The sequence below is a fragment of the Marinicrinis sediminis genome (assembly GCF_042685085.1).
GTDB lineage: Bacteria > Bacillota > Bacilli > Paenibacillales > KCTC-33676 > Marinicrinis > Marinicrinis sediminis.
Window position 1 is genome coordinate 57,672 of record NZ_JBHUMM010000014.1, and the last position, 115,343, is coordinate 173,014.

Below are 115,343 nucleotides of genomic sequence, written 5' to 3' on the forward strand. Positions count from 1 at the left end.
TGCCACCGCGCGTCCTTACGAGGATGAGTCGCAAATTGCCAGTTTGCTGACTCGCCAGATGACAGCGCCGGTTCCCTGGCTGGAAATCATGCAGCATATGCAGACACAGGGGTTGTCTGCAGCGGTAGATATGGGGCCCAAGCCTATACTGGCGAATCTGGTCAAACACGAGATTCCGCTTCGCGTATATGCAATTGACAAAGAGAAGGAATGGGACGAGCTGAAACAACATCGCCATGCACACACCCTCGGCGGCCGGCCAACGACTTCAACCGACCCCTCCTTTCTGGGTCGATGTATGGCTCTGGCTGTCTGTACGAAAAACGAGAACTGGGATCATGAAGCGTATGAGGAAGGGGTAGTCAAGCCGTATCAACGCATCAAAAAGCTCGATGAAGAGCTGGAACAGCTAGGCTTGTCTCCTTCCCCCCGCCACATGGAAGAGGGTCTGCTCATGCTGCGTTCGGTCATGGAAACGAAAAAGCTCCCTGCCGCCAAGCAGGCAGAACGGATCGCCCAGTTGCTGGACGAGACCCGCACACGACCGTTGTTTCCGTCTCTGTTGACCCCAATCGAAGCAGGATAACGACACACCATCTCCATGAAGAGGGAGGCATACTTATGACGGGTAGCAGACTGAATTTTTTAGATGCATGGATGGAAGAACCTTCGTCCTCCATGCTGCCGGAAATGACAGAAACATCTACCTCGGATATCGCCATCATCGGCATGGCGCTTCGGTTCCCCGGAGCAGAGACACCGGATGCATTCTGGCAGTTGCTGTGTGAAGGGAAGGATCTGGTTGCGCCCCTTCCGCGCAAGCGAAAAAAGGATGTGATGGCAACCGTTCAACGTTTTCATCCGGATAAGGAAGGACAGTTCTATGAGGCGGCTTTCTTGTCCGCAGTCGATGGCTTTGACTATGCCTTTTTCGATTTGTCGCCAAAAGAAGCCGAGTATATGGACCCTGAACAGCGCCTTTTTTTGCAGACCGCATGGCAGGCTATCGAAGACGCGGGCTATGGCGGACAGCGGATTCGGGGAACGAAGACTGGGGTGTACGCAGGCTATAGCCATTCTTCTGTGTACGGGCAATCGATTCGATTTGACGACCCTGAGATGGCGGCGTTGTATGTATCGGGTACAGCCAGTGCAATGATTCCGAGCAGACTGTCCTATCTGCTGGATTTGAAAGGTCCTGCAATGGTTCTCAATACCGCTTGTTCATCATCGCTGGTGGCGGTGCATACCGCCTGTCAGGCGCTGCGCAGTGGCGACTGTGACATGGCGCTGGCTGGGGGCGTCAAAGTAGATCTTTACCCGATCCAATATCAGAATATTGGCATTTTATCTACCCAGTACAGGTCGAGAACGTTCGATGATGGTTCTGATGGCACAGCCGGCGGAGAAGGTGTGGCGGCTGTTATGCTCAAGCCCTTTGCCAGTGCCGTCAGAGATGGTGACCAGATCTATGGATTGATCAAGGGAAGTGCGGTGAATCAGGATGGCAGTTCCATTGGTCTGACTGCGCCGAATAGTGAAGCGCAGGCCGCTGTCATGACGGCAGCCTGGAAAGACGCGGGGATCGATCCGGAAACCATCGGCTACATGGAAGCCCACGGGACCGGGACCAAACTGGGCGATCCCGTTGAAATAGACGGCATGACGAAGGCGTTTCGAGCCTATACAGACAAGAGACAGTTCTGTGCTGTCGGCAGTGTCAAGACGAACATCGGTCATTTGGACAACAGCGCAGGGATCGCCGGTCTGATCAAGGCTGTGTTGACGCTGAAGCACGCAAAAATTCCGGCCAGCCTCCATTTCCAGCGTCCGAATCGCAAGATTGACTTCGTGGATTCTCCGGTATATGTCCAGGATGAGCTGACGGAATGGCCCGCGGCAACGTTTCCCAGAAGGTGTGGGGTCAGTTCGTTTGGGTTAAGTGGCACGAACTGTCATGTCGTGCTGGAGGAAGCGCCGGCAGCAGACGAAGTCGAAGCGGCAGTGGGGGCAAAGGCTTCCGATTCACCTGCGTGGCAACTGTTTACCCTGTCGGCCAAATCAATGGCTTCATGGCGCCGATTGCTGGCGGAATATGTGCAGTTTTTGGCAGCAGATCGAACGATCAGCCTGACTGATGTGTGTTATACCGCGAACACGGGACGATGGCATCATCCTATCCGATCGGCTCTGGTGTGCCGGGATAGAGCGGATCTGCTGGATAAGCTACAAGCCCTGCTCACGGCTGACCGTGCTCGTCCTGCGGATACACCTCCACAGCCAGCCGGTACGGGATCAATGAGGCAGCTTCTGGCAGCGGATATATTCGTCACCCGGGGTGATGAGCGTATTTCTTCCTCTTCGGTCTCTTCGCTGGATGAGCTGCCTGACTCCTGGATGTCCATGGATGAGCAGGAGCAGCTGCATACCCTTCGAACATGGGCGATGCAGTATGTACAGGGTGCAGACCTCCCCTGGGAACGTCTGTATCGACAGCAGAAACGGAAGAAAATCAGCTTGCCTGTCTATCCATTTGATGAGAAGAGATGCTGGGTATCCCCGGGCAGAGATGCAGCACTGGACTGGTGCCACACCCGCACCTGGGAGCGTGCGTCAGAACGGTCGCCCTCGTCAGAAGCGTCGTCTTCCGTACCCAGAACCGTGCTGTGCATTCATGCCGGGAGCCGTACCGCTATTCAACTGGTGAATGCGCTGCGAGAGGACGGTCATGCGGTGGAAGAGGCCGTATACCCGCATCCGGGGGAGAGTCATTTGTCTCAACAGGAGATGGAGACTTCTCAGAATGAGAAGAACGCATCCGCATCCTCTGCCTGGCTCGGCACAGAGGAAGATTATGTTCGCTGGCTGGGATCATTCCGGCAGAAACCAGTCGATCAGATTGTCCATATGGCTTTGCTGGATGAATCGGAGTCCGGTGCCTGTACGCAGGAGGAACTCGAAGCGAGCCTGCACCAGGGGGTCTACAGCCTGTTTAACTTGACGAAGGCGCTTGTACAGCTCGGCTTCAGCCATCCGATTGATCTGGTGCTGCTTGCTGACCACGTGCATCAGGTAACCGGAGAGGAAGTGTGTCTGAAGCCCGAGCATGCGGCCTGTCTGGCTCTGGGCAGAGTTGTCCGTGTCGAGTATCCGAACCTGCAGTGCCGCAGCATAGACCTCGATCACCAGCTGAATATCGACAAGATGATGACAGAGCTTCAGACACCAGGTACAGCGTACTTGCATGTATATCGCGATGGTCAGTGTTATACCGAGAAGATCGAGCAGATGAATGGAACGGACATCACACAAGGAAGCTCGGCCATTATACCAAACGGCACTTATATCGTGACAGGCGGAGGGGGTGGATTAGGGCTTGAAACGGCGAAATATGTCGCTTCTCAGGCGCAGGTGAACCTGATCTTGCTGCAACGTTCGGGCTTGCCTGAGCGCAAAGAGTGGGAACAGGTTCTGGCGCATACCAGCGACCCGAAACTCGTCAGACAGCTGAAAGGCATAATGGACATTGAACGATCGGGCTCCCGTGTCACGGTATGTCAGGCTGATGTGGCCAATCTCATGCAGATGAAAAGGGTCATGGCAGACATCCGCCAGCAATTCGGGGCTGTGAATGGCATTTTTCATTGTGCGGGCATCGCCGGAGACGGCTATTTGGCAAGGAAATCACGAGATACCTTTGCACAGGTAATGGCAGCGAAAGTATGGGGAACATGGGTGCTGGAGCAGGTCACGATGCACGAATCGCTGGATTTTATGATGTATTATTCCTCCCTCAGCAGTCTGGTCGGCAGTGCTGGCCAGGGCGATTATGCAGCAGCCAATGCCTATATGGATGCCTTTGCTGCATGGCGAAATCGTCATTCGAAACGAACGGTGACCATTAACTGGTCAGCCTGGGAGGAAGTCGGGATGGCTGTCGATCATCAGGCATTGGAGAGACGCCAGCAGCAAGCCGGGATGAAGACAGATGAAGCACTGGATGTGCTTGACCGGGTGCTAACCAGCCCAGGTGATCAATGGAGTGATCAATGGATCATTAGCAAAACCAGGTCTGCCGATGATACGGAAGCGACAGTGGGGCAGCAGGATAAGCCGCAAATAGAACAGCTGCAGGCCTCAACGGTCAGGCTGACGGGTGTGACGTCCGGCTCCGGGCAGGACGAGGAGCAGTGGATTGCACAGATCTGGCGGGAATTGCTCGGTTTCGAAGAGATGGACGTTCAGGACAACTTTTTTGAAATAGGCGGGAACTCCATTTTAATAGTGAAGATGCATGCCTTGATTGAACAGCGTGATCCGGGAATGGTTTCGGTGGTGGATCTGTTTTCGTATCCGACTATTCAGGGTTTGGCTGCTTATCTGCGCAAGGTGAAGCATGCCCGTCTGGAGCTGCAGGACCTGCCTGATTCGGCTGCCCCTGCAAACGAGGAAAGCGACAAGTATGAGGACGAGTTGCTACATCTGTTCGAGGCAGTAGAGAACGGGAACATGTCGATGGATGAAGCGTTCGCGATGTATGAGCAAATGGGGAGGGAACAGGATGGAAAAGCTCAGTAAGCTGATTTTTGAGCATACAGTCAATGGAAAAATGGACAAGCAGGTCGGCATGGCATTGATGAAGCAATTAAAGCTTGTTTCCGGCAGGAAGCAGCAGGACATTGCCATCATTGGTATCGGTCTAAAGGTACCAGGTGCCAGCCGTCCGGATCAGTATTGGGACCTGATTGCCAACAAAATGAAGGGGATCGGCCCCTTTCCGCAAAATCGCCGCCAGGATGTGGAGTTTTATAAGGACTACATTAACTATGACCTGAATGAGAGCATGATTTCCCAGGGCGGATATTTGGAGGAAATCGATCAGTTTGACTGTGATTTCTTCAAGATTTTTCCGAAGGAAGCCAACTTTATGAACCCGAGCCAGCGGATCTTTCTGCAAACGGCCTGGCAAGCGATTGAGGATGCCGGCTACGGCGGTGATAAACTGGTTGGCAGCAAAACGGGGGTGTATGCCGGATATATTCATTCCAATGATTATAACCAGATGATCACGAGCGCCTTTATTGACTCGCTGGGCATATCGCGTGTCGGCAATACCTCTTCCATTCTGGCCAGTCGTCTGTCGTATCTGCTCGATCTGAAAGGACCGACCATGGTGATCGATACCGCCTGTTCATCTTCACTCGTTGCCGTCCATACGGCCTGTCAGGCGATACAGCAGGGGGATTGCGAGCTCGCTCTCGCCGGGGGAATCAAAGTGAATGTGATGCCAATCATTGATGATTCCTATGGACTGGCCCTGCAAACGCAAAGTGCAGAGCTGAAAGCTTTTGATGATCGTGCTGACGGAACCGTGTGGGGCGAGGGCAGTGCGGTGGTCCTGCTCAAGCCGCTCGAGAATGCGCTCAAGGACAAAGATCACGTATATGCAGTCATTAAGGGAAGTGCTTCCAATCAGGATGGTAACTCCATCGGTATTACCGCCCCGAATGCAAAAGCGCAGGAAGACGTCATTGTCAGTGCCTGGAAACAGGCTGGCATTGATCCGGAAACCATTGCCTACATAGAGACGCATGGTACGGGCACGAAACTCGGCGATCCGATTGAGGTGACCGGCATCCAGGAGGCGTTTCGCAGATATACGGACAAGAAGCAATTCTGTGCGATCAGCTCGGTCAAGCCGAATATCGGACATCTGGACTGCGCCGCCGGGGTAACCGGACTCATCAAGGCTGCATTGGCATTGAAAAACAAGCAACTGCCGCCGTCCCTGAACTTTCTGAAGCCGAATGCCAACGTTGATTTTGTCCATTCTCCCGTATACGTTAACGATCAACTGGTGCCCTGGGAAGCAGGGGAAACCGCGAGAAGATGCGGGGTTAGCGCTTTTGGACTTAGTGGCACAAACTGTCATGTGATTTTGGAAGAGGCACCGCCACAGCAGGAGATGAACTACACGTCTCAGCAGAAAAGACTGTTCACGCTGTCCGCCAAAAGCAAGCCGGTGCTGGAGGAGTTGATCCGCGACTATCAGCTGTATGTTCTGCAGCATGGTCAAGCTCGCCTGGACGAGGTCTGCTATACCGCTAATACAGGCAGAGGTCATTACGCATACAGATTGGCCATTCTTGCTGACAGTGCAAGAGAACTGCGTCTGAAGCTGGAGAAGGTGCTGAAGCATGACCTGGACCAGCCGTATGAAGCCGAAGGCATCTTCTATGGAAAATACAAGCTTGTTTCAGCTGACAAGCAGCAACGGGAAGCACATGAGATCACCGCCGACATGCGGGACAACCTGAATCAGGAGGTGCATGCCGCGACAGAGGCGTACCTGGCAGACCGTTCAGATCGTTGCCTGGCCAGAGTGGCGAAGCGCTATGCACAGGGTGGAAATGTGAGCTGGCAGCATTTTTATGAAAATCGTTCATATCATAAGCTCAGTTTGCCCGTGTATCCATTTGAGAAGAAGCGATGCTGGCTTCCGATTGAGAAGCTGGGGTCGGTGGTTCGCAAACCTGCGACTGCGCAGCCAGTTCAGACTGCACAGACTGCACAGACTGCACAGACTGAAGTACAAGCTCCGCTTCATCCGATGATTGACCGTCTTCGGGAACGCAATGGAGACAAGGAAATCTATACCGCGAAGTTGAGCGGAGAAAAGCATTGGGTAATGGGCGAGCATGTCATTATGGGGAGGCCGGCAGTACCGGGAACGACATATATAGAGTTGACGAGAGCGCTCGTCGAGCAGCGATTCCCGAATGAGCAGATGGAACTGATGAATGTCCAGTATTTTGTCCCTTTCTCGGTTCAAAAGGGTGAATCGAAGGAAATGATTCTAACCGTGGAGAAGCGGGGGGAAATGCATATGGAAATAACGGCATCCAGTTTTCAAGATGCCGCTACGGAGCAGCTCCATGCGAAATTGCAGGTTCGGGCCTTGACCGAGACCGATCAGGTGGCTCCGCGATTCTCGATCCGAGATATCTTGAACCGCTGTGTCGAAATTGACACGACACGTCTGAAGAAGGAATCCCGGATTATCTTCGGCCCTCGCTGGACAGATATGATCATTCGCAGGCCTTCCTTCGGGAAGGGAGAAGGCATTGCCTATCTGGAGCTTCCAGATGTCTACAAGACTGACATGAAGGCGTACAAGCTGCATCCATCCCTGCTGGATATTGCCATTACCTCGGTGGGACAGTTTACGAACATGAAATTTTATCTGCCTCTTCATTATAAATCAATCCGAGTCTACAAGGCGCTGCAGCCTGGACTGTATTCCTATATTCGGCTTGTGGACGGGGTGGAGGATGCGGAAACGTTCACCTTTGATATTACGCTGATGGACGAGCACGGGGAGGCCTATGTGGATATCCATCACTTTGTGATGAAAAAGGTGCGGCCAGGCAGCATCGGTGATCCACCAGCTCAACAGACTGAATCACCACTGCAAGCAGAGCAAGGTCGATATTTTGAGATTGCATGGCGAGAACAGCCTATGCCTGCTCCTGCTGCGCAACCCGTTGCGTCTGCGTCGTATGCGCATGTGCTCGTCCTGCAGCCCGACGGCGACTGGGGAGAGCAGCTGGCCGAGTCATACGAAGGCCTTGGAGCCGTTGTAACACGGGTAGAACGGGGCGATCAGTTTGCCAGGCTTGGAGAAAGGCATTACCGGGTAACCGGTCAGGAAGCGGATTACGAGCGGTTGTGGCAGGAGTTGAATGGTTCGGTTTCTCATATCGTGGATGGCTGGGCAGCCGCAGAGGAGTCGTCCGTATCCTCGTTGCAGGAGCTTCAGGACCGAAAGGAGCGAGGGGTCTATCATTTGTTCCACCTCGTGCGAAGTCTGATGAAGCATCAGCCGCAGACGAATACCGAACTGGTCTTGCTTGCCCGACAGGTGCATGCCATAAGCGGCGAGGAAGAGCAGTTGCATCCGGAATATGCAGCGATGTTTGGTCTTGCGCTGGTGGCTATGCAGGAGTACGCAACCCTTACCTGCCGTTGTATCGATATGGAAGCTGGAATGAGTGTGCGTGATGTACTGCCAGAAATCCAGGCAGGACTGTACGCGGGCTATCTTATCAGCTACCGCAACGGAAAGCGCTACGAGCGATATTTCCAGCCGGCGCCGCTCCAGGACAAGGCGGATGCCAGTCTGGAGCTGCACGAGGATGGAGCCTATATCATTACCGGTGGCACGGGTGGCATCGGACTCGAGGTATCCAAGTATCTGGCCAGGAAAAAGAAGGGGGTGCGACTTGTCCTGATGAATCGGTCCCCATTGCCGCCGAGGGAACAATGGGCCTCATGGGAAGCGCATGACAAGAAAATGATCCGCAAGCTGGATGGGATCCGTGAGATCGAGGAACTGGGGGCACAAGTGGTGATCTGTCAGGTGAATACGGCTCATGAAGCGGAACTGACAAAAGCTTTACAGCACATCCGAGAAACACTGGGACCTATACGCGGCATCATGCATAGCGCAGGGGTAGGTGCCGAAGGAATTCTCATCGGAAAAAGCAAAGAGGCCGTAGAGAATGTGCTGGCACCCAAAATGGATGGAACGTGGCTGCTTGATCATCTGACAGAGCAGGACCCGGTTGATTTCTTCGTCTTGTTCTCCTCTCTTTCCAGCATAACCGGTGGGATCGGACAGGGTGATTATTGCGCAGCAAATCAATACCTGGACGGGTTCGCTGCAGCGCGCAATCATCGGGGCAAGCGAACGGTATCGATCAATTGGCCGGCCTGGCAGGAGATCGGCATGGCGGTCGATTTTGAGATGGCATTTGACAAGAACTTGTTCCGGGCATGGAAGACACAGGATGCGATGGAAAGTCTGGATGAAGTGATGCACAAGGCATTCCGCAACGTGATTGTGGCAACATTCAATGAACGCTACAAAGGAAACTTGCCGAAGGAGCATCTTCCGCTGCATCTGGATGAGCAACTGGCTGGTTTTTACAAGCATACGTCTGGCGCAGTCGCCCAATCTGTACCTCAACAAGCAAGCAATCGAGATGAACGCACCTTCAACCATGCACAGAGGCATCCGCAGGAAACGCTGCAGGATGTGATCGCCGCCGTGTGGAAGGAACTGCTGGGTCTGGAAAAGGTCGATTTATACGAGAGCTTTTTCGATCTCGGCGGGGATTCGATTATGGCGATGAAGATTGTGAATGAGCTGAACGGCATGCTAGCCAGGCCAATGGAGTTCAGCGATATGATGCAGCATGATACCATCCATGCTCTTGCCCAGTATCTGATAGAGGAAGGTTTCAGCCTGAAAGCTGAGCCATTTGCCCAACAGAGTGAAACCGCGACAGCTTCCGAAGTGGCAGATGCATGGGGATCATGGGTAGCGCCAGGCGCAGGGGATTCGTTGCAGTCAGGCGATCCACGGGATGCTGGATATCATGCCAATCCATTTGCCTACGTACCGGATGAACAGGAAGAACGAACGACAGAGGTTGCGAGATCGGGATCAGTCCCTGACGCGACGGTCACACTCAAGGGCAGGGCAGACGGCCAATATGCGGAACTGGAAGTGCAGATTGCCCGTGTCTGGTCTGAGCTGTTAGGTCTCGACGCAGTGGATGTATACGAGAGCTTTTTTGATCTGGGTGGTGATTCGATCATGGCGATGAAGATTGTCAATGAGCTGAACACGGGTAGCTCAGGTTTGACGGTCCCTATTGAATTCAGCGATATGATGCAGCACGATACCATTCATTCGCTGGCCACATTTATGAGGCAGAAGGAAGGAGTGTGATGCAGTCATGTTTACGCAAGATGCAGTGATTTACCCGATATCCCCCCAGCAGCGCGGGTTTTGGCTGATGCACAAAATGGAGGATGACTTTACCGCCTACAATACCCCGTCGAAGCTGATTCTGGATATTCCGATGAGCAGGGAGATGCTGAACAGGGCAATGAATGCCATTGTAGAACGGCATCCGGCTTTGCGTACGATCTTCGTGGAGCATGAGGGCATACCGAGCCAGGTCATTTTGCCTTATGAGGAGCGGGAGCTTGTGGAGGAAGTGGATCTCTCTTCCTTCCCTGATCCCATGGCGGAGATGCAGGAGCGAATTGAACGCGAAAACAAACGGGAATTCGATCTGTCCAAGCCGATGATCGATGTCAAGTTGTATCGGTTGTCTGATCAGCGCTACGGGTTTTATTTCAATACGCACCACATGGTGACCGACGGATGGGGCATCCAGATCTTGATGAGAGATGTCAGACAGGCCTATCAAAGTCTGATGATGCAGTCCACGCCGCAATTCAAGCCCCTGTCCATGAGCTATATGGATTGGATCAGGCAAACCAATGACTGGCTGGAAAGCGACAAGCGCAAGGAGGACGAGGCGTTTTGGCTGGATCATTTGCAAAAGCCGCTGCCTACCCTGGATTTGCCTGTGGACAAAATGAGTGGAGAAGGGCAAGGGAAAAAGCGAAACGGACATTATTACAGGTTTCAAATGGCCCCGCAGCAAAGTGCACAGCTCAATGCTCTTGCCCGAGCGAATCGAGTATCTCCTTCGATCTTGATGATATCTGTCTATGTGTTGTTTCTTCACAAGCTGACCGGTGATGAGGACATCATTGTCGGCATGCCCATTTCTGGCAGGGACCACAAGGATTATGAGGAATTGATCGGCCTGTTTACCAATAATCTGTGCCTGCGTACCCGGTTTGAGGGAGTGGACACCTTTGCAGACCTGCTGAATAAGGTGAAAAAGACCTGTCTGGATGCGTACAGGCACGGGAAGTATCCGATGGAACTGCTCGTCAGCGAGTTGAACGTGGATCGCAATCAGCGCAATCCGATCTTCACCGCTGCCTTTCAGCTGTTTGATGTGCTCGATCAGGAAAATGCCAACGCCTTTGATTTCAGCTTATGGTGTCGTCAGGAACGAGACCGTATTCAGTGCCGGATCGATTATTGCACCGACTGGTTCAACAAGGAGACGATTGAACGTTTCTCGCGATATTTCCTGCGGATTGTAGAGCAGGTAGCGGCAAATGTGCAGATGAAGTTGAACGAAGTGGAACTGATCCCGGAAGCTGAGAAGCAGCAGATACTGCAGCAATTCAATCGTGCACCGGTGCCATATGCGAGACAACAGACGATCGATCAGTGTCTCGCGGAACAGGCTGCGCGGACTCCTGATCAGGTGGCGTTGATCTGCGAGGACAAGCAACTGACCTACAGGCAGCTGGAGATGCAGGCGAATCAGCTGGCGTTCAGGCTGCGGGAGCTCGGCATAAAGCCGAAGATGACAGTGGGCATCTTCTGTGAGCGATCGATCGACATGGTGGTCGCCATGCTAGGCATCTTGAAAGCGGGCGGAACCTATGTGCCGCTTGATCCCCTGTATCCGGAGGAACGACTGGCGTATATGCTGGCAGACACAGGCGCGGCCGTGCTGATTACACAAACGCATATGCGGGATCGTATCTCATTTGGCGGCCCGAAGCTCGTGCTGGATGAGGATCATCAGCTCGCACAGACCGAACCCTTTCCATGTCAGCATACTTCGAACGATCCTGCTTATATTCTGTATACTTCCGGTTCTACGGGAAGACCGAAGGGAATTATGATCGAGCATCATAGTGTGATGAGCTTCATGCAGGGTGTGAATGAAGATATTCCGATTCGTCCGGAACATACGGTTGTCTGTCTGAATTCCATTGCTTTTGATGTCATCGTGCTCGAAGTGCTGCTGCCGCTCAGTATGGGTGCACGCGTGGTCATTGCCAACGAGCACGCCCAGGTGGATGGAAATCTGTTGAAGCAGATCCTGCACAACCATCAGGTGGATGTGATTCAGGTGACTCCGGCCCGACTGAAGCTGTTGATGAGCAAAGGGCTGGAAATGACAGAAGAGCTGAAACTGATCCTGCTGGGGGGCGAGCCGCTTCCGCCGAGTATGCTGGACAAGCTCAGAGAGCAGTCAAATGCACAGATTATCAATATGTATGGGCCGACAGAGACAACCGTCTGGACGACGACCAAAGATGTCACGAACGGGGAAATCACGGTGGGCAAACCCATTTCCAACACCCAGGTCTATGTCGTAAACGATGACGATCATCTCCAGCCGATCGGTCTTCCCGGAGAAGTCTGCATCGGGGGTACGGGACTGGCCAGGGGCTATGTGAATCTGGAAGCATTGACGGATGAGAAATATGTGCCTAATCCGTTCCGCCCCGGAGAGAAGATGTACCGGACAGGGGACTTGGCGAAGTGGCTTCCCAATGGTGAGCTGGCCTTTATTGGTCGCAAAGACTTTCAGGTGAAAATCAACGGTTTGCGTATCGAACTCGGTGAGATAGAGGCGACGCTTGATGAGGTAGAGGGCGTCCGCGAAAGCGTGGTTATGGAGAAGACACCTGAGCCCGAGGAACAGGTTCTGGTAGCCTATTATACGGGGGATGAGGCCATTTCGACTGAGCGTCTGCGCGATCATTTGTCCGCGAAGCTGCCGTTTTTCATGGTTCCACAAGTGTATGTTCATCTGCTGACGTTCCCTATTACACAGAACGGAAAGATTAACCGGGCGGCACTGCCCGAGCCAGACTTTAGCCGTGCCATTTCCGAAAATGAGTATGTCCCTCCGCAAACGGAGGCAGAGAAGCTGCTGGTTCGTATTTGGGAGCAGGTACTCGAGCGTGAGCCGATTGGCATTCATGACAATTATTTTGATGTAGGTGGAAATTCATTTGCAGCGGTCAAGATCGAGGTGGAACTGGAGAAGGAGCAAATCGAGCTGGGTCAATCGGACATTTTCAAATATCAGACCATCCGCAAACTCGCGGAACAAATCGAGCGGACGGACAAAGCGCGTATCCATTCAAGGGGGAATCAGGATGTATAAGACGATGATGTATGCAAAGCTCCACCGGGCCATTGTAACCGAAGCGAATCTGAACTATGTCGGTAGCATCACGATTGATCAGGACTTGCTCGATGTATCGGGCATTCAGGTGAATGAGAGAGTGCAGGTCGTGAACAACCATAACGGGGAACGGATCGAAACGTATGTGATACCGGGTGAGCGCGGTTCAGGTACGATCTGTTTGAATGGAGCGGCCGCACGCCGGTTTCAGCCAGACGATGTCGTCATTATTATGGCCTATGCCATCTTGTCGGAAGAGGAAATCAGGGAGCATCATCCGAAAGTGGTCATTCTGGAGGGGAAAAACGAGATTCGTGAGGTTTGGCAGGAAGAGACCCATTCAACGGTTGTTTAAAGGCCTGGCCAAGCATACAGAAATCCAACGTGGAGAAGGAGGAGGCACATGCCGCTTACACTGCCGGATCAATTGGTGTTTTACAATGAACAGGTGAACAGTCACTATCTGGATTGTCTGGAGAAACCGATTTGTGCGTTTATCAGCAGCTATCACTATCCCTTTCAATGGCTCTGCTCGGACAGCTGGGGATTTTACTACGGGGGACTGCACCGTATTTCTGCAGATCCTGTAGGGGACTATCCCTCCTTTATTGAAAATGTGAGAGGCTTGTACGGCATGCAGTTTCATATGCTGGATACGGGGAGTCTGTTTGAGAGCATGGAGCAGCTTCCGGAGTCAGGACTGAAAATGCTCGTGCTTGCCAGCACCTACTATTTGCCATGGGTAACGTATGATTATCAGCAAAATGCCAATGAGCATGCGTTTCTGATTGCAGATTACGACAGGGAGCAGGAAAAGGTGTACGTGGTTGATTTTGCTCCCAAATATGCAGGCTGGGTGGATCGTGAACACATCAGGCAAGCATGCAAATCAGCGGCCTTTATTTCTGAGCCGCAGCGCTGCTGCACCTTTGAGGAGACCGGCACCCAATTGCAGAAAGCCTGGGACAAGATGATCGGCAAACCAGCAGAGCCCGGAGAGTCTAATTCGTCTGGCATCTATGGCATACGCAAGATGAAGGAGGAGCTTCGTCAGCTTGATCCATTTCCATTTGAGCAGATCGACATCATCTGGGAGCCGTTTCGAAAAATCATCGCCACCCGAGACAAGTTTTCGGAGTTTATCAGTTTTCTGGACAAATATCCCGAGTCTCCGTATTATGGGCGAATGAATCCCGAGCTGCTACATGCTGTTCGGGAGAATTCGGGCAAATGGTTTGCCATCCGCAACAAGCTATTGAAGAGCAAGCTGACTCAGACGCTGAACCTGCAGCAAATGGATCAGGCCTTTGATGAGATTATCGATCTGGAAGCGCGTTGTGCAGAACAACTCGAGCATCTGATCAGGCGAGTGGAGGGGTGAGGATGGCCTACCAGAAGCTGAATCTGAATCCTTACCTGAATCACAAAGGCATTTCCTGGACGACTCCACACCGGGAGATAGCAGCCTCTCTGGAGCATCTGGGGTTAAGTCTGCCGGGAGAAGCACTGCCTCATGACGAGGAAGTCATCCTGAACGATATCCCTTTTCAGTTCCCGAAGACCGATGAGGCTTTCGATCATATTAGCTGTGAAGGTCAGGAAATCCGCATGGACCGGGTGCAGGGAGTGCGGTCCCTCTATATTCTCGGCTGCTGCTCGCACGGGGATTATGAGGAGAAAGGGGCGCTGGTGTTCGCTGATGATGCTGTGGAATCGATCCTGTTTCGCTTATCTTATATGGCCAGATGGCACTGGGATCACCGTCTGACCTTCGATGATCAGATGGGACTCCACACGGCCTACCATCGATCTGGTCACAGCAGACTGGATATTGGGGCCGGCATCTGGATGAACCGGATTGGGATGGCATGTGATCGACCGCTGCAAGCCATTCGACTGCCGGACAACCCCTATATGCATATATTTGCGATGACGCTGGAGACAGATTCATGAAGGTTCCGTGTCAGGTGATCGAAACAGTTGCAAACGGGCCCTGATTTTGTTTATATTTGGATAAGGCTGTGAACCGAAACATTCACGAATACAAAAGGTAAGGTGGTATGCAACATGGATCGGGTAGTCGTTATCGGAATGGGATTTGTAGGCTCCAGTTATGCATTTGGGCTATTGAATCAGGGCATCGCAGAGGAACTCGTATTAATTGATTTAAACAAGGAAAAGGCGGAAGGAGACGCCATGGATTTGAATCATGGACTTCCGTTTACTTCCTCTCGCACGAAAATCTGGTACGGTGATTATGCAGATTGCAAGGATGCGGATCTGGTCGTGATCTGTGCCGGAGCCAATCAGAAGCCGGGAGAGACGAGACTGGACCTGGTGGAGAAGAACAAGAAGATTTTCAAGGGCATTGTGGGCGAAGTCATGGGGAGCGGCTTTGACGGCATCTTCATTGTGGCGACCAACCCGGTGGATATTCTGACCTATGCAACATGGAAATTCTCAGGATTGCCGAGAGAGCGCGTGATCGGTTCCGGTACGATACTGGATACGGCCCGTTTTCGCTTCCTGCTTGGCGAGTATTTTCAGGTGGATGCACGTAATGTCCATGCTTATATTATCGGTGAACATGGCGATACCGAATTGCCGGTTTGGAGTCATGCGGACATTGGCGGTCGAAATGTATTTGATTTGGCAGACAAGAATCAGGAATGGAACCGCGAGCAGTTGGAGGACATCTTCGTTAATGTCCGTGACGCAGCCTATCACATTATCAACAAGAAAGGCGCTACCTACTATGGAATTGCGCTTGGGCTGGTTCGCTTGACGAAGGCCATCTTGCAGAACGAGAATTCCATCCTGACCGTCTCCGCCTATCTGGACGGCCATTATGGGCATGAGGATGTCTATATTGGGGTGCCTGCCATCGTACACCGGGGCGGCATTCGCAAGGTGGTCGAGCTGTACCTGAATGACAAGGAACAGGAGCAGTTTGCTCACTCTGTAAACGTCCTGCGTGGTGCGATGGGGACATTTGAATAGGGAACCATGAAAACAGAGAAGCATATGAATGAGAGAGCATGACAAATTGAATCGTACATCAAAAAAGCTTGCTGGGCATCCTCGGCAAGCTTTTTTGCATGGACGAGAGGGGCTAGGAGCTGACCTTTCTCATCAGCCATTCGATCGGGCCTCTGGTGAATGCCTTTCGCCATAGCGTGGCAAATAGCATGGCGCTCAGGAAGAAGAGAAAAGAGACGGCGGTCGCGAAGGACAAGGAGTTGTTCTCCAGCAGGCCGAAGATATCAAAGACGATGAGTAGCATAAAATGAGCGACGTACAGGGTCAACGCCAGCTGCCCTGTAACCATCAACAACCTCGTTACGGCATGTTGATGGAATCGTTCAGCCATCTCCACACACCCCACAATGACAAGCACAGCGGTGCCGGAACTTGCGATCATGTAGAACAGATTAGGCGGCATCGGCTTCGTCCAGAATAAGTATTGAGCGATTTCGCGTTCCAGAGAGGCTTGAGTGAGCTGAATCATCATGTAAGAGAAGACTTCCACTCCAACCGTGAGGATCAAAGCAAGGACTGCCAGCTTTTTTCTGAGCTGCATATCCCGCATATTCAGCCGACCGAGCCACATCCCGAACAACATAAAGCTGACCCACGGAAAAATCGGATGATAGCCGTTGAAAAACAAATTGCGAATAAAGCCTTCGGGTGTCCAGAAGATTTCGTAATAGGCGAATGAAGGATGCCATCCGTATGCATAGTTCAGACTGAGCTGCATGATCTCTGCCAGTAGTATAATGCCCGCTGCCGTCCATAGCAGCGTACGACTGGAGGCGGCGATAAAGAGAGAGGCGATGATCATATAGCACGCGTAGTAGTGCAGAATATCAGCGTCCCAGCCGAGTAGAAACAGAGAGAGACCGAGCAGTAGCAGGAACAAGGATCGCTTCCAGATCGAAATTTGAACGGAACGGATTTGGGAAGCGTCGATTGGAGACTGGCGTACCTTCCTGGTGGACAACGAAATTCCGATACCTGCCAGAATGACGAAGACAGCCGCGGCCCTTCCCTCGAACAGGCCGGTCAGGAAGATGAGCCATTCCGCTCCATTTCCTTCTGCTCCCATCGAAATCTTGTAATTCACGATGACCATGCCGAATATGGCGAGGGCTCTCGCGATGTCAAAACCGACGATTCGATTGGACGTGCTTCCCATGCGCTGCGATTCCTCCTTTGATGGAAATACAAATAAGCGGTCATCATGCAGAGAAGATAACTTGACTACATGATAACCGCTCTATTTGATAAGAAGAACCGCCTCAAGACGGATTTTATTCTGAAATATCTGTATGTCCCTTTGCTCCCCAAATGAATAATCCGGCTACACAGATCGCCACCAGAATAAAGGGTAGATAAAAGATCAAAAATTCCTGCATACTGATCATCCTTTCTTTCCTTGTACGTATTTCGCGTCAAAGAGGAACAGACGCATCAACAGGTACAGAGATGGAATTAGCAAGCAAAGTCCGAGTATAAAGGCGACAATCAGGGAAATAGCCATGGTCTCATTTGTAAAGCTGTCCTGGATATTGAGATACGGATACAGAATATACGGCAGATGCGATTTTCCATAGCCGAAGAAGGCAAAGGCAAATTGCAGCATGACAAAGATAAATGCCCAGCCCAAATGCTTGCGTATCCAGAGCAAATACAGGGCAGCGATAAAGAACAGGAAAGAAAGCACGAACATCCAGCTGATGTCCAGCATGTTCCGGAAATGTTCCAGATTATGATAGCGAATGGAGAAGAATACAAGCAGACTCGCCATGATCGTCGGCATACTCCAGCCGAGGGCATATCTTCTCACAATCTCGAATGCCTTCTTGTCTTGGGCCCGATCCGCGTAATAGGACAAAAACATGGCGGAAATATATAGCACACTGATCAGTGCAAGGATGACGACAGACCAGGAATAAGGGGATGTGAACAGTTCCTTCCACAAGAAGATCACCTTTCCGTCCTGTTCCTCAATAAACCCGCCCTCTGAAATCGTCAGTACAGTGGAGAGTGCGGCCGGGATCAGCCAGCCGCTTGCTCCGTACAGGAATAAATAGAATCGGTTGTTCTTCGATCCATAATTGCTGAAAGCATAGTAGGAACCCCGAATCGCGAGCAGGACAATCGCAATGCTGCCCGGAATGAGCAGCGCCGTCCCGTAGTAATAGGCCGTGTCCGGGAAAAAGCCTACAATTCCAACGAAGAAGAATACGAGAAAGACGTTCGTAACCTCCCAGACCGGGGACAGATAACGTTCAATGATCGGCTGGATGGTCTGTTTCTCTCCGCGAATTTCACTGTAGAAACTGAAGAAGCCAGCGCCAAAATCAATCGAGCCGACAATCAGGTACCCGTACAGAAAAATCCAGAGTACCGTCATCCCGAGGATCTCATAGCTCATCCAGTCCACCTCCCGTCCATTTGTCGGATTTCAGTTCTTCCTCAGCCGGATAATGACGGAACAGCCTGCGCAGCACAGACAGACAGGTCACCGCGAGCACCACATACAAGAGGGCAAACACGATGAGCATCACATCGACACTGCCGGAGGTCGTTGCCCCTTCCGCTGTCTTCATATATCCGCGCAAGATCCAAGGCTGACGGCCTACCTCGGCAAAGATCCAGCCCACCTCGATCGCCACCATGGACAGCGGTGCCCCGATCAGGATCAGCCTCAGCAGCCAGCGGCGATACGGATTGAAGCGGCGGAAATAGGAAGCCGCGACGAACAGGAACGAAACCACAGCCAGGTACATACCGATAAACACCATCGAATCAAACAGATAATGAATGTACAGCGGCGGAATCTCATCTTCCGGGAATTCCTCCAGACCCATAACTTCCGAGTTCGGTGCACCATGAGCCAGAATACTGAGCGCATACGGAATTTCCAGACCGTACTTGACCTCATTATCCTCAGTCAGCACGCCGCCCAGGATGAGTGGAGCATTCTCCATCGTTTCAAAATGCCATTCCGCTGCTGCCAGTTTCTCCGGCTGATATTCAGCCAGATATTTACCGGACAGATCGCCGACGATCGCGGTTCCAATCGCAAATACCAATGCGGAGGTCATCGTCAGCTTGAGTGCTTTTTTATAGTAGACATGCTTTTTGCCTCGCAGCATGGAGAAGGCCGCGATTCCCGCTAGTACAAAGGCGCTGGTCAGGTAAGCAGTCAGAAGAACGTGCGCAACTTTGGTCGGAGTGGCCGGGTTGAACATGGCCACCAGAGGCTGAATATTCGTCAATTGTCCATTTTCGACATCAAACCCGCGTGGCGCATTCATGAAGGCATTCACCATCGTAATAAACAGGGCGGATGCGCTGGAGCCAATGACAACAGGGATCAGCAGCAGGAAATGACGCATTTTGCTCTTGAAGCGATCCCATGTGTATAAGTAGATGCCAAGGAAAATGGCTTCAAAGAAAAAGGCGAAGGTCTCCATGAACAGCGGGAGGGCAATGGATTGTCCCGCAATCTTCATGAAATTCGGCCACAGCAGGCTGAGCTGTAGACCGATGGCCGTACCGGTCACAACCCCGACGGCGACGGTTACGACAAAGCCGCGCGCCCATCGGCGAGCCAGCAAATGATAATGTGGGTCGTTGCGCTTGATGCCGATCCATTCAGCCAGCGCGATCATGATCGGAACTCCGACGCCGATCGTGGCAAAGATAATGTGAAAAATCAGGGTCATACTCGTAAGCAAGCGACTGTATATGACAGGATCGTATGCCAACCATGTTGCTTCATACATTGATGTTCCTCCTCCTTTATCTCTTGTCTCGAGTCATCGCAAGGGTTGCCATTCCATCTCTGTGCAGCCTCATACAAGGTATTAGCTGTTCGTACAAGCTGCATCAGGAAAGGAAATTTCTCAGCAATGCCAGACCCATCACGAAGGCAACCACGATACATAAAATGATCAATCCCTTTTCCTGCTTCTCATAGCGGGGGATGTCCTTTTTGTTTTTCATGTTCTCACCCTATTCTGTCAAAGTATAAAAAATGCTTGTGCATGATGCGATCTTTCTTTCATTGTAAACGATATATGTGATTTTTTTCACAATAAATGTGATCAACTGTTGAAATTTTTATTACGAACCTTCGACAGAATGGAATAGAACAAATCTTTGATCTGGATTAGAACAAAACTGTCGAATTTGACCAGATCCGCTACCAGGCGCGGCGTCGGTGATATAATAGGCTCATAATAGAAAGGAAGCTGATCAAGATGAATCCATTGGCTGCACTCTTCCCCAAAACATTACGATCCCGATTGTTCATGGCTTTTGTCCTGATCATTCTGCTCCCGTTCAGTGTGTTGAATATGTACAATTTTATGAGCGTTGAAAATATTCTGGAGGAACAGGTCAGCGATCAGAGTCACGATCAGTTCGAGAATATGAGCCACACGCTGCAAAATTTTATAAGTCGTGCTTTTCAGACCTTTGTTCTGCTGGATCAGGACGATCAGGTGAAGGATATTCTCGTTGATCCCGACAAGCGTTCAATCCTTGAAAACAAGGATGCCGTGGAACGAAAGTTTTTCAGCATCAATAATACTTTTTTCATTACTACCCCGTATGTCTACTACACTTTACTAGATTTGAAGAGCAGTGTCTATTCTTCCTATCCACCCTCACAAGCGCTCTATTATGAACAGGTTATGCGTCATTCCACCTTTCAGGAGCTGCTCGATCAGAGGGAAGATCTGGTATGGAAAACGACGGCAAATGATTTCGTCTCGCGGGAACTGACAAAAAGCAATCAGTTCCTTTCCCTGTTTGCCAAGCTGCGAAACCATCAGAACGAGCCGTATGGTCTTATGCAGGTAAGCATTGATATTACGGCTCTGTTGCAATCGATGGTGTATCAGGAGAAGGATGGACAGCAATATTTTATTCTCGATCAGGAGGGACGTGTCGTCTCCCAGACGGTAGAAGGAGTCATGCTGACCGATGCCGTTCTGAAGCAGATTCGCAGTGATCAGGCCCGGTCCTATTTCATCGATTCTGACAGTGGCTCCTTCGTCAGTTACAGTGAGATTCCTTCCTTCGACTGGACGATTGTCCGTCAGGTTCCGCAGGCCGTGGTCTATGCGGATATTGATCAGTTGAAGCAAAAGTACTATGTGATGTTTGGCATGTTGATTCTGGCGTTTATCATCATGACGCTGATCATTGCCAGTACGATCACCAGACCTCTTTATACGCTCCAGCACAAAATGAAAAACGTCGTCAAAAAACAGTTTAAAGTCAAAATTTCCGAAGACGATTATCGGGGTGAAATGCTGATGCTCACCCAATCGTTCAATCAGATGCTGGACGATATTCATGGCTTGATGGAACAAAACAAGCAGGAGGTTCGGCAACGGGAAGCGGTCCGGTTTCAGATGCTGATCTCTCAAATGAATCCACATTACTTGCTCAACACGCTGAATATCGTGAAGTGGAGTGCGCTGCGTCACCAGGCGCAGGATATCGCAGACATCTGCGTCTCACTCGGCAAGCTGCTGGAAACGAGTCTGAATGTGGAAGTGGATCTGATCCATTTGAAGGATGAACTGGAGCTGGTTGAGGCATTTGTGCATATCCATCAGTACAAGCAGGGTCGCAGTGTCATCGTTCGCTACGACTATGACGAGACCCTTCAATATGCGCTCATCCCCAAGCTCAGTATTCAGCCGCTCGTAGAAAATGCCTTTATTCATGGATTAACCTTATTGCCTGAAACTGAATCAGCGCAGGTCACCGTACGGGTGAGGAACAACAACCAGCAACTGATGGTGGAAATTGAGGATAACGGAGTCGGTCTGAATGCCGGAAACGAACAGCCTCGCAGCCGCAAGCGCAGAGGAATCGGTCTTCAAAACTTGCAGGAACGGCTGGATTTACTGTTTCGAAGTCAGGGTCAGTTCCACATGGCGTCCAGGCCTGGTCAAACGATCGTCTGTTTCACGATCCCGCTGCTGATGTCGAAGCCGTATACAGAGGGAGGGATGATGGATGTGGAAGGTTTTGATCGTGGAAGATGAAGTGTTTGTTCGCGCCTCCATCAGGGAGATTATCAACTGGTCCGAGATGGGCTATGAACTGATTGGAGAAGCCGGGACCGGTAGAGAAGCGCTGGATATCATACGCGCGCAGCAACCTCACGTCGTGCTGACCGATATCCGGATGCCGGAAATGGATGGCCTTGAACTTGTTCGCGTGTCAAGAAAAGAAGGGCATGCCAGCAAATTTATTATGTTGACCAGTATGGGAGAGTTTGACGATGTCCGATTGGCAATGGAATATGGGGCCTCTCATTATATATTGAAGCTGTCGATGACCGTAGAGCATTTGAGAGATACGCTGCAGAAGATGGCGACAGAACTGACGGAAAGCGCTGCGGCAGGACAGTCTGCTGCCAAGCCCTCATGGTCCTATGAGCAGTGGTGGCAGGAATCGGGACAGCCGGGTCAGTTGGGCGGAGAAGATCGAATTTACAGCGGAATCTCGCAAACCCCCGGTCCGTACGTCTACGTGTGCACCGTCTACGCTGCGCCGCCGGAATCACAATGGCTTTCGGCTCTTCAGGAGAATTTGGAACGACAGACGTCAGCCGTTCATCTGTTTCGGCAACAAGGATTTGTTTTTCTGTATATCTGGGTTCATGACGTACCCGATGACGACGAGGAAGCTGTCAAGCGAGAGCTGGCTGAACACCTGAAATCAATCGGGATATATACGTGCACTGAACGGATTGTGCCTGCTGAGCTGATGAAGAAGTCCAGAGAGGGGCTACAGCATCTGCATGATCACTGGTATGGGGCGGAAGGTACGCTGGCAATGGGACGTGAAGAGCCGGAACCGGATATTGCCTGGGAACTGGAGAAATCATTTCTGACGGCCTTTGAAGCAGGGGACAAGCAGGTTTGCCTGAACAAGTTGGAGCAGATATGGCAGGAAATTGCGCAGATGCGGCTCTCCATCCCCCACGTTGTCCGTATTATGGAACGATTGGAGACCCAGTGCAGACGAATCACTCGCAAGACAGACGCTCCCACGCTGTATGATCAGTCTCTGACCGGACACGAACAGACTAAACAAGCGATGATCTCGTTTGTGCGGGGGCAGATGACCCATCACATGCCCTGGCAGGAGTATGATCACCCGGAAGTGATGAAGATTATCCGTTATATCCATCAGCACTATGAAGAGAATATATCGGTGAAAGCGATGGCGGAGAAAGTAAATATGGATGTCAATTATGTAAGTGGGCTGTTTAAGCGGAAAACCGGTCTCAATCTGATCTCTTATTTGCATGAGGTACGGATCAGTCAAGCCAGACAACTATTGATCAAAACGGACATGCCGATTCATCAGATCGGGGAAAAAGTTGGATATGTGCATGACAATTACTTCAACAAAATATTCAAAAGGGTAACAAATCTCACACCGAATGAATACCGCAGACAGCATCATCCGGAAATCCGCTGATTTGTTACCTGGAGGACACAGTTCTATTCCTTACCTGGAGAGCGCCTTCATCGTAAACTGAAGTCGTAAGCCAGAACAAGATACCAGGAGGGGACACTATGAAAAGAAAAATGGCAATGCTGCTAAGCTGGATGCTGGTGCTGACGATGTTGGCAGCCTGTGCGTCCGGCAACAACAATGAAGGTACAGATGCAGGCAAATCGAATACAGGCGGGAACGAAGGCTCAGGAGAAGTGGTCAATCTGACGATGTGGGGAGGCGTACCGGCTGAGTCAGGTCCGCAAGCGGTTGTCGATGTGTGGAATGCCGAGAACCCGAATATTCAGGTTGAATATGTTCGCTATGTGAATGATGATGACGGAAACCTGAAGCTGGACACCGCCCTGTTAACGGGTCAGGATGCTGATTTATTCGTGAATTACTCCATACCAAGGGTCGAGAAGAGAATTGAGATGGGCGTCGCTCTTGATCTGAGTACCTTTGAGGACTACAACATTGATGAGAAGATGGGCAGCTCAGCTGAAGGTTGGAAGATCGATGGCAAATATTATGGCGTTCCGACCAAGAAAAATGTTTTCTTCGTCGCACTGAACAAGGACGCGCTGGATGAAGCGGGTCTGGAGATTCCGACAGACTGGACATGGGACGAAATGCGTGATTATGCGAAGAAGCTGACGAAAGAGGGCCGCTACGGTCTCGTCCAGCATACGGAGCCGTTCGTGGACCCGATTGACAGCGTCATGGTCAAGGAGGGCTACACGAAAGAGAACGGGGAGTCCAACCTGAACCATCCGCTCGTGGTGCAATGGATGGAAACGTTGCAGGCAATGATGAGTGAAGACAAGAGCACGCCTCCGTTAGGGGAGCAACTGACAACCAAAATGCCGGTCGATACGATGTTCCTGAAAGGGGAAGCGGCCATGCTGAATATCGGAGAGTGGCTCATTCGCAGCTCCAATGATATGGAGGCAAATCCACGGGATTTCAAAATTGCCTTTGCACCGGTACCGAAGCTGTCCGAAGAGGTGGACATTACCCGCGGGGGTCTGGGTGACTATGTGAGTGTGAATGCGAAATCTGGGCATACAAAAGAAGCCTGGGAATTCCTGAAATGGTATGCCGACGGCGGTATGGCTCCAATGGCAGCAGGTGGACGTCTGCCAGCCTCCAAGGATGCGGATCTGGAAGCGGCGACGAAGAGTTTGCTCGGCGATCACGCGGATACGTATGATGAGGAATCACTGAAACGTATTCTGTTTGAAGATCAGTCTGAACACTTTGTACGCAATGTTTCTCAGCAATTGATGGATGTGAGACAGGAAGAGTATGAGAAGTTTTTCCTGGGCGCGCAGTCGGCTGAGGAAGCAGCACAGAATATGGCCGATCGTCACACTTCCTTGCTGAAATAGCGTCATAACAGGAACGCAAGCCATATAGAGAGAAGGAACCATGGCTGATGCGCACAGTTGGATACAGTGGCTAGTACGCATCAGCCACATTAATCTCACAGAATTTGACGGATAGGAGGAGGAGTTATGAAGCTGAACTGGAACAAGAAACAAAGCCTGGTGGGCTACTTGTTCATTGCACCCAACATGCTGGGTGTGACCCTGTTCTTCATTATTCCCGCAATATATTCCCTATATCTAGTGTTTACGAATTATACCTTCGGCGCGACTGAGGTCGATTTCATCGGATTGGACAACTTCAGGCGGCTGTTTCAGGATGATTTGTTCTATACCTCCATATGGAATACCCTTATTTTTCTCGCATCGGTACCGATCTCCATTCTGCTGGCCTTTCTCGTGGCGATTGTATTGAATCAGTCCGTGTACCTGAAGGGAATTTTGCGCTCGCTCTATTTTATGCCCTATATTACGAGTGGAATTGCGATTGCATTCGTCTGGATGCTGCTGTTTCAGCCGCAGCAAGGTCCGATCAACAGTATGCTGCGTGCCATCGGCATCGACAACCCGCCGGGTTGGCTGTCTACGATGGAAACATCGATGTATGCGATTGATATCATCTGGATCTGGTTTTTGTTAGGCTACAATATGATCATTTACCTAGCCGCATTGCAGGAAGTATCCACGGAGCAACTGGAGGCAGCCAAGATGGATGGCGCAGGCAGATGGAAGACGATCCGGCATGTGATCTGGCCACTGGTGAGTCCAACTACTTTTCTATTGCTGATAACAGGGCTTATCATGACGGTGAAGACGTTCGGGATTATTCAGGCCATTACCCAGGGCGGGCCGGGGAACAGTACGACAATCCTGTCTCTGTTTGTTTATAAGACGGCCTTCCGCTATTACGAAATGGGATATGCTTCTGCGATTTCCTGGATGCTGTTTGCTTTTATCCTGATCATCACACTGATTCAATGGTACGGGCAGAAAAAATGGGTGCATTACTAAGGGAGGCGAACACATGAGATTGAAAGGACTGGGAAGGGAAGGAATCAGACGGGAAGCAAGAAAAATCATCTATACCGCTATTATGTCTTTTTTTGCCATCATGATGGTGTTGCCTTTTATTTGGATGATCAGCACATCCTTCAAGACACCGGCTGAAGTGTTCGAGTTTCCGATTCAATGGATTCCGAGCCAAATCGTGCTGGATCATCATGTAAATGTGTGGACAGGAGACCAGAGCTTTGTCCCCTACTATCTGAATTCTCTAAAAATTTCCATCATCAGTACCATTGGGGCCACGTTCCTGTCGGCACTGGCGGCTTATGGTTTTTCACGAGTGGAATTCAAGGGCAGAGACGGTCTGTTTCTGGTTTATTTGTCCATGATGATGATTCCGCCGCAAGTATTGTTTGTGCCCAAGTTCATTATGTTTGAGAAGGTGGGCATCTACAACACGCATTGGGCACTGATATTGCCGGGTATGTTTACGATTTTTGGGGTCTTTATGATGCGGCAATTTTTCATGTCCGTACCGAGAGATATTTCTGAAGCGGCCTTTATCGACGGAGCCGGTCATTTCCGTATCTTCTTCCGTCTGATCCTGCCGCTCGCCAAGCCTGCACTGGCGACACTGGCGATCATTGATTTCTCCTGGCACTGGAACAACTATGAGGATGCGCTTGTATTCCTGGTCGATCAGGATCTGTACACCGTGCCGCTTGGTCTGCAAAACTTCATTCTGGAGTTCAATATTGACTACAACGGCATGATGGCGGCTGCGACAGCGGGGATTGTACCGATGATTATCGTCTTCCTGATCGGGCAGCGATTTATCATTCAGGGTATCTCCAATACCGCAGTCAAGGGATAGGGAGCATGCATCGTCATTCGTTCAGGGTACAAGTCGTGTTCGTCAGCAGATCGAATCCTTTTTGCAGGCGGATGGACGTCAGATATTCCATTAGATTCATCTGAAATGCGGCCTGGAACGGATACATGTTCCTTCATATTTGAAATGGATAAGGAGTGACCGGCATGAGAGAGGAAACCGTAAACAAAGATATCACGGTGATAGGTGGGGGTCTGGCAGGAGTTTGCGCCGCTGTAGCTGCCGCGCGTTCGGGCTGTACCGTTGCACTTGTCCAGAATCGACCTGTACTCGGCGGCAATGCCAGCAGTGAGGTGCGGGTATGGGTGTGTGGCGCTACCGCGCACGGCATTAACCGTTATGCGAGAGAAACGGGGATTATGGGTGAACTGTTCGTGGAGAATCAGTATCGCAATCCCGACGGGAATCCGTACATTTGGGACCTGGTGGTGCTGGAAAAGGTCAAAGCCGAACCCAATATTGAATTGTTTCTGAATACCGATGTGCAAGAAGTGGAAGCGGATCAGGCTGGCAAGGATGGGCAGCGGGTCATTCACTCGGTAACCGGATGGATGATGGCTTCAGAACGACGCATTCGCTTCGAGAGCAGCATGTTTCTGGATTGCACAGGAGACGGGCTGATCGGATTTCTGGCAGGAGCCAAGTTCCGGCTGGGCCGTGAAGCACAGCACGAGTATCAGGAGATGTGGGCGCCCGAGCAGGGGGATGAGATTACGCTGGGCAGCACGATCCTGTTTTATACGAAGGATGCGGGTCATCCCGTGAAGTTCGTCCCCCCTGCCTTTGCCAAAGACATTAACGAGACCCCGATTCCGATCAAGCGTGTCATCCGCAGCGGAGATTCCGGCTGTCATTACTGGTGGATCGAATGGGGAGGAGAACTGGATACCGTTTACGAAAACGAGCGTATTCGTGATGAACTGTGGTCCGTGATCTATGGCATCTGGGACTATATTAAGAACTCGGGTCGATTTGATTCGGAAACGATGACGCTAGAGTGGGTGGGAGCGGTACCTGGAAAGCGGGAATATCGCAGATTCACAGGGGATTATGTGTTGAACCAGAACGATATTTTGGCCCAGGAACCGTTCGATGACCGTATTGGCTTCGGTGGTTGGTCAATTGATCTGCATCCGCCACAAGGCATGTACGCGGAGGAAAGCGGTTCGAAGCATATGCATGCTGATGGTATATATCATATTCCGTTTAGAAGCTTGTATTCCGCCAATGTATCCAATCTGATGTTTGCCGGCAGAGACATTAGCGCCACGCACGTCGCATTCGGCACGACCCGCGTCATGGCGACCTGTGCGGTGATAGGGGAAGCCGCTGGTGCCGGGGCAGCCTTTAGTGTCCGTCACGAGCTCTCTCCGCGCGAGGTATATCAGGAGCATATGCAGGATCTGCAACAAGAGATGCTGAAAATGGATGCGGCGTTGATTGGCCTGCCGAGCCGACATGAGCTTAACCTGGCCCAGCGGGCTTCTGTTCAAGCTTCCTCCTGTCTCACTGCGATTGATACGCTGGATCGGACAGACAGCAAGGCGTACCCGTTATCGCATGACATCGGGATCATCCTGCCTGTCGATCCAGGCTTTCACGGTCTGGATATCCTCGTAGATGCGAAGGAGCAGTCCACCCTGCGACTGGAAGTGTGGGGGACAGGAAAGAAGGAGAACTATGTGCCAACCGAGCACATTCTCACCGAGACGTATACGATCGAAAAGGGTACCCGTCAGTTGGTATCGCTGCCTTGCAAGTGGACACCGGATGAGGCGCAAAATGCATTTGTGATCATACGCCAAAATGAGGCGCTCTCTCTATACGTATCGCAGCAGCCGCATTCCGGCATGCTCTGCTTCCAAAAAGAAGCCAAGCACCTTGCCGCCAAAAGCCTGGAGGATCGTCCCGATGATCAACTGATCGTGCAGTGGAGCATGAGAGGTCTGGTACGTCATACATTCTGTATTTCGACAAGGGGAGAGACCGAAGCCTTCACTCCGCAAAAGGGGATAGACGGCTACCTCAGACCGTACGGCGGTCCGCATATGTGGTTGTCCCTTCCAATTCAGGAACATGGCGAGCAGTGGATCATGCTGAGCTGGGAGCAGGAACAGCTTATTCGTGACATTCATCTGACTTTCAATGATGATGTGAATGAAGACTTGATCAATTTACATCACCATCGTACCCCCTTTGAGGTCATTCCTGAATTGGTCAGGGATTATCGGATAGAAGCCTATGTGAATGACCGGTGGCTTCAGCTTCTGACCGTGCGGGACAACCGTCAGCGCAAGCAGATACACCGTTTGCCGGATGCCTGTGCAACCCGCCGGTTAAGAGTCGTGGTTGAACAGACGAACGGCAGTCCGCACGCCGAGCTGATCGAAATGGCGGTTTATAGCTAATGTTCTGGACACTTTCTCATGTAGGGTGATGCTTGACAAGGGTGACAGCTTGTAAAAGATTCAATAATAAAAGGAAGCAGAAGGGGATGGTGACCTTCCAGCTTCCTTTTTGTGTGAGATGCAGAGCATGCATATCAGGTATGAACGAGAGGCTTTTCTTCTTTTTGCTTGGCAGGTTTGTTTTCATATTGAGCATGATTTGGGCGGCTTTCCGTTGAGGTCAGCGCATCTGGAATTGTTTCCTTTGTTTCTTCAATCGACATGTCCCTAGAAGCTGGATTAGAGGCTTCCATCATTGTTTCGCCGGATTCAAGTGCATGATTCCTGGAATCGTTCATCTCCGCTTCTACACGATCGAGATCTTGCTGATCCACCTGGAATCGCTGAATCTGTTCAAATAATTGAATGGCGAGTTCATGGATATCATCCGCTTGCACCGCAATGTGCTGAATGGATTCATTTTGCTGAAACGAGGTGGAGCTGACTTCCTCGACTCCGGCTGCGGTTTCTTCCGCGATACCGGCGACCATTTGAATCGAATGAACAAGGTTCAGATTCTTTGTCTTGGCATCCGTTGCCTGGCGATGGATCTGACGGATTTGATCATAGATGGATTCCACTGAGCTCCGGATGGTTTCAAAGGCTTCCAGGGTGACTTTCACGGCGGTATCCTGATTCAACATCGTCTTGCCGGTGACACCCATGTTTTCTTCCAGTATGTTCATCTTCTCCTGCAAGTCTTCGATCAGTTCTGCAATGTGACTGGAGGCCATTTTAGATTGACTGGACAACTGTCTCACCTGCTCCGCGATGACGGAGAATCCTTTGCCATGAGCGCCGGCACGGGCAGCTTCAATCGATGCATTCAAGGCGAGCACATTGGTTTGATGAGAAATATCCGTGATCGTCAGTGTAATATCCCCGATTTGTCGCATTTTCTCGCTTAACTGTTCCAGAGAGCTCGTCACCTGATTGAGCCTGTCTTTGGACTGGTCCGCTGCCTCTTGCAGAGATGTCATGGTTTCCATCCCTTGAGTCGTATGTACAATGGCGGAGTCGCCACTTGCTTTCATGGTGTCTGTCGCCTGGTTAATGGTGTCCAGTTCTTGATTTAATTCATGGATAAACTGAGCGCTTTCTTCTGTGCGGGAAGCCTGTTGATCAGCTCCCGATGCAATTTCGTTGATCGCACGAAGGATGTCCAGATTGGCTGAAGCCGTTTCTTTGGAAAATCCTTTGAAATTTTGCGAGTGATCAGAGAGTGAGGAAGCAATGAGCTGGGTATGTCCGAGCATGTCACGCACCTGCAGGATCATATGATCGACACTGTCGCTGAGTTTTCCGAGTTCATCTTTGCGCTTGGATGCAATCAGTTGCCGCAGATCGCCTTCCGATATTTTGCGCACTACCTGCTGAATGCGCTGGATAGGCTTGATCAGGGCACGGATGAGTAGAAGTGCCACCAATATGGTAAAGACGACGACGATCGGTGTAGAGATAGAAGTGAAGGCAATCGTTTGGTCGAGCTCGGCAGCGGAGCTTAATACAGCCGCATCAGCTGCAGCAGCGTAATCATCATAATAATGGTTGACCAGTTCAAAAATACGGGTTTTGTGAGCCTGACTCATGACATAGGTCATTTGAAGATTCTTCGTTTTGCCAAGTTCATCGCTTGTCGGTTCTTCCGCAATCTTCACCGCTTTGTCAAACTGATCTGCGAATTCAACGGATACCGTCTTCAGCATCGCCCGCCACTTTCGCTGATCCCGCGTCGTTGAGGTTTCTCCGATTTGTTCCACATACTGGGTCAGCTGCGATTTCTTTTTGTCGAATTCGGACACGAGCTCCAGATTGCGAGAAATTATCACCTCTGCGGTCATCATGTCCATCTCCTGGACGAGCTCCTTGAGCTGCATGGCCATGATTTTCTTGTCTACCTGCTCATTTTGCGTATGTATTTGAGATTGGATATCCTCGACCTGCTGCGTATTGAACCAGGCCATGACCGCAAAGACCGCTATAATGAAACCAAAGGTCACAAATAGCTTGGTCTTCAGGCTGATTGAATCGGGGTGGAGACGATTCAAGGTGCTTTTAGTGGGGTGGAGACGACGCCAGATGCTTGAATGGGGGCGCAAGCTCTTTTTCGTTAAGGAAAGCATTTTTTTCATTATGCTTTTCTCCCTTCTTATATCGAATCTATCTATTATAATAGTGAGCTCGTGTTAAGCGAGTCGTCGGAATTTGTAAAAAGGGTGTAAATTCTTGACGAAACTTGATACAATAAGATAGGTTTTTTGCCTGGCGTTCAGACAGGTATAGAGGAAGGACAACCAATGAAATGAATCATGAAGGGGTGGTCATGTACAAACAGCCATTCAGTCAACGATAAAGATCCTTACATATTTTCTGGCGACTGCTCGATCATTTTACAATGATGAAGTGTGCGGGAACCCATGTGGGACAAGGAAGTTGGATGCTGGATAAACTCGAATAAAGGCGAGGAATCTATCATTCGACACAAAGGTTTTACAATGATAGAGTATTTTTTACACTCCGTTAACAATTGTTTAAACTTCCGAAAACAATAGGCCTGTATGATTTAACTTGTAAGGCGAAATGCTAAACAAAAAAATCAAGGAGTGGTCATTTTGTTTAAAGGGTTCATTCGTAAGGGGTCTATCATTCTTTCTACTGTCGTGCTTGCAACCTCTTTGGCAGCTTGCGGCGGAAACAACAATGGTGCTGCGAACAACACGAACAACAACAGCGGAGCACAATCAGAAAATACCGACGTCTCCGGTTCGATCACGATTGATGGTTCTTCCACGGTATATCCGGTATCCCAGGCTGTAGCCGAAGAATTTATGGCAGCTTACCCGGATGTAGATGTAACGGTTAATGTTTCCGGTTCCTCCAATGGATTCGCGAAACTGATCGAAGGTGAAATCGATATCGCGGACGCTTCCCGTAAAATCAAGGACAAAGAAGTAGCGGGTCTCCAGGAAAAAGGAGAAGAAGCGGTTCAAATGCCAGTAGCGTATGATGGCATCACAGTGGTCATCCACCCTGAGAATGACTGGGCAAAGGAAATGACAGTTGAGCAACTGAAAATGATCTGGGAAAAGGACAGCAAAGTAGAGAAATGGTCCGATGTAGATCCTAGCTGGCCACAAGAAGATATTCATCTATATGGTCCAGGAACAGCTTCCGGTACTTTTGAATACTTCACAGAAGAAATCAATGGCGAAGCGAAAGTGTCCCGTGAAGACTACCAGGCTTCTGAAGATGACAACGTATTGGTTACAGGTGTAACATCTGATAAATATGCAATGGGATACTTCGGATTTGCTTACTACTTGGAGAACCAAGGTTCCCTTGCTTCTGTAGCGATCAAGAATACGGGAGCAGACAACTTTGTATCTCCAACGCTTGAAACGATCGCGGACGGTTCCTACGCACCACTTTCCCGTGAAGTTTACATTTATCCGAAGAAATCAGTTCTGGAGCGTCCAGAAATTAAAGAATTCATCAAGTTCTACATGAGCGAAGAAGGTAAGGCGCTTGTGGAAGAAGTGGGTTATGTTCCACTCGGTGAAGACCTGATCAACGAAAACCTGAAGCATGTACAATAATTCAAACCTAAACTTCATACACTATATAGTGTAGGCAGTTACCGTGGGTGAAATGCGGCACAACGTGTGCCGCATTTCGTCACGGTTATCGATATTTTTAGGCAGGAGGCATTTGAATCGATGGCGGATAAGGTAGCAGCATCGGATTTTAAAAGGAAAAAGAAACTGTATTCTAGTGACCGCTATATGCCTGTCGTGTTGGCATTGTTCGCTGGACTCTCCATTTTGACCACGATTGGGATTGTCCTGATCCTTGTGACGGAAGCGTATCACTTTTTTGAAGTCGTGCCATTTTGGGATTTCATTACCGGCACGAAATGGACCCCGTTATTCGGAGGAGATCAGCAGGCATTCGGGGTGCTTCCCCTGGTTGTTGGTACGTTCCTCATCACGGTCATCGCCTGTATTGTGGCGATTCCGATCGGACTTGGAAGCGCCATTTATTTGTCAGAATATGCACCGCATAAGATTCGTACGATTTTGAAACCGGTACTCGAAATACTGGCCGGTATCCCTACTATTGTATACGGTTTTTTCGCTTTGACCTTTGTCACTCCTATCATAAAAGAATTGTTCCCGCAGACGATGATGTTCAATGCCCTCAGTGCAGGACTGGTCGTCGGGGTCATGATTATTCCGATGATTTCCTCACTCAGTGAAGATGCAATGAATGCTGTGCCGCGTTCCTTGCGTGACGCAGGCTACGCACTTGGATCGACCAAGCTGGAAGTCGCGATAAAAATTGTCGTGCCGGCTGCGTTTTCAGGGATTGTCTCTTCCTTCGTACTCGGTATTTCAAGAGCGATTGGAGAAACCATGATCGTGACAGTGGCGGCAGGTTTGACGCCGAACATGTCATTCAATCCACTGGAAAGTGTGCAAACCTTGACGGCTTACATCGTGTCTGTCAGCTCCGGTGATACCACATACGGATCGGTACCATACTTGACGATCTACTCAGTCGGGATTACGTTATTCGTGCTTACCCTCATTATGAATATTATTGCCGGCTATATCTCCAGGAAGTTTAGGGAGGAATATCAATAATGGAACAAAATAAAGCGATGGAGAAACGGATACTGAGACGGAAGCTGACCAATACGATTTTTCATGGCGTCTTCCTCGCCTCGACTTTATTTGGGGTTGTAGCATTGGCATTATTGTTGATACAGATCTTAATCCAGGGCTGGGGATGGCTGGACTGGCAATTCCTCACCGACTTCTCGTCCCGTAAACCGGAAAAATCCGGTATTAAAGCGGCACTGGTGGGTACGATGTGGATGATGAGCATTACCGCTCCACTTACCTTTATTATCGGGGTGTCCACTGCGATTTATCTGGAAGAGTATGCGAAAGACACCAAGCTGAGCCGAATCATTCAGACGAACATCTCCAATCTTGCAGGCGTTCCGTCTATCGTGTACGGACTCCTCGGCTTGACTATTTTCGTTCGCGTGTTTGGCTTCGGATCTAGCGTATTGGCTGGTGCCCTCACCATGACCTTGCTGATCCTGCCGATTATTATCGTCGCCTCCCAGGAAGCGATTCGTGCGATTCCTTCATCCCAGCGTCATGCATCCTTTGCGCTTGGCGCAAACAGATGGCAGACGATCGTTCGCGTAGTGTTGCCGTCGGCTTTTCCGGGTATTCTGACAGGTGCGATCCTGTCTCTGTCTCGCGCAATCGGGGAAACGGCCCCGCTGATCGTCATCGGTGCGGCGGCCTATATCGCCAGTACGCCTAGCAGTGTGATGGATAAATTTACGACTATGCCGATTCAGATCTACACCTGGGCAGCCCAGGCGAAGCCGGACTTCCACCATGTGGCCGGTGCGGGAATTATCGTATTGCTGATCGTATTGCTTGGCATGAATGCCATTGCCATCTTCCTGCGAAACAAATTTCAAAGGAAATAAAGGAATCATTTAGAACCCACTCAGGTTTGTTATAGGAGGTAGCAGGATGTCTACGATAGTTGATATTGAGAAACTGAATTTATATTACGGAGATTTTCATGCGCTTAAGGATGTAGATATGAAAATCAAGCCGAAGTCCATCACGGCATTTATCGGACCGTCCGGTTGCGGGAAATCGACGCTTCTGCGTACATTGAATCGCATGAATGATATGATCAAGGGCATTCGCATTCAAGGCAAGGTCAATATCAAGGGGACGAATATTTATGACCCTAACGTCAATGTCGAGCTGCTGCGCAAGGAAATCGGGATGGTGTTCCAGCAACCCAATCCTTTTCCAAAGTCCATTTATGACAATGTCGCTTACGGGCCCCGCATCCACGGCATTTCCAACAAGAACGAGCTGGATGAGCTGGTGGAGAAGAGTCTGCGCGGTGCAGCGTTGTGGGAAGAAGTAAAGGATCATCTCAAAAAGTCTGCCTATGGACTGTCAGGCGGACAGCAACAGCGTCTCTGTATTGCACGCGCACTTGCGGTCAATCCGGAAATTCTGCTCATGGATGAACCGACTTCTGCACTTGATCCGATCTCTACGCTGAAGATTGAAGAGCTTGTTCAAGAGTTAAAGGAAGACTATACCATTGTTATCGTCACGCATAATATGCAGCAGGCTGCACGTGTATCCGATCAGACGGCCTTCTTCCTGAACGGTGAGGTTGTGGAGTTTGCCGATACGGTCAATCTGTTCTCCAATCCGGAAGATCAGCGGACGGAGGATTACATTACCGGACGATTCGGATAAGTGATCCATGTCATGGAAAGGGTTATCGGATATTTTGCAGAATTAACATAATGAAGGAAACGGATAGAGGGGGTAATGCGCATGCCATCAAATAGACAAATGTTTGACGGACAGCTGAAGGAAATTCGCGAAGCGATCATTGATATGGGTCGGAAAGTAGAGGAAGCGATTCTCAATTCCGTGCAGGCGCTTCGCAGCGGAGATTTGGAACTGGCGCAACGCATCATCGATCAGGACCCGGAAATCAACAAGATGGAAGATCGCATCGATGAGATCGGAACGACGCTAATCGCGACTCAGCAGCCTGTTGCCAAGGATTTGAGAAGAATTCTGATTGCCTTTAAAATGGCCAGTGATCTGGAGCGCATGGCGGATCTTGCTGTAGATATTGCGAAGGTGACACAGCGGATCAAGGGAGAAGCGCTGGTGAAGCCACTTGTGGATATTCCGAGAATGGCAGAAATTGTTCAGTTGATGACAAATGAAAGCATCACCGCTTATATCGATGAGAATGTAGACCTCGCTTATAAAATGGCGAAAATGGATGATGAGGTCGATCAGCTTCACAGTCAAATTATGCGTGAACTGTTTGTATTTATGGTGGAGAATCCGAAGACGGTCAACCAGTCCATGCTGCTCTGCTTTGTGAGCCGCTATCTGGAGCGTATGGCCGACCATGCTACTAATATCGGTGAGAGTGTCGTTTATCTAGTTCGCAACGAACGAATTGATCTGAATCAATAATGTCAATAAGCAAACAAGTGCCTCGGCAACATTCAGCTTACTGGAAACGGTCGAGGCACTTGTTTTAACCCCATATATAATCATATCATTATATAATCATTGACTTATATAATTGATTTTGAGAAAATAAATGAATAAGAGGGGATGATGCAGATGGAGAAGGAAATCGTGCAGACGGAATTAGCTGATTTAGCTGAATTAGCCCAATGGGCAGATTTGTTCAAGTTGCTGGGTGACCGCAATCGATTGACCATTGTCGCTTTGCTCAAGGAACGGGAGATGTGTGTGTGTGAATTGGTTGAAGCGCTGCAGACAAGTCAGCCGAACATCAGCCAGCATATGCGCAAACTGAAAGATGCAGGTCTTGTGAAAGAAGAGCGAAAAGGGCAATGGATTTATTATTCCCTGACGGATCAGCCTCATCTGCAAGACGTGCTGACTCATTTGCCATCACAAGAAGAAAAAATGAAGCAGATTACCCCGGTTAACTGCTGCTAAATGGAGGCTTCTATGATCTGGATTGCGATTTCCATCTTTGTGCTTACGCTCGTATTTGTCATCTGGCAGCCCAAAGGACTGAATATTGGCTGGTCGGCATCAGCTGGCGCTCTGCTCGCACTTATGTTCCAGGTTGTCAGTCTGGATGATGTCGTGACGGTCACAGGCATCGTCTGGAATGCCACACTGGCTTTTGTGGCCATTATTCTTATTTCGCTTATTCTGGATGACATCGGATTCTTTGAATGGTCGGCGCTTCATATGGCGCGTTTTGCCGGAGGAAACGGGACGCGCATGTTCGTGTACGTGATCCTGCTGGGGGCGGCTGTTGCCGCTTTGTTTGCCAACGACGGAGCCGCATTGATCCTGACGCCGATTGTGCTGGCGATGGTGAGAGCGTTGAAGTTTCCGGATACCATGGTGCTGCCCTTCATTATGGCAAGTGGCTTTATCGCCGATACGACATCCTTGCCGCTCATTGTCAGCAATCTGGTGAACATTGTGTCTGCAGATTACTTCGGCATCGATTTCGTAGAATATGCCACGCGCATGGTCGTGCCAAGCCTGGTTTCACTGCTGGCCAGTCTGGCTGTTCTGTATGTGTTTTACCGCAAGCAGATTCCGGCACGCTATGATGTAGAGCAGCTGAAGAAGCCTGAGGAAGTCATCAAGAACCGCAGACTGTTCAAGCTGTCGTGGTACTTGCTGGGCATCCTGCTGGCAGCCTACATCATCAGCGGATTCGTGGCGATTCCGGTCTCGATCATCGCAGGGGCAGTCGCCTTGATCTTCATTCTGCTTGCCGAGCAAAGCAAGCAAGTGGAGACGAAAAAAATCATCAAGGATGCGCCATGGTCGGTGGTCGTGTTCTCGATTGGCATGTACGTGGTCGTGTACGGATTGAAAAATGTGGGCCTGACGGATACGCTGGGAGACTGGATTCAGAAGATGGCCGATCAGGGATTGTTTGCCGCCACAGTGGGTATGGGCTTTCTTGCGGCGATTCTGTCCTCCATCATGAACAATATGCCAACCGTCATGATTGATGCGTTGGCGATTGAAGGGACGAATACGACAGGAGCCGTACGGGAAGCACTTATTTATGCCAATGTGATTGGCTCTGATCTCGGACCCAAAATTACCCCGATTGGGTCCCTGGCTACCCTGTTGTGGCTGCATGTGCTGTCGCGCAAGGGTGTGCGCATAACGTGGGGATATTATTTGAAGGTAGGCATCATCTTGACGGTCCCGACCTTGCTGATCACGCTGGTCGGGTTATACTCATGGCTGCTGCTAATTACGTAGCGGTACACCAAAAAGTCAACAGGGAGTGGATTCAAAATGGAAACCAGCAAAAAATGTGTATACTTCTTATGTACAGGAAACTCCTGTCGCAGCCAGATGGCAGACGGATTTCTGAAAGAGCTTGGCGGCGAGCAATATGAGGTGAGAAGCGCAGGTCTGGAAGCTCACGGTCTGAATCCTCGCGCCGTACAGGTCATGAAGGAAGCCGGTGTAGATATTTCCGCGAACAGCTCGGACGTGATAAATGAAGACATTCTGAAAAGAGCCGACTATATCATTACGTTGTGTGGTCATGCCAACGATCATTGTCCGGCCGTGAGAAATGATCATGCCGAGAGATGGCATTGGGGATTCGATGATCCGGCAAAGGCAACCGGAACGGAAGAAGAGATCATGGCCCAGTTCCGTGAAGTGCGGGACGCCATCAAAGCGAGAATCACACAATTTGTGAACACAGGCAACTGATCGTCAGACGTGAAGAAGAGGGAAGAGGTGAAGGCGCCTCTTCTTTTTTTTACATATTTTTAACATTGAATTTACAAGCTCTTTACTTATTCCGACGGTCAGCCTGATACAATACAAATAGAAAGATGTCGAAATATGATGAAGGTGAATGAGCCATGATACAATTGCGCCCATTTGATACCCACTTTACAGATATCGTGAGCAAACAGCTTCAGCAAGGTAGAATGGGTTTGATTTCCCTCGATATCTCCGGAATGTCAGAGATTGAACGGGAGTATGGACGGGGATTTTGTGAGCAGATTGTCAGATCGATGCGTGAGGTTGCTTCTGAACTGAAAACCGAATTTCCAACTATCTTTGCCGTCAATCAGGTCAGTGATGATGTGTTTATTTATGTCAATCTGTCAGACCTCGACGGCAGCAATGCACATCAATGGATCATGGACTGGTCCAAGCTGATCAAGTTCAAGGTCGAGCATCGATTAAGACACATGTATGGGGATCAGCCTGACATTACGCTACATACAGGCAGTACGGTGGTGGAATCCATGCCGGAAACAGGCATCGACTCCATGATTTATACCGCAATGAAAAAGGTAATTCGTGAAGCGAGAACGACGTCGCGAAATGAAGAGCATCATACTCTTTCTCTGGCATTTGGCACCATTATGGAAGAAAAGCGGATTCAGTCCGTGTATCAGCCTATCGTGTCTTTGACCAATGGAGTCGAATTTGGATATGAAGCATTGACCAGGGGACCGAAAGGGAGCCCTTTTGAATCGCCGTTGAAACTGTTTGATTATGCTGAACGGCAGGGATGCCTGCATATGCTGGACCGATTGGCAAGGGAAACGGCGATCCTCGGCAGCCACGGTTTGAAGAAAGAACAGAAGATTTTTATCAATATACCAGCCAATGTCATTCATGATTCGGAGTTTACTCCCGGTCAGACTTTGCGAATTCTGGAGGAGAGAGGCATACTGCCGCAAAATGTGGTGTTTGAGATTACAGAGCGAAGCTCGATCGAGGACTTTTCGACAGTAAAGCGGATCTTGCATCATTACCGTAGGCAAGGCTATCAGATTGCGATCGACGATGCGGGTGCGGGATACTCATCCCTCGAAGCCATTGCCGAGCTGCATCCGGACTTTATCAAGGTGGACCGTTCCCTGATTCATGGCATACACCAGGACAAAATCAAGGAATACATACTGGAAACGCTCGTGACCTTTGCTCAAAAAATGAACATACGGATTATCGCAGAGGGCATTGAAGAATATCCGGATTTGGACAAGCTGATGCGCATGGGTGTCCATTTCGCTCAAGGGTACCTGCTGGGCAGACCGAATCCGAAAATTATAGACATCGCGCCTGAGCTGGGGCATCATATCATTCAAGAGCAACGGCGCAACGCCAGTGAAAGCTTGTGGTCCATTGGTGATCTGGCCACTCCGATTGCGTCTTTCTCCCATTTTGATCCCGTATCCAAAGTAACGAATCATTTCAGGCAGCAAGCTGATGAGCAAGGGGCCGTCATTGTAAGGGGCGAAGAGCCGGTGGGTCTCATTATGAAGGAAAAGTTGTTCCAGCAACTGGCGGGACAGTACGGGGTCTCGCTCTTCTGGAATCGTTCCATTACACAGCTCATGGATAGCTATCCGCTGGTGGTGGATGAGAAGCTCTCGGTGGAACAAGTGTCGCAGCTCGCGATGTCCCGTGACAATGCCAAGCTGTACGATTACGTCATTATTACGTCTCACGGCAAGCTAAAAGGGGTTGCTTCCATCCGCTCGATCCTCGAGTGTATCACGAATGTGAGAATGGAGCATGCCAAGGTAGCCAATCCGTTAACAGGTCTGCCTGGCAATCAGTTGATTCAGCGGGAATTGAATCAGTATATCATTCAGCAAAATCAGCCGTTTTCGGTCGTTTATGCCGATCTGGACTATTTCAAATGGTACAATGATTGTTACGGCTTTCAGCGGGGAGATGAGTTGATCCAGTACACGGCGAACATGATTCAGCAAGCGGTGAATGTACTGGGCAACCCAGATGATTTTGTGGGTCATATCGGGGGCGATGACTTTATTGTCATTTCCTCAACCGAGCATGCACAGCAGCTATGTGAAGAGATGATTCGCCGCTTTGATGCGAATATCCAGGGTTTTTATTTTGGCGAGGAAATCTGTCAGGTCGTCGATCGGGAAGGGAACTGCATTCAGGCGCAGGGTGTTCGTCTATCCCTGTCCCTGGTCGTGGTGGAGAGCGAGGTTCCGGTTACGCCGGATGAAATATCCAAAAAAGCGGCGCGACTGAAAAAGAAAGCAAAATCCCATCCGGGCAGCGTCTATTATATGGACAAACTGGGCGAAGCAAGGTTATAGCCAATCCAGTAACGCAGAAAGTGTACGAACGATCACAATGTGCTCATTGCCGATCTTCTTCGTACGCTTTTTTTTGTCTCCCTCTTTGCCCCCTGCCTGTCTGTCTTCCCTCTGAATCCAGATGGCATCGATCCCGGCACGGGTAGCCCCGAAGATGTCATTCCGTTTCGAATCCCCGATCATAACGGCATCCGCTGCGTGATAGCCGCTTTTTTTGAGGGCATATTGATACATTTCACGGGCAGGCTTGCGAAATCCGCTCTGTTTGGCCGTGAAGACTCGAGTAGACAATACCCATGAATGGAGTCCGAGCTGTTCCACGGAAATGGGGTGTGAATTGCTGATCAGGCAGATCGTATATCGCTTGGCAAGCTGATCAAAGGTTTTGGCTACATCGGGGTAGAGGGTGTAGTGATGGCGCTGATTTTTCCGTACATACTGGACAAATGCTTCACGGGATGAGGCATCGAAGGGGAGGGAAGAGGAAGAGAGCAGGGCATGCAGGGTTCGAAGGCGCAGCTGCCGTTTGGTGACAGGCTGTGCGTGTGCGGCTCTTTTCTGGTTAGCGGAAGCGGATCGGTTCTGCTTCTTCTTGCTGCGATAACGCTGGGAGAATCGTGTATACCGCTTGCGATATGCGTTCATAAAGTCCGAACTGCTCATGGCCCCGTCCAGTCTTGCTGTAAAGTCTTCATAGCTGTCTTTCAGGGCATGCTCGAAAGTTTTCTCCGGATCAATTAACGTACCCATCACGTCAAAAAACAATACTTTCTTGTTTCGCAAGAGCTGCTGTGCGCACATGATGCATTCGGCCTCCTGTATTTTCCTGTTCCTTCTATCTTATGCTATGATGAAAGGGAATATGAGGCCATGTGATTTGAGGTGTAAAATTGAGATGAGTAAACTCATTATTGTAGATGGAAACAGTATTGCCAATCGGGCGTTTTACGCGCTGCCCCTGCTTAGCAACAGTCAGGGCGTACATACCAACGCGGTGTATGGATTCACGACGATGCTGCTGAAGCTGATTGAAGATGAACAGCCCACACATTTTCTCGTCGCTTTTGATGCGGGGAAAGTTACGTTTCGCCATGCGGATTACAAAGAATACAAAGGCGGACGAGCCAAGACACCGCCAGAGCTGTCCGAGCAGTTTCCGCTCATCCGGGAGCTGATGACGGCTTTTGGCATTCAGCAATTTGAGCTGGACGGATATGAAGCAGATGACATCATCGGCACCCTGACCAAACAGGCTGATGAACAGCAGATGGAAGTGCTGGTGGTCACCGGGGACAAGGATATGCTGCAACTGGCGTCCGATCAAGTGACGATTGGTCTGACGCGCAAAGGGATCAGCGAGATGGAGAAATATGATCCCGATACCATCGAGGAGAAGTATGGACTAAAGCCCTTGCAAATCATTGATCTGAAAGGGTTGATGGGTGATTCCTCAGACAATATTCCGGGCATTCCCGGTGTAGGGGAAAAGACGGGCCTGAAGCTGCTGCATGCATATGGTTCGGTCGAGGAAGTGCTGAATCATGTGGAAGAACTAAAAGGTAAAATGAAGGAAAAAGTGGCCGCGCATGCCGATGACGCCAAGATGAGCAAGGAACTGGCGACCATATTCCGTGAGGTGCCGATGGAGCTGGCCGTCGACCAACTGGCTTACAACGGTTATGAAGAAGAGAAGCTGGCAGAGATGTTCAAGCGGATGGAATTCAAGTCGCTGCTGGAGAAAATGGAGCTGAAAGCATCCGGAGAACCGGTTGGCGAGGAGTCCGTTCCCGTGGAAATCGTGGAAAAAGACAGCCTGGACAAACTCGTGTCCAGACTGGATGAGATTGAAGCGTTCTACGTCGAGGTGATCGGAGATAATCCGCATAACGGTGAGGTAGTCGGAATGGCATTCGCATGTCAGGATGTCTGTTATTTCGTCCGTCCCGAGATGCTGAGCACGCCAGAGGGAGAACCGCTTGCCGCCTGGCTTCGCGAGGGAGAACTGTCCAAGACGACGTATGACGCACATCGCATCCAGCTTGCGCTGGCCTGGTCTGGCCTGGATACAAGGGGCGTCCAGTTTGATGTGCTGCTCGCCGGATATCTGCTTGATCCGACGCAGGGAGACCCGAGTGTGAAGGGGCTGGCAGACGCATACGGTATTCCTTCCCTGCCTGCTGATGAAGAGGTATATGGAAAGGGAGCCAAGTTCAAACTGCCAGATAGCCAGACGCTGGCTGAGCATATCGGACGCAAGGCACTGACGGTGAAGCGGGTGGCAGACAAGCAGAAGGAACACATCGAAACGCTGGAGATGAAGGAGCTGTTCTATGATCTCGAGCTTCCTTTATCCGGTGTACTGGCGACCATGGAGTTGACAGGGGTCAAGGTGAGCCGGGAAGAGCTGGAGGACTATGGCAAGGAGCTGACAGCCAAGCTCGCTGAGGTGAAGGCCAAAATTGTCGAGCTGGCTGGGCGTGAATTCAACCTGAATTCACCGAAGCAACTCGGTGAGATATTGTTTGAAGAGCTCGGACTGCCTGTAGTCAAGAAAACGAAAACCGGCTATTCAACAGATGCAGAAGTGCTTGAAAAGCTGGAGCCCCATCATGAAATCATCGGGCATCTGCTCTATTACAGACAAATCAGCAAACTGCAATCGACCTATATAGAGGGACTGCTCAAGGAAATTCGCGAGGAAACCGGCAAAATTCACACCTACTATCGTCAAACAATCGCCGCGACTGGACGCCTCAGCAGTCAATATCCGAACCTGCAGAACATTCCAATTCGACTGGAGGAAGGCCGCAAGATTCGGAAGGTATTCAAGCCTTCGGAGCCGGACTGGTCGATTCTGGCTGCCGACTATTCACAGATCGAGCTGCGAATTCTGGCCCATATCTCCAAGGATGAGAAGCTGATGGAGGCCTTTCAGCAGGATCAGGACATTCACACCAAGACGGCCATGGATGTATTCGGCGTGCAGGCGGACGAAGTGGATGGGGAAATGAGACGGAGAGCGAAGGCGGTTAATTTCGGTATTGTGTATGGCATCAGCGATTACGGCTTGTCGCAGAATCTAGGCATTACACGTAAGGAAGCGGCCCAATTCATTGAACAGTATTTCAATGTGTTTGAAGGCGTGAAGCGGTTCATGGATGAGATTGTGAAGGAAGCCAAGCAGAACGGACATGTCTCGACCCTTCTGAAACGCCGCCGTAATCTGCCCGAGATTAACGCATCGAATTTTAATCAGCGCTCTTTTGCTGAGCGTACCGCGATGAATACCCCGATTCAGGGCACGGCTGCCGATATTATCAAGCTGGCGATGGTGCAGATGATGGAGCGGATGGAGCAGGAAGGCGTGAAGAGCCGCATGCTGTTGCAGGTGCACGATGAGCTTGTGTTCGAAGTACCGCCTGATGAGGTAGAGCTGATGAAGAAGATCGTGAGGGAAACGATGGAAGGGGCATTGCCTCTTGAAGTTCCGTTAAAGGTCGAGATCAGCACAGGAAAAGATTGGTACGAGGCGAAATAATTTCTGGCTCCTCCCCTCCTCATTTTTCGATATAATAGAATGGGGTGAAGTGAAAATGCCAGAATTACCAGAGGTTGAAACGGTCCGAAGAACACTCAATCAACTCGTGACCGGTAAAAAAATTGAACATGTACAAGTCAATTTGGCCCGGATCATTCAGCGTCCGGCGGATATAGAGCAGTTTTGTATGATTTTGCAGGGAGAAACCATTCATGGCGTTGAGCGAAGAGGCAAATTTCTGCGCTTTGTGATGGACCATTATGTGATGGTCAGTCATTTGCGTATGGAAGGACGTTATGGGGTGTATCCGGTCAATGAGCCGGTTGAGAAGCACACGCATGTGCAATTTACATTTACAGATGGCTTGCAGTTAAGGTATCGCGATGTCAGGCAGTTCGGCACGATGCACATTTTCGGGAAGGGCGAGGAATTTCTGCATGCCCCTCTCCATAAGCTGGGTCTCGAACCGTTGAACGATACCTTTACAGTGAAGGCGATGCAGCAGGTCATCGGCAATAAATCGACCAGATTGAAGGCCTTTCTGCTGAACCAGGCATATATCGTAGGACTGGGGAATATTTATGTGGACGAGGCTCTGTTCACGGCTCGGCTGCATCCAGAACGTACGATCGATACACTGACGGAGGCAGAACTGGTCCGGCTGCATGAGGCGATCGTGACCACGCTGCAAACGGCCGTTGATCAAGGCGGATCTTCCATTAAATCGTATGTGAACGGACAGGGCGAGATGGGCATGTTTCAACAGCAACTTCGCGTATATGGCCGCAAGAATCAGCCCTGCCACCACTGCGGACAGGTCATTGAGAAATCGGTCGTAGCCGGACGTGGGACTCATGTCTGTCTGAATTGTCAGCCCTTGTAGCCTGCACATTTGCACGCCTAGACGAATAGAGGATTCACCGTTCTTTCCAATCGCCCATATGATGGGTTGAGGAGGGAGAGCGGTATGGCTACTTGGATCTCCATTGGCATCCTTGCACTGGCTGTCAGTCTGGACGGCTTCAGCGCAGGTATGATGTATGGACTTCGAAAAATTCGCATTCCTGTACTGTCTGTCATCATTATTTGTCTGTTCTCAGGTCTGGTGATTTATCTGTCCATGTTGGCGGGAACATGGTTGCTACAATGGATTTCGCCTGCTGCAGCCAAAGCATTCGGCGGTGTCATTCTGATTGGTATCGGCTGTTATGCCATTGCTCAATTGTTCTGGCAAAGGGAAGATGCGCAGTGGCCGGACGGCAGCGCCGACAGCGCCGGTCGCGATCAATCAGAGCGAAATTCAGGCATGAACGAGGAGTCGGGCAAGAAGCTGGAACGGGGGGGCTCCCCAGTGGTGACCACCTCTTCCGTGACCCCACTGTCGCCGCTGCCCTTGCTGCACATCGAAATCAAGAAGCTGGGGATTGTCATTGACATCCTGAAAACGCCGTCTGCGGCAGACATCGATCGTTCTGGACGCATCTCCGCTTCGGAGGCAGCATGGCTCGGAGTGGCCCTCTCCCTGGACGCGCTCGGTGCAGGCATTGGTGCGGCCCTAATTGGATTGACACCATGGGTTACATCCTTGTGCATCGCGGTTGCCAGCGGCATGTTTGTCAGTCTCGGCTTAAGACTAGGTAGCTGGTGCGCAGGGTGGGCCTGGATGAAGAAAATGTCCCTGCTCCCTGGATGCATCTTGATTCTGCTTGGCATTATGAAATTGCTGTAGGGGTGCGGTAGGTCTAACAACTCAAGCACAAGGAGACGGAATCGAGATGAATATAGGTTTAACAGGCGGAATCGCGTGCGGAAAAAGCACGGTGGCAAACATGCTGGTTGAAGGCGGCGCCGTACTTGTCGATGCGGACCAGATCGCCAGGGAAGTTGTTCTCCCTGGCAGCTCTGTCCTGCAGGAGATTGAAGCACGATTTGGAGCGGATATCCTGGATGAATACGGTTCATTGAAGCGCAAGGAGCTGGGCAAGATCGTATTCCAGGATGATCAGGCGAGAAAGGCACTGGAGGACATCATGCATCCTGCCATTCGTGCTCTGATGAAAGCGAGAATGGAAGAACTGGAACAGGCCGATCCAAATCGATTGGTGGTGGTGGATGTGCCGTTGTTATATGAATCTGATCTGGTGCATCTGTTTGAAAACGTTATGGTTGTGTACATACCAACCACCTTGCAGCTGAAACGGCTGATGGACAGGGATGGCCTGGATGAAGCGGCTGCCAGACAGCGATTACAGGCACAGATGCCGATTGAGGAGAAGAAGCGGCGGGCAGATTTCGTAATTGATAATCAGGGGACATTGGTCCAGACGAGAGAGCAAGTGATCGCATATTTGAATGAATGGAAACCAAAGATATAGAAAGGGGCCTGTTACGATGAGGAACGCGGCCCGGCGGGTTGAGCAATGAGTTTTTTTCTGAAAAAGCGTTTTTATCTCCTGTTGCTTATTGTACTACTAATTGCCCTTTTTTATAAATCCCACTGGCTGGGAAGAATGCTCTATCCCATTTCCTATCAATCGGATATCGTCATTAGCAGCGAGCAGCATGATATTGATCCCCTGTTCGTCGCTGCGGTGATCCGGGTGGAGAGTAATTATGATCCGGACAAGCTGTCTGCGAAAGAAGCAACAGGCCTGATGCAGCTCATGCCGCAAACCGCCGAATGGATCGCCCAGCAGCATCATGTGCACCTGGACCGGTCAAGCCTCCATAGACCGGATATCAATATTGATCTAGGGGCCTGGTATTTGGCGTATTTGCAAAGATTGCTTATGAAGCAGACCGGCGTTCAGACACCGGATAAATATGATAAAATAGCGTTAGTGGCAGGTGCCTACAATGCGGGACCCGGCAATGTAATCAAATGGCTGGAACAGCAGACCTGGTCTGGCGAAGCCGACCGCATAGCCGACATTCCCTTTGGAGAAACGAGGCACTACATTCAGAGGGTGCTGTACTATTACAAGAAATATGAGGACCTCTATGAGCTGTAAACGAAACGAAAGGCATAGCTGCATTAGATAGCAGCTATGCCTTGCATGTGATGAGTGTACACGTATTCCGGTGATTGCTTCTTGGGATTACTTGTATTGACCTGCCAATTGCTGTTCAGCAATTTGTACCAGGCGACGCGTGATGTGACCACCGATGGCTCCAGTGTCGCGAGTCGCCATGTTACCATAGTAGCCGTCTTGAGGAACTGCGATCCCCAACTCCTGAGCCACTTCGTATTTCAGTTGATCCAGCGCTCCAGTAGCTTGAGGAACGACCAATGCGTTTGTTCTTGTCATGTTGTCTCACCTCCTTGACGTTGGTAGTTCTATTATGTAACGATATCGTGAACTTCATTACCTCTTTTTCTTGGTAATTGTTTCAACCCTTTAACGTGTCAAACAGACGATGAACGACAGATACAGAGGAGAGAAAAAAGATGAGATGTCCATACTGTGATCATAACGGCACCAAAGTGCTGGATTCGAGGCCGGCAAACGATAACAAATCCATTCGCCGTCGCAGGGAATGCGAGGAATGTCAGCGCAGGTTTACAACCTTCGAAATGGTCGAGGAAACGCCGCTGATTGTCATCAAAAAGGACGGCAGCCGTGAAGAGTTTAGCAGGGAGAAGATCTTGCGCGGACTCATTCGCGCCTGTGAGAAGCGTCCCGTTTCGGTGGAGACGCTGGAGCAGATTGTATCTGAAGTGGAGCAGCAGCTTCGTCAGACCGCTCATGCTGAAATCGACAGCCGTGTCGTGGGTGAACTGGCCATGGAACAGCTGTATCCAGTAGATGAAGTGTCGTATGTGCGCTTTGCTTCTGTCTACCGTCAATTCAAGGATATTAACATGTTTATGAAGGAATTGAACATGCTGTTAAGCCGGAATCAATTGGGCGGAAAAGATGCTTGACAGTTGATGGGCCCCTCTGTTAAGATAAATCTTGTCCTTGAGAAAAGGTAAAGAAAACACAACAACAGCAGGTTACAATTCGGGGCCATAGCTCAGCTGGGAGAGCGCTACGCTGGCAGCGTAGAGGTCAGGGGTTCGATCCCCCTTGGCTCCATAAATTATGACTCCAAGGCTCTAAAAAGCTCAGAAAATTCAAGAGCTCAAAAAGCTTAATAGCTAAAAGAAAGTTCTAAAAGCTCAAAGAAAGTTTTAAAAGCTTCAAAAGCTCTAATAGCTCAAAGAAAGTTCTATAACTTCAAAAGTTCAAAAAACATCAAAAGCTTCAAAGTTCTAAACCTTCAAATAAAAGTTCTAAACCTTCAAAAATTGCTAAATTAAGAACCGCAACCGCATTGGCGCGAAGTTGCGGTTTTTTTGTTTTGTTGTATGCTGCACTGTACTGTTTAATGGTGGATTGACGATTTAATGTTCAAGGTATACAGCTACTTTGGTGCATAGATGAGTTAATGCTCAAGGAGTGCTGCTTGTTGGTGCATAGATGAGTTGATGCCCAATAAAGCCACCGCTAACGGTTCTCATGGAGCTTATTGTACTTGTTTTATAACGAATTATTTTCTAACGGTTGTGAGTGTTGTTATTTTACTTACATTTGTATTATTAAAGCCCATTTCACACTATTAAGCGCTACAGCAACCCTTAAAACTAATTACACGGCTATTAAGATGAATAACCGTTGTAGCAACCTTTAGAATGAGTCGTTTAACTGATATGTGCGGTATCTCTGTATACCACTCGCTACAAAAAGTAGTTTTTTATCCAACAAAGATCGTAAGACAACTCTGGTTCGATTCTCTGAAAGCAGCAGGTGTTCAGCAAGCTCACGAGGTTCAAATGCTCGCATGACCCTGCGTGCATATCGAATGGTCTCGGCTTCAGCCCAGGTTAATTTCAAAGAAATATCAATGGATAAAAACTTACCTACAAATGACAGTACCAATTGCTTGCACACTTCCGGATCATCACGAATAGATAAGTAGGCAATCGGAAGAAAATACCAATCATCCAGGACCAGCATAGCTTGTTTCATACATAAATCCTTAAAGCGACTAGTATCAACATCTCGGGCGTGACTGCGATAATCATGAATTTCGATACAACCTTTTGTGCCATTTGGCATGTAAGCTAGGTCCAGATAACGATACCTATTGTTTAGGTCACGAACTTCATATTCAGGATACAAGTTGCTCAGGTTTCCAATTGTGGGGAACCAAATGGATTGCAGAAATTTAACGGTTCCGTGACTCAAGCCTTTCTTTAGTATTTCTCTACGTCTGGGATTTTTTTCGTTAGTTATATGCATTTCTAACCATTCATCATACTGCTTTTCGAATAGTGCGCTCATCATTGCACCCACCTTCGTAATTTTTTGTAATTCTCAAAATCGGTGTTCTTCATTGATGAATGATTTATGATTAATTCAAATCTCAATGCCAATCTTTGTACCAAAATGTACCAACGTTAAATGCATAAACCTTACTTCTTCTTCAATAAAGAAATCTCAATTGATAATTTGTAATGCTTATTTTTTGAAAAACAAATTCTCATTTCAAAAACAGGATGCTTAAACATTAAAAAAGCGGAATTAATTAACTTGAAAATCATGATACCTAAGTTAAAAATCAAAAATTATAACTAAAAAATCGCATTGATGAATATGACGAAATTCTTAACTCGAAAATCGGAATACTTTATTCAATAAAAGAAATTGTAAAATGAGATACTGTAGTTCGCATTTCGTCATTCATCAATGTATATAAAAAAGCCGCTTTAATACCTGAATGCTTCTAATTCAAAGCATCGTATTAAAGCGGCATGTTCTTCACACCGTTATTTCTTTTAGATGTCCAATTAACAGTATAGCATAGTCGAAAATAATGAGGTAATGGATTGAATAAAATATAATAAATGTCTCGAATGCTCGTGTACACGTATGCCAATGTACTCGAATGCTCGTGTACACATTTGCTATTGTACTCGTGTAGGAGGTGGAAGAGAATTCGTAACAAGGATTAAAACATTTTGCTGAATGATTGGATATGTGGGATTAAAGCATTTTGGTGAAAGATTGGATTGGATATGTGATTAGGATTAAAACATTTTGATGAAAGATCGGATTGGAAATGTGACGAAGATTAAAACGTTTTGTATGAAGGTTTGGCGGTGCTGCATAAAGAAATGACAGGAGTGAAAGGTTAAGCAATGAAAACGTAAAATCCAAAATAATATGAAAAAATTCACTGAGACCGGTTGCAAAAATTTGAAGCATGCCCTATAATGAACTCAAGAAAGCTTACTAAAACAGTTTCAAGTTGGATGGAAAGCAGTTGAAGACAATGAAAGTCACGATTAAGGATGTTGCAGAACTAGCCAAAGTGCACAAATCTACGGTTTCCAGAGTATTGAACAATTCCAATGATGTAAAAGAAAAGACGAAGCAGAAAGTGCTGCAGGCGATTGACACCTTGGGATACAGTCCGAATTTCGCCGCACGTTCGCTCGCCTCAGGCAAATCCCACATTATCGGGTTTGTCGTATCGGAGCAGCAAATCAGCGATGTCGTGATGAATCCGTCCTTTCCAACGATTCTGAAAGGCATCACAACGTATGCCGAGGAGCTGGGCTACAACATCTTGATGATCACCTCCGTAGATAACGATTACAAGTCCTATGAGCAAGTGATTCGCAAGCATGCGGTAGACGGATTTATTATTCTCGGGTCTACCATTCAGATCGATCTGAATGAACTCTTGATTCAGCAAGGCATTCCGTATATTTTCATCGGGAAGCACCATGAATCCGCAGATGAGAGTTACGTGGGAACAGACAATATTGAAGGCGGTTACATCGCAGCCAAGCACTTGATTGATCTGGGCCATACAGATATTCGTCTGATGGTAGGGCAAGTGCGGAGCCAGAAGATCCTTTCTCACAACATTGATCGAATAACCGGATTCAAGAAAGCATTTGCAGAAGCGGGATTGTCATTTAGGGATGATTACATCGTCAAGACACCGACTGACATGGAAACGGGCTACCATTTTATGCGTACCTATTTTACCTCGCACGAACCAAGTGCTGTTATCTTGTCTAATGAAGTGATGGCGATGTCATGTATTAACTATTTGTCCGACGAAAGACCAGATTTACTGGAGCGTATGTCGATTGTGACATTTGGTGATTCCGACTTTTTCAGGCATTTGAGGCCCCCGTTGACAACGGTCAGCCAGCATTTTGAATGGATAGGCCGGACGGCTGTGGAGATGCTTGCCAGTCAAATTGCCGAAGATGACATGTCAACCAAAGCCGTTGTCCGCAAGCCAGATCTCGTCATTCGCAGTAGTTCCAAACGGAAATAGTTTGAGCGCAGCAGCGTGCTTGTTTTCTGTCATGGGAAACAGCCCTGCTCCAGCTCCCTGCAAGTTAGGTAAGCAAGGCGGAAAAGGCGGAAAAGGCAGAAAAGGCAGCAAGGCAAGCAAGACAAGCAAGACATTGGCAAGGGATAAGCAAGCCGGACGGTACAAGGAGAGTGTCGAGCATCTCAATTTTTTTTATAACATTTTGCAACCGGTCTCAATTAAGCGTTTACATTTATTACGAATTCTATAGAAAACAACATATAATTCAATGTTTTCAGTACCATAACATAATGAGACCGGTTTCGTTGTACTAATTTAAGGAGGTGGACGAATCACAAAATGATGGTGTAAAAGACGTGGGAATAACGGTGTAAAAGAAAAAAGGGGCGAAAGGTAACTGCAACTAAGAGAATGAAGGCAACCCAGAGAATGAAGGCAATCATGAGAACCAAGACAACTCTGAGAACCAAGACAACTCTGAGAACCAAGACAACCCAGAGAACCAAGTCAACCATGAGAACCAAGACAACCCAGAGAATCAAGTCAACGATGAGAACCAAGGCAACCAGGGAGTGGAATCGGGAAAACCAGTCAGCGATGTATGGCCTGCTTAAGAGAAGACTTGTCTTCACACGTAAGAACAGGAATAAACCATTGGAGGGGTTCATGTGAAAACACTTAAAATCGCAATGATGGCTTTCTTATGTCTCGTATTGGTATTAACCGGATGTTCAAGCAACAATAATGAAAATGCGGCTTCAAACAAAGGCTCAAACAATGCAAATCAGACCGATCAAGGGGATCAGGAGTCTGAAATTACGGTATTGTCCTGGCGGTTCGATCCAGCCAGTCCAGAGTGGGAAAGTATTGTAACCGCTTTCAATGAAGATCATCCTAACATTAAAGTCAACGGGGTGATGGCGCCGTCCTCGGAAGTGGTGCAGAAAGTGACCTCAATGGTGGCCGGTAATCAAGAGGTGGATGTGCTGTTTACCGATTCTACCCGAAACCTGAACTTTGCTTCAAAAGGTCTGTTGGAAGACTTGCAGCCTTACATCGATGAATCTGGATTGAATCTGGAAGAGGACTATTACGTCAAGAGTTTGTCTGATCACATGTATGAAGGCAAAACCTACGGGATTCCGATCCTGAATATGACGTATTTCATCTTCTACAACAAGGATTTGTTCGACAAAGCCAACGTGGAATACCCGACAAACGATTGGACCATCGATGAATTCCTCGATAAAGCGAAGAAACTGACGAACAAAGATGACAATCAATATGGTTACAACCTGAGACCTTGGGTAGGTACGCATTTCCTGGGATGGTCCTACGCCATGGGCGGCGAGTACTTATCTGAAGATGGCAGTGAATCGTTGGTGAACAGCGAAGGCTCTGTCGAAGCGATGAACTTCTTGAAAGACTTGATCTACAAGCATGAGGTGGCTCCGATTCCGAATGCCGATGCTGCGTCTCAAGGTGGCGGTGTGGCATTTGAGTCAGGCAATGTAGCGATGAACTGGTCCGGATCATGGGATATCAAAGGTACGCAGACGACTCCTTCCAAGTGGGACTTTAACTGGGGAGTAGCCATGCCGCCGAAAGGTGAAGGCGGTTCCAAACCGGTTGTTATCTCCAACGCTTGGGGAATGTATTCCAAATCCAATAACAAAGACGCAGCCTGGACCTTCATTGAATGGTGGTTAGGTGAGAAAGGGCAGATGGTGCTAGCAGAGCAAGGAGAGTTCCCAAGCAACAAACAGATTGCAAAGGAGCATGCCTTTACCCATCTGAGTGAAGAAATTCGCGACACCGTCTTTAAGACCGCAGAAGAAGGGGTTTCCAGACCGACTCAGTTCCCGGTAATGGCACGAAGCGAGAAAGATTTCGGGGCCAGAATGGAGCAAATTCTGTCCGACAAAAACTCCGATGTGGAGAAAATTATGGACGAATCCAAAGAAGAGCTCGACAAGCTGATTAAAGATATCGAAAACGGAAGATAAACAGAGGACTGGCGGGGAGAGGGTTTCAGAATGCGTTCAGCGATGAATGACACAGCGAATGACGCAGCCTCCCTTTCCTCCCCGCTTTACTGATCAGGTGGTGTGAATGATTTGTCAACTCGACAACGACATCTATCTGTTGAAGGTCAAGGTTCATGCTTCGGATGCTTGATGCCTCAGATCACTGAACCAGATCAATGAAAGAGCTGGCGTCATGCAGTTTGATCCAGCAAGGAGGTTAGATTCTATGGCAAAAATATCAAAGCGAGCTAGACAAGAGGAACTAGCCGGGTGGTTGTTCGCATCTCCTTGGATCATTGGGTTTGTCTTTCTTACGCTCGGCACCATGCTGTTCTCGCTTGGCATGAGCTTTACGGATTATGACTTCTTTAATCCACCGAATTGGGTAGGGCTTGATCATTATCGTTACATGTTGTTCGAGGACGATCTGGTATGGCACTCCCTCATGATTACAACCGTATACACGCTCGCCAGTGTTCCCCTGATGCTCGTGTTCGGATTGCTGCTGGCAATCCTGCTGAATCAGAAGATCAAAGGGATCGGGACGTATCGTACCATCTTTTATTTCCCGTCCGTGCTGCCGGAGATCGCGACGATTTTCCTCTGGATTCTCGTATTTGATGCCAACTATGGATTATTCAATTCATTTCTGAAATGGTTTCATTTGTCCGGACCCAATTGGCTCGGTTCCATGGACTGGGCGCTGCCTTCTCTCATTATTATGAGTCTGTGGGGTGTCGGGGGCGGCATGCTGATCTATCTGGCCGGCCTGCAAGGGATACCGACCGATTTGTATGAAGCAGGCAAAGTAGACGGCGCGGGAAAGATTCGCATGTTCTTTACCATCACACTGCCCATGCTGTCACCGGTTATTTTCTTCAATCTCGTGATGGGGACGATCGGAGCATTGCAGGTGTTTAACCAGGCCTACATTATGACGAGTGGTGGGCCGGCACGATCGACTTACTTTTTGATGCTTCATATATTCTACAAAGCGTTTCAGGACTATGACTTGGCCTATGCCAGTGCGTTATCATGGCTGTTATTTGTCTACATCGGCGTCTTTACCCTGATTGTATTTCGATTTGGGGAAAGAAAAGTATTCTACGGGTAAAGGGGGGATTCCATGTCAGCTCAAACTACCGTTCAGCGTCCTTCGTTGCGGGAATCCGTCAAAGCACAATCGCTGTTTACCAAGGCTTTGCTGTATCTCGTACTCTCTGTCGGCTCGTTTATTATTTTGATTCCATTTGTCTGGATGGTCAGCACGTCTTTGAAGTATTCCAATCAAGTCTTTACGTGGCCGATTCAATGGATTCCGAATCCATTTCGATTTGAAAACTATCGTGAGGCGCTGACGATGCGCCCGTTTGGATTATATTATTGGAACACCTTTGTCGTGACCTCGGTATCTGTGATTGGTCAGGTCATCTCGTCTTCCCTGGTGGGATACTCCCTAGCCCGGCTGCAGTGGCGCGGCAGAAATCTCATCTTCGTTCTGGTGATGAGTACCCTGATGCTTCCGGAGATCGTCAAACTGATTCCTACCTTTGTCATCTTCAGCAAAGTGGGCTGGGTCAATACATTTTGGCCGCTGATTGTACCGAATTTCTTCGGGCACGCCTTCAACATTTTCCTGTTTCGGCAGTTCTTCCGTTCACTGCCAAAGGAACTTGATGAAGCGTCGAAGGTCGATGGGTGCTCACTGTTTGGGATTTATTGGCGCATCATTATCCCGATGTCGAAGCCGGTCATTGGCATCGTGGCCATCAATACCTTCCGGCATACATGGAATGACTTTTTGCAGCCATTGATTTATTTGAATGATACGAAGCTGTGGACGATCACCCTCGGGTTAAGAGCGTTCCAGCAGGAGTTTCATGTCGAGTGGAGCTTGCTGATGGCGGCCAGTGTAACAACCATGATTCCGATTGTTATCCTGTTTGTCATCGCACAACGATATTTTATACAAGGCATCGTATTTACTGGAGTGAAAGGATGAGCAGGGTATGGATTTGCAGCAGGAAGCGATCTATCACGTTCCAAAAGACGAATACAGCTATCCATTGGATGAACAGACCCTGAAGGTCACGATTCGTGTCAAAAAAGGGGATATTGCAGGCGGCAAGGTGTTATTTACAGACCGCTATGACCATCCGCAATATACCCCTTCCATTGAACAGGTGCCGTTGAAAAAGGAAGGAAGCGACGGATTGTTCGAGTACTGGAGTGCAGCGTTTGTCGCTCCGAAGCGGCGTCCCAAATACATCTTCATGCTGAACACGGGCCATCGCAGCTACTGGTACAGCGAGTTGGGACTGACAGCAGATCGTCCCGCAGCGCGGTGGTTTGAATTTCCGTATCTCGCAGGTGTGGACTTGCCGCACTATCCAAGCTGGCTCGATGAGGCGATCTTCTATCAAATCGGGGTGGATCGTTTCTATAACGGCAACCCGGACAATGATCCAGACGGTGCGCTCCCATGGGGCGATGAGCCAACGATGACGACCTTTTTCGGGGGCGATTTGGAGGGGGTGATAAAAAAGATCAATTATTTGACCGAATTAGGCGTGAATGCGGTTTACTTCAATCCGTTGTTCCTGTCGCCATCCACCTTTAAGTACGATACCGAGGATTATTATCTGGTGGATCCGAGCTTCGGCGGCAATGAGGCATTTGAAGCTTTGATACAGGCGTTCCACAAAGCCGGCATCAAAGTCGTGCTGGACGCTGTGTTCAATCATGCAGGGAAGCGCTTCAAGCCGTTTCAGGACGTGGTGGAGAAGGGGAAAGATTCCGCTTATTATGATTGGTTTATCATTCATGATTGGCCGATTAACATGGAGGAGCCAGGGCACAATTACGACACCTTTGCGTATACCGCCAGAATGCCGAAGCTGAACCATGAACATCCCGAAGTGCGGCAATATTTGCTGGATGTCACGCAATTTTGGACAGAGAAAGGCATTGACGGATGGCGGCTGGATGTCGCCAATGAGCTTGACCATCAGTTCTGGCGCGAGTTCCGTATGTTAGTGAAATCGGTGAATCCGGAAGCGTTCATCTTAGGTGAAATCTGGCTTGATGGTACAACCTGGCTGCAAGGCGACCAGTTTGATTCCATTACCAACTACTTGTTCCGGGCGCCTGTGCTGGACTTTTTCGGAGAACAGAGCATTGGCGCGACAAGCCTAGATGAACGATTGCTGTCCGCACGCATTCGCTATCGCGAGCAGCAAAATCGCTACATGTTCAACCTGATTGGCAGTCATGATGTACCGCGGTTTTTGAGCTTGTGTGAAGGCTCGGAAGAACGAATGGCACTGGCCACCGTATTCCTGTTCATGTACCCGGGTATTCCGATGGTGTATTACGGGGATGAAGTGGGGATGACCGGCAGCACCATGGTCCAGGCCAGACGCTGCATGGTATGGGACGAAGCCAAGCAAAACAAGCGATTGTTCCAGCTGTATCAATCCTGCATTCAATGGAGAAAGCAGCTGAATCCGCTTAAATTCGGGGATTTTGAGACGCTGTATGTGAGTGAAGAAGATCAAGTGTACGGGTTCGCCCGCTCATATGAAAATGAGGCGGTGTGGGCATTTTTCCACAACGGTGTCGGAAAGCGTCAGGTGACGCTGGATGTACCGGAAGGAAGCGAATGGATCGACCTGCAGACCCAAAAAACGGTATCTGTAGAGAACGAACAGCTGCAATTGGAACTGGATGCTTATGAATATGCATTAATCATGAAAAAAACGATCTGAATCGGAGGAGAACAACCATGATGACCACGAATAATGAGAAACGTAACACGAAGCTGTATGACAAAATTTTCGGATGTATTGCCGCATCCAATATCGGTTCCTCAATGGGAGCAATGGTAGAGACTTGGGATCCTGAGCGCATCAAGGATAAATATGGTGTACTGGACCGTTTGGAAGGATACTGTCATTACGGCGCGTATCAAAGAAAACCGGGAACAACAGAAGACGGTATTGAGCGTCAGCGTCTGTTGGTCTCTGCAATTAAAGAAAAAGGCGGTCGCATCACAGCGGAAGATTTGCGTGAAATCTGGATTCGCGATATCAATCCGGAGAAATTCAACGTACAAATGGAGCCATGTGATGAGATCTTGTATAAATTAGCTGCGGCAGGGATGCCAGCAGGAAATGTCGGTCAATATTCCGACTACATGGGTATTGTCTCCTTTGCCCGTTCCTGTCATCCGGTAGGACTGATCAATGCATGTAATCCGCATCAGGCTTATGTGGACACGTTTGACGTAGGTCGTCTGTATCAGCCGCTGCATGGACTGGGACTGGATTGGGCAACCGTTCTATCCGCTGGTATTGCTGAAGCGATGAAACCGACAGCAACGGTGGATTCCGTTGTAGATGCTTCTCTGCGTTATGTCCATGTCAAAGTAAGAAATGAGATTGAGCGTGCCTTGGAAGCGACCAAAAACTGTGAATCCATCGAAGATATGAAGCCTTGGTTCTATCAACACTACAATGGTGTTGGAACGCCTTATTGCTACAGCATGGGGAATGAGATTATTACAAAAGGGGTTTGCTTGTTCTATGTGGGTAAAGGAAATCCGAAAGATCTCGTGATCGGTGCGGTGAACTTCGGCCGTGATACAGACTGTTTGGCTGCCGTATCCAGTGGATTGGGCGGCGCATTAAGCGGTGCAAGCTCCCTGCGTCAAGACTGGATCGACACGGTTGACGATGCCATGACAACGAATGAGCATACCGTATCTCGTCGCTCCCTGGCTGAAATGGCGGATGTGGTTTATGACGGCGTCATCAATGAGCGTGCGAAAATGCAAGATCAAGCCAATGCGATCTCTGAATTGATCAAGTAAATCCATATCGAAAAATCCGTTTCGACATGAAGCAACCTGACAGCTAGCAGCAAGTGTAACTGAATAGGCAGCAGGCCAGGAAGTCGGAGAAGGCAAGGACTTCCCGACTTTCTTGGCATGCGCATAATCAGACCGTTCAATGCAGGGGAGGAAACGAGGATGAAAATAGCATTTGGCAATGACCATGCGGGATACCCGTTAAAGGCAGATGTTCTGAATGTGCTCAAGGAAGCTGGTGTAGAGGTCATTGACTATGGCTGCCAATCCACGGAGCCGGTTGATTTTCCGGATATTGCCCGCCGCGTGTGCGATGATGTGCGAAGCGGCGCTTGTGATCGCGGGATTATGCTTTGCGGTACCGGAGTTGGAGCCAGTATCGCTGCGAACAAAATTCAAGGCATTCGCGCTTCGGTTTGCCATGATATCTACTCTGCCCATCAGTGCGTGGAGCATGATGATGTCAATGTGATGTGTATCGGTGCGCAAATTATCGGCTCCCGGGTCGCGAAAGAAATGATTGAGACTTTTCTGAAAGCGGAATTCAGCACGGAGGAGCATTTTCGCAGACGAGTTCGCAAGCTTCGGGATATTGAAGAACAGTCGGCCATGGAAATCATGAAGCAAAAGGAGGCGTAATGAAAATGAGCTTACCGAGCATTGGATTTATAGGATTAGGCGCGATGGGATTACCGATGGCGAAGTTGCTCGTGAAAGCGGGTTATCCTTTGCATACGATGATTCATCAAAACCAGGCGCCTAGAGAGGTGCTGGAGCCGCTCGGTGCAGAGTTCCACAACCGTGCAGCGGAAATTATACAACACAGTGAAGTGGTCATTACCATCTTGCCTGCTGACCCGCAGATGGAATCAGTGCTGCTGTCAGACGAGACGCTGTCGGCCCTCAAGCCGAATCAAACCTTGATTGAAATGACCTCCAGCTCTCCACAAATGATGCACAAGGTAGAGGAAGTGTACCGGAGCAAAGGCGTGAAGGTACTGGACGCTCCGGTTAGCGGTGGCACCGCAGGCGCCCAAAGCGGTCAGCTGACCGTCATGGCGGGCGGTGAAGCTGAATTACTGGAAGACGTCCGAACGATTCTCGATGTGATGGCGGGCAAGATTATCCATGTCGGCAAGATCGGGGATGGGAAGGCGGTCAAGGCGATCAATCAGATGATGGCTTCGACCCATATGCTGATTACGGCGGAAGCGGTTGCGCTCGGGGAGAAATTAGGGGTCGAGATGCAAGCGCTCTTTGATGTCATCAAGGAAAGCTCAGGGGCTTCCTGGATGTTTGTTCAGAAGTATCATGCCCTCCTGGAGCAGCAGTTGGAGCCGGGCTTTAAGCTGAAGCTGATGAAGAAGGATTTGGATATTGCGGTGCAGGAAGGGGCAGGGATTCCGTTACCGTTGGCATCCTCTGCGCTGCAGTGGTATGAAGCGGCATCCCGGGCGCATGGCGAGATGGATTTTGCTGCAGTCAGTCGGCTCATTCGGGATACCGCAGCCGGAAATGAGGCGTGAGCGATGGAGTTGGGCTTTCAAATTGAACCGTTAATCAACCGGCCGGATCGATCGTTAATTGATGCATTTCAGGATGCTGCTACGGCCCATATCAGTGACAATATGTCCCGATTGTATGCGGGCGGATCAGGATTGCGCCCTTATCATGCGACGACCCGTATTTTGGGTACGGCGTTTACGGTGAAGACAAGACCGGGCGACAATCTGCTTATGCATAAAGCGCTGGATATGGCGGAGCCGGGCGATGTGATTGTTGTCGATGCCGGCGGAGATCTGACGAATGCGATTGCGGGCGAAATCATGATGCGATGGGCACAGAAAAAAGGACTCGCCGGATTCGTCATTGATGGTGCTATTCGCGATTCGGGAGCAAGTTGTTTACAGACGTTTCCGGTGTTTGCCAGAGGCATTACCCACCGCGGTCCCTATAAGGACGGTCCGGGTACGATCAACTTGCCGGTGACGATCGGGGAAATGCATGTTCATCCCGGTGATATTATCGTGGGGGATGAGGACGGATTGATCGCCATTCCGAAAGCAGAGGCAGAAGAAATGATCAGGAAGCTGCATGCGCAACAAGCGAAGGAAGAAGCGATCATGCGATCCATTGAGGAAGGCACCCTCGATCGGTCGTGGGTCGATCAAGCCTTGACGGAGAAGGGGTGTGTGCTGCCTCGTGAGTAATCGACGATATCACTGGAAAAGACTAGAGCAATTTGTCGCACAGGTGTTTCAACGAAGCGGGCTTCCTCCAGAGGAAGCCTCTGTTGTATCTGAGAGCTTGATTGAAGCCGATTTGAGAGGCGTTGATTCGCACGGTGTGGTGCGCACAGAGATTTATGTGCAGCGATTGGAGAAAGGGATGGTTGCGTCCGGTGCTTCGATGCAGGTGATGCAAGACGGAGGATTGACCTTGCTGGATGCGCAGAACAGCTTTGGCGCGGTGGCGGGCAATCGGGCGCTGGAGCTTGCTTTGACAGGCGCCAGGCAGCACGGCCTTTCCATCGTCGGGGTAAAGAACTCGAATCATTTTGGGACGTGCGCCTATTATTTGAAAAAAGCCGTTGAGCAAGACATGTTGCTGATGGTGATGTCCAATGCTTCACAAACGATGCCTCCGACCGGCGGTATCCGTCCTTTTATCGGTACGAATCCACTGGCAGTCGGTGTACCTGCAGGCCGTCATCTTCCGTTCATGATGGATATGGCGACCAGTGTAGTCGCACGAGGCAAAATAATTGTGGCTGCTGAAAAGGGCGAGGCGATTCCCGAAGGCTGGGCGGTGGATGCACAGGGCCGTCCGACCACCGATGCACAGGAAGCGTTGTCTGGATCGGTGCTGCCGCTTGGCGGTCCGAAAGGGTATGCGCTGTCGATGTTCATTGATATTATGGCGGGCGTTCTGACCGGAGCGGGCTTCGGCAAGTCCGTGAACAATATGTATGAGAACTGGGCGCAGCCACAGAATGTGGGCCACTTTTTTATTGCGATGGATATCGGACGCATGATGCCGGTGGCGCAATTCAAGCAGCGCATGGATGAGTATATCGAAGATTTAAAGGCAGAGCCGAAAGCGCCGGGCGTAAATGAAATTCTTATTCCGGGTGAACTGGAGTTTCGTAGAGAACAGGAACGCAAGCAGCAGGGTATCGAGCTTCCGCTCAAGGTGCAGCAGATGCTGTCGTCCCTTGGAGAGCGGCATGGTTTGTCTCTGACTGATACCGAGATCGACGAATCAGCGGTTTATGAATGATGGACCAACGAGATAGTTATGCATGAATCAGGGTGAACGAGACAGATATGCATGAATCAAGGTGAACGAATCAGACATGGATGAAACAGAGTGAATCAGTCAGAAATGTATGAGTCAGGGATGAGTCAGAGAGGAGAGAACAGGATGAGCATGTCCTTTAAATATGAACTGCCGACAAAAATTGAATTCGGCCATCACGTCATTCAGAAGCTGCCAGAGCACGTTCATGCGTTGGGTGGAAGCCGGGCGCTGATTGTGACAGATCCAGGGTTAATAGAGGCAGGCATCGTCGATCAGGCCGTGCAGCCTTTGCTGGATGCACAGATTCCGTTTGACATATTCTCGGAGATCGAACCAGACCCGGATATCGAAGGGGTCCCGAAAGCTGTGCAAGCGGCCCAGAAGGCTGGTTGTGACATCGTGATCGGCTTAGGTGGCGGAAGCTCCCTGGATACCGCTAAAGCAGCTGGCATTATGCTGGGGAATGACGGGGATATCCGAGATTATGTCGGTATCAACAAAGTGCCCCACAGAGGGGCGCCTGTCATCGCCGTGCCTACGACAGCCGGGACAGGCAGCGAGGTAACGATATGGTCCGTCCTAACAGATAAGCAATCGGGTGCCAAGCTCAGTGTCGGGAGTCCGCACAATTGTCCGGCGCTGGCACTGTGCGACCCGATGCTGACGCTGACCCTACCGCCTCATATTACGGCAGCTACCGGAATGGATGCGCTGACGCATGCGTTGGAGTCCTATGTAAATAAAGCCACGCAGCCGATATCAGAAGGCATGTCGCTGCAGGCCATGACATTGATTGCGCGAAGTCTTCGCACGGCTGTCTTTCACGGCAAGGATGTGCAAGCACGTTATGATATGCTGCTGGCCAGTCTCATTGCGGCCCTGGCCTTTAATGAAACCAGGTTGGGAATCGCACATGCATTGGCTTTGCCGCTAGGCGCTCATTTTCACATTCCGCATGGAACGGTGAATGCCATGCTGCTGCCTGAAGTGATGGAGTTCAATTATCCGAGTCAGATTGAGAAGTTTAAACGCATTGCTGAAATCTTTGGCGAGCGAGTTGCGGAGGTCTCCGATCGTGAAGCGGCTTATCGATCCGTTGCAGCGATTCGGCAGCTCAAGGAAGATGTCGGCATCACACAATCTTTGACAAGCTACGGGGTGCAGGAAGAGCACTTGGATCGCATTGCTGAGGAAGCGATGCAATCAGGCAATATTCCGGTCAATCCGAGAATGCCGACGCCGGAAGATCTGAAGCAAATCTGCCGCAAGCTAATGACGCCATCATGAAGGGAGTGAAGCTGCGATGAAGCCGAAAGTGCTGGTGACTTGCCCGTTGCCCGGGGGTGTGCTGGATCGTCTTCAACCGCATGCAGAGGTGGAAGTGTACACATCCAGTGAACCTTTAAGCAAATCGAGGTTTATCGAGAAATTGCAAGACAAGGCGGCGGTCATTTCTTTGCTCGTCGATCCGCTGGACGAAGAAGTGCTGTCACAAGCTCCTGAGCTGAAGCTCATAGCCAACTATGCGGTTGGCTATGACAATATCGATGTGAAGGCCGCAACGGAGCGCGGAATTATGGTGTGCAATACCCCCGATGTGCTCACCGAGGCGACAGCGGATTTAGCCTGGGCACTGCTCTTGGGAGCGGCTCGTCGAATTCCGTCCGGAGACCAGTATATGCGTGAGGGTCGATTCAGCGGCTGGGAACCGTCCTTGATGCTGGGCAGCCAGGTTTCCGGCAAAACGCTGGGTATCGTCGGGATGGGCCGAATTGGGCAAGCGACGGCAGCCAGAGCAACGGGCTTTGGCATGAAAGTGCTGTATACCAGCTCACGGACGCTTGCTCCAAGTGAGGAATCCGCGTTGAATGCGAAGCGGGTACCGCTCGGAGAGCTGCTCCAGCAAGCTGATTTCGTTTCCCTGCATGCGCCCTATGATGCGCAGAATCATCATATGATCGGGGAACAGGCCCTGTTGCAGATGAAGCCGACTAGCTATCTGATCAATACGGCCAGAGGTGCGTTAGTGGATGAGGCAGCACTGGTTCAGGCTTTGCGAGAAGGCTGGATCGCGGGCGCCGGTTTGGATGTGTTTGAGAAGGAGCCTGCGATGGCGGAAGGCTTAAGGGAACTGGACAATGTAGTTCTGGCACCGCATGTCGGAAGTGCGACCATTGAAGCGCGAACCGCAATGGGCCGTCTATGTGTGGACAATGTGCTGGCCGGACTGAATGGGCAGCGCCCGCCGACATTATTGCATGCAAACGGAAGAGGAAGGTGAATGAGTGTGGCACAGGCAGTAATGAAAGACTGGTTGACGAAGAACGCAGGTCAAACCTATGGCAATTATATAGCAGGACAATGGAAGGATGCAGACAGCGGAAGCTTGATGGCGCGTTATGACGCGTCGGATCGCTCACAGGTGCTCGGACACTTTCAGCAATCGGGTGCTTCGGATATAGCGGCAGCGGTGGCGGCAGCTGAAACGGCATTTGGGACATGGTCAAAGCGGCCCGCACCAGAGCGAGCGCAAGTGTTATTGCGATTTGCAGAGCTGTTGGATAAAGAGGCGGACGGCTTGGCCTATCGCTGCTCGGCAGAGCAGGGAAAGGTGCTGGCCGAAGCGTATGGAGAAGTAGGCAGAGCGGCAGCGGAGGTGCGATTTGCCGCTGGCGAAGCGCTGCGTATGAATGGAGAAGTCCATCCCAGTGAGAAGCCGAATATGGTCAACACGGTGATGCATCAGCCGATTGGCGTCATTGGCGCGATTACACCCTGGAACTTTCCTATTGTCGCCCCTGTTCGCAAGATTGCACCGGCTTTGGCGTATGGATGCACGGTCGTGTTGAAACCCGCTTCGCTGACGCCGTGGTGTGCCGTCTATCTGATGGAGCTGCTGGAAGAGGCGGGTGTTCCGCCTGGTGTGGTCAATCTGGTGACAGGCAGCGGGTCGGAGGCAGGAAATGCACTGGTGACGCACCCGCAGGTGAGAGGGATCAGCTTCACGGGTTCGAGTGAACTGGGCAAGCGAATCAATGCCCAGGCAGCAGGCCAGCTCAAAAAAACGCAGCTGGAGCTGGGCGGCAAAAATGCGGCAATCGTCCTCGATGCGGAATCGATAGACGGGGCTGCCAAACAGATTGTGGGAGCCGCGTTTAGCTGTACGGGTCAACGATGCACAGCCATCAGCAGAGTGATCGTCTTGAAGCGCCATGCCGATGCGATGGAACAGGCGCTTGTTTCGGAAATGACTCGCATTCAAGCGGGTCCGGCCTGGGATGAGAAGGTCGGGATCGGGCCCCTTATTGATCAAGGTCAACTGGAATCGGTACAGCACTATGTGCAGCTCGGTCTTGAAGAAGGGGCGCAGCTCGTATGCGGCGGTGAGGTGCTGACGGGAGCCAATTACGATGGCGGAGCCTATATGGCACCGGCGCTATTTCGATCTGTGCAACCGCATATGAAACTCGCAATGGAAGAGATTTTCGGGCCGGTGTTGTGTATGATAGAGGTGGAAGATGAGCAGGCAGCGGTTGAGGCTGCAAACGCGACGGTCTATGGATTGGCCGCTTCCCTCTTCACAAGTCAGCACGATGCATGCTGGCGTATTGCGGACAAGCTGGAATGCGGCATGGTTCATGTCAATCATGGTACGGCGAGTCAGGCGCATATGCCTTTCGGCGGTGTCAAGCAGTCCGGCTATGGGGCGTATTCGATTGGACACAGCAATATGGCCTTCTTCACAGAGCCAAAAGCGGTATACATTCAATATACGTCCTAGATCTCGATGAATCTGGCAATTTACGAACGATACCTTCATTTTCTACTAGCGAAACTTCTCTAGGATATTGATCTGCTAGTCAATCATCTATTAGGAAACAAAACGACATCCTTTACCAGGATGGCAGGGACACATAGATCTTACAGCAAGAAAGGTGGAATGATCGGTGAAGATCGTGATCGCTCCAGACAGCTTTAAAGGCTCCATATCAGCAGGTGCTTTATGTGATGCGATAGAAAAAGGAATAAACACCGTTTGCCCGAATGCGATGATACACAAGCTTCCCCTCTCCGATGGAGGGGAGGGCTTGGTGTCATCGCTTGTTCAATCTTGCGGGGGGACTTATCGGTATGCGCAGGTCAACGACCCGCTGGGCAGAGAGATCAAGGCTAGTTACGGCATCATGGATGATGGACAGACGGCAGTCATTGAAATGGCCGAAGCGTCCGGGCTGACTTTACTGCAAGATGCTGAGCGAGATCCAATGCGGGCGGACAGCTATGGCACGGGACAGCTCATCCAACATGCCTTGAGTCAGGGTTGTCGACGTTTTGTCATTGGTTTAGGCGGAAGTGCTACCGTAGATGGCGGAATGGGCATGCTGCGCGCCCTCGGTATCCGCTGGCTGGATGCACGCGGCAACGAGATAAAGCAAACAGGCGGTCAAGCCTTGCTGGAGATCGACCGTTACGACCGTTCGAGACTGGATGAAAGGCTGCGGGAATCGAGTTTTGTAATCGCTAGTGACGTCACCAATCCGCTATGTGGACCCAATGGGGCGGCAGCGATCTTCGGCCCGCAAAAAGGAGCTAGCGAGCAGCAAGTGTCCGTGTTGGAAGAAGCTCTTGCTCGATATGCCCATTGCCTGGAAGCACAAGAGGGTATGAAGGTCAGCGCGTTATCTGGTGCTGGTGCAGCCGGAGGCATGGGAGCGGCATTCGCCGTATTTCTGGGAGCGAAGCTGGCTTCCGGCATTGAGTATGTCATGGAAGCGACAAAACTCAGTGAGGCCATGGCTACCGCGGATCTCGTGATTACGGGAGAGGGCAAGCTGGATCAACAAACGCTCTCAGGAAAAGTTATCGCAGGCGTTTGCCAGTTGGGACAACGACATCAGGTGCCGGTAGTTGCGCTGTGCGGATCGGTCAGCCTCTCCTTGCAGGAGATGAAGCAAATCGGACTTGCCGCAGGGTTTTCGATCGTACCGGGCCCCTGCAGTTTGGAAGAAGCGATGAGACATGCGCCTGCATGGGCGGAAGAACGAATGATGCAGATTATGAGAACGATGCAATGTTTCGAAAATCGGTAGTTGGACGATAGATAGAGTTCTTCGAATTGGATAAAACGGTGGGAGGGGTAGCCAGTGAGCAACATTTATGTAGTGGGAAGCATCAATATGGATCTGGTGCAGCAGGTTCAATCATTTCCGCAACCCGGTGAAACGATCCATAGTGTTCATTCCTTTTACAGTCCAGGCGGTAAGGGAGCGAATCAGGCGGTGGCTGCTGCCAAATCAGGGGCAGAGACGTATATGCTGGGTGCAGTTGGCTCGGATGCATTTGCAGATGAGCTGACCACTTCTCTTATGCAAAAGGGAGTCAACATTGAGCAAGTGCTGCATAAAGCTGGCACTTCAGGCGTTGCCACCATTACGGTGGATGGATCAGGACAGAATCATATCATTTTAACGGCAGGAGCCAACGGGGAGTTAACCAGCGAGGATAGTCAGGGCTGGTATGGCTTATTCAAAAAAGGCAGTATCGTATTGTTTCAAAATGAAATTCCCTGGAGAACGACACAGGATACGATGAAAGCGGTGCGACAAGCAGGGGGTTACACCATTTTCAATCCTGCACCCGCCATGCCCATCCCTGAAGAAGCCCTCCCGCTCATTGATCTGCTTGTGGTGAATGAGACTGAAGCCGAAGTCATTTCGAAAAGGGCGGCCGGAACGATCTCGGCTGCGAAACAGGCTGCTGAAACCATCCTGGAAACAGGCGTTCCACGCGTGATTCTGACACTTGGCGAACAGGGCTCCTTGTATATGGATCAAGACGGATTGTCTTTTGTCACGCCTGCCTATTCCGTCCATGCTGTAGATACGACCGCCGCAGGGGATACCTTTATTGGCGCCCTGGCGGCGAGGTTGGCTTTGACGAGTCAATTCAAGGACTGGAACGAGGCGCTTGCATATGCTTCCGCAGCCGCAGCCTTGACCGTTACCCGCCGAGGCGCACAAGAATCCATTCCAACCTTGCAACAAATCGAGGCGTTCATCGCTGGACAAGCTTCTTCCTAGTGCAGCTTTACATGCATGTTTCACGTGTCAATTGACTATCCGTTTGCTTACACTTTCACTCTCACTTTCACATGCAGGATGTTAGATACGAATCGAAGCGATCATGTGACTTATTTTGCTTTTTTCGACAATATTCGTGGAATTGACAGATGTAATTTGTTAGACTGGAACAGTATGACAGCACAACACGAATCGATGTGAACAGGAGGAAATAACGATGTATGTAGGTAGGAAGAGAAAAGGGGCAACCAGAGGTTTGATCGTTGTACTCTCATTGATGATGTGCTTCGCGCTGATTCCTGTACAAAATGTGAAGGCAGATCCGAGCGGCTTTAGCGGAGCGGGATCAGGAATCGAAAGTGATCCGTATGTGATTATGACGGCCGAACAATTGGATGAGTTGCGCAATGACATGCAAGCGCATTATCAATTGGGAGCAGATATTGATTTAGCTGCTTATTTGAGTGATGGCGGGACAGGTTATGCAAAGTGGGGAGCATCCGGCTGGGATCCGATCGGATATGTCGAAGATTACTGTTTTCCAGATCCTTTTATCGGCGAAATTTGTAGCGAGAATACATACGCTTTTACAGGTTCATTTGATGGAAATGGCTATACGATTTCGAATTTAAAGATTAACACGACGGAGGACTATTCAGGTTTATTCGGCATTGTAGCCGGCGCTCATTTCGAAGATGTTAAGTTGGAGGATGTGGACATAGCCGGCGCTTCCTTTACAGGTGGCTTGATCGGGGAAATGGCCAATTCCGGCACGATAGAGCACAGTTATGTGACCGGAAGTGTGGAAGGAGTAACCGTCGTGGGCGGGCTGGCTGGACGTATAAACAATGGATCCATCGTCCGTGAAAGTTATGCGGACGTCGATGTAACCTCAACGATTGGTGGATATGTCGGCGGCTTGGTCGGGACGAATTATGCAGATATTGAAAACAGCTATGCAACCGGAAATGTAGTAGCATATAATCAGGCAGGCGGTTTGGTCGGGGTTTTTGCAACGGGTACAATCATGAATAGCTATGCAACGGGTGCGGTGACAGGGAATAGTGATACGGGTGGTTTAATTGGAAAAATGAACACCGGGACGGTTACCTCCAGCTATTACGATGTAAATACGACGGGACAATCGGACACAGGCAAGGGCATAGGGAAGACGACGGCTGAGATGCATCAGGAGGCTACTTTTACAGGATCGGATTCAATTTTACGGATGTGTGGGGAATCCGGGAAGGGCAGCAATATCCGAAATTAAGCTATTTTATCAACTACTCTGATCATGCAGAATTAAGCGCCCTGGCGATCAGCGAGGGAACGTTAAGCCCGAGCTTTGCAGAAGACATTACCAGCTATACGGCAGACGTGGCCAACAGCGTAGACCATGTAACAGTGACAGCAGCGGTGTATGACAGCAACGCGACGCTTAAGGTAAATGGAACGACTGCAACAAGCGGCATGTCAACCTCTGCGATCCCATTAAACGTAGGGGATAACACGATTACGGTGACGGTAACGGCAGAGGATGGAATCACGACGAAGGATTATACAGTGGTCGTAAAACGTGCGGCATTATCGACGAATGCAGAATTAAGTGCTTTGGCGATTAGTGCGGGAACGTTAAGCCCGAGTTTTGCAGAAGGCATTACCAGCTATACGGCAGACGTGGCCAACAGCGCAGACCATGTAACGGTGACAGCATCGGTATATGACAGCAACGCGACGCTTAAGGTAAATGGAACGACTGCGACAAGCGGTATGCCAAGCAACGCGATTCCATTGAACGTAGGGGATAACACGATTACGGTGACGGTAACGGCAGAGGACGGAACCACGACGAAGGATTATATAGTGGTCGTGAAACGTGCGGCAACAAGCGGTTCTTCTTCTTCATCCAAATCGAATGAAGAAGAAATCATCGTAAAAGTAGAAAGTGGCAATAGCAAAGAGGTTCTGGTTGAAACGAAAGTCAAAAGAGTCAGAGATAAAGGCACAGTGAAGGATGAAGTGAACCTTTCACAAGAAAGCGCAAAGGAAACCGTGAAAAAGCTTCTTGGACTAAAAGAAGATACCTTGCGAATGGTCATCCCAGACGAAAAGAACGAGGTTGCGGAAGTGAACGTTTCGATTCCTAAAGCGTCCCTGAATGAATTGAAAGCAGGAAAAACGAACTTGGTGATTGAGATGGAAAATGTTACACTTTTACTTCCAAATCGTTCTTTGGCAGAGTTTGATCAAGACCTCTATTTTAGAGTGGTGCCTATCAAGGATGAGACTGAACAAAAACAGGTGGAAGAACGCGCCAAGAATGAGCAGATCATACAAAACATCGCGCAAAATAAAGACGTCAAAGTATTGGGCAGACCTGCTGATATTGAGACCAATATGCAGAATCAGTCTGTTCTGATTACATTGCCGTTGAAAAGTACAGATCTTCCTTCTGACATGGAAGAAAAACAACAGATGATAAATAACCTGATGATCTTTATTGAGCATAGTGATGGGACAAAAGAGCTGGTTAAAGGTGAAGTTGTAACCCATGACGACGGCTCATTGGACATTCAATTTGATATTGACAAGTTCAGTACCTTTACGATGCTTTATATCGATGGAGCTGAAGGTTATTTGGCTCAATTAGAAGAACAGGAATCCATTCATCATGCCTATATTAGCGGGTATGAGGACGGGACGTTCAAGCCTGATCAACACATCACGAGAGCAGAAATGGCGACTCTTCTTGCAAGAAACCTGAGCACAACGGAAATGGAGTCGGTTCCATACTCCGATCTCTCCATCGACCATTGGGCGTATGCATCCATACAAGAGACGACCGCAAATGGCTTGATGATAGGTGATCCTGACGGACAATTCCGCCCTGAAGCCGTTCTGACAAGAGCGGAGATGGCGACGATTGCGTTCTACTGGATGGACTTGCAGGAGCAAAATGAAATGAATGCATTTCGCGATACGACAGATCACTGGGCCGCTGCAAAGATTGCCGCGCTTGTTCAGGAGGGGATCATGAAGGGCTATCCGGATGGTTCCTTTAAACCTGACCAGCCTTTAACCCGGGCAGAGGCTGTCATGGTCATGAACAAGATGCTGGATGTCGGTCCATTGAACGGAGCAGATACGCCATTATGGTCAGATGTGCCTGTCACTCACTGGGCATTTGAAGCCATCCAGGAAGCTTCGATGAGTCACCGCTATGAGATCATTGAAGATCAGGAAGTATTTGTTGAGCAAGTAAAGTAGCAAGAGAAGCAAGAGCCAACATGGGTACCATAGAGGCTCCATCCATGTTAACGGCACCCCATCAGGTGCCGTTAACTCATTGATGGAATGATGAAACCTGACAGATAGTTGTCAGGTTTATTCTGTTATACTGAATTCATTCCCATGAATGGAGAGTGATGGATGATGAAACAAGACAAATTCAACGAACTGAAAACACAAAACGAACTGAAAACAGACAATGAAATGATTACACATCATGAACCGGTCCGAATTGAAGAATTTCCTTCTTTTTCGCTTGCTGGTATAAGTGTGGTCACCACCAATGCTGCAGAAATCAGCGGAAATGGCAAGATCGCTAGGCTTTTCGATCAATTTTATTCCCGCAACATAGCGCATCAACTCAGTCCATATCAGCAAAAAAGTGGAATTTACAGCTGTTACTTCAATTATGAAAATGGAGATTCGGGGGCATACGAAGTGATGGTGGGTGTGCACGTTCATCTAGGACTGGAAGAGAGTGTTCCCGCAGATTTGAACATCTTCACGGTTCCCGCTGCAAAGTATGCGGTATTTGTTACAGAGCAAGGACCTATTGTTGAAGTGATACAGCAAGCCTGGGGCCGTATCTGGGAGTGGTCGCAGAAACCCGGGAATGAACGGGCATTTTCTGGGGATTTCGAGTACTATTCTCCGCATATCGACCCGAACCATGGACAAGCAGAAATATATATTGCTTTACGTTAATGGATGTTTAAGCGTGGTTGCTTGCTGTCCTTTGGCGTAACTCGAAATGGATGAAGGAACTAAAGGCTAAATGAAAGGTTACCTGCAATAAAATCGCAGTCAAAACGCATAAGAAGAATGAAGGGGTGCTCGAGTTGCGTGACTTTCCAAGAAATCAAGTAGAAAAGAAAGGCTATGCACTGGTGTTTGAAGATGATTTCGACAGCAGTGAACTCAACCTTGACCGATGGTTGCCCTACTACCTCCCGCAGTGGAGCAGCAGGGCTCGTTCTAAGGCCAACTACCGGTTCGAGCAGAGTCAGCTCATTTTGCAGATCACGCAAGATCAGCAACCATGGTGCCGGGAATGGAATGGAGAAGTAAAAGTAAGCAATTTGCAAACGGGCGTATATGGAGGTCCCGCAGGCAGTTCGCACGGTCAGCACAGATTTTCCGAAGCTTGCCGCGTTCAGGAAGAACAGGCAACGCAGCGCCTGTTTACACCTCAATACGGTTACTTTGAAATGCGAGCCAGGATTGCGCCAAATCCCAATAATGTGTTTGGTTTCTGGATGATTGGATTTGAGGATCAGCCCGAACGTTCTGCCGAAATTTGTCCGTTTGAAATAAAGGGGTGGCAGGTGCAAGGCGATGCGTGCACACTTGGCTATGGTCTGCATCCCTTCGGTGACCCCACCATTCAAGATGAATTTCTCGAAGTATCCTACCCCATTGATCCGGCAGATTATCATATCTATGCCGTGGACTGGTCTGAACAAGGCGTGGATTTCTATCTGGATAACGAGTGCTTACATCGATCTGTTCAATCACCGCAATATCCGATGCAACTCATGTTGAATATTTATGAGATCCCTGCAAAGGAAAGCGGCTCCAAGTCCGCTCCTGTTTATCCGGCTGAGTTCACCATCGATTACATACGCTGCTATCAAAGACTTTAATCGAACCCGGAGGCGTCTGTCATTCCATGCTCCTCTCTTTTTTCAATCACTACCATCAGGGCCATTTCATTGAATAGGTAAGACGAGTGAGTGATGTGATATGCACAGGTGGTGGCATTGAGCAGGGAGTTTAGCTTGTCCATGGAAAATCCGGAACCAGTTAACGACCAGGCCAGAAATGAACTCGCATCAAATCCGCTCCACTGTTGTTGTTTGATATAGGGTAAGGCATTTACCCGATTGAGCTTCTCAGTAGGCAAGAACAGACCTGCTTTGCCGTTTGGTTTCAGTACCCGGAACATTTCGGACAGAGCGGCAACCGGATCGGGCAACACGGGCAACAGCATGTTCCCTGTCACCACGTCAAAGGAATGCCGATCAAAGGGAAGGCGCAATGCGCTTCCCTCCACATAGGAGACGTTTGAAGAAGTCTCTTGTTGAAGCTTATTGTGATGGGCTCGCTTCAGCATCAGCGGATTGTCATCCAATCCGACGGAAGTGTGGGTATATGGAGCCGTCCACAGTGTAAACCATCCAGTTCCACAGCCAATGTCGAGATGATGGTCCGTATGTTGCAAAGAAAGCGTGTGGATAAACGAGTTTAACGCACTGTGATACCAAGCGGAGTGAGACAGTTGATCAAACAAGTCAACGCGATGGGTCAGGGTAAGCAATCGGATTGCTTGTATGTATGGCCGGACTGTAAACATGAATGGGTACCTCCTTGGATGGGTGCTGGATCACGATGATGAAACGGGATGCGGTTTGTTGGCCGGATTCATTTGTGTATCCCCCTCAACTCGTGCGGGATAGGTAAACAGGAGCAATGTAATGAAGATAATCGGCAGAAAGGAGGCGGTAGAAACTTGGGATAGGGTAACGACATCTCTAAATACATAGATCATCGTTGAAATCCAGTCGATAGCCTGAACCATTATCATGGCCTGTATCCAGCTTTTGTTCCTGGTCGGATTGCGAAACACCATGAACATTCCAAATGCAAACAATAAAAATCTGGCTCCATTCATCGCCATCGGCCAGGCTGCCCATTCTGGCAATCCTTCCAACCCAATCGAAGCATGAAAGGCATGAGGGGCCAACAGATATCCGGCCCCCAATATGAGCTGTACGAGCCCGATAAATAATGCAGTCCCTTTTAACACCGTGGTTTTTTTCAATTTCATCTTCTCCTTTATTTTGGAAATGGTTTGATTGACTGCATCATACACCCTTTGATATATTTTGTATAGTAATTACCTTTTAGTAACTATAGGAATGGAATTGTCGAAAAGGAGAGAATCATGGCAAAAATACCGGGGAATCCATGTACATCATCCTGTCCAATTAAACGAGCCATGGATATTTTGGATGGCAAATGGACGATGCTCATCATTCGTGACTTACTTGGGGGAAAGAAAAGATTTGGAGAGTTGAGATACTCACTGGAAGGCGTCAGTCCCAAGATGCTGACCCAGCGTCTGAAGCAGTTGGAAGAAGAACAGATTATTCGCAAGATATCGTATCCGGTTATGCCGCCGAAAGTGGAGTACGAATTGACAGAGAAGGGCCATCAATTGCGACCTGTCATTGAATCACTTGCCGTTTGGGGCAATGAGCTGATTTGAAGCCATCGGAAAGAAAAGAAACAAGCAAGCGATAGGATGCCCGCTTGCTTATTGGTGATGGGTCTGTTTTAAGATAATTGGTTCCCCAGTTTTTTGACTTGCTCCAGCCATGTCGTTCTCTTCTTCGCTGAAGAGGGCCGAACTGGGCCAATTTGCGTGACCCGAACCGGTTTGATGCCGCAGAATTGCAAAATATTGCGTTTCATCACCTGATGTCCGGCACTGTTGTATACCCATTTGTAGTACCAGGGCGGCGTATCCATCGTCACGATCATTCGGGCGGATTTTCCTTTCAAGAGTTTGTCCCACAAGGCAGAGTTCTCTCTGTATTTGAAGGCAAATCCGGGGAGAAACACCCGATCGATAAATCCCTTCAGAATAGCTGGCATGGTCCCCCACCATACGGGATAAACGAAAACAATATGATCCGCCCAGCGAATATCCGCCTGTGCCTGAATCAGGTCGGGCTCCAGTTCCATCCGTTGGTGGAAGCCATATTTTAAATTGGGCTCAAAATCAAGCTGACTAAGGTGAATCTCCCGTACCTCTGGCTGATGGGCCGCTGTTGCAGCACCCTCGGCATAGGCCTTGGTCAGGGCGGTACAATAACTGTCTGGATAGGGGTGTCCGTTCACGATCAAAATACGAGCTTTCATTTTACGTCCTCCTTGATTTCGGATTGTGATAAGATAAATGAAGATGTGATCTTCTATAATCGTATTGGCAAAAGGATCGTACATAAATGATGCCAGACGCATATTCATTGATGATAAACGCAAAGGAGGAGTCCCTGTTGCAGAATGCCGGTATGGCGGTGTCCATGGTTTATCCCATATTGAAATCCATTACCCGCTATGGTCAGGATACACAGTTATTTTGTGAGCAGGTTGGTTTTGATCTCGACCTTCTTCACGATGCGGAAGCGCGCATATCCGGAGAACGATATGAGCAACTCATGTACCAAGCAGCAGATTTTTTGGATGACGATCACTTTGGCCTTCATCAGGGACAACTGACAGATATGGCCGACCTGGGCATACTCGGATATGTGATGATGCATTCAGGGACGATTGGTGAATCACTCATTGCCTATCGAAGATACAATGACATTCTATGCAGCGGGTTCAATCTGAATTGGCAAATCGAGGGGGATGAAGTGCGCCTTCGGTTCTATTCAGAAAATCCGATAAAGCCGATGTCCCGTCACTGTACGGAAGATATGGTGAGTTCAATTTATCAGATGATCGGTCATCTGAGCAATCGACGGATTCAGGTGCGAGCCTTGACGTTTCAGCATTCAGCGCCTGATCATCGCTCGCTCTATGAATCGATATTTGGCGTGACGCCCTTGTTTGAGCAGGAAACCAATGAGATGCTGCTGAGCAAGACGGTTCTGGAGGCCCCGATTCTATATGCCAATGCCCGATTGCGGGAGATGTTTGAGCGACTTGCCGAGGAAACAATGGGTCAACTGACAGAAGGTCAGCCTTTTTCTCGGGACGTGTATCACTGGATGCTGAAAGGAATGCCTTCAGGCTTGCCGACACTTGAGCAGACGGCTTCGGAATTTCACATGAGTATGCGGACACTGCAAAGCAAGCTGAAGCAAGAACAGACTTCTTTTACAGAACTGCTGACCAGGGTTCGCAAGGAGCTGGCAATCAGCTATTTACATCTTCATCAATTCTCCATCACGGAAGTAGCGTATGCGCTTCATTTTTCGGAGCCAAGTGCCTTTCAGAATGCCTTCAAGCGATGGACCGGCGTTACCCCACGCACGTTTCGAATGGCAGAGAAAAAGGGGATGTGAACGTTCAATCAAGGTGTGGGTGTGATGAGATATCATCATATAGTCATATAACAAGGGTTAATATAGTCATAATGTTGCAGATGTATTTGAATGAAGCCATGATCGATTGAAGTTTTAAGTATATTTTAATAATTATCACAACATCTCATGCTAGACTTAAATAGAACACCCATCCATGCTCGCCCCAGATAACATCGATAATCAGGAAGCGTCTGTGATTCAAAACACCCGTCGAAGAGAAATTAATGTGAATTTTAGCACCAAGTAGCCCAATCCTGTGCTACACTGAAAAAGATTACATAGCGAAAAAAGTCGAATGAAAAAAGTCGAATAATGAAATGATTTGCAAGTTCATTTCTTGCACAAATATGAGGAGGAATAGGAACATGAGATGGATGCGATTGGCCATGGCCAGCATGATGTTCATGATGGTCATTTTACCAGTCATACCAACTCACCAAGCAGATGCTTCTGCAACAAATCTGGCTTTATTCAATAGTTATGAATCGACTGGTAACTATGACGATGGCTCTACTATCTACCATTTTAGCTACGCAACGGATGGGAATGACACGACAAAATGGATTTCCGGTTCACCCGGTTATAGCTTTATTAAACTGGATCTGGGTGCTGTAGAGACGGTGAATCACTGGGTAGTGAAGGGAGAAGCAGGGACGCTGAAAAGTGCGAGACTGCTGCAAAGCCCAGATAGTTTCAGCTATTCATATGTGAGTGATCCAAAAGCAAGTGTAAGCAACAGTTTTACAGGGGATACGATTGACGAGGTCTTGTCCACGCCATTTACAACTCGATATGTAGCACTCGTTTTTGAAATTACCGGTGCCGATCCGGCGCCGACGGTATATGAGTTGGAGCTCTATAATGATCCGGATCTTATCGATATTCAAGCTGACAAGTCAGCTCTGACGGTTGCCTATGCGCCTGGGGACAGCGCGACCAGTGTGACACAGGATGTATACTTGCCAACGAGTGGCTCGAACGGTTCTACCATTACGTGGGCAAGCTCAGATTCCTCGACTGTCGCAACAAATGGAACCGTTCAGCGGCCTGGCTATCATGACGGGAATCAGAATGTGACACTGACGGCTACAATCTCGAAAGGTTCGGGAAGCGATACGAAAGTGTTTCCCATTACGGTAGTCAGACAGGACGCGCAGGATTCAGTCCTGACACCGACAACGGCGAGTTTTGATTTGGTTCCAGCCAATCAGCAGGATGTATCGGTCAGTCTGACGCTGAACGGCAATACCCTTTCTTCGGTGATGCATAACGGAAATCCGCTGCTAATCGGAACGGATTACACCGAATCCGGCTCTACCGTCACCATCAAGAAAGAATTCCTCGCTACGCTGTCAAAGGGGACGCAGACTGTGACCTTCCAATTTAATGCAGGTGCTAATCAAACGTTCTCCATCCAGGTGATCGACCTCACCCCGCCTGTGTTGCAGCAGGCAGAGGCCGGGTATCGGAGTGTGGAACTGACCTGGCAGCCGGTATCGGGGGCCAATAACTATCAGGTGATGTATGTGGATGCAGCTTCGGGAAATGGAAGTATATCTGTCCCGGGTTACGTGAATACGTATACGTTCACGGAACTTGTCCCTCGCATCCAGCATGATTTTACTGTGATAGCGAATGTTTCGGGTGGCAGTACGGCAGTATCGAATACATTGTCCGCGATCCCCCTGGATACGCCTGGTGCTCCAACCGGAGTGAGTGTGGAACCTGGGAATCAACAGGCGGTGGTCAGCTTTTCAGCCCCGACCGATAACGGAGGCAGTGCGATTACGGGCTATGAAGTGACCGCGATGCCTGGAAACATAACGGTGACCGGCGCAAGCAGTCCGATCACGGTGACAGGTCTGACGAACGGGACGACCTACAGCTTTACTGTCAAAGCGAACAACAGTGTGGCTACAAGTGCGGCCTCGGATGCTGCCAGCACCACCCCGCGTACAGTACCGGATGCTCCGACACTGACACAGACCTTGCGTGGCAATGGTCAAGTCTCCGTATCATTTGACCCCCCTGCCCATGATGGTGACAGTGCGATTACGGGTTATGTCGTCACGGCCATGCCTGGCGGACTGGAGACAAGTGGCACGGAAAGTCCAATACTGGTGACAGGCTTAACCAACGGAATCGGGTATACGTTCACCGTGCAGGCTGTAAATGCAGCAGGTCGCAGTGTCGCATCAAATGCTTCAGAGACGACCTATCCAAGACGACCTGATCGTCCATCCAATCCTGAAGATGAAGTCGAAGTCTTTGTCAACGGATTGCAAAAAGACGTAGGGAAAATCTCGATCACAGAAGAAAACGGTCAGCGAGTGACGGAGATTATTCTCGATGAGAACAAGCTGGCAGCGCAACTGGAACAAGAGCAAGATGGATCCACGCTGACATTGGCCGTAAACACGAAGTCAGATGTTCTGCAAAGTCAGTTGAACGGACGAATCGTCAAGAACATGGAGCAGCGCAGGCAAGTGCTGGAAATCCAGACGAATGAGGCCTCCTATGTGCTTCCGACAGAACAACTGAACATGGAAAAGGTGGCTCAAGCGTTACAAGCTGGAGATCAGCTGGCAGATATGAATATCCGAATCGAGTTGGCTACACCGACAGAGGAAGAAGCGAAGTTCGTGGAGAATGCGACGAAGGACGGTGGTTTGTCCCTTGTAGCGCCAACGATCTCGTTCTCCATATAGGCTGCTTACGGTGAGAAGACAGTCAATATTTCCCGATTCAATGCGTACGTGGCCCGGACGATTGCCATTCCAGAGGGTGTTGATCCGGATCGAATTACGACTGCGGTCATCGTAGATGAAGATGGAACCGTTCGGCATGTGCCAACGACGATTATCGAAAAGGACGGCCAATTTTACGCACAAATCAATAGCTTGTCCAACAGCATGTATACCGTTATCTATCATGAGGTCACGTTTGAGGACATCGCGGGTCACTGGGCAGAAAATGCGATGAAGGATATGAGTGCCAGATTGATCGTGAGCGGATACGAGCAACATCAATTCAAACCGGATCAAAGCATCACACGTGCAGAGTTTGCCGCGATGATCACAAGAGCGCTGGGGCTAGGCGTGCATGAGGAGGATAGCGAAACCGCATATACAGACGTCGCAGACACGGCTTGGTATAAAGAAGCGATTCAACTCGCCACCAGCTATGGATTGATGAGCGGGTATGAGGATGAGACCTTCCGTCCGGATGCCTTCATTACACGCGAAGAAGGCATGGCGGTGATCGCCAGAGCCATGGAGCTGACGAAGCTGAATCCGCAACCTGCAGCATCAGATTTGGAAGCGGTGCTGAGTAGTTTCGAAGATGCAGGTCTGCTATCCGATTGGTCGCAAGAGAGCATCGTGAAGGTATTGCAAGCAGGTCTGGTTACAGGACGAACAACCAACACGCTTGATCCAAAAGCCGATATCACGCGAGCTGAGATTGCGGTACTGATTCGCAGATTGCTGATCACTTCCAATCTGATCGACGGAACCCTCTAATTGACCGATTATATCTAATGAAATGACCAGGTGGTTCATGATCGATAATGGAATCACAAATAAGGTACTGAGACGATTGACGTATCCTCTCAGTACCTTTTCTTTTCTTTTCTTTGCCTGATTGGTTGGTTTGGCCAGCTACACCACGTTCAAATAGCTGTGCAGATGTTGAATTCGCTCAGGATTTTGCCGTTTGCAAATACTCGTCGAGACGGCTCCAGGTTTCCGAAATGCCTTGCTCCATTCCCATATCCAATACGGTTTGCAACGCTTCAGGAGAAACGTATTCAGCCCGATTGACGACCCTTGTATACCCGTCTGCTTCTTCAAAAGTCAGGGTTACGTTCGTAGCAGGCATCTCCGCAGATTCATTACCGTCAGCATCCGAGAAATAATCCGTGTAGATGATTTTCTCAGGGGCCTCAATTTGATGGTAAATGGCCTTACCCCAAGATTCCATCCCATAAAAGTCACCCTGTCCCTTATCCATACACTTCATGCAATAGTGCCAGGAACCACCCGGACGAAAATCCATCTCGCATACGGTAATTTCCCATCCGCGTGGTCCCCACCAGTGCTTCAAATGATCCGCTTCCGTAAAAGCGCTGAAAACGAGTTCTCTCGGTGCCTGGAACAGGCGTGTCAGGGTCAAAGTAGATCCGTCAACGGTTATGCTTCCCTTGTTCGGGTCTTGCAACTTGCTCATGTGTGTTCCTCCCTTTTTGTAAATCGTGGTCTTGAAGGTGTTGCAGATAATCATCCAGTCGGTCAAATCGTTCTGTCCATTGACGCCGGATCGTATCCAGCCATGTCGAGATGTTTTCCAGAGGCTCTGGTTGCAATGAATAAATTCGGCGGTTCCCATCCGTTTCTGCTGCTACCAGTCCGGCCTCATGCAATACACGCAGATGCTTGGATGTCTGAGGCTGTCGCTGTTGCGTATGTGCAGAGATTTCACTGACCGTCATCGGGTTTTCCGATAACAGCTCGACAATCTGAAAACGATTTGGCTCTGCCAGTGCGGCAAAAACTGTGTAATCCATACAGGCTTCACTCTCTTCATTTTCGACAGTAGTGGTCTTGGTGTGTTTTTAATATACCATATCAGGAATATTCCTGTAAAGGAATATTTAAAGGTGGAGCGAAAAAAAAGGAAATGGGCCTTGCATGTATAATTCAAGCTATGAGCGAATGGGTCATTCATCCAATCCGTGGAGATAACAGTGTGAATGAAGCCAGAGAAAGAGGGAGCAAGAGAAAGAGGAGACTTGAGAAAGAGGTATGACCAGAAAGGATGTAGACTATGCAAGAGAAATGGTACAAACTGCTTACGCTTTCCATTGCAGGTTTAGGGTTGTCGCTCATCTTAAGTGCCTGGATGATTTCGAATGCAATTTCATCGGGATCGCCGTCTTCCCATGACCGTTCGGAGTCGGCTTCGTCTTCGGCAGTGGAATCGAAGAAATTGATGACAGGTACAGAATTAGCCGAATACCTCGGCATTTCCAGAGGACAATTGGGCGATATGATCAAAGCATCTGCAGAACTATTCACGCCTATCCCTGCCATTCAGACAGATGAAGGCGTGCTTTATCCGGTTGATGGCGTTTTGAGCTGGCTTCAAACCTTATCGCTGCAAGAGGCACATACGCTCAACAGATAACTGACGGCAGGATCGAATCGAACCAACTGAAATCTGGCGAGTCCGTAACGGAACGGCCATCAAGGGCAGGATGCTCTGTTGAGTTGCCGGTATGTTCGATACAAGCTGTAAAAGAAAAGATGGGGGTACAGACATGTCAAGTAACGGTTATATCGCCTTGTTAAGAGGCATTAACGTGGGCGGACACCATAAGATCAAGATGGCAGAGCTGAGAGAGCTGCTCGAGGAAATCGGTCTGGAACAGATTCAAACCTATATTCAAAGCGGCAACGTGCTGTTCACTTCCTCTCAGCCCGAACAGGAATTACGTGACCAGCTGGAGCAAGCGATCAAAGAGCGATTTGGATTTGCCGTACCCGTTATACTTCGAACACGAGACGAATGGGAGCAACTGATTTCGAACAACCCGTTTACAGATGGAGAACGCCAAGCTGCGAGTGAAACCAGTGAGGGAGAGAGTTTTTATGTGGCCATGCTCCATGAACCCCCTTCACCGGAAGTAATCGAAAAGTGGAAATCGTATCAGACTTCTGAAGAACGGATGGAAGTGGTGGGTCGAGACGTCTATCTGCTTTTTCCGAATAGCATCCGCAATTCCAAAATGGCTAACCAGATTCATTCCCTGGGCTTGGCCACAACGCGCAATGGGAAAACCATCCTCAAGCTTCAGTCTATGGCCCATCGCCTCTCCTCTTTGTGATCAAAACATACATCGTTCATAATCTTCAGGTCATACGCAAATACTTCCATTGATCGCAGTTCGCCACCCTGTCTGCTGCAAAAACGGCATCATCTTGCAGAGATGCGGTGCGATCTTCAAGAGATGGAGGGTAGTCATCATGTCCAGTCCCCACACAGAAAAAGGATTGTCCACGTTTCATCTGACCATGCTGGCCCTTGGCACCGTGGTCGGGGGATCGTTTTTTCTCGGTTCAGGCGTTGCAATCAAGACGGCAGGCCCGAGTGTTCTAATTGCTTATATCATCGGAGCCGTGTTGGTTTATCTCATTCTCTATGCTTTGTCAGAAATGACGGTAGCAGATCCGGTATCCGGTTCATTTCGAACCTATGCGGAACGCAGCTTTGGATCAGGTCTGGGATTCGTGACAGGCTGGTTTTATTGGACGGGTATCGTATTCGCCATGTCCAGTGAATCTATTGCCGCTTCCACCTTTCTGAAAGAATGGTTTCCTGACTTGTCTACCGCCTGGACCGGAGGATTGATTATCGTAGCGGTGACGTTGCTTAATTTGCTTGGCGCTGAACGATTAAGCAAGCTGGAAAGCGGTCTTGCCGCTGTGAAACTGCTCTCCATTGTGGGCTTTATCGTGATTGGCTTGGCGATCATCGCAGGTTTGATGCCGGACACCCCGGCAGCAGGGGCAGGAGAGCTGCGAACTGAGCCGTGGATGCCTGGTGGAATCACAGGTATTGCAGGAAGCATGTTGATTGTGATATTTACATATGCTGGATTTGAAGTGATTGGATTGGCCGCATCGGAGGTGAAAAATCCGCAGCAGACCATACCTCGTGCCATTCACTTCACTATTCTAGGTCTGGCTGGTCTGTACGTGACCTCCCTGCTTGTGTTCTTGCCGTTGTTTCCAACCGGAGCGATTGTCGAAGAACAGAGTCCAATTGTACTGGCCTTGACACGCTGGGGCATGAATTGGGCTGGCACGGTCATGCATGTTGTCATGATCACTGCCATTATCTCCACGATGCTGGCAGCTACCTTTGCCCTGGGACGAATGATTCGCTCCCTGGCGGAGGAGAACCAGGCCCCGAAGTTTCTGAAGGATCAGCGGGATATTCCGTATCGAGGCATTCTGTTCTCCGGTGTGGCGATGCTGGCCGGACTTGGACTTGGATTGTTCTTGCCCCAGCAGGTGTATGTCTTCTTGATCAGTTCCGGGGGATTTTCGCTATTGTTTTCGTACCTGGTCATTCTGGCTGCGCATTATCGCTGGAGAAAGTCTCATGGGTGTCCAGATGGAACCATTTGTCGGCTGCGGTGGTTTCCCTACAGTTCATGGATCGGCATGGTGAGTCTGGTTGCTGTCATGATCAGCATGCCCTTTGTTTCCGGACAGGGGGCGGGGTTGATAGCAGGACTCATATTGCTGGTCTGCTACTCTGCCCTGTACCTGGTGAAGAAGAAATGGTTTACCCGTGAGGCAGACAGGGCACTCGATCTCAAGAGAGCAAATGACGCAGGCCCGGTGAAGCCATCTCCCACTCACTGGCAGACCGAAGCCGCACAAGAATGGGATTTGAACGAGATGTCGTTACCCATACAGGGAGCGAATGAAGAAACGGAAAGGAATAAGCGAGGGAGCAAGGGAAGGAGTCGGGGAAGGAGTAAAGAAGAGAAACAGAGAAAAGATAAAAGGATGGATCAGAAGCACCCGAAACAATAACTTCAGGGCACAATGAAAAGAAGAAAGAAGAAAGAAGAAAGAAGAAAGAAGAAAGAAGAAAGAAGAAAGAAGAAAGAAGAAAGAAGAAAGAAGAAAGAAGAAAGAAGAAAGAAGAAAGAAGAAAGAAGAAAGATTGAAACATAAGAACCAGCTGAAACAACATAAACAGAGATAAGACATATAAACAGGTAGAGAGACAGAGAGACAGAGAGACAGAGATGGGATAGGAAGTAACGGGGAGAATTCATCACTGCAATCTGAATGGAAATCAGGAGGACAGGCGATGAATCAAGCAAATCAAAATGAATCCAAGCGATCCACGATGTTGACAAAAGAGGATCTGGTCGCTCAATTTTACGGATGTGGCGTCAGACAAGGACACCATATCTTTGTCCATACATCACTGAAAAGTCTCGGGTATGTCATTGGCGGAGCGGAAACACTCATTCGGGCCCTGCTGGAACTCGTTGGTGAAGAAGGCACGCTCATGATGCCGTCTCAAACCTGGAAGAACCTGGACCCTGCTATTGGTGTGCACTGGGAAGTAGAAGAGAAGGATTGGCCGCTTATTCGGGCACACTGGCCAGCCTATGACAAAGCAATCACCCCTGCCATTGGGATGGGAACTGTCGCAGAAATGTTCAGAAAGTGGCCGGGAGCCAGTCGAAGCGATCATCCTGCCCGTTCAGTCGCAGCTGTTGGCAAACAGGCAGAGTGGCTCACGAGAGATCATGATCTCAGCAACATCTTCGGAGCCGACTCCCCAGCAGATAAATTATATCAGTTGGATGGGTATGTACTGCTCATCGGAGTAGGTTATGACAAGAATACATCCCTGCATCTGGCGGAAACGAGAGCTAACTTTGCATCCAAAGCATTTACAGATGAGAGTAGTGCCGTCATGGTAGAAGGCCGCAGGCAATGGGTGACATATCGGACACAGGCGGTTGATGACGTTGATTTTGTGCCATTGGGCCAGGAATACGATAAAGCCATGAACATCCCTGTCTACCAGGTGGGTCAGGCAGACGTCCGATATTTGAAACAAAGACCGCTTGTTGACTGGGCAACAGCCTGGATGGAGAGGAATCGAAGCTAGGCGAGGCTACAGGGTACCGTGCCCTTCCGAGCAGCAGCGCAGTTATCATCAAGCCTAGCAAAACAGCACTTTCTATAGCCCTCCCTGTTAACCCTAATAACAGTTCCAATGACAAATAAGGTGACGGTTTCAATTTCTGCAGTGGAACGAACGCTTGTGACGGGAGTCGCGATTTAAACCTGAAATTCATCATGGATTTCGGGTTATTTTGCATTTGTATGTTCCTACCGGATAAACGAACTTTCTCAAAAAAAACGAACGGAGTTTCAAATCATGTATTGACCTTTACGCTGCGTCAAGGTGTACGATCTAAGAGAAGTCAGGAGGTGACCCCATGGAATATACCGTGCAGAAGCTGGCTCGCATAGCGGGTGTCAGTGCGCGGACCTTGCGATACTATGACGAGATCGGGATGTTGAAGCCGGCCCGAATCAATGCCTCAGGCTATCGCATTTATGGTCAACAGCAAGTGGATATGCTCCAGCAAATTATGTTTTACCGCGAACTCGGTATGAGTCTGGAGCAGATCAGAGACGTCATATCTGCACCCGCCTTTGACCGCAGGCAGGCATTGCTGGATCATCGTCAGCAGCTTCTTGACAGACAAAAGCAGCTCGATGCCTTGCTCGCTAATGTGAACAAAAGCATCGCAGCAGAAGAAGGGAGTATTCATATGCGTGATCAGGAGAAATTCGAAGGATTCAAGCGTCAGCTCATCGCGGACAATGAGAGACAATACGGGGAAGAAGTTCGAGAGAAATATGGGGAAGAGCAGGTGGACCAAGCGAACGAGCAGTTCCGTAACATGACCGCAAAGCAGTATGAGGAAGCCACACGATTGGAGCATGCGATCAAGCAGACGTTGTCTGAAGCGTTCCAGCAGGGCGATCCTGGAGGCGAACAGGCTCAGCAAGCCGCTGATTTGCACAGGCAGTGGATTACGATGTACTGGGGAACCTATAGTGCGGAAAGCCATGCAGGACTGGCTCAGATGTACGTAGAAGATGAGCGGTTTACTGTTTACTACGATGCCGAGCAGCCTGGGACTGCCGCCTTTTTGAAAAAAGCCATCGACATCTACACCGGCACAAGAAGCTAGACCAATCCGGCTTGAATCGGGGTGAGGTGGAAGCATCTACTGCACAACACGCGAGAAATCAATAGCCAATCTTCGTCAGAATGAGCGACGAGGGTTGGCTATTTTTTTGACGAACCCATTCAAATCTGTTATCCTGATGGCAATGTTCATATTAGTGAAGACTGATATGTTAAATAAAAGTGAGAAAAGGATAAAAAAAGATGATAGAAGGGGTTCGATCACCATGACACTCATACCCGAAATCGATATGGATCAGAAAGTAAAGTTTATGCGGGGCTTTTCAGACAAAACCAGACTGCAAATTCTGGACTGTCTTCAGAAAGAGGAAAAGACGGTATCGGAAATCGTAGAGATATTGCAAGGGAATCAGTCCAACATCTCCCAGCATTTGGCTTGTCTGAAAGGGTGCGGCCTGATTAAGAGCCGTCAGCAAGGCAAATATGTATATTATGCCCTTCGAAATGATCAGGTAGGCGAGATATTGGATTCGTTTGATCTGTTGTTTAGACAGCTTCATCAGGAAATGCATCAGTGTGAGCATCACATCATAGGAGGTGGAGAAGATGAATAGAGAAATCGATGAATCCACCCATGCGGATACCCTGAAGGCCTATGCGATTGAAGGGATGGATTGCAGTTCATGCGCCAGAACGTTGGAGAATCACTTGAAGCAGCATCCTTCTGTGGACGAAGTCAGTGTGCAGTTCGCATCGGCCAAGATGCGCATTCGCCACCGTAATTCATCCGCCGAGATTATGGAAGAGGTCAAAAAAGTCGGGTACAAGGCAACAGAATTGAATCGTACACGCGGGAAGCGGGAGAACCAACCAAGTCAAGCTCGTCATACGGATCTTCAACTGTGGGCATCCAGTTTCCTGATTGTGATCGGATTTGCGCTCTCCATCTGGACGGCGTCTAACCTTCCACCACTGATGTTCGCGTTGGCGATCTTGCTCAGTGGATGGAAGCCAGCTGTCAGTGCGTACTATGCGTTAAAGAGCCGCAACCTGGACATGAATGTCCTCATGACGGCTGCCGTCGTGGGTGCGATGTTCATCGGAGAATGGCTGGAAGGTGCGATGGTCGTATGGCTGTTTGCCTTGGGAAACCGGCTTCAAACTGGTTCCATGAGAAAGACTCGAGGTTCGATTGAAAGTCTGCTGGAGATTACCCCAGATGAAGCCTGGGTCAAGCAAGGTGACACCGTGAAGGCGATGCCGATCGAAAACGTATGGATCGGGGATACCATCGTCGTGAAGCCCGGTGAGCGTATTCCACTTGATGGCGAGATTCTGGAGGGGGATACGACGGTCAATCAGGCCCCCATCACAGGCGAGTCGATGCCGGTGGACAAGCGGCAGGGAGATCCGGTGTTCGCAGGCAGTGTCAATGAGCATAGTTCGATGATCGTCAAGGTAACCAGACTGGCTGAGGATACCACACTGGCCCGTATCATTCATATGGTGGAGGAAGCGCAGGAAAAGAAAGCGCCGATGGAGGCATTTGTCGATCGTTTCGCCCGGATCTATACCCCGATTGTCTTTATTCTGGCGCTGGTGGTCATGGGAGGACCTCCGCTGCTGCTAGGTGGAGCGTGGAGCGAATGGTTTTACCGGGGGCTGGAACTGCTCGTCATTGCCTGCCCGTGTGCATTGGTTATCTCTACCCCTGTCGCGATTGTATCAGCCATCGGAAGCGCAGCGAAGCAAGGTGTGCTGATCAAGGGCGGTGCAGCACTGGAAAAAGCAGCTGTCGTAGATACAGCTGCTTTTGACAAGACGGGTACACTGACGAAAGGACAGCCGGAAGTTACCCAGGTGATGCCGCTTAACTGCACAGCGGACGAATTACTTCAGATTGCAAGCGCGCTGGAAGCTCATTCGACGCATCCGATTGCCCAGGCGATCTTGCACGAAGCAGCGAATCGACAAGTCATCCCCTTGAACGTGAAGACCGGTCAGACTTCGGCCGGCAGAGGGGTTCAGGCGCATATGAACGGCCAGGATTATTATGCAGGGAATGTGAAATGGCTGGAGGAAATCGGAATTTCGTTGCAGCCGTATGAGGATCAGATTGCTGATTTGAGACAGCAGGGGCAAACCATCGTCGGCGTAGCGAGCAAGGTGAAACTACTGGGACTGATTGGGGTTTCAGATACGGTACGTGATACCGCTGCTCATACCTTGCAAGCTTTGCAGGCTTCTGGTGTAAGCAGGTTGGTGATGCTGACGGGTGATCATGCAGATGCAGCCAGACGTGTCGCGGATCAACTACAAGTGACGAGCTATGCCGCAGAACTGCTGCCAGAAGATAAAGTCGAGGCCATCCGTCAGCAACAGGCGGAGGGCAGACAGGTTGCGATGATCGGAGACGGGATAAACGATGCGCCCGCACTGGCTACCGCTGACCTCGGGATTGCCATGGGGGGAGCAGGAACGGATACCGCGATGGAAACCGCAGACGTGGTGCTGATGGCGGATCATTTGGAAAAGCTGCCTTATACCATTCAATTAAGTCGGAAAGCCTTGCGCATCATCAAGCAGAATATCTGGTTCTCGCTCCTGGTCAAATTTGCAGCATTGCTGCTCATCTTTCCGGGCTGGCTGACGCTCTGGATGGCGGTGCTCAGTGATACCGGGGCGGCCTTGCTCGTGATATTGAACAGCATGAGGCTGCTTCGCACGTCAGGCAGCGAAATGGACGGAAGCAAAGTGACGGTGACATCCTGAATCGTCCCACGTTCTTATACGAGGCAGGCGTGAAGCGGTTATGAACGTATCGGTATCTTTCGAATGGATACAGGTATACGGGTCCATCTGGTGAGCTGCAATTCCACCCTCTGTCCGCTGCTAAGCGTCAATGTATCGGTGAAGAACTGTTTGTCTCGATGAGAGAGCGCATAGCGCTTTCTTTTGCCTAATGGAGTCTGGACAAAAAGCTTGTTATCGCGTACCGCTATGAACAGGGGACGTAACCGGATAAAATCTTTGGCTGCCAGATCTCTGACGATCATCACAGTCAAGAATAAGAAGATACAGCCTAACCCAATTAGCAGATATAGAATAAACAGGGGATGTCCCCGCTCAACCTGTATCCAGATTTGCACGCCGACAATGGCCAGATGAACAAGAGCAAGTACGAGTAAAATAGATAGTGCTTTCTGATACTGAAAATGAAATTTGTCGTCCATGTAGGGTTAAAGCCTCCTTATATCCTTATTTTACCACGAATCCTGGGGAAATAGTGGGCAATTCGGTTCGTCTTCACCCCCTTATTTAAAATCATTATAAAAAAGTATTGATTTTAATTCTCAGTGATGGTATGATCATTCTTGTAAGCAAGCAAGACTGATTTTGCTCAGGCGCAGCCTCTTCGGAAGCTGCCACACATATACTCAACCATCAAGGAGGAACCCACATGTCAACACGTTTGGTAGGTCGTCAAGCCCCTGATTTCACCATGGAAACAGTCAGCGGCGACGGAAAAGAATTTGGTAAAGCAAGCTTGCAGGATTACAAGGGAAAGTGGCTCGTATTCTTCTTCTATCCCATGGACTTCACTTTTGTTTGTCCAACTGAAATCAAAGCACTCAGCGTAGTCTATGATCAGTTCAAGGCGCTCAACACCGAAGTGCTTGGCGTCAGCACAGACAGCATTCATACGCATCGCGCCTGGATTCATGCCTCAGAGGAACAGGGCGGCCTTGGCGAACTAGCCTTCCCGCTGGCTGCTGATCTGACGCATCAGGTGAGCAAGGACTATGGCGTCTATATCGAGGAAGAAGGCGTGGCGCTCAGAGGTTTGTTCATCATCGATCCAGAGGGAGAGTTGAAGTATCAGGTCGTCAACCATAATGATGTAGGCCGCAGCGTAGAAGAAACCCTACGTGTTCTGCAAGCTCTGCAGTCAGGTGGATTGTGCCCGATGAACTGGAAGCCAGGCGACAAGATTCTAAATGGCTGATTATGGGTAAGAGAATGTGTAACGCGTAATAAATTATTTATTTCGGAGGGATTACACATGACCAAGAAAGAAACGTTTGAACAGGTAAACAAGCAAATCGCCAACTGGAGCGTATTGTACGTCAAGCTTCATCATTACCACTGGTTCGTAACCGGAGAGAACTTCTTCACCCTGCATGAGAAGTTCGAGGAATTATACAATGAAGCGGCCAAAAATGTGGATCAGATTGCAGAACGCTTGCTTCAATTGGGCGGCAAGCCGGTATCGACGATGAAGCAGTTTTTGGACTCCGCAACCTTGCAAGAAGCGGGTAAGGAGAAGGCTTCCCGAGAGATGGTCGAACAATTGGTCAAAGACTTTGAAACGATCAAGAAAGAAAGTCAGGATTTGACGGAAGTGCTGGAAGAAGCCGGCGATAACGTAACGGCGGATATGTTTGTAGACATTCGCGAAGCGATCAACCTGCATCTGTGGATGTTTAAAGCATACCTAGACTAAAATCATTTGAGGTGAATCATCATGAACAGAGTTGTCATTGTAGGAACCGGTCCATCCGGACTTACCGCTGCGATTTATTTGGCTAGAGCCAACCTGAATCCACTCGTCATCGAAGGCCCTGAACCAGGGGGTCAGCTTACGACGACGACGGATGTAGAGAACTTTCCCGGGTTCCCGGACGGGATTATGGGACCGGAATTGATGGACAACATGAGAAAGCAGGCACAGCGTTTTGGAGCTGAATTCCGCACAGGCTGGGTAAATGAAGTGACGACTGATGCGCGTCCATTCACACTCAAGCTGGAGGGCGGAGAAGAGCTGCAAGCAGAGAGCATCATTATCTCTACCGGAGCTTCTGCCAAGTTGCTGGGAATTCCAGGAGAGAAGGAAAACATCGGTCGCGGTGTGAGCACCTGTGCAACCTGTGACGGTTTCTTCTTCCGAGGAAAGAAAATCATCGTAGTAGGCGGCGGGGATTCTGCAATGGAGGAAGCAAACTTCCTGACGAAGTTTGCCTCTGAGGTTCGTGTGGTTCACCGCAGAGAAGAGATGCGCGCCTCGAAAATTATGCAGGATCGCGCAAGAGAAAATGAGAAAATCTCCTGGTCTCTGAATACCACGCCATTAGAAGTGGTAGCCGGAGATAAAGGAGTGACGGGTCTCAGAGTGAAGCATAACGAGACCGGGGAAGAGGAAGTGCTGGAAACAGACGGAATCTTCGTCGCCATCGGTCATCGTCCCAATACGTCCTTCCTTGGCGACAAGCTTCGCAAGGATGACGTGGGCTATCTGCTCGTTGAGCCCGGTACGACCCGTACGAACGTACAAGGCATCTTCGCCTGCGGGGATGTTCAGGACAAACACTACCGACAAGCCATTACCGCAGCAGGATCTGGATGTATGGCTGCCCTGGATGCAGAGCGCTATCTCGAAGGAGAAGCGACCATCGATTGGAGCTATACGCTCAGTCAATAAGCTGAGCTTCATATAGATCTTTTAATTTCAGTTTCATGTTTTATGTTTCATGTTTTCTACCCCCATTTTTCACATAGCTCTACCCATAAAAAGCGTCTGACCTCCCCCCGGTCAGACGCTTTTTTGTGACATTAAATATAATGCATATGTATTATTTCGCCCACATTTTACATCATTTAGTATAAATAGAAGAAGGGAATTGAATTCACTCATGTTTTCAAAATGATGCGTGAATAAGGAGAGGATAGATGAAAGCTGCTTGCACGGATGAGATGAAGTAGAACGGATCAAAAATCTTTTTAGGTGGAGGGTTTGATTTTGAAAAAAGTATGGAAAGCAATCGCAATGGTATTAACCTTTTCTCTCTTGCTTCAACTTTCTCCAGTCATGATTATGAATTGGGAATTTTCAAACAAAGTGATAGCCAAGGCAGATTCCGCTAAAAAGGAGAATCAGAGTCAGGGGAAACAAGGCGGACACGGCAAGAAGGAAAAAGACAATCGAGCGAATGAAAATGCAGCTCAGGTACATAAGGAAAAAGCGGAGAGCTTGTTTGAACAAATAATACCGCCTCATCGTTCTTATGCAGAGGAATATCATGCAGCGATTTGGGAAGCAGACCAGTTGTTTAGGGAGGGTTTGGAATTTCAATCGGAAGGGGATCATAAGGCCGCATTCAGAGCTTATCATGATTGCTGGAAACGGTTAAAAGATTATCAGGAGATAGCTGCTAGATTCGAAGAAGATTGGCAAGTTATTCAGAACGATCCTGACGGTGATGCAGATGGAGACGGACTGATCAATCAGTTTGAAATCGATCAGCTTCATCCTGCTGCTTATCCAAACAACGTAGATACAGATACAGATGGAATTGCAGATGGAGAAGAGGATGCGGATCGAGATGGTTTAAGCAATCTGGAAGAACAGGCGTTAGGTACCGATCCGATGGACAAGGATACGGATCAGGATGGTTTGGTTGATGCAGCAGAATTGAAGTTTGGAACGGACCCGCTTAATCCGGATTCCGATGGAGATGGCATCCTGGATGGACAGGAACAGTTCGAACAGCGAATCACTCACGAGTCCAGCGGTGCAGAGGTGACGATTTGGGGACCAGGGGACTTGAGCCAAGAGATTCGGATACATAATGCGACAGAAATAACGGTCACTGATCATGTCTATGCGGTATCTCCTGTCATAGAGTTGCAGACAGACCAGACGTTTGAAAAAGCGAAGATTAACATTCCTGTAGATATGAATCGTCTGGGAGATCGCGCATTAGAACAAGTAAAAATGGTTTACTATGATGAAGAAAAGATGACCTATGTACCGTTAGATGTACAAGGCATTGATGAGGCAAATGGGACAGTATGGGGAGAAACGGATCACTTTTCCTTATACACTTTATTTTACTTTCCGAATTTGAGTGAAATTTGGCAAATTCCATTTCATGCTGGTGAACGCAGTTCAGAGACAGCCACCACTTTCATTGATGTGATGATGATTATAGATTCTTCAGGCAGCATGAGCTGGAATGACCCGAATGGGTACCGAAAAACGGCTGCGAAAAATTTTGTGGATGCCTTAATTCCTGGAAGCCGTGTAGGCGTCGTGGTGGGAGATCGGGCAGGTGTCGTTGATTTTGATTCCAGCGCGAAGCTGCTCAAGGAATTATCTGATGATTTCGAAGGAATTAAGTCATCCATTGATACCATTGATTCTTCAGGTGGTACGAATATTGGAGCTGGCGTACATCTTGCCAACGAACAACTGATTCAGCATAGTGATGAGTCACGGATTAAGGTTGAAGTTTTACTGACAGACGGGGAAGGCTCCTACAGTACTGCTTATACCGATCAAGCTATCCAAAACGGCATTACGATCTATACGATCGGTCTCGGCAACAATCTTGATCAGTCCCTATTGCAAGAAATTGCTGGACGGACAGGTGGGCAGTACTTTCATGTTTCGGATGCCTCCGAGTTGCCCATCGTGTACGATCGCATCAGCGAGATTATTACCGATCCGGCGGACAGTGATGAAGACGGGATACCGGACAGTGTAGAAATCAAGGGAATACGTACGGGCTTATTCTTTAGCAAACTGGTCATGACTGATCCGCATGATCCCGATTCTGATGATGACGGATTGCTCGACGGTGAAGAAGTCGGGGAAGCTTTTGAAATCAATTTGTTTAATCAAACCTATTCATACTATCCGATGTACAGTCATCCTTTGCTCCCGGATACGGATGGAGATCAGTTAAGTGATTTTGAGGAGCGTAAGGTATATGGTACGAAGTCATTGACTGCGGATTCCGACTTTGATTCCTTGAGTGATTATGAAGAGGTTCATTATGTTCCAGATGATCAACTGCCCCTGTCTGCCGATGGAAATGCGGGGTCATCCGTTCAAATATCTTCATCATATACACCGTATTTAAATCCCCCCTATTGGGATACCGATGGAGATGGATTCTCAGACAAAGAGGAATATAATGGTACCCAAACATATACACACTCTTCAAGCTCCCATCAAATTCACTTAGTGCCATACATCTTTGATCGAATCATTGACGATGAGAATTACCTTGAGATCACTGGGACAGAGACTTGGCAAGGTCGGATTCATTTACTTGGTCAGGTATTGGTAGAGAAGCAGGGAAGACTTACGATTCAACCAAGGAGCAGAGTAATTTCCTACAATTCGAAAAGCTTGAATGAACCTTTCTCTGTGGAAAAATTTGATCTCACTGTAGAAGGAACACTTCAAGCAGGCAGCAGCTTAGCCTTGGATCAATATGAAGATACGATTATATTCGAGGACGGGAAGGTAGACGAAGCGTATTGGAGCGGTATCCTGGCAACACCGGAATCCAGGTTGAATTTGGTGAATGTCGCTTTCTTCAATGCGAGAAACGCGCTCTTCCTGGATGAAGCTGTCGATCTCCATGTAGCCAACAGTGTATTCTATCGAAATCATGATTCAATCAAGCAACTTCACCGAAGCTTTTTTGGTCATAACGGTGGGACCTCGGATATTTCCATTGAAGAATCCTATTTCTCTCGAACGGGAACTTTGACTCTGGAAGGCAACTAAGATACTCGTATAACAGATACGAGGTTTGATGCGAGCAATATCAAGATAGCTTCCTATGATGCTGTATTTTCTGATGACGCCACGGTCGCCAAATTGGACAATGTAAAGATTAACAACAACAGAGGAAGCTTCGAACAAGATTCCGTAGGTTTGATGGTCCATGCGTTGAATGTATTCCCAGACACTGGTCCGCAGGTCACTGTATCCAACAGTCGGATTGAATCGAATGATACAGGAATCTTAGTGAGAAAGCACGGCTCGACCGTCACCATAGAAAACAGTGAGATACACGACAACCAGATTGGGGTGATGACTTCAAACGCCGGCATTGCGATAGTCGATGATCTCACCACCATGATCGGAAATGACCAGGATTTTGTTCGTGAAAAAGGCGGTTATTTAACGCCGATTTATGTCGTGCAGGGTATGGTCGCAGAAATCGGTGGAGATGTCATCTATCTGCTCCCTGATATGTATACCTTTGTTAGTGCGCTTGTAAGTGGAGAAATCACGCTGGATGAGCTTAGGGAAGCGATAGGCGGATTGTGGTGGCAGTATCAGGATAGTTTTGTGAATATACAGGCAAATTTTGATGAAGTGGTAAGCGGGCAAGCTACAATTGAGGATGCGATTCAGTACGGCAGGGATTTGGCGCTGGCGATTGAAGTCATTAGTGTAGCCAAGGCTGCGGTGAAGCTTGGGCATAAAGGGCTGTCTAAAGTCATTGATGAGGTAGAGGATCGGGTCAAGCTGCCAGACAATCCGTGCAACTGCTTTACCGCAGGCACCCTGGTTTTGACCGATCAAGGGGACAAACCGATTGAAGAGATCGAAATCGGCGACAACGTACTGTCTCGCGATGAAGATACCGGAGAACAGGCGTTCAAGCCCGTCACCCAATTGTTCCGCAACGAACGAAGCGTGATCTATGACATTTACGTGGGCGACGAGATTATTGAGACGACCTATAATCACCCCTTCTGGGTAGCAGGAGAAGAGTGGGTGCTTGCCGAAGATTTGGAAGTAGGTGACCAGCTCCAGCAAGCAGATGGCACATTGCTAACAATCAACCGTATTGATATTGAGTACCTCGATGAGCCTGTAACGGTCTACAACTTTACGGTAGCCGACTTCCATACGTACTACGTCAGTGATCTCGGCATTTGGGTGCATAATATAGATTGTGTAGATTTCCCACGAGGGATTACTTCTGCTCAACCGATCTACACAGATGGGATCGAGACGATTGTCTGGAAAGGTTACGATGAAGCCGGAAACTTCGTGAAGAAATTCATCGTGCCAAAAGGGTTCAAAAGTGTAGATGAACTGTTAGATCAAGCGAGAAGTGGACGAATCGATATTTCCAAATGGGATTATAGCAATGTGGAAGAACTGGAGGAAGTGTTGAGGAATGTGGATCAATACTTAAACAGTAGTGATACAGCCAAGCTGATCAATGCCAAGTACGCCGGACAGACCATCACCAGCACTAAAGGTTATACAATTGATTATGATCCAATTGGCTTCCCGATCTTCAAACCGTACATGAGAGATCAAGTTAACATCTCAAGTGATCCCACAATTCTTAGCAAGGGTGGACTCTCAAATACGAGTAGAAAAATTCATATGAAAGCAGCAACCAGAGCGCTGCGTGAGAAGATGAGAGCCGAAGCGAATGGAATGGATTTGGCATCGTACTTGGTTCAGCAAGGATATTCATCTAAACAGGTGGAAAAGATCATTGCTGGTGAAGAAAAAATACCAGGTTACACATGGCATCATCATCAAGAGACAGGCAGATTGCAGCTTGTGGATGCGAATGCTCATAAAGATATTTCTCACACAGGTGGACATCAATTATGGGGGAATGGGAGATGAGAAGTGAGATTAGATGGGCATATGGTGATAAAATAACAACAGCGCAAATTGAACATGTCGAACAACATTTTAAAGTGAAATTTCCGAAGTCCTATGTGGATATTGTATTGGAGCATGATGAGTCTAATCCGAAACTTCAAAATGAGGCTGGAGATTGGATGGATGGGGTTGTGGATACACCTCCGATCGGTCCATCTGGTGTATGTTTTATAAGTTTTAAAGTGCAAAATAATGGGTATAGAACCTTTTTGCCCATGATATCTGATTATGAATCTGTTCAAAACTGGCGTGATAATCTCGGTTTTGTGATTCCCTTTGCTGAGAACGGAGGAGGAGATGTGTTTCTCTTTGATTACAGAGAAAATATGGAAGAACCAGGAGTATTGTTTTTAGATCATGAAGATCCAGAGCGAATCTTACATCCAATAGCAGGTTCCTTCGATGAATTTCTGGACTTGTTATACCCTGATGATGAATAAAAGTTAACTCCGATCTCAACAACGTAAAACAGCCTGGGTGGCAAAATATTTGCTTCCTAGGCTGTTTTTTCTAGACTGGACTGTGAATCGAAAGCTGATTAGTCTGTCACCGAAAGAGAGACGATAAGGATGCAGGCGGGCACTAATGATATATTTGGAGCGTAAATGAAGACGAAACAGACGGCACAGAGAGAACAGACAGGACATATGAAATAGACAGATCAGATCGATCAGTTAAGGCGTAGTCTATGGAAGACTGCGCCTTTTTGATGCGCTCAAGGAATACGTGCAGGCAAGAAATACGATGCGCTCAAGGAATACGTGCAGGCAAGAAATACGATGCGCTCAAGGAATATGTGCAGGCAAGAAATACGTGATCAAGGAATTTGCCTGAGGACGGCTTGTATATCTTCATTCAAGGTTGTGAGTTGATCAGCTAGCGGCTGTGGCTGCGAAGCAGCTGACGTGCCCTGTAACGGGGAGCGTCTCTGCTTCAGCGCAAGGATGCGGGCGACACTATCGTCAATTTGCTTCCTGGGGATCTGGCCGCTTTCCACTGCGGCTGAAATGGCCTGGAGCAATGCTTGATAGTCGTCCCGGTGAATCTGCGTAACCATCACCATATCGGAGCCTGCACGAATGGACTGAATAACGGCCTCAGGCATGGTGTAATGACTGGTGATCGCGCCCATAGAGAGGTCATCCGTCACCACAACCCCTTCAAATCCCATTTGCTTTCTCAATAGATCGGTCAGCAGCACAGGTGAAAGAGAGGCCGGATACTGATCATCCAGCTGAGGATACAGCACATGCGCGACCATGACCATCTCGGCCCCTTCGGCGATCGACCGTCGGAACGGGATGAGTTCATTGCGCTCCAGTTCCTGCAGGGATTTGTTGACACGTGGCAAATGGACGTGTGAATCGAGCTTTGTATCGCCATGTCCCGGGAAATGCTTGACGACGGGGATCACGGATTTGGATTGCATCCCTTTCATCGTGGCGATTCCGAGCGTGGAGACGAGATCAGGCTCTGCGCCGAAGGCCCGATCCCCAATAACCTGATTGTGCGGATTGCTGTGGATGTCCAGCACAGGCGCAAAGTTCATGTTCATGCCAAAACTCTTTACCTTGCGCGCCAGCAACTGTCCAATCTCATAGGATAGCTGCTCATCTTCAACCCGTCCGATGACCTGATTGGAAGGAAAGTTCAGAATCGAGTCAGGGATTCGGCTCACACGTCCTCCTTCCTCATCGGCTCCGATAAACAGTGGGATCGGGTACGTTTGATTCGCTTTCTTCATATCGGTTACGTAGCGGGAAAGCTGTTGCTTGTTTTCGATATTGCCCCCGAGCAAAATGATGCCGCCCACATGGTCTTCGGCAATCAGTTGCTGCTCCTGCTCATGCAGAGAAGTGCCGGAAACGCCGACATACATCATTTGCGCTATTTTTTCCTGCAGGGACATCTGTTCCATATACGTAATCAGATCGTTTGCTGAATCGTTTGCCGGATCAGCTGTAGCAGGCGTTTCAGTCTCTGGCAGAGTGGAAGCGGATGCTTCTTCACCCTCTTGTGCCGCGTGATCATGCTCGGTCAGGTTGCCGTTATCGGTGGATACAATTTGTTTATCATATTCAGCGGGTATGGTGACAGGTTCTTCAATCTGTTCCTGTTCCATTGACTTCTCGCTGGTTCCTTGTATAAGGATCAACCATCCTGCGGCAAGGAGGATGAGAATTGTAATCGTGATCCGGGAGTAGAGATGGCGTATGTACATGAGGAAGGACCTCCTTCACCTCAGATTCGCAAGTTTCGCAGCAAGCTCCAGGTAGAATCTGTTAATTGATTCGACTGGAAGTCGCTGGAGCGCTATTTCCATATTGTACCTTGAATCCATCATCTGCTGAACCCCTCAGAGGGATTTTAAGTGTATCCAATCTATGCCAGACGCTATTTCCACTCGTTGACGGGGATATCCAGGGTATAGGTGATGAACACCATGATGATAACGGCCATGAGATAGGCGACAAGGGGCCGGTAATGATGAAGCGGAATGATCGTGAAGATGACGGTATTGATGAAGACAGACCAACCCAGATTCCACCCGTGATCATAGGTAATGCCACCCCAGAAGGAAGCAAACCATTCGATGAGTGAATAGAGCGTGATCCAGAAGACGATATATCTGACTCTTGGCAGCCATGTCTTGTACTGCTGAAATCGGGTAAGAAAGATGAGCACGGTACACGGATAGAGCACGACACTGAGCAGCAGATCATTCACCGTATGTCCGCCGAAAAAGGAATGCAATTCCCACAGGCTATGGTCATAGGTCAAAAAGTTGGCCAGATAATCACCGGCTATCAGCAGGAGGATGGTGGGATGGTAGGTGCGCCAGTTTCTCCAGTCACTCCGATAGTAGGTGACGATGATAAATATGAGCAGGGCAATAATTCGAATCATGCGGATCTCCTTTGGTTCGTTTATGAATTCGGACACGAACGAGACTCCCTTATTATTCCATGGTGCGCTGAAAATAACCGTGCCTTGAAATAGGCGTTTGTAACAGTCGAAACTTCGCCTATGACCATACAATATCGTGAATAGGTGAAAGGGGAGCTCGGACATGGATTATTTGGAAATGTTGGCGAAACTCGGCGTTGGCAATGCGCACCCCGGTGGCTACAGCGCCACGCTTGCCCAATTGGAGCAGTGGCCCATTCCGCCGGGTGTCAAGGTATTGGAAATCGGCTGCGGCACAGGTCGTACGGCATGTCTGCTTGCGGAACGGGGATGTCATGTCACGGCGGTAGACTATCGGGAGGATATGATTGCCAAAGCGATTGGCAGAGCGAAGAACCAGCAATCGAAGGTACAGTTTTTACAGGCTGACGCCCGGAATCTTCCGTTCACGAATGAGAGCTTCGATATCGTCTTGCTGGAATCTGTTACGCTGTTCGCAGGCATTCAGAAGCCCATTTCAGAATATTTCCGGGTCCTGAAGCCGGGCGGCACGCTCTATGACCGCGAAATGATGGCGATGTCCGAGGCGTCTGATGAGCTGCTGGTTCAAGTAAAGGAATTGTATGGCTTTGATGAGCTGCCCACTCAGGATACATGGCAGCATCATTTTACGGCAGCAGGCTTTGGAGAGCTGCAGTGCTGGGAGCCGTCGCACTTTCATCCCGACATGGCGGCGGAGGAAGAACAATATCCGGACTTCTCGCAGCGCGCCGATGAGGATACCTTGCTGAATCAGGAGCTGTGGGAGACGGCAAGCCGCTATCATCAACTGATGGATCACTTTGCCGATGAACTCGGCTACGGTCTGTTCATTGCGCAGAAACCGCCCAGATCAAGGGAAAAGCACTAGACTGAAAGGTCACATTTTCGAGGAGGGATAACCATGAATCCTGCATGGATAAGTATGATGAAGGAATTCGAGCAAATGGTGAAAAACTTTGAGAAGAGCGAGCTGCATCATCAAGTGGTCAAGCCGCTGGTCGATATGTGGTCCGGACCGCGTGTAGATGTGCAAGATACGCACAATGGCATCAAGGTCTTGATTGAAGCGGAGGATGTGCCGGCTTATTTACGCAAGAAATGGGCAGTCAAGGTCATGGATCAGCAGCTGTTCATACGAGGGGAGCGCAAGGAGGAAACGCTTCTCTCTCATTATTCGGGACAGGGCAGCAAGAAGCAGGTTCAGTCCTTTACTCGGGTCATTCCGCTGCCCTTCGAAGTAAAGGCGAAGCCTTCCTCCGTCCAGTATGACAACGGGGTTGTGATCGTACGCTTTGATCGCAAAGCCAGTCATCGCGGTGACAGATGGCATTCCATCTGGTTCTAGCCAAATTGGCTTCAGCAGATTCTACCTGTGCTGCCTGACGTGAAAAAACTCTGAACCCTCTCTCTGGAAGGGAACAGAGTTTTTTCATGCGCATGCGTGCATTCGTCAGCCCGCTAGGATTTCTCATGACGGACTCGAATTTCGCGGTAAGCTTCTGTTTCGGTTTCCTTGCGCATACGGATGAGTAAGGACCGGTTTTTGCAAAATGCGCGGCAATGCAGATGGTCGACGGTCTGGGATAGGGGGATGATTTGCGAACCATCCTTGGGTAAACCGTAGATTTTGACATGGCCTCTGCCGACCTGGACATGAACGCTGCGTGGATGAATGGTCTCAGGAATACGCATTTTGAGGATCAGGTTTTTGTGGGTTTCGAATTCTTCCCATTGCAGTTCCGTGTTCGTCTCAGTGGGGGAAGTCGATGAAATGGTGCTGGTCGGCATCATTTTGGTGAGCATATCCTGTACATAGGATTCGACCCACCCGCTGTTCTCGATCCGTTCCCGTATGCCTTTGGGAATGAGGGGCAGTGAAGTTCCCAGCAGCTTCTCCAGGTTATCCCAGTCAAAGGATCTGGGATCTTGACCTTTGGACACGATGAATCGCTCCTTTTTTGCTTTCTCGGACAGTATATGTGGGCGTTTGATGAAATGCTACCTGAAATGCACCGAACCTTTGGGCAGAGCGGCTCATACTATAGAGCATATGGCGATAGATAAAGGAGGTACGATCTATGCCGGCAATCGTTGGAAACGTCAAAATCCTCAGCGTGGGTCCCAGCTCGATCGTGCATTTTGGAGATTCCATTTTTCTCTCCCCTACCAGTGCGTCGAAAACCTTTGCGGGCAGCGGCTCTTTCAATACAGGGGATTTACCAAATACAAATAACGGGGTCAACTTCACGAATACGTTTGATCCGGATGGCGTTGATGATTCTGTACAAAAGGTGGGACCAGGATGAATATAACGGTCTATCAGAATATTCATATCCATAAGCTAACGGTGGAATCGGTGGCCAATTCCTCCGTGTTGCAGATCGGGACAGCGGGCATGGTGAAGACGCTGTCCAATTTATATAATACAGGCGGATTTACGGAGCCGGCGCCTGAGCTGGATACGCCTTTGGGTCTTGGCACGGCTGAACCGATTGTGCCGTTGGCCAGTGTGACGGCTTGATACGGAGGGTGAAAGGGGAAATGCGGGATGAAGCTTGAAGTGACGAACCATGAGATTCAGGTGGGTGATGTGAATATTATCGGGATTTCTACGTCTTCTGTCTTCCTGATTGGAGATACGGACTGTATTCAGTTGACCTCTGCCTTTGATACCCCCGCTGAATCACTGCTGATCGGTCCGCTTGTTCCAATTGCCTCTGAGGTAGGGTAACGTGACGACTGCAAGCTGGAAGACGGGTGGGCGTACCTCTGTGGTCGGCTGGATGAAGCTGCACTCCATGCAGTTTTCCAGTCATCTGCATATTGGCGACAGCAAGGTGATTACGCCACAGGCCGAAGTGCTGGCTGTGCAGCGGCAACTGCCCCGGTACTGGGGATACGAGGGGGATGTGACGTATCCGGTTTTTGTACGAAGGATGGAACTGCCCACGATAACAGAGGACGTGGATGTGTCTATCGACAATCGCCGGGCTTCGCCCATTCAGGTGCGCTCGGTGCGCATCCTGGGGATGTCCGTTTCGGCTGTGCTTCACATTGGCTCCACAGGCCTGATTCAGGCAGAGAATCGAACGAAAAATGTGAGACAATTTATTACAGAGTAAGGGATGAAGGACGAGAAAACTAAGAAAACTAAGAAAAACGAGATACGAGATATATGAGATAACTGGGATATTCGGGTTAACCGGCATGAAAAAGGACTTCCGCTTCACTGAGCAGAAGTCCTTTTTGCCTATGGATGATCAGGTATGAATGATCAGGGCTGCGTGAATTCAGTCAGCCTCACAGCAGCTTGTTCTTGCGTAGTAAATGGAGCAGCTTGAAATAATGATAGTCCTTCTGTCTGAACAGATTTCGGGCATCGGTCATCCATGGCTCTATTTCCTGTTTGTTTGCCATGGCGCTCATTTGCTTGTTCTGTGCGCCGAGTGACTTGTGCTTGCGTTCCACTTCTCCGCGTACCTTGGTCAAGGCCTGCCTCATTTCCAGCCACTGCTGTTTTGAATTCACATGCCTTCCTCCTCACCACATCTTTACGTGATCCCTGTATACGTGAACCCTTGGCTGTCCGGATGATGTATCCTATGCAGCGACGGTATGCATGGTGAGGATTTGCTAGCCAGGTAGGCGGATGGCTGGGCTGTAGGCTAGGAGACGTCTTCTGCCGGCATTTCGATCCGCACGACACATTCATCTCTGACAAATCGATGCCCGTTCACGACGATCTGGTTGTTGGAAAATTTGGTGATGAGTCCGTTTTCCTGCAACAGGACGAGCACATCATCGACGGTCCGTCCCCAAATCTGTACTTCGTATTGCAGCAGTGCGGCTGTAAATAAATCCGCATCGGAGGTTAACGTTTTTACTTTGTTCACGGTCTCTGTGCCTCGTTTCTCGATATCGTTTCTGTTCGTTCCATGGATAGCGGTTATGACTGGTTCTGGATAGAACTTGAACCGGATTTCTCACAGATGGCAAACAGCTTCGAATTTGGTGGAATCGGTTCGTTCAGCTTGGTATTGATGGTCATGTCACTGTGATTGGCAATAAGGGTAGCCCCTTGCCTGAGCAGGGAGAGGAAGGCATCTTCATATGTTTTCCATTCCGGTCTTATGGGCACTTCATACACATCCGCCCCTCTTTGGCGACTGAGCAGCTGTGTGAAAATATCGACGCTGCCCTCATTCAGCGCAGACCGAACGGCCAGTCTCGATACCGCATCCTGAGAGAGCACGAAATCATTGACTTTAATATGTCGGAAGTTCTGAATATGCTTTTCCATCATGATTTCCACGGTGGTATGCACATTCGGCGCCACGCTTTCGATAGTGGAAGCCAGTAACAGCGATTTCCCGTCAACGAGAGTAGGCTCATCAATTCTCGCATCTGCAAAGAGAATGGCGGAACGGGCATTAACCAGATCGGCCTGCTCCAATATCTCCAGGGAACTCGGGTCACCGCTGATAAAGTGTACGTTGGGTTTGTCGTAAGGGTGCTTGGCCATTTCATCAATGACCACAACCTCGATATTCGCGTCGGTGGTCAGAATTTCCTCTACCGCATACTGGGCTTTCTTGCTCCAGTTGATGACAATGACATGTCCTTTTCCCTGGTATCTCAACTGTCCTGTCTCCCTTCTTCTGTGAAATTCTGCCACGGTATCGATGATTTTACCGATGACCAGACTCAACAAGCCGATGCCAAATACATAAATAAACAGCGTGAGCACCTTTCCCGCCGTGGTTGCGGGTGAGTAATCCCCGTATCCGACCGTCGACATGGTGGTCAGGACAAAATAGAGGGAGTTGAACCAGGATTCGAACGTGTCTGGTTCCAGGAGATACGCCAGCGTAGAGGCGATCAGAACAAAGCCTGCAAAGCCAATGAGCAGGGCCGAATTTTTCAGCTTGAGCAGCTTGATGGACAGTCGGTACAACACAAAATGCAATGGGCTTCTTCCTTTCCTGAACAAGTGATGATCTAGTCTTGCTCTGTTTGCTCGGGGGTTTCCTTGCGATTGAACTGAGTCTTCACTTGTGCCCTTAAATATTTGGGAAGCAGGACATACAGGATATCTCCCTCCTGGATGGTGGTCTGTCCCTTGGGCGTGATGATGTCATTTTGCCTGACAATGGCCGTGATCAGTGTTTTGTCCGGGAGGGTAACCTGCTGGATTTCCTGCCCGACGACAGCGGAATCTTCCTCCACATCGATCTCAATAATCTCTGAATTCGTCTTGCCGATGGACACCAGTTCCAGCGTATGCGGAGCAGCCGCCTTTTTCCGGCTTAACAGACCGAGCTTGCTGGCCAGAAAGGAAACGGTAGAGCCTTGAACGAGTGCAGAGGTCAGTACAACGAAAAAGACAACATTGAAGATCAGCTGACTGTTCTCGATCCCCGCAATCATTGGATAGGTAGCCAGTACAATCGGCACGGCGCCGCGCAGTCCAGCCCAGGACAGGAAGGTCATTTCTTTGAAATCGTATTTCATGAAGATCATGCTGGCAAATACGCCTATAGGGCGCGCGACCAGCATCAAGAGCAACGACAGCCCGAGTCCCTGCCAGATGACAGATACAAGCTGATCAGGAAACACAAGCAACCCGAGCAGGATAAACATCAAAATCTGCATCATCCAGGCAAAGCCTTCATTGAAGCGAAAGATCGAATGCCGGTACGTCAGATCCGCGTTTCCGACCGTTACGGCCATAATGTAAACAGCAAGCAGACCGCTTCCCTGTATGAGGGTGGTCAAGCTATAGGTGAGTACCGCCAGCGCCATCGAAAGCACGGGATAAAGACCGGAAGAGTCCAGGTTTATCTTGTTGATCATCCAGACGGAGAGCTTGCCAAGCAACCATCCCATCAGCAGACCCGCGCCCATTTGCCACAGGAAGCCGACAATGAGAGACAGGAAGCTGGAATTCGGGTCCTGAATCAGGGCGATCAGGGTGACAGTCAGGAAGATCGCCATGGGATCGTTGGTGCCTGATTCCGCTTCGAGCGTGGAAGTCAGCTTGGTGCGGATATTCTTACTGCCCAGAACGGCAAAGATGGCGGCGGCATCGGTGGAACCGACAATCGCCCCGAACAGCAGCCCCTCCAGCCAGGACAGGTCGAGAATATATCGGGCCAATACCCCGATAATACCAGCGGTGATCAGTACGCCTACGGTGGCCAATGTGACGGAAGGGACGATGACTTTCTTGACCTGTGTCCACTTCGTCTGCATGCCGCCCTCGAACAAGATGACAATGAGTGCCATGATCCCGAACAATTGCGTCAAGAAGATGCTGTCATAATAGATGAACTGACTCAGCAGCATCCCGACCGCTATGAAAAATACGAGGGATGGAACCCCGACGCGTGAGGAAAATTTGGTAGTTATGACTCCAATGATAAGTAAAGTAGAAAAGAGAAGTATTGAACCATCGACCGTTGCGTGCAACCTGTTTCCTCCTCGTCCAGTTCCATATGTGGTTTTGTTTGATTCTATCGAATTTCGCTATCGCCCGTCAAACGGGGCTTGATGGGAACACAAACGAAAAAGACGTATAAACCTGGTGCGAGTGCAATGGTTTATACGTCCATGATCATGATGAGGGTTGCTCTTTTTTCTCGGCCAGGTTGTCTTTTCGCTTTTCCAGCATGACGATCAGGGTATCGATCTCTTGTGGTGTCAGATGGTCGTAGCGGGAAAGCTGGTTTTGAATGAATTCAATATCCGGTTCCATGCGTTCATGCGCTTTCAGGAAATAGGTCGTAATCGAGCCTGTAATCATCCCGATCATCCCGATTCCGAAGACCATGAGGAAGGTGGCAATGACGCGTCCCGGCACTGTGACCGGAGAAATATCTCCGTATCCGACTGTGGTGGTGGTTACTACACTCCACCAGAGCGCATCGCCGTAGGATTTGATGTGCGGTTCTATGAAGTAAATCGGAATGGAAGCCAGAAACAGCATCACAATGGCGACAGAAACGACACGGTTCAAGCCGTTCTGATTGAATATGATGAAAAATTGCTTGAAATCGATCATACGTGAAGCCAGTGCAAAGGCTCGAAGCAATCGGATGAGTCTGGCGATTCTTGCAAACCGGAACAGGGCATCCAGCGGAATAGCTGCAATGATGTCGAGCGGATTGGAACGTATGTATTGCCATTTGCTATCTGCACGAATGAACCTGATCAGCACATCCATGAAAAAAATAAACCAGACGCTCCAGTCGATCAGGGCGTAGACACGATTGCTGGTGTCGGCCCACAACAGCGAGACGGACAAGATGGCGAGAAGGAGCATGAATATTTCATAAATCAGCTTGATCGGTGCTTTATTCATGCGGCTCTCCTTCAACGATTAATCGTTCATTCAAATATACTAACATGGCACAGGCGGTAATTCAATAGAAATTCAAGTTCCTAATCCCTGCGTTGACAGGTAATGACGGGATTCAACATTTTTAGTATAGTAGGATAAATAGACCTATTGTCTGACATGTCAATGGGTCCCGATATTGAACTATTTTGCTTGAACTATAGGAGCCTGAATGCATCATGGAACATCTCTTGCTGCTCGTTTTTACGCTGGTTGAAACCTTTTGTTTACATTTGTTTATTTTTATTCTGTTTCGGTTTACCTTGAAGGACATGTTGCCACACCTGGTTTTTGTATCGGTTTTGTATGCGAATGCGTCTTATTATGTAAGGGGACATTTTCAACTGGATACGCTGGTTGCGAATATGATCCTGCTGGTTTTCTCCTGGATGCTGATCATGTTCCTGTATCACATCAAGGCGTTCCAGGCGGTTCTGCTTGCGTTTATTTGTAATGCGTTGCTTATGATTGTGGAATACTCGGTTATCTACGTTTGTCATTTCGTCTATCCACTTCCGCTGGACACGCTGTACGATGATTATTTCTCACTGCGTGTGCGAGCCCTCCAGGGAATCTTCATCTGTGTCATGCTGCTGCTGAGCTGGCTTACCTACCGTTTCCGTATCGGATTTACCTTTATTGAGACAACTGAATATGAGGAGGAGCGGATTACACCGCGTATGGTTTTTCAGGTTGTGCTGGGATTGACTGCGCTTATTTTGTCCAGCCTCAGTCTTCGCTATGCGGTCATCAGCATCCATTACCTGATCGGTACGATTGTAATCCTGATCCTGATTTTCTTCCTGCTCGTCATCTGGCTGCTGAAGATGGAGGAACAGAGCTACCGGTAGGGTAGAGGTGGATGGATGAGGAAGAGGGAGTTGTTCGGATGGAGTATTTAAAGTTTCAGCTATTTTCTATGATGGAATTGCTTGGAGTTCTGTATTTAATTTTTACTTTGTTCAAGCTTGAATTTAAAAGTATGTTTACGCAAGTGCTGTTTGTTTCTTTTCTGTTAAGTCAGCTTTCATATTATTTGAGAATGGAAATTCAGGTTCCTTCTGCAGTTGTCACAATTAGTTATGAAATCTGCTTAATTTTGTTATTCTGGTTGTTGTTTCATGTCAAATTTAAATTTTCGCTAGTTCTCGGAACGGTTACGGCATTAATCACGATAACCTTGCAAAGTGTGATGATCATGACCGCATTGGCGATGAACTGGATCAAATTAGAGGAAGTTCGTCCGTTTACTCCGACCTCTGAGGTATTAGCGCTTTTCTTTGTACTTATTTGCATGTTGCTTTCTTTCTGGAGCAAGGAGAATGGGATACATATCACTTTCAACCTTCAGAAAAAGGCACGTGGTCATCGCTCACGCTCTTCACGTATTAAAATGCTGATATTTATCGTGCTATTTATTGTAGTGAACTGGATCATATATCTAAATCTAATGCATGTGGAGGGTATACAACTAGCATATGCGGGCTTTCTGATGGGTGAATTGGTTTTCATTGTGTGGATCTTAAGTCGGGTAGGGAAAGATCCCGCCGTTGATCAAGGCTATCAGGACTTTGTCAATTAGTGTCATTGCTCACGCAAGGAAGGTGGAGACGTGGATTTTCTGCTGTTTCAGTTTTTTTCTATTATTGAGGCGATGGCGATCATTGGTTTTACGTTTGTGTTATTCCGAATCTCATTTCGCTATCATTTGCTGAGGATACTGTTCGTTTCCTTTCTGTTATCTCAAGTCTCCTATTATTGCCGGTATCATCTTGGGATTTCTGAATTTGTTCCGATTGTTTATGAGCTCATGCTTTTCTTGTTTTATATGTTCTTGTTTCGAATCAAATGGATGTATAGCTTTTTGTTAAGTGTGGTTAGTACGTTTTATGTGTTTTCAATACAAATCCTCATTACAATTCTGTTAGTTGGAAGCGGACTTTTTGACATCCATGATCTCAGACCACTAACTTTTCTTGGACACTTGATCGGTGTATGCTTTGTCCTGATAACATATATTTTTGCTCAAATACTGCTTCGTTACCACATCCATTTCAATTTTGTAGATGCAAAGGTTACGAGATCGGCGACGTTTAGACAAACTAGAAACATCATTCTCATCATGGTCGTAATGTTTGTAGCAAATTGGCTTATGTATGCCACCATGACTTTTCACATCATTTGGATGTCGTTGGTTTATGTGATCATTGCGCTGGAATTTGCTGTGGTGCTAGTGTGGAGCTTTAAGAGGGAGAGTATTTAGAGAATGGGATACATATGGTTTCAATTATTCTCCATGATAGAGAGTATATCCATGATTGGGTTTGGGTTTGTGCTCTATCGGATACCAGTTTCCGGCCAAATTGCACGTCTAATATTCATTTCATTTATTTTGTCACAGTCATCTTATTATTTCAGGTTCTATTTAGAGACGCCCGCATGGGTACCTATCCTGCATGAAATATTGTTAATAGTTCTCTTGATGTTGATTTTTAATCTAAAACTGAAAGAAAGTATGATATTAAGTCTGACATTCATGTTATATTGTGTCTTTATACAGGGTTTCCTTATTTTCATGACGATTCTCGTTACTTCCTATTCTTTTGATGATATAAAACCACTCCACCTGATTGCCTATATTCTTCAGATTCTAATGGGGTTTATTTCCTGGGGAATTTGCAGTTTATTGCGAAAATACAAAGTGGGTTTTCAGCTCAGAAGGAGTAATCGATCTAGTGAGAAAAACAAACCCTTCAACCATCAAGCAAACTACGTGATGATCTTTATTCTATTGATAAACTGGTTTATGTACTATCATGTCACACTGGATACAGCTTCATTTGTTTTGATGATGCTACTGCTGCTGATAGAACTCATCGGACTGATCTTGTTTGCAATTAAGCGAGAAGTTACAAGTTAACCCAATGACAGACCAATTAAAATGGAGGATATCATGCGGTATTTTTTGTTTGAATTCTTCTCCATGGTGGAGATTCTGTCTTTATATCTGCTTATATTTGTGATGTTTCGCATTCCTTTCGTTAAAAGCATGCCTTACGTGAAAGAAAGAGAAGAACCACATGAGCTAAGTAGAAATACATAACTGATTCATTCTTTAATTTTCTTGTGAAAGAGGTTAGGAACTTGGATTTTCTGTTATTTCATTTCTTTTCGATTCTAGAAGCTATATCTTATATTGGTTTTACGTTTGTCCTGTTTGGCATTTCGGTCAAAGACAATTTAAACAGAATCATATTTGTTTCCTTCTTGTTATCCCATATGTCCTATTATTTAAGGTTCCAACTTGAACTGGGTAGCGTGGTACCTGTGTTCTATGAGATTCTGACGATCTTTTTCTTTATGATATTATTTGGTCTGCGATTACGCGACAGTTTGTTGCTTGGGATCGTTAGCGGACTATATATCCTGACGATACAAATTTCCATTATTCTCTTTTTTTCCTGGATCAACTTGTTTGAGTTTGATCAATTCATACCCTTCTCTACCTCTGCCTACCTGGTTCAAATTATTTTTGTTGCGTTTACTTGGTTATTGTCCAGTTGGATCATTCACATACGTTTCAAGTTCAATTTTATAGAGCTCAATTATCAAAATAAAAGATATTTTAAAGACAAGAAGCAGATCGTCTGGTTAGGACTGTTGATGTTTTGCGTGAACTGGTTTATTAGCACAACGATTTTATATCATGTTGTTTGGATGACAATAGCGTATGTCATTATTGCTGTGGAGTTTATCATTGTCATATATCTGAGTTTAAAACGGGAGATCGCTTAACCAGATAAGCTAATAGTGGTTGTGTAATGTGAATGGGGTGAAGTGAAGAGATGCAATTTATTAGTTTTCATTTGCTTTCGATTCTTGAATCTTTGGGAACGATGATGGTTGGGTTTTCATTGTTCAATCTAGGTATTCGTCGTCATTTGGGCAAGATGATTTTTATTTCTTTTCTACTTTCACAGGCTTCCTATTATTTGCGTTTTCACCTCGAACAGCCTCAATATGTGATGATTTGCTATGAAGTCGTATGGATTGGACTCGTTTTCTTAATGTTTAGGGTGAAGTTACTGCACAGTATGTTTATATCTGTGTTTATGCTTATTTATTTGTTCGTATTTCAGATGGCGATTACGATCTTTCTCATGTGGATAGGACCCTTTACGCTAGAGAATGTGAGGCCACATTCTATCATGGCATATTTAGCCCAAAGTACGTATTTTATCATTTGTCTCCTCACGGTATGGCTGATCATAAAAACGAAGTTTCATTTTACTTTCATCAAAGCGAGCTCACATGAACGTTTAACAATTCGATACTGGGGAGTAAAAACGATGATATCGGTCATTTTGACGTTTGCAGTGAATTGGACGATGTATACCTGGTATTTGAAAAATATTGATATATACATAGCGGTGAATTGTATTCTATTTGCTGAATTTATCTTTTTGCTGTATTTCAGTTATCGCAGGGAGAAGAGAAGCGCGAAAAATACTTGATCGTTTAGAAGAGATTTAAGAAGTGAGGTGAGATTGGGTGCAATATATCCGGTTTGAATTGTTCTCCATGTTTGAAATTCTGGGGTCTATTTATTTGATGTTCACCCTGTTCAAACTGGAGTTTCACAGATATCTGCCCAAGGTACTCTTTATTGCTTTCATTCTGTGCCAAATGTCGTATTATTTACGTGAAGAGTTCGGAATTGCCTCCGGTATAGTCACGATCAGCTATGAAGTAATGTTAACGCTATTATTGTGGCTACTGATTGGAATGAGGCTGAGGTATGCGATTATCTTGTCTACTTCGATTATTATCTGTACAGTGGTCGTGCAAAGTATTCTGATTTTGATAGGTGTGTACATGGGAGTTGCAGAGCTGGAGGAATTTAGACCTTATACCAGAGTAACGGAATCACTCATGGTAATATCTACTACTCTGTTTGTTATGATTTCCTGGTGGATTAAGCGCAAGCAGATCCACATTCCGATACAGATTGATGCCAACCAGCCTATCCGAGGGAAGAAGCCATACCGATTCATGCTGGTGATGATACTGATCTTTATCCTGGTAAACTGGTTCTTCTATCTTCATTTAATGCAGAATGTAAAGCATACACTGGCGTTTTCGGTATTTATGCTTCTTGAATTTATACTGATGCTTATTTTCTTTATTCGTCATGAGAAACATAGCCGTATCAAAGCGGAAGGGACGGTTGAGGAATCAATCCGGAACTGGGGTGCTAAGACGATGGTTTCGGTCATTTTGATTTTTACTTTGAACTGGACAATCTATACTTGGGTTCTTCAAAACCATAATCTGTTGACGTTTGTGAATATCATTCTATTCATTGAGTTTGTGATCTTACTCATCATGAGTTATCGGAAAGAGAGAGTTGCGGGAGCTTGATTATTAAGAAATGGAGTAGCATATGGATTATTTCTTATTTCAAATATTTTCGGCCATTGAATCAGCAGGCATGTTGATGTTTTGCGGGATGTGTTTGTAAGAAATACATAATGAAGAATTGAAGAGAGGGGTTAAATATGGATTTTGTTCTGTTTCATCTGTTTTCCATTCTTGAAGTAATCTTCATGATAACCGTTGTGTTTGTTCTGTTTGGCATCCCGATGAAACCATTTATGGCGCAAATTTTGTTTGCTTCATTTATTCTCCCGCAGATTTCCTACTATATGAGATTTCAGCTGGAGCTCAGTTCATTTGTATTGATCGCCTATGAAGTATCTCTGATCGTCTTCTTGATTGTGATGTTTAAAATAAAGTGGGTACATAGCTTGCTGTTGGGCGTGGCGATGCTGCTTTATCTATCATTTGTTCAACTGGCGACGATGCTGTCAGCTATCAGTTCAGGTTTGTTTGAATTTACGGATTTTCAGCCACTCACTGTATTTGCCTACTTCGTGCAAGGGATATTTGCACTCATTAGCTGGTTGATCATTATCCTCTTGAAGAAATTCAAGTTTCATTTCCAATTCGTTCGTTATCAGCCTCCACAGCGAAGGACAGTCACTTATGGTAAGAAAGCGATTGGACTGGTGGCTGGGATGTTTGTCTGTAATTGGGTGATTTATTCATTTGTACTGCAAAGCATCTATACGATGTCCCTGTTTTTTGTTGTGTTAACTTTGGAGTTTGCCATACTGATTGCTGCCAGTTTGAAGAGAGAGGCCGTCTAGAGTGTGGGAGGAGATGAGTCATGAGGTACTTTGAATTTCAGTTTTTTTCTATGCTAGAGAGCTTGGCTTTGTTTTATTTCTTTTTCATGTTGTTTCGATTGCCGTATCTCAGAACGTTTCCCCAAGTTATTTTTATGTCTTTTATACTTTGTCAAACATCCTATTATTTAAGAGAACAATTCGGTATGCCTTCTGGTGTGGTTACGGTCGCTTATGAAGTTCTTATCATCATGTTCTACTACTTTATGTATCGAATCAAGCTGCTTTACTCCATATTGCTTTCGATATTAACGGTCTTATTCACTCTGGCTACTCAACTGCTTGTATTCATCATTTTAGTCGAGTTTGGTATCTTTACTGCCGAGGAAACGGTGCCTTTTAGCTTTGCGACTTATATGAATCAGTTGGTATCTGTCTTTCTTTTTATATTGCTTGGATGGGGAATAGCCAAGTTCAGATTTTATGTCTGGTTACCCGCCATGTTCAAAACTCAATCGAAGGAGATTCATTTTCATTATCGTACACTATTCCTTGCATGTCTCATTATCCTGATAAATTGGTTAAGTTATTTCCTGTTGATGAAAAGTACGGCGTTGGCTATTGTGGTTGCTATTGTATTTATTGCAGAAATTATCGTTTTCTTTTGGGTATTCGTACGGAAGGAACTACATCATGGTCATAAAGAAAGCAGTGTATGAGGAATGAGGAAGAGAGTATGCGATTTCTAATATTTGAAGTGGTCTCCATTATTGAGTGTCTATCCTACTTCTTTTTGATTTTCACATTGTTTAAACTACCTTATTTACGGACTTTTCCGCAAATTCTCTTTATTTCTTTTGTATTGAGTCAGATGTCTTACTATTTGCGAGAACATTTTGGCGTTCCTTCAGGTATGGTTACGATTCGTTATGAATTAGTTACGGTTTTATTTTACTATTTCATTTATCGTATGAGATTGAGTCATGGGAGCATCGCTAATTTTTATCTTTTTGGGATTGCTTGTGAGAAAGGGAAACCTCTCTGTTTCTTACCCTCAAACTGGCCAATTGGAGAGAATGGAAGGGCGAAATCATAATCGACGAAAAGAACTAATTTTCATTACGATTCTGATTTCATTGAATTGGATGGGCTATTTGGTGCTTGTTCATAAGGCATATATTTCTTTTCTTATGGTGCTTATTTTTTTGATAGAAATTATTTTGTTCTTCATGATTTATATGTCAAGGGAGAAGAAAATGGTGTAAGCAGAGTGTAAAAACTTTAAGGAAAGGACATGTATATGAATTTTGTCTGGTTTCATCTATTTTCCACTGTTGAGATGGTGGGTGCCCTTGTCTTTGTATTTGCCTTGTATAAAATCCCAATCAAGAGCCATTTGTATCAAATTCTTTTTATCTCTTTTATCCTGTCACAATTGTCCTATTATCTAAGATTTCATTTTGATCATAGTGCATTAGTTCCGGTCATGTACGAACTCATGTTAATTCTGTTGATCATGCTGATGTTCAAATTCAAGTTATTCTACAGCTTGATCTTGGGAACAAATGCGATTATATATACGTTTTTGTTTCAATGTATCTTGTTTATCATCACGATGAACGTCAGTGAGATGATGTTTGAAGATATCGCTCCATTCAATGTTTACACATACTTTGTTCAGTTTCTATTTTTCCTGCTATCTTTGTTGAATACTGTTGTGGTGAAGCGCTACAGACTTCACTTCAATCTCATTCGTTCTGACAATACTTCCTATAGACTCAGCAAAAACGTGACAATGATCACCGTGTTGCTTCTTGTGGTGGTAATTTTGATAAACTGGGTTATGTATTATCTGATCCTGAATAATGTATACATTTTCAGTCTGATTAATATCATTTTGGCTGTTGAAATGATTGTGATCTTTTACCTAGTCTTCAAGAAGGAAGTTGCATGAAAATTAGGGAAGAGGATACCGAGTTGGAATTTATTTTCTGTAGGTAAATGGGACTAATGATGGTAAGATTAGTAGTGAATTCGCACGTTTCAATTTCGATAGGTACGATCCAAAAAAATATGTATAATTATATAATGAAAACGCATACATAA

Annotated in this window: 99 protein-coding genes and 1 tRNA gene (1 of these 100 only partly in view); 78 read left to right on the plus strand and 22 right to left on the minus strand. The window is 48.5% G+C overall.

Features of this window, described 5'->3' with window-relative positions:
- From fabD to ACFSUC_RS08625, 8 genes are all read left to right on the plus strand, one after another.
- Positions 1-586 carry the end of an ACP S-malonyltransferase gene (gene fabD, locus ACFSUC_RS08590; RefSeq protein ID WP_379929137.1) on the plus strand. Its footprint begins 692 nt before the window's first position, so 586 of the gene's 1,278 nt are visible here — the last part of the coding sequence; its start codon lies off the left edge, out of view; the stop codon is at positions 584-586.
- A gap of 35 nt (positions 587-621) precedes the next feature.
- Complete coding sequence (locus ACFSUC_RS08595) at positions 622-4,578, plus strand: type I polyketide synthase (RefSeq protein WP_379929138.1); 3,957 nt, start codon at positions 622-624, stop codon at positions 4,576-4,578.
- Positions 4,562-9,796 (plus strand): SDR family NAD(P)-dependent oxidoreductase, encoded by a 5,235-nt coding sequence (locus ACFSUC_RS08600; RefSeq protein ID WP_379929139.1) that lies wholly within the window; start codon positions 4,562-4,564, stop codon positions 9,794-9,796. Before ACFSUC_RS08595 ends, ACFSUC_RS08600 begins: the two co-directional genes overlap by 17 nt.
- 7 nt (positions 9,797-9,803) lie before the next feature.
- Positions 9,804-12,908 (plus strand): non-ribosomal peptide synthetase, encoded by a 3,105-nt coding sequence (locus ACFSUC_RS08605; protein ID WP_379929140.1) that lies wholly within the window; start codon positions 9,804-9,806, stop codon positions 12,906-12,908.
- The gene (gene panD / locus ACFSUC_RS08610) at positions 12,901-13,284 is read left to right on the plus strand and encodes an aspartate 1-decarboxylase (protein ID WP_379929141.1); all 384 of its coding nucleotides are present in this window, start codon (positions 12,901-12,903) and stop codon (positions 13,282-13,284) included. Before ACFSUC_RS08605 ends, panD begins: the two co-directional genes overlap by 8 nt.
- 48 nt (positions 13,285-13,332) lie before the next feature.
- Positions 13,333-14,310, plus strand: coding sequence for a hypothetical protein (locus ACFSUC_RS08615; RefSeq protein ID WP_379929142.1), 978 nt, complete (start codon positions 13,333-13,335; stop codon positions 14,308-14,310).
- 2 nt (positions 14,311-14,312) lie between these two features.
- Positions 14,313-14,882, plus strand: a complete 570-nt coding sequence (locus tag ACFSUC_RS08620; RefSeq protein ID WP_379929143.1) for a hypothetical protein — start codon at positions 14,313-14,315, stop codon at positions 14,880-14,882.
- Between the two features lie 114 nt (positions 14,883-14,996).
- The gene (locus tag ACFSUC_RS08625) at positions 14,997-15,929 is read left to right on the plus strand and encodes an L-lactate dehydrogenase (RefSeq protein WP_379929144.1); all 933 of its coding nucleotides are present in this window, start codon (positions 14,997-14,999) and stop codon (positions 15,927-15,929) included.
- 112 nt (positions 15,930-16,041) lie between these two features.
- Here the strand turns inward: ACFSUC_RS08625 and ACFSUC_RS08630 are convergent, their stop codons facing one another.
- The 4 genes from ACFSUC_RS08630 to ACFSUC_RS08645 form a co-directional block, all read right to left on the minus strand.
- Positions 16,042-17,124, minus strand: coding sequence for a DUF418 domain-containing protein (locus ACFSUC_RS08630; RefSeq protein WP_379929145.1), 1,083 nt, complete (start codon positions 17,122-17,124; stop codon positions 16,042-16,044).
- A gap of 115 nt (positions 17,125-17,239) precedes the next feature.
- Entirely contained in the window at positions 17,240-17,344 is a 105-nt protein-coding gene (gene cydS / locus ACFSUC_RS08635; RefSeq protein WP_379929146.1) for a cytochrome bd oxidase small subunit CydS, read from the minus strand.
- 5 nt (positions 17,345-17,349) lie between these two features.
- Positions 17,350-18,366, minus strand: coding sequence for a cytochrome d ubiquinol oxidase subunit II (locus tag ACFSUC_RS08640; protein WP_379929147.1), 1,017 nt, complete (start codon positions 18,364-18,366; stop codon positions 17,350-17,352).
- On the minus strand, positions 18,356-19,723 hold the full coding sequence (locus ACFSUC_RS08645; RefSeq protein ID WP_379929148.1) for a cytochrome ubiquinol oxidase subunit I: 1,368 nt from the start codon (positions 19,721-19,723) through the stop codon (positions 18,356-18,358). Before ACFSUC_RS08645 ends, ACFSUC_RS08640 begins: the two co-directional genes overlap by 11 nt.
- Positions 19,724-20,200: 477 nt before the next feature.
- Between ACFSUC_RS08645 and ACFSUC_RS08650 the strand changes: the two genes are divergently transcribed.
- The 6 genes from ACFSUC_RS08650 to ACFSUC_RS08675 all read left to right on the plus strand — a co-directional run bounded on the left by ACFSUC_RS08650 (position 20,201) and on the right by ACFSUC_RS08675 (position 29,161).
- Positions 20,201-22,003: a sensor histidine kinase gene (locus tag ACFSUC_RS08650; protein ID WP_379929149.1), complete on the plus strand. Its 1,803-nt coding sequence runs from the start codon at positions 20,201-20,203 to the stop codon at positions 22,001-22,003.
- Positions 21,975-23,450, plus strand: a complete 1,476-nt coding sequence (locus tag ACFSUC_RS08655; protein WP_379929150.1) for a response regulator — start codon at positions 21,975-21,977, stop codon at positions 23,448-23,450. Before ACFSUC_RS08650 ends, ACFSUC_RS08655 begins: the two co-directional genes overlap by 29 nt.
- Before the next feature lie 98 nt (positions 23,451-23,548).
- Positions 23,549-24,859, plus strand: a complete 1,311-nt coding sequence (locus ACFSUC_RS08660; protein ID WP_379929151.1) for an ABC transporter substrate-binding protein — start codon at positions 23,549-23,551, stop codon at positions 24,857-24,859.
- Positions 24,860-24,985: 126 nt separating this feature from the next.
- Positions 24,986-25,867: a carbohydrate ABC transporter permease gene (locus ACFSUC_RS08665; protein WP_379929152.1), complete on the plus strand. Its 882-nt coding sequence runs from the start codon at positions 24,986-24,988 to the stop codon at positions 25,865-25,867.
- 13 nt (positions 25,868-25,880) lie between these two features.
- Complete coding sequence (locus ACFSUC_RS08670; protein ID WP_379929153.1) at positions 25,881-26,735, plus strand: carbohydrate ABC transporter permease; 855 nt, start codon at positions 25,881-25,883, stop codon at positions 26,733-26,735.
- Positions 26,736-26,899: 164 nt separating this feature from the next.
- The gene (locus tag ACFSUC_RS08675) at positions 26,900-29,161 is read left to right on the plus strand and encodes an FAD-dependent oxidoreductase (RefSeq protein ID WP_379929154.1); all 2,262 of its coding nucleotides are present in this window, start codon (positions 26,900-26,902) and stop codon (positions 29,159-29,161) included.
- 134 nt (positions 29,162-29,295) lie between these two features.
- Here ACFSUC_RS08675 and ACFSUC_RS08680 read toward each other — a convergent pair whose 3' ends face one another.
- Positions 29,296-31,332 carry a methyl-accepting chemotaxis protein gene (locus tag ACFSUC_RS08680; RefSeq protein WP_379929155.1) on the minus strand — a complete coding sequence of 679 codons (2,037 nt, stop codon included), beginning with the start codon at positions 31,330-31,332 and terminating at the stop codon, positions 29,296-29,298.
- Positions 31,333-31,812: 480 nt separating this feature from the next.
- On the opposite strand from ACFSUC_RS08680, the gene ACFSUC_RS08685 reads away from it, so the two are divergent.
- From ACFSUC_RS08685 to ACFSUC_RS08725, 9 genes are all read left to right on the plus strand, one after another.
- On the plus strand, positions 31,813-32,796 hold the full coding sequence (locus tag ACFSUC_RS08685) for a PstS family phosphate ABC transporter substrate-binding protein (RefSeq protein ID WP_379929156.1): 984 nt from the start codon (positions 31,813-31,815) through the stop codon (positions 32,794-32,796).
- Between the two features lie 120 nt (positions 32,797-32,916).
- On the plus strand, positions 32,917-33,843 hold the full coding sequence (gene pstC / locus ACFSUC_RS08690; protein ID WP_379929157.1) for a phosphate ABC transporter permease subunit PstC: 927 nt from the start codon (positions 32,917-32,919) through the stop codon (positions 33,841-33,843).
- Positions 33,843-34,712 carry a phosphate ABC transporter permease PstA gene (pstA, locus tag ACFSUC_RS08695; protein ID WP_379929158.1) on the plus strand — a complete coding sequence of 290 codons (870 nt, stop codon included), beginning with the start codon at positions 33,843-33,845 and terminating at the stop codon, positions 34,710-34,712. Before pstC ends, pstA begins: the two co-directional genes overlap by 1 nt.
- 46 nt (positions 34,713-34,758) lie before the next feature.
- A complete protein-coding gene (pstB, locus tag ACFSUC_RS08700) occupies positions 34,759-35,514 on the plus strand; it encodes a phosphate ABC transporter ATP-binding protein PstB (RefSeq protein WP_379929159.1) in 756 nt (251 codons plus the stop codon).
- Between the two features lie 81 nt (positions 35,515-35,595).
- Positions 35,596-36,258, plus strand: coding sequence for a phosphate signaling complex protein PhoU (gene phoU / locus ACFSUC_RS08705; RefSeq protein ID WP_379929160.1), 663 nt, complete (start codon positions 35,596-35,598; stop codon positions 36,256-36,258).
- A 153-nt stretch (positions 36,259-36,411) separates the two neighbouring features.
- The gene (locus tag ACFSUC_RS08710) at positions 36,412-36,756 is read left to right on the plus strand and encodes an ArsR/SmtB family transcription factor (RefSeq protein ID WP_379929161.1); all 345 of its coding nucleotides are present in this window, start codon (positions 36,412-36,414) and stop codon (positions 36,754-36,756) included.
- 12 nt (positions 36,757-36,768) lie between these two features.
- On the plus strand, positions 36,769-38,061 hold the full coding sequence (locus tag ACFSUC_RS08715; RefSeq protein ID WP_379929162.1) for an arsenic transporter: 1,293 nt from the start codon (positions 36,769-36,771) through the stop codon (positions 38,059-38,061).
- A 36-nt stretch (positions 38,062-38,097) separates the two neighbouring features.
- A complete protein-coding gene (gene arsC, locus ACFSUC_RS08720) occupies positions 38,098-38,526 on the plus strand; it encodes an arsenate reductase (thioredoxin) (protein WP_379929163.1) in 429 nt (142 codons plus the stop codon).
- 155 nt (positions 38,527-38,681) lie between these two features.
- Entirely contained in the window at positions 38,682-40,910 is a 2,229-nt protein-coding gene (locus tag ACFSUC_RS08725; protein ID WP_379929164.1) for a GGDEF domain-containing protein, read from the plus strand.
- Here the strand turns inward: ACFSUC_RS08725 and ACFSUC_RS08730 are convergent.
- Positions 40,905-41,711, minus strand: coding sequence for an HAD family hydrolase (locus ACFSUC_RS08730; protein WP_379929165.1), 807 nt, complete (start codon positions 41,709-41,711; stop codon positions 40,905-40,907). The two genes, ACFSUC_RS08725 and ACFSUC_RS08730, sit on opposite strands and share 6 nt — an antisense overlap.
- Before the next feature lie 94 nt (positions 41,712-41,805).
- On the opposite strand from ACFSUC_RS08730, the gene polA reads away from it, so the two are divergent.
- The 5 genes from polA to ACFSUC_RS08755 all read left to right on the plus strand — a co-directional run bounded on the left by polA (position 41,806) and on the right by ACFSUC_RS08755 (position 47,459).
- Positions 41,806-44,448: a DNA polymerase I gene (polA, locus tag ACFSUC_RS08735; protein WP_379929166.1), complete on the plus strand. Its 2,643-nt coding sequence runs from the start codon at positions 41,806-41,808 to the stop codon at positions 44,446-44,448.
- Between the two features lie 55 nt (positions 44,449-44,503).
- Positions 44,504-45,331 carry a DNA-formamidopyrimidine glycosylase gene (gene mutM, locus ACFSUC_RS08740; protein ID WP_379929167.1) on the plus strand — a complete coding sequence of 276 codons (828 nt, stop codon included), beginning with the start codon at positions 44,504-44,506 and terminating at the stop codon, positions 45,329-45,331.
- A gap of 84 nt (positions 45,332-45,415) precedes the next feature.
- Positions 45,416-46,177 carry an MntP/YtaF family protein gene (locus tag ACFSUC_RS08745; protein ID WP_379929168.1) on the plus strand — a complete coding sequence of 254 codons (762 nt, stop codon included), beginning with the start codon at positions 45,416-45,418 and terminating at the stop codon, positions 46,175-46,177.
- Positions 46,178-46,223: 46 nt separating this feature from the next.
- A complete protein-coding gene (gene coaE / locus ACFSUC_RS08750; RefSeq protein ID WP_379929169.1) occupies positions 46,224-46,823 on the plus strand; it encodes a dephospho-CoA kinase in 600 nt (199 codons plus the stop codon).
- Positions 46,824-46,868: 45 nt separating this feature from the next.
- Complete coding sequence (locus ACFSUC_RS08755; RefSeq protein WP_379929170.1) at positions 46,869-47,459, plus strand: lytic transglycosylase domain-containing protein; 591 nt, start codon at positions 46,869-46,871, stop codon at positions 47,457-47,459.
- An 87-nt stretch (positions 47,460-47,546) separates the two neighbouring features.
- Here ACFSUC_RS08755 and ACFSUC_RS08760 read toward each other — a convergent pair whose 3' ends face one another.
- The gene (locus ACFSUC_RS08760) at positions 47,547-47,756 is read right to left on the minus strand and encodes a small, acid-soluble spore protein, alpha/beta type (protein WP_379929171.1); all 210 of its coding nucleotides are present in this window, start codon (positions 47,754-47,756) and stop codon (positions 47,547-47,549) included.
- A 140-nt stretch (positions 47,757-47,896) separates the two neighbouring features.
- Here ACFSUC_RS08760 and nrdR point away from each other — a divergent pair, with 140 nt between their 5' ends.
- Both nrdR and ACFSUC_RS08770 read left to right on the plus strand, forming a co-directional pair.
- Positions 47,897-48,373 (plus strand): transcriptional regulator NrdR, encoded by a 477-nt coding sequence (gene nrdR, locus ACFSUC_RS08765; protein WP_379929172.1) that lies wholly within the window; start codon positions 47,897-47,899, stop codon positions 48,371-48,373.
- 81 nt (positions 48,374-48,454) lie between these two features.
- A tRNA-Ala gene (locus ACFSUC_RS08770) sits at positions 48,455-48,527 on the plus strand.
- A gap of 591 nt (positions 48,528-49,118) precedes the next feature.
- On the opposite strand, the gene ACFSUC_RS08775 is transcribed toward ACFSUC_RS08770, so the two are convergent.
- On the minus strand, positions 49,119-49,775 hold the full coding sequence (locus ACFSUC_RS08775) for a transcriptional regulator (RefSeq protein WP_379929173.1): 657 nt from the start codon (positions 49,773-49,775) through the stop codon (positions 49,119-49,121).
- Positions 49,776-50,766: 991 nt separating this feature from the next.
- Between ACFSUC_RS08775 and ACFSUC_RS08780 the strand changes: the two genes are divergently transcribed.
- The 19 genes from ACFSUC_RS08780 to ACFSUC_RS08870 all read left to right on the plus strand — a co-directional run bounded on the left by ACFSUC_RS08780 (position 50,767) and on the right by ACFSUC_RS08870 (position 72,994).
- Positions 50,767-51,789 (plus strand): LacI family DNA-binding transcriptional regulator, encoded by a 1,023-nt coding sequence (locus ACFSUC_RS08780; protein ID WP_379929257.1) that lies wholly within the window; start codon positions 50,767-50,769, stop codon positions 51,787-51,789.
- A gap of 668 nt (positions 51,790-52,457) precedes the next feature.
- Complete coding sequence (locus tag ACFSUC_RS08785; RefSeq protein WP_379929174.1) at positions 52,458-53,795, plus strand: ABC transporter substrate-binding protein; 1,338 nt, start codon at positions 52,458-52,460, stop codon at positions 53,793-53,795.
- Positions 53,796-54,042: 247 nt separating this feature from the next.
- Positions 54,043-54,930, plus strand: a complete 888-nt coding sequence (locus tag ACFSUC_RS08790; protein ID WP_379929175.1) for a carbohydrate ABC transporter permease — start codon at positions 54,043-54,045, stop codon at positions 54,928-54,930.
- A 12-nt stretch (positions 54,931-54,942) separates the two neighbouring features.
- Positions 54,943-55,818, plus strand: a complete 876-nt coding sequence (locus tag ACFSUC_RS08795; protein ID WP_379929176.1) for a carbohydrate ABC transporter permease — start codon at positions 54,943-54,945, stop codon at positions 55,816-55,818.
- Positions 55,819-55,825: 7 nt separating this feature from the next.
- Positions 55,826-57,583 carry an alpha-glycosidase gene (locus ACFSUC_RS08800; RefSeq protein ID WP_379929177.1) on the plus strand — a complete coding sequence of 586 codons (1,758 nt, stop codon included), beginning with the start codon at positions 55,826-55,828 and terminating at the stop codon, positions 57,581-57,583.
- 17 nt (positions 57,584-57,600) lie between these two features.
- Positions 57,601-58,686, plus strand: coding sequence for an ADP-ribosylglycohydrolase family protein (locus tag ACFSUC_RS08805; RefSeq protein ID WP_379929178.1), 1,086 nt, complete (start codon positions 57,601-57,603; stop codon positions 58,684-58,686).
- A gap of 159 nt (positions 58,687-58,845) precedes the next feature.
- Positions 58,846-59,322, plus strand: a complete 477-nt coding sequence (rpiB, locus tag ACFSUC_RS08810; protein WP_379929179.1) for a ribose 5-phosphate isomerase B — start codon at positions 58,846-58,848, stop codon at positions 59,320-59,322.
- Positions 59,323-59,327: 5 nt separating this feature from the next.
- Positions 59,328-60,209, plus strand: coding sequence for an NAD(P)-dependent oxidoreductase (locus ACFSUC_RS08815; RefSeq protein ID WP_379929180.1), 882 nt, complete (start codon positions 59,328-59,330; stop codon positions 60,207-60,209).
- Between the two features lie 3 nt (positions 60,210-60,212).
- Complete coding sequence (locus ACFSUC_RS08820) at positions 60,213-60,893, plus strand: RraA family protein (protein ID WP_379929181.1); 681 nt, start codon at positions 60,213-60,215, stop codon at positions 60,891-60,893.
- Positions 60,886-61,962, plus strand: a complete 1,077-nt coding sequence (locus tag ACFSUC_RS08825) for an Ldh family oxidoreductase (protein ID WP_379929182.1) — start codon at positions 60,886-60,888, stop codon at positions 61,960-61,962. The genes ACFSUC_RS08820 and ACFSUC_RS08825 overlap by 8 nt, the downstream gene beginning before the upstream one ends.
- A gap of 144 nt (positions 61,963-62,106) precedes the next feature.
- Positions 62,107-63,270: an iron-containing alcohol dehydrogenase gene (locus ACFSUC_RS08830; RefSeq protein ID WP_379929183.1), complete on the plus strand. Its 1,164-nt coding sequence runs from the start codon at positions 62,107-62,109 to the stop codon at positions 63,268-63,270.
- 16 nt (positions 63,271-63,286) lie between these two features.
- Positions 63,287-64,264 (plus strand): 2-hydroxyacid dehydrogenase, encoded by a 978-nt coding sequence (locus tag ACFSUC_RS08835; protein WP_379929184.1) that lies wholly within the window; start codon positions 63,287-63,289, stop codon positions 64,262-64,264.
- Positions 64,265-65,764: an aldehyde dehydrogenase family protein gene (locus ACFSUC_RS08840; RefSeq protein WP_379929185.1), complete on the plus strand. Its 1,500-nt coding sequence runs from the start codon at positions 64,265-64,267 to the stop codon at positions 65,762-65,764. It abuts the gene before it with no gap.
- 166 nt (positions 65,765-65,930) lie between these two features.
- Positions 65,931-67,073 (plus strand): glycerate kinase, encoded by a 1,143-nt coding sequence (locus ACFSUC_RS08845; RefSeq protein ID WP_379929186.1) that lies wholly within the window; start codon positions 65,931-65,933, stop codon positions 67,071-67,073.
- Positions 67,074-67,127: 54 nt separating this feature from the next.
- On the plus strand, positions 67,128-68,063 hold the full coding sequence (gene rbsK / locus ACFSUC_RS08850; RefSeq protein WP_379929187.1) for a ribokinase: 936 nt from the start codon (positions 67,128-67,130) through the stop codon (positions 68,061-68,063).
- A 217-nt stretch (positions 68,064-68,280) separates the two neighbouring features.
- Entirely contained in the window at positions 68,281-69,333 is a 1,053-nt protein-coding gene (locus tag ACFSUC_RS08855; protein WP_379929188.1) for a GLUG motif-containing protein, read from the plus strand.
- On the plus strand, positions 69,294-71,330 hold the full coding sequence (locus ACFSUC_RS08860) for a cadherin-like beta sandwich domain-containing protein (protein WP_379929189.1): 2,037 nt from the start codon (positions 69,294-69,296) through the stop codon (positions 71,328-71,330). Before ACFSUC_RS08855 ends, ACFSUC_RS08860 begins: the two co-directional genes overlap by 40 nt.
- Before the next feature lie 162 nt (positions 71,331-71,492).
- Positions 71,493-72,056 carry a GyrI-like domain-containing protein gene (locus ACFSUC_RS08865; RefSeq protein ID WP_379929190.1) on the plus strand — a complete coding sequence of 188 codons (564 nt, stop codon included), beginning with the start codon at positions 71,493-71,495 and terminating at the stop codon, positions 72,054-72,056.
- A 134-nt stretch (positions 72,057-72,190) separates the two neighbouring features.
- The gene (locus ACFSUC_RS08870; protein WP_379929191.1) at positions 72,191-72,994 is read left to right on the plus strand and encodes a glycoside hydrolase family 16 protein; all 804 of its coding nucleotides are present in this window, start codon (positions 72,191-72,193) and stop codon (positions 72,992-72,994) included.
- On the opposite strand, the gene ACFSUC_RS08875 is transcribed toward ACFSUC_RS08870, so the two are convergent.
- Together ACFSUC_RS08875 and ACFSUC_RS08880 are read right to left on the minus strand one after the other, a co-directional pair.
- On the minus strand, positions 72,991-73,704 hold the full coding sequence (locus ACFSUC_RS08875) for a class I SAM-dependent methyltransferase (RefSeq protein WP_379929192.1): 714 nt from the start codon (positions 73,702-73,704) through the stop codon (positions 72,991-72,993). The genes ACFSUC_RS08870 and ACFSUC_RS08875 overlap by 4 nt on opposite strands.
- A 30-nt stretch (positions 73,705-73,734) precedes the next feature.
- The gene (locus ACFSUC_RS08880; protein WP_379929193.1) at positions 73,735-74,178 is read right to left on the minus strand and encodes a hypothetical protein; all 444 of its coding nucleotides are present in this window, start codon (positions 74,176-74,178) and stop codon (positions 73,735-73,737) included.
- Positions 74,179-74,295: 117 nt separating this feature from the next.
- On the opposite strand from ACFSUC_RS08880, the gene ACFSUC_RS08885 reads away from it, so the two are divergent.
- Complete coding sequence (locus tag ACFSUC_RS08885; RefSeq protein WP_379929194.1) at positions 74,296-74,619, plus strand: winged helix-turn-helix transcriptional regulator; 324 nt, start codon at positions 74,296-74,298, stop codon at positions 74,617-74,619.
- Positions 74,620-74,687: 68 nt separating this feature from the next.
- Here ACFSUC_RS08885 and ACFSUC_RS08890 read toward each other — a convergent pair whose 3' ends face one another.
- Positions 74,688-75,275, minus strand: a complete 588-nt coding sequence (locus tag ACFSUC_RS08890) for an NAD(P)H-dependent oxidoreductase (RefSeq protein ID WP_379929195.1) — start codon at positions 75,273-75,275, stop codon at positions 74,688-74,690.
- Between the two features lie 137 nt (positions 75,276-75,412).
- Between ACFSUC_RS08890 and ACFSUC_RS08895 the strand changes: the two genes are divergently transcribed.
- The 3 genes from ACFSUC_RS08895 (at position 75,413) to ACFSUC_RS08905 (ending at position 79,971) form a co-directional block, all read left to right on the plus strand.
- Positions 75,413-76,429: an AraC family transcriptional regulator gene (locus tag ACFSUC_RS08895; protein ID WP_379929196.1), complete on the plus strand. Its 1,017-nt coding sequence runs from the start codon at positions 75,413-75,415 to the stop codon at positions 76,427-76,429.
- Positions 76,430-76,815: 386 nt separating this feature from the next.
- Positions 76,816-79,158 (plus strand): immunoglobulin-like domain-containing protein, encoded by a 2,343-nt coding sequence (locus ACFSUC_RS08900; RefSeq protein WP_379929197.1) that lies wholly within the window; start codon positions 76,816-76,818, stop codon positions 79,156-79,158.
- A gap of 48 nt (positions 79,159-79,206) precedes the next feature.
- Positions 79,207-79,971 (plus strand): S-layer homology domain-containing protein, encoded by a 765-nt coding sequence (locus ACFSUC_RS08905; RefSeq protein WP_379929198.1) that lies wholly within the window; start codon positions 79,207-79,209, stop codon positions 79,969-79,971.
- 178 nt (positions 79,972-80,149) lie between these two features.
- Here ACFSUC_RS08905 and ACFSUC_RS08910 read toward each other — a convergent pair whose 3' ends face one another.
- Both ACFSUC_RS08910 and ACFSUC_RS08915 read right to left on the minus strand, forming a co-directional pair.
- Positions 80,150-80,677, minus strand: coding sequence for an SRPBCC domain-containing protein (locus tag ACFSUC_RS08910; RefSeq protein WP_379929199.1), 528 nt, complete (start codon positions 80,675-80,677; stop codon positions 80,150-80,152).
- Positions 80,634-81,014, minus strand: a complete 381-nt coding sequence (locus ACFSUC_RS08915; protein ID WP_379929200.1) for an ArsR/SmtB family transcription factor — start codon at positions 81,012-81,014, stop codon at positions 80,634-80,636. Before ACFSUC_RS08915 ends, ACFSUC_RS08910 begins: the two co-directional genes overlap by 44 nt.
- Before the next feature lie 260 nt (positions 81,015-81,274).
- On the opposite strand from ACFSUC_RS08915, the gene ACFSUC_RS08920 reads away from it, so the two are divergent.
- The 8 genes from ACFSUC_RS08920 (at position 81,275) to ACFSUC_RS08955 (ending at position 88,981) form a co-directional block, all read left to right on the plus strand.
- Positions 81,275-81,634 carry a hypothetical protein gene (locus ACFSUC_RS08920; protein ID WP_379929201.1) on the plus strand — a complete coding sequence of 120 codons (360 nt, stop codon included), beginning with the start codon at positions 81,275-81,277 and terminating at the stop codon, positions 81,632-81,634.
- A 133-nt stretch (positions 81,635-81,767) separates the two neighbouring features.
- The gene (locus tag ACFSUC_RS08925; protein WP_379929202.1) at positions 81,768-82,334 is read left to right on the plus strand and encodes a DUF1697 domain-containing protein; all 567 of its coding nucleotides are present in this window, start codon (positions 81,768-81,770) and stop codon (positions 82,332-82,334) included.
- 139 nt (positions 82,335-82,473) lie between these two features.
- A complete protein-coding gene (locus tag ACFSUC_RS08930; protein WP_379929203.1) occupies positions 82,474-84,054 on the plus strand; it encodes an amino acid permease in 1,581 nt (526 codons plus the stop codon).
- A 12-nt stretch (positions 84,055-84,066) separates the two neighbouring features.
- The gene (locus ACFSUC_RS08935) at positions 84,067-84,198 is read left to right on the plus strand and encodes a hypothetical protein (RefSeq protein WP_379929204.1); all 132 of its coding nucleotides are present in this window, start codon (positions 84,067-84,069) and stop codon (positions 84,196-84,198) included.
- Between the two features lie 139 nt (positions 84,199-84,337).
- Positions 84,338-85,153, plus strand: a complete 816-nt coding sequence (locus ACFSUC_RS08940) for an aminoglycoside N(3)-acetyltransferase (protein ID WP_379929205.1) — start codon at positions 84,338-84,340, stop codon at positions 85,151-85,153.
- A gap of 334 nt (positions 85,154-85,487) precedes the next feature.
- Positions 85,488-86,252, plus strand: a complete 765-nt coding sequence (locus tag ACFSUC_RS08945; RefSeq protein WP_379929206.1) for a MerR family transcriptional regulator — start codon at positions 85,488-85,490, stop codon at positions 86,250-86,252.
- A gap of 223 nt (positions 86,253-86,475) precedes the next feature.
- Complete coding sequence (locus ACFSUC_RS08950; protein ID WP_379929207.1) at positions 86,476-86,823, plus strand: ArsR/SmtB family transcription factor; 348 nt, start codon at positions 86,476-86,478, stop codon at positions 86,821-86,823.
- Positions 86,816-88,981, plus strand: coding sequence for a heavy metal translocating P-type ATPase (locus ACFSUC_RS08955; RefSeq protein WP_379929208.1), 2,166 nt, complete (start codon positions 86,816-86,818; stop codon positions 88,979-88,981). Before ACFSUC_RS08950 ends, ACFSUC_RS08955 begins: the two co-directional genes overlap by 8 nt.
- Positions 88,982-89,019: 38 nt before the next feature.
- Here ACFSUC_RS08955 and ACFSUC_RS08960 read toward each other — a convergent pair whose 3' ends face one another.
- The gene (locus ACFSUC_RS08960) at positions 89,020-89,442 is read right to left on the minus strand and encodes a hypothetical protein (protein WP_379929209.1); all 423 of its coding nucleotides are present in this window, start codon (positions 89,440-89,442) and stop codon (positions 89,020-89,022) included.
- Positions 89,443-89,669: 227 nt separating this feature from the next.
- Between ACFSUC_RS08960 and ACFSUC_RS08965 the strand changes: the two genes are divergently transcribed.
- From ACFSUC_RS08965 to ACFSUC_RS08990, 6 genes are all read left to right on the plus strand, one after another.
- Positions 89,670-90,215 carry a peroxiredoxin gene (locus ACFSUC_RS08965; RefSeq protein ID WP_379929210.1) on the plus strand — a complete coding sequence of 182 codons (546 nt, stop codon included), beginning with the start codon at positions 89,670-89,672 and terminating at the stop codon, positions 90,213-90,215.
- Positions 90,216-90,272: 57 nt separating this feature from the next.
- Positions 90,273-90,713 (plus strand): Dps family protein, encoded by a 441-nt coding sequence (locus tag ACFSUC_RS08970; RefSeq protein WP_379929211.1) that lies wholly within the window; start codon positions 90,273-90,275, stop codon positions 90,711-90,713.
- A gap of 21 nt (positions 90,714-90,734) precedes the next feature.
- Entirely contained in the window at positions 90,735-91,688 is a 954-nt protein-coding gene (gene trxB, locus ACFSUC_RS08975) for a thioredoxin-disulfide reductase (RefSeq protein WP_379929212.1), read from the plus strand.
- A gap of 318 nt (positions 91,689-92,006) precedes the next feature.
- A complete protein-coding gene (locus ACFSUC_RS08980; protein ID WP_379929213.1) occupies positions 92,007-94,787 on the plus strand; it encodes a vWA domain-containing protein in 2,781 nt (926 codons plus the stop codon).
- A gap of 243 nt (positions 94,788-95,030) precedes the next feature.
- Complete coding sequence (locus ACFSUC_RS08985; protein ID WP_379929214.1) at positions 95,031-96,665, plus strand: polymorphic toxin-type HINT domain-containing protein; 1,635 nt, start codon at positions 95,031-95,033, stop codon at positions 96,663-96,665.
- Entirely contained in the window at positions 96,647-97,144 is a 498-nt protein-coding gene (locus tag ACFSUC_RS08990; protein WP_379929215.1) for an SMI1/KNR4 family protein, read from the plus strand. The genes ACFSUC_RS08985 and ACFSUC_RS08990 overlap by 19 nt, the downstream gene beginning before the upstream one ends.
- A 377-nt stretch (positions 97,145-97,521) precedes the next feature.
- Here the strand turns inward: ACFSUC_RS08990 and nagZ are convergent, their stop codons facing one another.
- On the minus strand, positions 97,522-98,925 hold the full coding sequence (gene nagZ, locus ACFSUC_RS08995; protein ID WP_379929216.1) for a beta-N-acetylhexosaminidase: 1,404 nt from the start codon (positions 98,923-98,925) through the stop codon (positions 97,522-97,524).
- A gap of 173 nt (positions 98,926-99,098) precedes the next feature.
- The gene (locus ACFSUC_RS09000; protein WP_379929217.1) at positions 99,099-99,647 is read right to left on the minus strand and encodes a CBO0543 family protein; all 549 of its coding nucleotides are present in this window, start codon (positions 99,645-99,647) and stop codon (positions 99,099-99,101) included.
- 127 nt (positions 99,648-99,774) lie between these two features.
- Here ACFSUC_RS09000 and ACFSUC_RS09005 point away from each other — a divergent pair, with 127 nt between their 5' ends.
- On the plus strand, positions 99,775-100,521 hold the full coding sequence (locus ACFSUC_RS09005; protein WP_379929218.1) for a class I SAM-dependent methyltransferase: 747 nt from the start codon (positions 99,775-99,777) through the stop codon (positions 100,519-100,521).
- 33 nt (positions 100,522-100,554) lie between these two features.
- Complete coding sequence (locus ACFSUC_RS09010) at positions 100,555-100,998, plus strand: Hsp20/alpha crystallin family protein (RefSeq protein ID WP_379929219.1); 444 nt, start codon at positions 100,555-100,557, stop codon at positions 100,996-100,998.
- A gap of 113 nt (positions 100,999-101,111) precedes the next feature.
- Here ACFSUC_RS09010 and ACFSUC_RS09015 read toward each other — a convergent pair whose 3' ends face one another.
- On the minus strand, positions 101,112-101,594 hold the full coding sequence (locus ACFSUC_RS09015; protein ID WP_379929220.1) for a hypothetical protein: 483 nt from the start codon (positions 101,592-101,594) through the stop codon (positions 101,112-101,114).
- A 137-nt stretch (positions 101,595-101,731) separates the two neighbouring features.
- Here ACFSUC_RS09015 and ACFSUC_RS09020 point away from each other — a divergent pair, with 137 nt between their 5' ends.
- Genes ACFSUC_RS09020 through ACFSUC_RS09035 form a run of 4 tightly spaced genes read left to right on the plus strand, consistent with a single transcriptional unit; the run spans position 101,732 to position 102,775 of the window.
- Complete coding sequence (locus tag ACFSUC_RS09020; RefSeq protein WP_379929221.1) at positions 101,732-101,959, plus strand: spore germination protein; 228 nt, start codon at positions 101,732-101,734, stop codon at positions 101,957-101,959.
- Positions 101,956-102,174 (plus strand): spore germination protein GerPB, encoded by a 219-nt coding sequence (locus ACFSUC_RS09025; RefSeq protein ID WP_379929222.1) that lies wholly within the window; start codon positions 101,956-101,958, stop codon positions 102,172-102,174. Before ACFSUC_RS09020 ends, ACFSUC_RS09025 begins: the two co-directional genes overlap by 4 nt.
- A 27-nt stretch (positions 102,175-102,201) precedes the next feature.
- Positions 102,202-102,384 (plus strand): spore gernimation protein GerPD, encoded by a 183-nt coding sequence (locus ACFSUC_RS09030; protein WP_379929223.1) that lies wholly within the window; start codon positions 102,202-102,204, stop codon positions 102,382-102,384.
- 1 nt (position 102,385) lies between these two features.
- Positions 102,386-102,775: a spore germination protein GerPE gene (locus tag ACFSUC_RS09035; protein ID WP_379929224.1), complete on the plus strand. Its 390-nt coding sequence runs from the start codon at positions 102,386-102,388 to the stop codon at positions 102,773-102,775.
- Between the two features lie 178 nt (positions 102,776-102,953).
- Here ACFSUC_RS09035 and ACFSUC_RS09040 read toward each other — a convergent pair whose 3' ends face one another.
- From ACFSUC_RS09040 to ACFSUC_RS09060, 5 genes are all read right to left on the minus strand, one after another.
- Positions 102,954-103,181, minus strand: a complete 228-nt coding sequence (locus ACFSUC_RS09040; RefSeq protein ID WP_379929225.1) for a hypothetical protein — start codon at positions 103,179-103,181, stop codon at positions 102,954-102,956.
- A 137-nt stretch (positions 103,182-103,318) separates the two neighbouring features.
- Positions 103,319-103,546 carry a hypothetical protein gene (locus ACFSUC_RS09045; RefSeq protein WP_379929226.1) on the minus strand — a complete coding sequence of 76 codons (228 nt, stop codon included), beginning with the start codon at positions 103,544-103,546 and terminating at the stop codon, positions 103,319-103,321.
- A gap of 53 nt (positions 103,547-103,599) precedes the next feature.
- On the minus strand, positions 103,600-104,610 hold the full coding sequence (locus ACFSUC_RS09050) for a potassium channel family protein (protein WP_379929258.1): 1,011 nt from the start codon (positions 104,608-104,610) through the stop codon (positions 103,600-103,602).
- A gap of 41 nt (positions 104,611-104,651) precedes the next feature.
- Entirely contained in the window at positions 104,652-106,121 is a 1,470-nt protein-coding gene (locus ACFSUC_RS09055; protein WP_379929227.1) for a potassium/proton antiporter, read from the minus strand.
- A gap of 145 nt (positions 106,122-106,266) precedes the next feature.
- On the minus strand, positions 106,267-107,013 hold the full coding sequence (locus ACFSUC_RS09060) for a potassium channel family protein (RefSeq protein WP_379929228.1): 747 nt from the start codon (positions 107,011-107,013) through the stop codon (positions 106,267-106,269).
- A gap of 215 nt (positions 107,014-107,228) precedes the next feature.
- Here ACFSUC_RS09060 and ACFSUC_RS09065 point away from each other — a divergent pair, with 215 nt between their 5' ends.
- The 5 genes from ACFSUC_RS09065 to ACFSUC_RS09085 all read left to right on the plus strand — a co-directional run bounded on the left by ACFSUC_RS09065 (position 107,229) and on the right by ACFSUC_RS09085 (position 113,956).
- Positions 107,229-107,900 carry a hypothetical protein gene (locus ACFSUC_RS09065; protein WP_379929229.1) on the plus strand — a complete coding sequence of 224 codons (672 nt, stop codon included), beginning with the start codon at positions 107,229-107,231 and terminating at the stop codon, positions 107,898-107,900.
- Positions 107,901-107,911: 11 nt separating this feature from the next.
- Complete coding sequence (locus ACFSUC_RS09070; protein ID WP_379929230.1) at positions 107,912-108,631, plus strand: hypothetical protein; 720 nt, start codon at positions 107,912-107,914, stop codon at positions 108,629-108,631.
- Between the two features lie 2,999 nt (positions 108,632-111,630).
- On the plus strand, positions 111,631-112,470 hold the full coding sequence (locus ACFSUC_RS09075; RefSeq protein ID WP_379929231.1) for a hypothetical protein: 840 nt from the start codon (positions 111,631-111,633) through the stop codon (positions 112,468-112,470).
- 137 nt (positions 112,471-112,607) lie between these two features.
- Positions 112,608-113,258 carry a hypothetical protein gene (locus tag ACFSUC_RS09080; RefSeq protein WP_379929232.1) on the plus strand — a complete coding sequence of 217 codons (651 nt, stop codon included), beginning with the start codon at positions 112,608-112,610 and terminating at the stop codon, positions 113,256-113,258.
- A 20-nt stretch (positions 113,259-113,278) separates the two neighbouring features.
- The gene (locus tag ACFSUC_RS09085) at positions 113,279-113,956 is read left to right on the plus strand and encodes a hypothetical protein (protein WP_379929233.1); all 678 of its coding nucleotides are present in this window, start codon (positions 113,279-113,281) and stop codon (positions 113,954-113,956) included.
- Positions 113,957-115,343 lie beyond the last annotated feature (1,387 nt).

Coding starts and splice junctions, on each gene's coding strand:
- nagZ (WP_379929216.1), bottom strand. CDS start 98,925: ATGTACATACGCCATCTCTACTCCCGGATCACGATTACAATTCTCATC.
- ACFSUC_RS08760 (WP_379929171.1), bottom strand. CDS start 47,756: ATGACAAGAACAAACGCATTGGTCGTTCCTCAAGCTACTGGAGCGCTG.
- ACFSUC_RS08630 (WP_379929145.1), bottom strand. CDS start 17,124: ATGGGAAGCACGTCCAATCGAATCGTCGGTTTTGACATCGCGAGAGCC.
- ACFSUC_RS09005 (WP_379929218.1), top strand. CDS start 99,775: ATGGATTATTTGGAAATGTTGGCGAAACTCGGCGTTGGCAATGCGCAC.
- ACFSUC_RS08800 (WP_379929177.1), top strand. CDS start 55,826: ATGGATTTGCAGCAGGAAGCGATCTATCACGTTCCAAAAGACGAATAC.
- ACFSUC_RS08945 (WP_379929206.1), top strand. CDS start 85,488: ATGGAATATACCGTGCAGAAGCTGGCTCGCATAGCGGGTGTCAGTGCG.
- ACFSUC_RS08595 (WP_379929138.1), top strand. CDS start 622: ATGACGGGTAGCAGACTGAATTTTTTAGATGCATGGATGGAAGAACCT.
- ACFSUC_RS08780 (WP_379929257.1), top strand. CDS start 50,767: ATGAAAGTCACGATTAAGGATGTTGCAGAACTAGCCAAAGTGCACAAA.
- ACFSUC_RS08920 (WP_379929201.1), top strand. CDS start 81,275: ATGCAAGAGAAATGGTACAAACTGCTTACGCTTTCCATTGCAGGTTTA.
- pstB (WP_379929159.1), top strand. CDS start 34,759: ATGTCTACGATAGTTGATATTGAGAAACTGAATTTATATTACGGAGAT.
- ACFSUC_RS08640 (WP_379929147.1), bottom strand. CDS start 18,366: ATGAGCTATGAGATCCTCGGGATGACGGTACTCTGGATTTTTCTGTAC.
- ACFSUC_RS08755 (WP_379929170.1), top strand. CDS start 46,869: ATGAGTTTTTTTCTGAAAAAGCGTTTTTATCTCCTGTTGCTTATTGTA.
- ACFSUC_RS09080 (WP_379929232.1), top strand. CDS start 112,608: ATGGATTTTGTTCTGTTTCATCTGTTTTCCATTCTTGAAGTAATCTTC.
- ACFSUC_RS08615 (WP_379929142.1), top strand. CDS start 13,333: ATGCCGCTTACACTGCCGGATCAATTGGTGTTTTACAATGAACAGGTG.
- ACFSUC_RS08970 (WP_379929211.1), top strand. CDS start 90,273: ATGACCAAGAAAGAAACGTTTGAACAGGTAAACAAGCAAATCGCCAAC.
- ACFSUC_RS08955 (WP_379929208.1), top strand. CDS start 86,816: ATGAATAGAGAAATCGATGAATCCACCCATGCGGATACCCTGAAGGCC.
- ACFSUC_RS08915 (WP_379929200.1), bottom strand. CDS start 81,014: ATGGATTACACAGTTTTTGCCGCACTGGCAGAGCCAAATCGTTTTCAG.
- ACFSUC_RS08855 (WP_379929188.1), top strand. CDS start 68,281: ATGTATGTAGGTAGGAAGAGAAAAGGGGCAACCAGAGGTTTGATCGTT.
- trxB (WP_379929212.1), top strand. CDS start 90,735: ATGAACAGAGTTGTCATTGTAGGAACCGGTCCATCCGGACTTACCGCT.
- ACFSUC_RS08795 (WP_379929176.1), top strand. CDS start 54,943: ATGTCAGCTCAAACTACCGTTCAGCGTCCTTCGTTGCGGGAATCCGTC.
- ACFSUC_RS08880 (WP_379929193.1), bottom strand. CDS start 74,178: ATGAAATTGAAAAAAACCACGGTGTTAAAAGGGACTGCATTATTTATC.
- ACFSUC_RS08730 (WP_379929165.1), bottom strand. CDS start 41,711: ATGTGCGCACAGCAGCTCTTGCGAAACAAGAAAGTATTGTTTTTTGAC.
- ACFSUC_RS09010 (WP_379929219.1), top strand. CDS start 100,555: ATGAATCCTGCATGGATAAGTATGATGAAGGAATTCGAGCAAATGGTG.
- ACFSUC_RS08935 (WP_379929204.1), top strand. CDS start 84,067: ATGAAAAGAAGAAAGAAGAAAGAAGAAAGAAGAAAGAAGAAAGAAGAA.
- ACFSUC_RS09030 (WP_379929223.1), top strand. CDS start 102,202: ATGAAGCTTGAAGTGACGAACCATGAGATTCAGGTGGGTGATGTGAAT.
- ACFSUC_RS08650 (WP_379929149.1), top strand. CDS start 20,201: ATGAATCCATTGGCTGCACTCTTCCCCAAAACATTACGATCCCGATTG.
- ACFSUC_RS08670 (WP_379929153.1), top strand. CDS start 25,881: ATGAGATTGAAAGGACTGGGAAGGGAAGGAATCAGACGGGAAGCAAGA.
- ACFSUC_RS08805 (WP_379929178.1), top strand. CDS start 57,601: ATGATGACCACGAATAATGAGAAACGTAACACGAAGCTGTATGACAAA.
- ACFSUC_RS09025 (WP_379929222.1), top strand. CDS start 101,956: ATGAATATAACGGTCTATCAGAATATTCATATCCATAAGCTAACGGTG.
- ACFSUC_RS09075 (WP_379929231.1), top strand. CDS start 111,631: ATGTTTGAAATTCTGGGGTCTATTTATTTGATGTTCACCCTGTTCAAA.
- ACFSUC_RS08655 (WP_379929150.1), top strand. CDS start 21,975: ATGTGGAAGGTTTTGATCGTGGAAGATGAAGTGTTTGTTCGCGCCTCC.
- ACFSUC_RS09020 (WP_379929221.1), top strand. CDS start 101,732: ATGCCGGCAATCGTTGGAAACGTCAAAATCCTCAGCGTGGGTCCCAGC.
- arsC (WP_379929163.1), top strand. CDS start 38,098: ATGGAAACCAGCAAAAAATGTGTATACTTCTTATGTACAGGAAACTCC.
- ACFSUC_RS08910 (WP_379929199.1), bottom strand. CDS start 80,677: ATGAGCAAGTTGCAAGACCCGAACAAGGGAAGCATAACCGTTGACGGA.
- phoU (WP_379929160.1), top strand. CDS start 35,596: ATGCCATCAAATAGACAAATGTTTGACGGACAGCTGAAGGAAATTCGC.
- ACFSUC_RS08665 (WP_379929152.1), top strand. CDS start 24,986: ATGAAGCTGAACTGGAACAAGAAACAAAGCCTGGTGGGCTACTTGTTC.
- ACFSUC_RS08745 (WP_379929168.1), top strand. CDS start 45,416: ATGGCTACTTGGATCTCCATTGGCATCCTTGCACTGGCTGTCAGTCTG.
- coaE (WP_379929169.1), top strand. CDS start 46,224: ATGAATATAGGTTTAACAGGCGGAATCGCGTGCGGAAAAAGCACGGTG.
- ACFSUC_RS08725 (WP_379929164.1), top strand. CDS start 38,682: ATGATACAATTGCGCCCATTTGATACCCACTTTACAGATATCGTGAGC.
- ACFSUC_RS08620 (WP_379929143.1), top strand. CDS start 14,313: ATGGCCTACCAGAAGCTGAATCTGAATCCTTACCTGAATCACAAAGGC.
- ACFSUC_RS08600 (WP_379929139.1), top strand. CDS start 4,562: ATGGAAAAGCTCAGTAAGCTGATTTTTGAGCATACAGTCAATGGAAAA.
- ACFSUC_RS08680 (WP_379929155.1), bottom strand. CDS start 31,332: ATGAAAAAAATGCTTTCCTTAACGAAAAAGAGCTTGCGCCCCCATTCA.
- ACFSUC_RS08990 (WP_379929215.1), top strand. CDS start 96,647: ATGGGGGAATGGGAGATGAGAAGTGAGATTAGATGGGCATATGGTGAT.
- ACFSUC_RS08715 (WP_379929162.1), top strand. CDS start 36,769: ATGATCTGGATTGCGATTTCCATCTTTGTGCTTACGCTCGTATTTGTC.
- ACFSUC_RS08840 (WP_379929185.1), top strand. CDS start 64,265: ATGAGTGTGGCACAGGCAGTAATGAAAGACTGGTTGACGAAGAACGCA.
- ACFSUC_RS08775 (WP_379929173.1), bottom strand. CDS start 49,775: ATGAGCGCACTATTCGAAAAGCAGTATGATGAATGGTTAGAAATGCAT.
- ACFSUC_RS08965 (WP_379929210.1), top strand. CDS start 89,670: ATGTCAACACGTTTGGTAGGTCGTCAAGCCCCTGATTTCACCATGGAA.
- ACFSUC_RS08960 (WP_379929209.1), bottom strand. CDS start 89,442: ATGGACGACAAATTTCATTTTCAGTATCAGAAAGCACTATCTATTTTA.
- ACFSUC_RS08940 (WP_379929205.1), top strand. CDS start 84,338: ATGAATCAAGCAAATCAAAATGAATCCAAGCGATCCACGATGTTGACA.
- ACFSUC_RS08930 (WP_379929203.1), top strand. CDS start 82,474: ATGTCCAGTCCCCACACAGAAAAAGGATTGTCCACGTTTCATCTGACC.
- ACFSUC_RS08605 (WP_379929140.1), top strand. CDS start 9,804: ATGTTTACGCAAGATGCAGTGATTTACCCGATATCCCCCCAGCAGCGC.
- pstA (WP_379929158.1), top strand. CDS start 33,843: ATGGAACAAAATAAAGCGATGGAGAAACGGATACTGAGACGGAAGCTG.
- mutM (WP_379929167.1), top strand. CDS start 44,504: ATGCCAGAATTACCAGAGGTTGAAACGGTCCGAAGAACACTCAATCAA.
- ACFSUC_RS08790 (WP_379929175.1), top strand. CDS start 54,043: ATGGCAAAAATATCAAAGCGAGCTAGACAAGAGGAACTAGCCGGGTGG.
- ACFSUC_RS08645 (WP_379929148.1), bottom strand. CDS start 19,723: ATGTATGAAGCAACATGGTTGGCATACGATCCTGTCATATACAGTCGC.
- cydS (WP_379929146.1), bottom strand. CDS start 17,344: ATGCAGGAATTTTTGATCTTTTATCTACCCTTTATTCTGGTGGCGATC.
- ACFSUC_RS08660 (WP_379929151.1), top strand. CDS start 23,549: ATGAAAAGAAAAATGGCAATGCTGCTAAGCTGGATGCTGGTGCTGACG.
- ACFSUC_RS08875 (WP_379929192.1), bottom strand. CDS start 73,704: ATGTTTACAGTCCGGCCATACATACAAGCAATCCGATTGCTTACCCTG.
- ACFSUC_RS08710 (WP_379929161.1), top strand. CDS start 36,412: ATGGAGAAGGAAATCGTGCAGACGGAATTAGCTGATTTAGCTGAATTA.
- ACFSUC_RS08820 (WP_379929181.1), top strand. CDS start 60,213: ATGGAGTTGGGCTTTCAAATTGAACCGTTAATCAACCGGCCGGATCGA.
- ACFSUC_RS09065 (WP_379929229.1), top strand. CDS start 107,229: ATGGAACATCTCTTGCTGCTCGTTTTTACGCTGGTTGAAACCTTTTGT.
- ACFSUC_RS08675 (WP_379929154.1), top strand. CDS start 26,900: ATGAGAGAGGAAACCGTAAACAAAGATATCACGGTGATAGGTGGGGGT.
- ACFSUC_RS08925 (WP_379929202.1), top strand. CDS start 81,768: ATGTCAAGTAACGGTTATATCGCCTTGTTAAGAGGCATTAACGTGGGC.
- ACFSUC_RS08890 (WP_379929195.1), bottom strand. CDS start 75,275: ATGAAAGCTCGTATTTTGATCGTGAACGGACACCCCTATCCAGACAGT.
- polA (WP_379929166.1), top strand. CDS start 41,806: ATGAGTAAACTCATTATTGTAGATGGAAACAGTATTGCCAATCGGGCG.
- ACFSUC_RS08950 (WP_379929207.1), top strand. CDS start 86,476: ATGACACTCATACCCGAAATCGATATGGATCAGAAAGTAAAGTTTATG.
- ACFSUC_RS08835 (WP_379929184.1), top strand. CDS start 63,287: ATGAAGCCGAAAGTGCTGGTGACTTGCCCGTTGCCCGGGGGTGTGCTG.
- ACFSUC_RS08815 (WP_379929180.1), top strand. CDS start 59,328: ATGAGCTTACCGAGCATTGGATTTATAGGATTAGGCGCGATGGGATTA.
- ACFSUC_RS09070 (WP_379929230.1), top strand. CDS start 107,912: ATGGATGAGGAAGAGGGAGTTGTTCGGATGGAGTATTTAAAGTTTCAG.
- ACFSUC_RS08865 (WP_379929190.1), top strand. CDS start 71,493: ATGATGAAACAAGACAAATTCAACGAACTGAAAACACAAAACGAACTG.
- ACFSUC_RS09085 (WP_379929233.1), top strand. CDS start 113,279: ATGAGGTACTTTGAATTTCAGTTTTTTTCTATGCTAGAGAGCTTGGCT.
- ACFSUC_RS08885 (WP_379929194.1), top strand. CDS start 74,296: ATGGCAAAAATACCGGGGAATCCATGTACATCATCCTGTCCAATTAAA.
- nrdR (WP_379929172.1), top strand. CDS start 47,897: ATGAGATGTCCATACTGTGATCATAACGGCACCAAAGTGCTGGATTCG.
- ACFSUC_RS08900 (WP_379929197.1), top strand. CDS start 76,816: ATGAGATGGATGCGATTGGCCATGGCCAGCATGATGTTCATGATGGTC.
- rpiB (WP_379929179.1), top strand. CDS start 58,846: ATGAAAATAGCATTTGGCAATGACCATGCGGGATACCCGTTAAAGGCA.
- panD (WP_379929141.1), top strand. CDS start 12,901: ATGTATAAGACGATGATGTATGCAAAGCTCCACCGGGCCATTGTAACC.
- ACFSUC_RS08625 (WP_379929144.1), top strand. CDS start 14,997: ATGGATCGGGTAGTCGTTATCGGAATGGGATTTGTAGGCTCCAGTTAT.
- ACFSUC_RS09060 (WP_379929228.1), bottom strand. CDS start 107,013: ATGAATAAAGCACCGATCAAGCTGATTTATGAAATATTCATGCTCCTT.
- pstC (WP_379929157.1), top strand. CDS start 32,917: ATGGCGGATAAGGTAGCAGCATCGGATTTTAAAAGGAAAAAGAAACTG.
- ACFSUC_RS08830 (WP_379929183.1), top strand. CDS start 62,107: ATGAGCATGTCCTTTAAATATGAACTGCCGACAAAAATTGAATTCGGC.